A 115,343-nucleotide genomic window follows, 5' to 3' on the forward strand; every position below is an offset into this window, starting at 1 on the left:
CGATAGTCCAACTTATCAACTTTTTCGATCAAGGGCAGTTCATCGATCTTTAGCTTCTGGTAATTTAAATTGTCCGGAGCAGTTAACTGAGGCATGCGGGAGTTTCGCGTCAACAGGAGTACTAACTTCATCAACGCAAGAATAATCATTCGTTGACGCTTGATAATATCAACTAAATAGGTTAATAATAGAGGTAGCAACTTGTCATCTTCCTTTCTTTTGGGGAAATAGTGCGGTGTCGTTACCATCACTATTGACCAAAAATTGGGGGGTGGCAAGTTGTTTTTGTCGTTAACCCCGTTAAATCAACGAAAAAATACAAAATTGAACGTCTGGCAGAGCTAAACTTTGACAGTACGGGAGGAAGAGTAGGGGGAACTTTATGAAAAAGTCATTTCTAAGAATTGCCAGCTACATTTCAATTGCCTTCATCATGCTGTACGCATATCTGATCGCGAAAGGATTCAGCGACTGGGGGAAGCTTTTGTCTTTTGATCCCCTTCTCATTCCGATTCTTTCGGCAGGCTTGTTCCTATCCATCTACGTGCATATTTTTCTTCATGAAGCGGGACATTTTCTGTTCGGAAAACTGAGCGGTTATCGGCTGGTCAGTTTTCAAGTCAGACATTACAAATATAGCCAAACGGATCACAGCCTGCATCATATGCAGACTGCCTCGCCTGTGCTGGCGGGCCAATGCTTGATGGCGCCACCGAAAGGGGACTATGCGGAATTGCCGTATCGCAGTTATCTGCTGGGGGGCGTTATGGCAAATGCTTTGACGGGAGCATCCTTGTACGGATCGGCTTTTATGATGGAGCTGAAGCTGGGCTCCCTGTTCGTTTTGTTCAGTCTTGTGCCTGTCTGGATGGCTTTAGCGAATCTGCTTCCGAAGGCGCAGAACGATGGGGCCTTGTTGATGGAAGCAAGCCGATCTTTGCACGCGCGCAAGCTTATGTTCCGACAATTGGAAATGGCAAAGCTCATCGAAGAAAAAGTGCCCTTTGCTGATTTGCCGGATGCCTATTTCGCAAGCTTAAAAGACCCGCATTATCAAAAAAGCTTCTTGGTCGATTACTTCTACATGGTCGCTTATGTCCGTGCTTTGGGGGACTTGGATTTTGAAGAAGCCGATAGCTTGCTGCTGGCATTTTCAGCCAATCGTCCAGTCGAAGAATCGGTCTATTGGCCGGTTTATGTGATGGAATCTTTGTTTTGCGATGCGTTGTTCGGAAGGATCGAAGCTGCAAAGGGAAAATTCGTCCAAATACAAGCCCATCCTTTGTTGAAAAGGTACTGGATTGCAAACAGCAGAATCAGAGCGGCCTATGCGTTTTTCTGCCTTGCCGATATTGAAGAAACGAAGAAATTGCTGGGACAGGGACCGGCAGTTGCCCAGGATTCCTCTCCGGAAACGGATGCCAACATCGAACTGCGCCTGTACCGTTGGCTGAAGAGTTATTTTGAAAACTAGAAAGACAAGTGAAAGAAAGAAGGTAACAAATTGATCTATTTCGACCATGCCGCTACCACGCCGGTGCGCCCTGAAGTTGTGGCAGTCATTCAGGAATCGCTTATCGAAGATTACGGGAATCCTTCCAGCACCTATGCGCTTGGAAGACGAACAAGACAGCATATCGACCAAGCACGCAGAATTTTTGCGTCATCCGTCAAGGCGGATCCGGCTGACATCATCATCACAAGCTGCGGTACTGAATCAAACAATACCGCAATCATACCGACTGCGTTGGCTTTGGAAGGGAAAGGCAAACATCTGATCACTTCTGCAACGGAACACCACGCAGTCCTGCATCCGATGCATTATCTGGAAGAGCTAGGCTTTGAGGTGACGTATCTGTCTGTTGACGATACCGGGAGAGTAACTTTGCAATCCGTGATGGATGCGGTTCGCGAGGATACAATCCTGGTCTCATTGATGTATGCAAACAACGAGGTGGGCAGCATCAATCCGATTGCCGAAATCGGTTCATTTTTAGCGGAGAAGAACATCCTCTTCCACACGGATGCGGTTCAGGCATTTGGCAGCGAGACAATTGATGTTAGGCAACAGCACATCGATCTGTTGTCCGTTTCCGCGCATAAAATCAACGGACCTAAAGGTATCGGATTTTTATACCGCAAAAATAGCCTACATCTGCCTAATTTCATCCATGGCGGCAGTCAGGAAAACGACCACCGTGGCGGTACGGAAAATACGCCTTATATCAGGGGATTTGCCAAGGCCATCGCTCTGATGGAAATCGAAAGGGAAGAGAGCAACCGCAAAAAACGTGGACTGGGTAATTATTTTCTGAGCGAATTAGAAAAGAGCGGAGTCCCATTTGAATGCAATGGCGTTTATCCTGAAGGGGTTCCCCATATTCTGAACCTTTGGCTGCCGGGTATGAGATCCGACAAAATGCTGATCCAGTGCGATCTAAAAGGAATCATGCTGGCAGCAGGATCGGCCTGTACAGCCGGCAGCCTTGAACCGAGTCACGTTCTGGAAGCCATGTACGGAAAAGGGAACCCTCGTGCAACGGAATCCCTGCGCATTTCGTTCGGACCGGATAATACAACTGATGAGGCAGACACATTGATTTCCTTGCTGAAAAGTATCCACAATAAGCAATACAAGAATGGCTGAACAAAGAAAAAAGTATGTTATGATAGAGAAAACGTTATCTTGGAGGACTGCAAATGGCATTCGAAAATAATGTATCTTTAAAGGGATCAGGCAAAACTTTCCAAATGAATGAACAAGTGAAGCGCTACACTTTGCGCGACAATGGCTTTGAAGAAACCAAAAACGGCAATTTTCAAATGGTCCGCGATTTGGACAACAGCGTGCTGCATAAGCAAGGGATCAAAGTGAAGATTGTCGTCGCTTCCGATCTGAAAACTTTGAAAGTTTCCACAACGACGAGCAACGGATTGAAGATGGTGGATGTTTATGGCAAAGCAACCATGGCGGCTGCGAAAGAGCAGTTGGAATATATATTGGACAGTCTGGTCGAAAATGGCGTCCTGGCTGAAGTGACTGAATGACCAGACTCTTTTAAGAGTCCGATAATGGCTAAGGACCGGTTCTGTAAGAGCAATTCTTACGACCGGTTTTTTTGCAACAAAATTAAAAATGAAACCCGTTTGGATCCATGTGCACCAAAAAAACACGATACACACTATAAGTACATTAATATAATTATATAAACCGCTATTTTTTTCATTCCATTTCCTATGAAATATGATATACTTATTCAGAATCGCACAAACAATTCGGGAGATGAAGAAAGTGGAACAAAAATATCAAGGCGCAGCCATGACCACAGTTGATAAAAGCGCCCTCAAGAAGTCACATTTATTTGAGACTTCACAAGTAAAATATTTCATCAGATGTATGCTTGCCGGTATGTTTTTGACGTTGGGTACATCAATCGCTGTGATGGTCGCTGAAAAAGCAGAACACATGCTGCCCGGTAGCGGGAAATTTTTCTACTCATTCATGTTTGCATGGTCTTTGGTCATGATCAATTACATGAACACAGAATTGGGTACATCCAACATGATGTACATGACAGCAGCCATTTACCGCAAGGTGTTGGCGCCAAAAAGAGCTTTAGCAATTTTATTCGCTTGTATCCTATTCAACCTTATCGGTGGCACAATCGCATCATTCATCATGTCATTCACAAATATTTTCCAAGATTTACCGGCTGAGCACTTCCTCTTCCATGCAGTTGAAGGCAAGTTGCTCAAAACGCCTATCCAGATGGTAGCCGAGGGTATTTTCGCAAACGTCATCGTAAATACGACTGTATTTGTGAGCGCCCATATGAAGGATGACGCCGGCAAACTTTTCTCGACCATCTTCATCATCTTCATCTTTGCATTTTTAGGCTTTGAGCACGTTATCGCCAACTTCTCTTCCTTCAGCCTTGCGTTTTTCGCGTTCGGCGGCGCTTTGCCAGGGATGACGGTCGGCAGCGTTCTGACGAACTGGTTCTTCGCTATGATCGGAAATTACATCGGCGGCGGATTGATCATCGGGTTGCTTTACGCATGGATGAACAAAGATTCCGAAGTATACGTAGACTAAGCTTCACAACTGAAAACGAGAAGGGTCCTGATGCCGGATCCTTCTCGTTTTTTTCTGCGGATAAAAAACGGACCGAAAGAAGATTTGTTCGTTTTTCCGGGCGGATGCTTGCCCCAACCGGCGAGAACGCTTACGGATGGTTGACAAAAACGAAGATTATCTGTATTGTTTTACTGTTATTTGTAAACGGAAATAAGTCATGCTAGCCGACTGTCGCAAGCGGCTGATAGATAGAACGAAATGTGATGAAGGAGGATTTTTTTATGAAATTGCTTGAAGAACGCATACTGAAAGACGGCATCGTGTTGGGGGACAACGTGCTGAAGGTGGACAATTTCTTGAACCATCAGATCGACCCGGTATTGATGCAACAATTGGGGGATGAATTTGCACGGTATTTTGCCGACAAAAAAATCACCAAAATATTGACGGTGGAGACATCCGGCATTGTGCCCGCAGTATTCACAGGTTTGGCATTGGGAGTGAAAGTTGTTTTTGCAAGAAAACAAAAGAGTCTGACGATGAAAGACAATCTTTATTCAGCCACCGTCTACTCCTTCACGAAAGATGTCACAAACGAAATCACAATCTCCAAACAATATCTTGATGAGAACGATACTGTCCTTATCATCGACGACTTTTTGGCGAACGGACAAGCCACCAACGGCTTGATGGAGATCTGCAATCAGGCTGGAGCGGAGATTGCCGGTGTCGGTATCGTCATCGAGAAATCCTTCCAAAAAGGCAGAAAAATTCTGGAAGAGCAAGGCATGGATGTCTATTCATTGGCGCGCATTAAGGCCTTTGAAAACGGTACGGTACAGTTCATCGAAGAATAGCAAGTCCGGAAGACAGACACGCTCTGTCTTTTTTTGTTCCTCAGGATCTTTCAATCAAGCTTCAATATCTCCACAAAGCGTTTTGGAATTGTGGTAAAATGTTAAATATACATGAGATTATGAGCATTATCTTAATGAGGAGGTTCAACAATGAGAATTGAAACACAATGTTTACACGAAGGGTATCACCCAGGGAACGGTGAGCCAAGCGCTCTGCCGATTTACCAAAGCACGACATTCAGATATGACTCCACTGAGCATATCGGGAAATTATTTGATTTGACGGCTGCTGGACACATGTATTCGCGCATCTCAAATCCTACTGTTGCAGCTGTGGAAGAGAAAATTGCGGCGATGGAGGGTGGAGTAGGGGCTTTGTGCACAACTTCCGGACAGGCAGCCACTATGATCAGCTTGATGAACATCCTGAAGGAAGGCGATCATTTCATCAGCACCGCCTCCATTTATGGCGGAACCATCAATCTGTTTGCCGTAACCTTGAAGCGTTTCGGGATCGAATGCACCTTTGTCGATCAAGAACTGCCCGAGGAAGAAATCCAAAAAATGTTCAAACCTAACACAAAAGCAGTATTCGGCGAAACCATCGCAAATCCAGCATTATCCGTTCTGGATATCGAAAAATGGGCAACGATTGCGCACAAAAACAACGTGCCATTGATTGTGGACAACACGTTCCCGACGCCGTACCTCTGCAGACCGTTTGAGTTTGGAGCGGATATAGTGGTCCATTCCACTTCGAAATACATGGATGGCCACGCAGTGCAGATGGGCGGTGTCATTGTCGACAGCGGCAATTTTGATTGGAAAAACGGCAATTTCCCTGAATTCACCGAACCGGATGAGTCCTATCATGGCATCGTCTATACGGAAAGTTTTGAGAACGCTGCTTATATCACAAAAGCACGGGTACAAATGATGAGGGACATGGGGGCATACCCAACCGCCAACGCAGCCTTCTTGTTGAATCTGGGGCTTGAAACGCTCCCTGTAAGGATGGACAGACATTGCAGCAATGCCCTGAAAGTCGCTGAATATTTCAAACAGTCAGATAAAATCGAATTTGTGAATTATCCGGGCTTGGAGGGCGACAAGTACCACGAACTGGCAAATAAATATCTGCCGCTCGGAACTTGCGGCGTCATTTCGCTCTCGATCGAAGGAAGCCGGGAAAATGCCATCAAATTCATGGACAGTCTGAAATTGGCGTCCAATGAAGTGCATGTGGCCGACATCCGGACTTGCGTGCTCCATCCGGCAAGTTCGACCCACAGACAGCTGACCGACGAACAATTGGCAGCAGCAGGCATTACACCAGGTTTGATCCGCTTTTCGGTAGGACTTGAAAATGTGGATGATATCATCGAAGACATCGAGCAAGCTTTGGCACACTTGAATTTGGATGCAAAACCTTATACAGTCTGATTGAAAGTGCCCCTAACGATGAAGCAGAAATCCTTCCAAGGTTTTCTGCTTTGTTTTCTTTATTGCAAAAGATTTTTTCACTCATTCAATTTGAGAAGAACGGAAGTGACAGGATGGCGTACAACAACAAAACGGCACTCATCAAATGGATTGCGATCCTTACAATGACGATCGACCATATCGGTTATTATCTGTTCCCTTCACTGCTTTTTCTTCGTCTTGTCGGGCGCATCGCCTTCCCCTGTTTTTTGTATACAACCGTGAAAGGGGTCAGGGAAACGCGTGATTTTCGCAAGTATCTGCTGCGACTGGTCCTGACCGGGTTCATCAGCATGCCGATAACCGCCCAAACAGGGAATGTCTTCAATATCCTGTTCACCTTGGCTCTTTTTGCCTTATCGATCAAAGACTACCGGTTCATCTTGCCGGCAATTTTTTTGGTCCATTTTACGGAATACGGCTTGTACGGCTTTTTGATGGGCTGGACAATTTATGTGCTGTCGGAAAAACACACCGGAGCGGGCATTGTCTTGTTTTTGCTGGTGAATGGATTGCAATTCCCCTCGCTGCAGGCATTCGCTGCCTTGGCGCTCATTCCGATGCTCCTGCCGGTTACTTTCCCGATCAGACCGCTGCCGAAATGGGCCGGCTATGCCTATTATCCGATTCATCAAATTGTCCTGATGCTTATCGCCAAGCTGATGTGACAATGGGTTGTCTGCGGAAAGGCAAGAAAGCTTGAAATATGCGCCGGGATGGTGTAAACTGTTTTTTTGTATCGGGTTTAACTTATATATTGTAAGAAGTGATAAAATACACAAATCAAGTAAGGGTGTGATAGGCATGCAAGACAATTCAAAAATACGCGTGGTGGTCGGAATGAGCGGTGGCGTTGATTCTTCTGTCACAGCGTTGCTTTTGAAGGAACAAGGCTACGACGTCATCGGCATTTTCATGAAGAATTGGGATGATACGGATGAATTCGGATTCTGTACGGCAACGGAAGATTACAAGGATGTTCAGGCTGTCGCACAACAGATCGGTATTCCTTATTATTCCGTCAATTTCGAAAAGGAATACTGGGACAAGGTCTTCCAATATTTCCTGGACGAATACAAGAAGGGGAGGACTCCGAATCCGGATGTCATGTGCAATAAGGAAATCAAATTCAAGGCATTCCTGGATTACGCGATGGAACTGGGCGCGGATTATGTCGCAACCGGGCACTATGCGCAAGTCGTCCGTGACGAGGACGGTACCGCTCATCTGCTCAGAGGAGTGGATGACAATAAGGACCAAACCTATTTCCTGAATCAGCTATCCCAGGAGCAACTTTCCAAAACGATGTTTCCGCTGGGCGGAATCAAAAAACCGGAAGTGCGCCGCATTGCTGAAGAAGCGGGGTTGGCGACAGCCAAGAAAAAAGATTCTACAGGTATCTGTTTCATAGGCGAGAAGAACTTCAGAGAATTCTTGACGAACTTTCTGCCGGCGATCCCGGGGAAAATGGTCACTTTGAGCGGCGACGTGATGGGTGAGCATGCCGGATTGATGTACTATACAATCGGGCAAAGAAAAGGTTTGGGAATCGGCGGCGGCGGGGAATCCGATGATCCTTGGTTCGTCATCGGCAAAGACCTGACGACCAACACGCTTTACGTGGGGCAAGGCTACCATCATGAAAACCTGTACGCCGACAGTCTGGATGCGACCGATATCCATTTCACCTCCGAAACCAAGAAGCCATCCGTCTTCACCTGCACGGCTAAATTCCGTTACCGCCAACAAGACACTGCGGTCACTGTCTATCTGAACGAAGACCAAACGACCGCCCGTGTGGAATTTGCGGAACCGGTCCGTGCCATCACACCTGGCCAAGCTGTCGTGTTTTATGACGGTATGGAATGCTTGGGTGGGGGCACAATCGACAAGGCCTATCAAGCCGACCATGTCCTGCAGTACATCTAAATAATAAGCGAGAGGTCGGTTTTTTCTCCGGCCTCTCTTTAATTTGGGCGGGAATTGTGGTATCGTTCTTAAGGAATCTTGTTACAAGTCTGAATATTTTAAAAAAGGGAGGGGATCATCCGGATGGATACAGAACAAGGCTTTATCGTTGGAGAAATCAAAGCGATTTTCTTTGAAAACGCGAGTAATTTCTACAAAGTCATGCTGATTTCAGTCAGTGAATCGAATCTCCCGCAAAAAAATGATGAAATTGTTGTGACGGGAAGCTTCGGGCAGATAACCGAAGATACAGCCTACCGCTTTTTCGGCGAAATCGTGGAGCATCCGCGATACGGCGTCCAATTCCAAGCCACTTCCTATCAGCAGGAAAAACCCACCTCCAAAAATGGGTTGATTGCATTCTTGTCGGGAGAACGGTTCCCGGGCATCGGCAAACGGACAGCCGAAAAGATCGTGGAGACTTTTGGCGAGGAGGCAGTCGACGTTATCCTCGATGACCCTGAGGCTCTGAAAAACATCAGCGGCATGACGCCCAAAAAAAGAGAAATGATGCGCGATGTCCTGATGCAGACGCAAGGAACCGAGAAGATCCTGATCGCTTTGGCGAACTATGGCTTCTCCAATAACCAGGCAGCGAATATCTTTCATTTTTATCGGTCAGAAACACTGACCGTCCTGAACGAAAATCCATACCGCCTGCTTGAGGACATCGAAGGCATCGGTTTCAAGAAGTCCGATCAATTGGCGGAGGAGTTGAACTTCGCTCCGGACCACAGCAGCCGGCTGAAGGGTGGCTTGTTTGCGACATTGCAGGAACTTTGCCTGTCGAACGGGGATACGTATGTCGATGGGACTGTCCTGCTTGAACGGACGATCCACCTGCTTGAGCAGAGCAGGCGCTTCATCATCGAGGATGCGCCTGTCATCGAAGCGTTGATGGAAATGGTGATGGACATGAAAGTGGTCGAGGATCACAGTCGTTTTGCCATTCCATCCCTTTATTTCGCTGAAGAAGGCATCGCATCATCGATCGACAGACTGCTGAAACGGAAAACAAAAATTGCTTATCCAGGAGTGGATTTGGATCTGGAAATCGAGAATCTGCAATCAAACCTGCAGATCCGCTATGGGGCCTCCCAAATCGAAGCGATAAAAGCAGCTTTGCTTTCACCGTTCTTCATCCTGACAGGTGGCCCCGGTACCGGTAAAACGACTGTTCTGAAAGGGATCGTCCGCATGTTCTCCGAGTTGAACGATCTGCCGGACGACCCGAACGACTATAAAGGCGGACTTTTCCCGATATTGCTTGCCGCTCCGACTGGCCGTGCCGCAAAACGGATGCAGGAAACGACAGGTTTGCCCGGAAGCACGATTCATCGCTTGCTGGGCTTGACGGGCCAGGAAAAGGAATCCGATGAGCTTTATACGCAAGAGCTGGAAGGCAAATTGTTGATCATCGACGAAGTTTCGATGGTGGATACGTGGTTGATGCACAGGCTCCTGAAGTCCGTGCCGCCCGGTATGCAAGTGCTTTTTGTGGGTGATAAGGACCAATTGCCATCGGTCGGTCCGGGCCAGGTGTTGTTCGATCTATTGAACTGCAAATCATTGCCGCAAGTCGAGCTGAACGAGATATTCAGGCAATCCGGCGATTCCTCGATCATCCCGTTGGCGCACGAAATCAAGAACGGTATCCTGCCCCGCGATTTCCGGAACAATCAAGCTGACCGCTCGTTTCTGCCTTGCCAAACGCATCAGATCGAACCGGTGATCCGGCAAGTCGTCGAAAAGGCGAAATCAAAGGGTTTCACCGCGAAGGATATCCAGGTTCTGGCGCCGATGTACAAAGGCGCTGCCGGTATTGATGCCATCAATACGATGATGCAGGAAATCTTCAATCCGAAAGGGAACAAGAAAAGACGGGAAGTCGCTTTTTTTGATGTTGTCTATCGGGTAGGCGACAAAGTGCTCCAGTTGGTGAACCAGCCGGAAAATAACGTCTTCAACGGGGACATGGGAGAAATCACCGCCATCCAATTCGCAAAGGAAACGGAAGAGAAAGTCGATCAGATCACGATCCTGTTCGATACAGTCGAGGTCACCTACAATCGGAACAATTGGAACAAGTTTGTGTTGGCGTACTGCTGTTCCATCCATAAGTCCCAGGGAAGCGAATTTACGATGGTCATTCTGCCGATGGTGAAGCAGTACGGGCGGATGCTGCGGCGTAATCTGCTTTACACAGCCATCACCAGAAGCAAAAGCAAATTGATTTTGTGCGGGGATTACGAAGCTTTCGAAACGGCTGTTGTAAGCACGGGCGATATCCGGAAAACGATGCTGCATGAAAAACTGGAACGGAACCTAAACAATGACAAGGTCTTCACTGCGGAAGAACCTGCCGAGAGCAAGGAAAGGAAGGCACCCGACGCTGGGAATCAATCTGCTGAATCGACTGCCGAATCCGCAAGCTTAAAAGCAGAAGATAAAAAAGCTCCAAAAATAGTACCCGTCTACCATTTGACCAGCGAACAGATTTCCGATGGGAGCATCGATCCGATGGTCGGCATGGAAAATGTAACGCCGGAAATGTTCATGAATGAAAAATAATCCGGGAAAAGTCCGCAGGCAATGAAGAATGTGTCTGCGGACTTTTCTGCTTCCAGAAAATCATTAAGCGCAGGGCGCTCCAATCAACGAAGCAGCCAAAGTCGGTCGATTCCGAAATAGAAATTAACTACTCGCCGCCTCAATATTCTGCTATACTGACAGTAAAGCAAGTTACTGGTTTTCCAATACAGCTACAAGAAGAGAGTGGTATAATGGAACTATTTGATCAATTGATGAATCCGAACTGGAAGAACATCCCGATGGAGCACAAGCTTGTTCTTGCCAGCAGCGTTGTCCGTTATTTTGTGAATCCCCTGTTGCCTGTCGCGGGTATCTGTCCGGCGTATTACCAGATGGGTGGAATCAAGACCGAGACGTTTACAGTGGACATCAACGGCGCACCGTTTGTTTTTGTGCCCGGGCACAAGGAGGCCGTCCTCGGATGGGACAGCGGAATAAACGGCCTGGATCCATTGGACATCAGCTCCGACAGGAAAGAGATGTATCTCGCCATCGAAAATTGCCTGAAGCTGTCTGTTCAAGGCGCTGAGTTTTTGCATGACGATCATTGGATGAAGAAGAAAATCGAACCGATCCATTCTTTGGAGGAATTGGAAGATTTGGTCAACAGCCAAATGTCCCAGCTTCGGACGACAGAGATCCCCCCGCTTTTGGTGGAAGTCAGTCCGACTTATGTTGGAATGACGAAAGTCGGGAATTATGCAGTCATAAACGGAAAATTTGAAGGCCAGCGCGATTGGTTCGACATACACGAGAAGGCTATTCATCAGGCTTTGATGCCGAGCGCAAACGGCTCCTCGGTATTTGCGGACTTTCCGGCACATCTGGTCCAAAACGATGATTTCTTCCTGAGGCAGAACGAAGACTTGGATTCGTACACGGTTTTCGCGCCTTACCAGACCACTTATGCAGAGATGCGCAAGCAATTGGAGAAAGACGGCATGGGATTGCTGTCCAGCAATGAATGGGAATATTGCTGCGGGGCGTCGACCCGCAGGCTTTTCCGTTGGGGCAATCAGTTGCATCGCAACCTGTTCGAACCGGAAGACAGTCATCTCTACAAAAAAAACATGTTCGGTCTGGAAATCGCAAACATGGGTTGGGGACCGGAACTCGTCGAAGACGGCTTGTTGGTCAAGGGCGGCTGGATTTCCATCCAAGCCGAGAATATTCTGGAGAAACTACTGCCATACGCTACCTATTATGAAAACCATGCGGATGCTTTAAATGAGAAGCGGCAAGAGCCGCTGACACCCGGCTATTACTGCGCCAGACGTTCCATCCGCATAGAAATCTGACCTGTGCCGATTTTCTCAAGAACTGCTTGCATGCGGACGGGATTTTGGTTATACTAGTTTTTGATTGAAGCAGAGGATATAGGAATGGATAACAAAAGAGAGTTTCTGTTTGGTGAAAGGAAACGCATCCGTTTATGCTCCCTTTGCGTGAATATAGTAGAAATACTATCGCTTCCAGCGTTAACGGATCCGAGAGGTAATGAATGATCAAAACATTTCATTGCAAACAAGGTGGTACCGCGTGATTCGTCCTTGTATGCAGTGGGGTGTTTTTTATTTTTGTTCACTCAAAAAAACAATGAAGAGAAAAGGAAGGTAATAATGAAGAATCTGACAAGCAGTGACATCCGTCAAATGTATCTTGATTTTTGGGCAACAAAAGGGTCAAAAGTGGAGCCGAGTGCTTCGCTGATACCCGTCAACGACCCTACTTTATTATGGATCAATTCAGGCGTAGCGACATTGAAAAAATATTTTGATGGCACATTGATTCCTGAAAATCCGCGCATCACCAATGCCCAAAAGAGCATCCGCACAAACGATATCGAAAATGTTGGCGTGACCGCAAGACACCATACTTTATTCGAAATGTTGGGGAATTTCTCGATCGGGGACTACTTCAAAGAAGAAGCGATTCCTTGGGCTTGGGAATTCCTGACGGACGAAAAATGGTTGGCGTTCGATCCGGAGCTGCTTTATGTAACTTACTACCCTGAAGATACGGATACGAAACGCATTTGGCAGGAAAAAGTCGGTTTGCCGGAAAATCATATCGTTCCGATCGCGGACAACTTTTGGGATATCGGTGCAGGCCCGTGCGGACCGGATACGGAAATTTTCTACGACCGCGGCCCAGCATTCCAAGACTTGCCTGACGGTGACCCTGAAATGTATCCGGGTGGTGAAAATGAACGCTATCTTGAAATCTGGAACCTTGTGTTCTCCGAATTCAACCACAAACCGGACGGCACCTATGAGCCGCTTCCGCACAAGAACGTCGATACGGGGATGGGTCTGGAACGCGTCACGAGCGTAGTCCAAAACACACCGACCAACTTCGAAACGGATTTGTTCATGCCGATAATCAAAAAAATCGAAACGCTGAGTGACGGCAAGAAATACGGCGAAAACAAAATGCTGGATATTTCCTTCAAAGTCATCGCTGATCACGTGCGCGCCGTCAGTTTTGCGATCGGAGACCGTGCCTTGCCGTCCAATGAAGGCCGCGGCTACATTTTGCGTCGCTTGATCCGCCGATCTGTCATGCATGGCCAAAAATTGGGCATCGAAAAATTGTTCCTGAACGAATTGGTTCCGGTTGTGGCAGATATTATGGAATCCTATTATCCAGAAGTAAAAGCTGACCAGGATTTCATCATCAAAGTCATCACGAATGAAGAGCAACGTTTCCAGGAAACGATCCACGAAGGGATGGACATCCTGAACAGCGTCTTTGAAGAGATGAACGAAAAGGGCGAAACGGTCGTAAACGGCACAAATGCCTTCAAACTGTACGATACATACGGCTTCCCGTTGGAATTGACGAGCGAATATGCCGAAGAAAAAGGCTTCAAAGTCGATACAGAAGGATTTAACCAGGAGATGCAGGAGCAACGGAACCGCGCCCGTGCAGCTAGACAAGTGGAAGACTCCTTCTCCGTGCAATCCCCAGTCTGGGCTGAAGTACTGGTTCCGAGCACTTTTTCAGGATATGCTCAAACGAAAATTTCATCCGAGCTTTCAGTGATGGTGGCGAATGACGACATCGTCGAGAAAGCTGCTGCAGACGATCGCGTTCAGATCATTTTCCGCGAAACGCCTTTCTACGCAGAAATGGGTGGACAAGTTGCGGATAAAGGAACAATCGAAACCGAAACTGGTGAAGTGGTTGCAGAAATCGAAGATGTCAAACGCGCTCCTAATGGCCAAACGATGCACATCGCGCGTGTCCTGAAGGAAATCCATTCGAACGAAACTTATGTTCTGCACGTGGATGAATCCCGCAGAAGAAACATCACGAAAAACCATACAGCAACGCATCTGCTGCACCAAGCGCTGAAGGATGTTTTGGGAAATCATGCCAACCAAGCGGGCTCGTTGGTGAATCCGAATCAGCTTCGTTTTGACTTCACGCATTTCGGCCAAGTAACAGCAGAAGAGTTGGTGCGGATGGAAGAAATCGTGAATGAAAAAATTTGGGAGGCCTTGCCGGTTGTGACTGTCGAAACAACCATCGATAAGGCGAAAGAAATGGGCGCCATGGCTTTGTTCGGCGAGAAATACGGCAAAGAAGTCCGTGTAGTCGATGTCGGCGGCTATTCAGTCGAGCTTTGCGGCGGAGTCCATGTTCAAAATTCGCAGGATATCGGCGTCTTCAAGATTTTGTCCGAATCCGGAATAGGTGCAGGTGTTCGACGCATCGAAGCAGTGACCGGACAGGCAGCTTATCAGTATTTCCGTACAAAAGAAGCTGAATTGAACGAAGCGGCTCACCTTGTGAAAGCCCAACAAACAAAAGAAGTGGCCGGTAAAATCAATCAACTTAAGCAAGAAATGAAGGAAATGCAAGGCGAAAACGAGTCCTTGAAAGCAAAAATCATGAATGCCGAAGCCAAAGATCTCTTTGAGAACGTGGAAACCGTCAACGGCGTCACTTACATCACCTATGAAACAAAGAATCAAGATATGAATGCATTGCGTCAATTGGCTGACCAATGGCGTCAAAAGGCTGTCTCTGACCTTTTCGTGGCAGCTTCAGCTACAGACGGTAAAGTCAATATGCTGGCTGCAGTTTCCAAAGACAAGTTGGAACAAGGCCTGAAAGCCGGCGATCTGATCAAGACGCTCGCTCCGTTTGCTGGAGGCAAAGGCGGCGGACGTCCGGATATGGCACAAGCCGGCGGCAATAATCCAGCAGGCATCCCGGATGCGCTGAAACACGTTGCTGTCTGGATCGCTGACAATACAAAATAAGCATACTTTCCCTAGGGCAGGCATCCAACAATGGATGCCTGCCCCAGTTTGTAAGTCCGATCCGTATGCAAAAAAATGCGGAATATACAAACAGGAAGGAGAGTAGACAAGTTATGACGCCGATCCGCAAAGGCCAGCGTCATTTCTTTGTTGTAGTTTTTTGTGATTTCTTGTAAAATGGTAAATATACTAAAGAAAACTGGGGTGTCGCTATGAGTTCGAAAGATGAAACGATGTTGTTTAATTTTGATGACAATCTTAAAAAGAATGTACAAGAGACATTAGCCCTTGTTTATGACGCATTGGAAGAAAAAGGATACAACCCTATCAACCAGATTGTGGGCTATCTGCTTTCTGGCGATCCAGCTTATATCCCGCGTCATAACGATGCCAGAAACTTGATCCGTCGTCACGAACGTGATGAAATAATGGAAGAATTAGTGAAAAGCTATCTTTCTGGAACAGGCAGAATCATCCAATGAGGCTCATGGGCTTGGATGTCGGATCAAAAACGGTAGGAGTGGCCATCAGCGATCCGATGGGATGGACGGCGCAAGGGATAGAAATCGTCAAAATCGATGAGGCCAATGGAGAATTTGGACTTGATCGGATTGCCGAATTGGTTAAGCAGTATGAAGTTGAGAAGTTTGTACTCGGCTTGCCAAAAAACATGGATAACAGCATCGGTTTTCGGGCGGAAGCTTCCATCGCCTACGGAAAGTTGCTTGAAAAAGAGCTAGGCTTACCGGTCGATTACGTTGATGAGAGGCTGACCACTGTCCAAGCAGAAAAAATGTTGATCAATGAAGGAAACGTTTCCCGCAAAAAACGGAAAAAGGTAATCGACAAACTTGCTGCTGTCATACTTCTTCAGAATTATTTGGACAGCCAGTAAAGAGAGTGGTTTTTTTGTCCTATTTGCGTTACAATATCCTTTGTTTGAACGATAAAAACAATACTTAGATAAAGAGGTGCACACCATGACTGAACATAATCACGATCACGACCATAATCACGATCACGACCACGATCATGATCACGACCATAACCACGAGCACATCACTATCGTGGATGAGAACGGGAATGAAGAGTTATTCGAAATCCTGTTCACTTTCGAATCAGAAGATTTTGGAAAGTCCTATGTTCTGGTTTACCCAGCAGGAGCTCCTGAAGGGGAAGAAATCGAATTGCAGGCTTATTCCTATGTTGAAACAGAAGATGGCGGAGAAGGCGATTTGGAGCCAATCGAATCGGATGAAGAATGGGATATGATCGAAGAAGTCCTGAACACATTTATGGAAGACGAAGACCTTCAATAAAATTGTAAGTGACTTGTAAAGAAGATAAGAGAGGATCGGGACAATTGATGTCTGGATCCTCTTTTGTTTTGTGGCCGCTGGCTTGTTTTTGAGCGGTCCGGATCCGAACTGAAAAACTGATGAGAAAACTGTCCAATATGCTCCATATGTCTATGCAAATAACAAAAAAGATTCAATTTATATAGGTTTTCGTGTATAATTACGGAAGTCGAATGGCTGATAGTCAACAAATAGCCACATACTCAAGTTAGGAGGCCTCGTCTTTGTCACAAAATAATCAGCAAGAACCTCAAGAGCAAAAAAAACTCATTCGTCCTACATTGGAAAAAGAAGCCGTAGACAAAATGAAAATACGCAAAAAAGAACGGTCACTTGTGCGGAAAATTGTTTTTGCAATCGTAACGATAGGGATCCTGTTAGGGGTCATTGTTGGCTTTGCCGGCTACAAATATATAACAGACGCACTTCAGCCACTAGAGCCAGAAAGTACGGAAGTCGTTGAAGTGGAAATTCCGATAGGGACGTCCACAAAAGGGATCACACAACTGTTGGAAGAAGGCAGCGTCATAAAAAACGCGACCATCTTCAACTACTACATCAAGACGCAAAACGTTTCTGATTTCCAAGCGGGATTTTATGAATTATCGCCTTCCATGAGTCTGGACGACATCATTGCGACGCTTCAAGCGGGCGGCAGTCCTGTGCCACAATCGAGCGATCACAAAATCATCGTAAGAGAGGGAAATACGATCGAAGAAATCGCAGCGGAAGTCGAAGAGAAGACGGACTTCACAGCAGAGGAATTTTTGGCGAAAGTGAATGATGCGGAATTTTTGGCAAATGCTGCTGCACAATACCCTGGAATTTTGACGGAAGCCTCCCAACGTACCGATACGCGTTATCGTCTGGAAGGATACCTCTACCCGGCGACTTATGATTATATGACCGGAAATAGTTTGGATGAAGTCATTCTGCAAATGCTGCAGAAGACGAATGAAGTGCTTACGCCATATGCAGAGCAAATCGCTTCTTCGGGCCATACGCTTCATGAAATTCTGACAATTGCCTCGCTTGTCGAAAAAGAAGGCGTCACTCCGGAAGATCGTGCGAACATTGCCGGCGTATTCTTTAATCGTCTGGAAATCGATATGCCGATACAATCGGACATCAGTATTTTGTATGCATTGAATGAACACAAGGAATTAGTGACTTTTGAGGATCTTGAAATAGATTCACCATATAACCTGTATAAAAATACAGGAATGGGGCCTGGTCCGTTCAACAGTCCAAGCGAAGGATCCATTCAAGCTACATTGTCCCCAGCGGACACAGCCTATCTGTATTTCGTTGCAGACACAGAAACAGGCATTGTTTATTTTTCCGAAACATATGAAGAACATTTGCAATTGCAAAGCCAATACGTAGACAGCGAATAAGCCGAATAAAGTGAGCTGCAAGAAGAGAGGAAGAATACACCAGTGAAAAAACCTATCGTTATTGGGGTGACAGGGGGATCGGGAAGCGGGAAAACCAGTGTCAGCCGGGCCATCTTAGACAAGTTTACCGATGTTTCCATTTTGCTGTTGGAACAGGATTTTTATTATAAAGATCAAAGCGACCTACCGTTTGAGGAACGCCTGAAAACAAACTACGACCATCCATTTGCTTTTGATACGGATCTGTTCATCAAAGATCTTAAGAAATTAATCCAATATGAGAGCATTGAACAACCGGTTTACGACTATTCAAAACACACGCGCAGCGATCAAGTGATCCATCGCGAGCCGAAAGAAGTCATAATCGTTGAGGGAATACTCATTTTAGAGGATCAACGACTGCGTGATCTGATGGACATCAAAGTCTATGTGGATACGGATGATGATATCCGTATCATCCGCCGAATCAAACGCGACATGGAATCAAGAGGCCGGACCCTTGACTCTGTCATCCACCAATATCTGACAGTGGTCAAGCCGATGCATCAGCAATTCATCGAGCCGACCAAAAAATTTGCGGATATCATCATTCCTGAGGGTGGACAAAATCAAGTCGCAATCGATCTGATGACCACGAAAATTGCTTCAATTTTGTCTGAAAATGCAGAATAACAATAAATGCCTGTAATATTTTAAAAATATAATTGCTTTTACTGGAATTAAGTGGTATTTTATATTCACTATTAATTAGGCAGACAATTAACGATATAGAGCTACAGGAAATGATTATTTCTCTTTGGATGACATGCTACCTGTTCCGGATCCGTTTGACTTTCGAGGACAGCTAGCAACAGATAAAAAGGGAACTGCATACTTGTGCTGAATATTGTATATTGAATCATTACTTAAAAGGGGCATATTTCTTATGATCGAAAAAGCATATCCGATGACAGCTGAAGGTAAAGCTAAATTAGAAGCTGAACTTGAAGATTTAAAAGTGAATAAAAGAAAAGAAATCGTTGAACGCATCAAGATTGCCAGAAGCTATGGGGATTTATCCGAAAATTCGGAATATGAATCCGCGAAAGACGAACAAGCTTTCGTTGAAGGCCGCATCACTACATTGGAAAAAATGATCCGTTTTGCGGAAATCATCGAAGTACAAAACGTCGACACTGATATGGTTTCACTTGGACGCAAAGTAACATTCGTGGAATTGCCGGATGGCGATGAAGAAACGTACATTATTGTCGGTAGTGCAGAAGCAGATCCGCTTGAAGGTAAGATTTCAAACGATTCTCCGATCGCTAAAGCCTTGTTGGGCAAGCATATCGGTGAAGAAGTTGTCATTGGTACACCGGGCGGCGATATGAACGTGAAGATCGTCAGAGTGGAACAAGCTTAGACACAGCAATCAAGAAGAGGGTAGGACAAAAATCATTCCGTATGATTTTTGTCCTACCCTCTATTTGTTTATGTTTAGTTCCAACTCTTCGGGTATAATAAGTGGGTACATGATTTCAGTTGGCCTGTACGACTTTAGTCTTAGCGAACAATCCACCCTTAGCGCACTGTCAAATCGGTCCAGGTAATCTATAATGGAAGCAGATATTTAGGCTGAGATTCGGCGGGAAATGTATACAATTTTATGGAACACCATAGAGGAAGGAGGGCCTGGGATGAAAAAGAATGCCTTGAAATTATTTTTGCTCATTGAAGGGCTATTGGGGTTGGCTGTCCTGTTTCAATTGGTTCAGGACACAGATTTGCTGCTGGTCTTTGTGTTCGGGTTGATATTCATCAAAGTCGGCACCATTAAAGGCGAGCGGCGCCAGATTCTTGGCTTGGTCGGTTGGTTCATGGTAGGCATGAGCATACTCTCCACTTTCTCAGTGTGGCTGATGCTGATTCTTTTCATACTGTTCGTTGTCATCAATGGAAAAGGGATCTGGTCTGAGTTGAAGCTGGATGCTTATGTAGATGTTCCTTGGGAAGAAAAAGCATTCCGTACAGTCAAAACGAAAGAGCCGGAGCAGCGGAACGGTTCCAGAAAGCGTCAGAAATGGATCGGAAACACCAGTATCGGGACGGATGTCTATGAATGGGATGATGTCAATCTGACTGTATTCATGGGCGATACGATCATCGATTTGGGGAATACGTTGTTGCCGAAAGAGGAAAATATCATTCTGATCCGCAAAGGGTTCGGAAAGACCAGGGTAATCGTACCGTTGGGAATAGGGGTGTCTGTCCATCATTCCACCATCAAAGGCCAGCTTTTATTCAATGAAGATGAAATTGACTTGACCAATGAAACGGTCAAATTATACAGTCAGGGCTACGATGAGGCAAACAGAAAAATCAAAATCGTGTCCAATAGCCTGCTGGGTGATCTGGAGGTGATCTACCTATGAGGAGAAGCGCGGTTTTGATTCTGTTCAGCATGATACTCGGAGTCTTTGCATTGATCGTGGGCGGTGTTTTATTTGCCCTGAGGCCCTATTTAAGCTATCAGGAACTGATCGAGGTGGATCGTTTTTATGTGCCGGCATTTCTTTACATCATCGTATTGATGCTGTTTGCCGCCATCGTTGTAACTTGGATCGCCCACTTTTACTTGAAAAATCAAGAAAACCGCATCAAGGACAAACTGCATTGGCTTTACCTTGGCAATTATGAGCATACGGTATTCAACAAAAAGCGGGATAAATCATTGTTTTTGGATCAGTATTGTCATGCGATCCATATCGAAATCGAAATGCTCCGGAAAAAGATGCTCAGCCTTTCCCGGGAAGTGCAGCATTTAAGCGCAAATCCGAAACAGATCGGCAACGAAACGAAAGAAGAAATACTCGAACAGGAAAGGCATCGCATCGCAAGGGAACTGCATGATTCCGTGAGCCAACAACTCTTTGCCGCCATGATGATGTTATCCGCAGTCAATGAGCGGGCGGATGATTTTCCGGAAAAAATACAGAAACAGATGCGTCTTATAGAAGGGATCATCAATGAGTCCCAGTCGGAAATGAGGGCGTTGCTCCTGCATCTTCGTCCAACCAAACTCGAAGGGAAATCCCTGAAAAAAGGGATAGAACAGTTGCTGGTGGAATTGAAGTCGAAAGTCCAAATCATGATCAAATGGGAAATCGATGATGTGCATACAATGAGTGGCATCGAGGATCATTTATTCCGTATTGTGCAAGAGCTGCTTTCGAACACTCTGAGGCACGCAAAGGCTAGCCATCTGGAAGTGTATCTGAAACAAACCTTGCAGGAAATCAGTCTCCGGGTTTATGACGATGGCGTCGGCTTTGATACTTCGATTGAAAAATCCGGCAGTTATGGCCTTATGAACATCAAAGAACGTGTGCAAGGAATGGGAGGGAGCTGTAAAATCATCAGTTTCCCCAAAAAAGGGACCGTGATCGAAATACGGATCCCGAATACCAATGTGAATACAAACAATGCAAGTGCTGAATAGGATGACGGAAGTTTTTGAAAAAAGTTTCTTTAGGAGGGTTCAGGTTGATACGTGTATTGATTATCGACGATCACGAAATGGTAAGGTTGGGTTACTCGGCTTATTTATCCATCCAAGATGACATTGAAGTGATAGGGGAAGCGGAAAACGGTTTGGTCGGATATGAAATGGCCTTGAATTTGCGTCCGGACATCATTTTGATGGATCTGGTCATGGAAGTCATGGACGGCATTGCTGCGACAAAAGCGATATTGAATGAATGGCCGAAAGCGAAAATTATCATCGTCACCAGCTTCATCGATGACGAGAAGGTCTATCCGGCATTGGAAGCCGGGGCATCCAGTTACATGCTGAAAACCTCTTCAGCGCATGAAATTGCGGATGCTATCCGTTCCACTTACCACGGCGAGTCTGTCCTGGAGCCGGAAGTGACCGATAAGATGCTGGAGCGCTTCTCGAAAAGAAATATCCGTCCGTTGCATGAAGAGCTGACCGCCAGAGAGCGGGAAGTGTTGCTGCTCATAGCGCAAGGCTACTCCAACCAGGACATTGCCGATCAACTTTTCATCACACTGAAGACAGTCAAAACGCATGTCTCCAATATTTTGACAAAGTTGGAAGTGGATGACAGGACCCAAGCCACAATCTATGCTTTCAAGCATCATCTGATTCAGTGACTTTGAGCAAAGTGTTATAAAATGATGCTTCCTTATGATAAGATGAATACGATAGATAGCATTGAGAGGGGGCAGGCTGATCATCTGATCAGCGACCAGATGAAAATAGAAATCAGTGAACGCGCACAAAAGTGGTTTGAACAGGAAATGGGCATTTCAGGCAAAAAAGGGGTTCGTTTCCTTGGAAAGGTCTACGGCAGCAGCCAAATACATGAAGGGTTCTCCGTTGGGCTTGATGTGGATGAGCCAGTATCGCCGATCGGAAAAGCCGAATACAATGGCATTTTATATTATGTAGAGGATGCAGATGATTGGTTTTTTAATGGCTATGATCTGTATGTCGGATTCGATGAAAAACAACGCGAACCGGAGTATAACTTCATCGCACAAAATAAAGAGGACAAATAGAAAAAGAGGGCGCTGGATTTTTGATCCAGGCCCTCTTTTTCTATTCTGTTCAGGTTTTCAGGTTCAGACGCCCATGATGACGGGTACGATCATCGGACGGCGCTCCGTTTTTTCATACAGGTAAGGCTGGATGGCATTCGTAACGGTGTCCTTTAATTTTTTCTCGGTGACCGCATCGGCACCCTTCAGCAAAGAAAGAACATCTTGGCGGACGATTGCTTGCGCTTCATGGATCAGATCGCCTGATTCGCGCATATAGATGAATCCTCGGGAAAGGATGTCCGGTCCTGCCAACAAATCTTTGTTGCGGAAATCGACAGTCAATACCACGACCACAAGGCCATCTTCTGAAAGGACACGACGATCGCGCAATACGATGTTTCCGATGTCGCCGATGCCTTTTCCGTCCACATAGACATCCGTCGCCGTAAAGCTGCCGGCTCGTCTCGCGGAATCAGCCGTCAAAGCAAGGATTTCCCCGTTATCGGATATGAAGCAGTTCTCGGCTGGAATACCGACTGATTCTGCCAATTCTGTATGAATCTTCAGCATCCGGTACTCGCCATGAACTGGCATGAAGTATTTTGGTTTCATCAATGTCAACATCAGTTTCTGCTCTTGTTGGCCACCATGGCCGGAAGTGTGGACGTTGTTTACTTTACCGTGAATAACGGCTGCCCCAGCTTCCAAAAGTAGGTTGATGACGCGGTTGACACTGGTTGTGTTGCCCGGAATCGGAGAACTTGAGAAAATGACAGTATCGCCAGGTTGGATGGAAATCTGTCTATGTGTACCATTGGCTATTCGGCTCAAAGCAGCCATCGGCTCACCTTGGGAGCCTGTACACATGATCAGCACTTTATCCGCTGGAAGGCTGTTCAATTCGCGCGTGTCGATGAACAGGTCATCCGGAGCCACGATGAATCCCAATTCTCTGGCCGTGCGGAAGTTCGTCTCCATACTGCGTCCGAATATTGCGATTTTCCGGCCCGTTTCGAGCGCGACTTCAGTGACTTGCTGCAATCTGTAGATATTGGACGAGAAGGAAGCAAAAATGATTCTTCCCGAAACTTTTTGGATGATGTTTTTAAGGGATTGGCCAACAATTTGCTCTGATTGCGTAAATGTAGGTGTTTCTGCATTTGTGCTGTCGCTCAGAAGTAAAAGTACGCCTTCTTCCCCGATTTTCGCCATCTTATGGATATTCGCCGGTTTGCCGTTCGCAGGTGTGAAATCGAACTTGAAATCCCCTGTGAATACAATGTTACCTGGAGGAGTCTTGACCACGATCCCCATGGTGTCCGGTATGCTGTGCGTTGTTCCGAAGAAGCTGATGCTGGTTTTACGGAATTTGATGACAGAATCTTCATTGATTTCGTGCAGGATCGCATCCCTTAGCAAGCCGTGTTCATCCAGCTTGTTGCGGATCATGGCGAGCGCCAATTTGCCTGCATAGATAGGGACATTCAATTCTTTCAAAAGAAAAGGAACACCGCCGATATGATCTTCGTGTCCATGAGAAATGAACAATCCTTTGATTTTAGTTTGGTTTTGCACCAAATAACTGTAGTCGGGTATCACATAATCAATGCCCAGCAAATCATCTTCCGGAAACATGATCCCGGAATCAAGAATGATGATTTCATCCTGGAATTGTATGCCATACATATTTTTGCCGATTTCCCCTAAACCCCCGAGGGCAAATACACCGACTTCATTGTTTTTTATGTTAGGTTTCATACATTGAACTCCGTGATTGTAAAATCAGGATTTTTTTGTTCATATTCCAAATGATTGCCTTCCAAAGGCTGGATGAATTCAATGTTGTAGGGGGTATTTTGTTCGACTAATCTTCTGGCTATTACGATATCGGATGCCTCCACGTAAAGAGATTCCGTGTTCTCTCTAGTCGGTGCATCAAATTTTGCTGGTTGGTATGTTACTTTGAATATCATATAGTTCACTCCATTTTTCTTATTGTTTTTGATAGTACTGTACTTAAAAATTACAATCTTAGTTTGTTAACTTGGTCAATAGTTGTATTTTTTCATACAATCGGTACTGTAAGTTTACCACAATTAAGGCAGTTAGTATAGAAATGACTAGCAAAATCATTTTTGCCGGGGTGCAAGCCTTTCCAATAGTAAGGCAATTCTCTTTCGTTTTTTTTATCGAAAGCAATCAATATTTTTGTAGACTAAAACAGAGTAATTGGCTAGACTGGATACAGAGGGTTTGAGGGTTGGGCAGAAAGATGAGAACGTTCTTTTTTTTTGCCCTGAAGAAACCCGACGAATCGTTTCCATTAAGGTAGGTGTATGAAATGTCTTTAATTTGGCGTTATATCAGTCGGTATAACAAATTATTCTTATTAAATGTGTTGGGAGCTTTCGGGTTCGTGTTTGTGGAACTGGGGTTGCCCACAATGCTTGCAGGCTTGATCAATGAAACGGTTGCTGGCGGCGGAAAAGAGAATATTCTGCGCGCGACTGCGGTTATGATCGGCTTGGCCTTGGTCGGGTTTATGGGGAGAATCATTGTCGCCTATGCAACCGGCAAAATCACTACCAATATGGTAGCGGATATGCGCAATGACATGTACCAAAATATCCAGACTTTTTCCCACGAAGAGTACGACCGCATCGGCGTATCATCGTTGGTGACGCGGGTCACCAATGATGCCTTCATTCTGATGCAATTCGCCCAGATGCTGCTGCGGATGGGGTTGATGACTTTCATCATGATGTTCGCCAGCGCCTTCATGATAGCGCGCACGAGTCCGGACTTATCGATTATCCTGTTGCCGGCTTTTCCGGCGCTGCTTGTGATGATTGTTGTGATCGGCAAAAAATCACAGCCGTTATCTGAGGCGCAACAGCAAAGTCTTGATGACATCAACGGGAATTTGAGGGAATCCCTGTCCGGCATGCGCGTCATCAGGGCGTTCGTGAAGGAAGCATTTCAAGCTGAGCGTTTTGAGGGAGTCAACAAATCGTACAGCGTGGTTTCAAAAAAACTGTTCCGTCTGATGGCTTGGAATCAGCCCGTATTTTCACATGTCATCAATCTGATCATCATCGCCATCATGTGGTTTGGCTCCGGGCAGATCGAAGGAGGCAGCCTTCAACTAGGGGATATGACCGCCTTCATCGAATACAGTTTCCATGCCTTGTTCTCGTTTCTGAATTTTGCGGTCGTTTTCATGATGTATCCGCGGGCCTCGGTTTCTGCGAAGCGGGTCCGGGAAGTGTTGGAAACGACCAGCAGCATTTCCCCGAATGAGGGAGGGATCACGGAAACCAGTACGCATGGTTATCTGAGCTTTGAGGCTGTCAGTTTTGCTTATCCGGGGAATACCGAAACCCCTGTGATCAAAGATATTTCCTTTTCGGCGGGACCAGGGCAAACGATTGCCTTCATCGGGAGCACAGGGAGCGGCAAGTCGACGTTGATCCAGTTGATTCCGCGTTTTTATGATGTCACAAAAGGGCGCATCCTGATCGATGGGCACGATGTGCGCGACTATAATCTGAAAGCTCTACGCAAGAAAATCGGCTTCATTCCGCAGAAAGCCTTGCTTTTCACCGGAACGATCTCCGAAAACCTTCGTTACGGTAAATGGGACGCCTCAAAAAAAGAAATCGAAGAAGCCTCCGATATTTCCCAAGCCAAAGAATTCATTGCGCGCAAACCAAAACGTTTCGATGAGCATTTGGCGGAGGGCGGAAGCAATCTTTCCGGAGGACAAAAGCAGCGGCTGTCCATTGCCAGAGCCATCGTCCGCAAACCGGATATTTATATATTCGATGACAGCTTCTCTGCGTTGGATTACAAGACGGATGCGACCTTGCGCGCGCGGCTCAATAAAGAGACCGGGAAAGCGACGGTCATCATTGTGGCCCAACGCGTCAGCACAATCATGCATGCAGACAAGATCATTGTGATGAATGAAGGTGAGGTCGTCGGTCAGGGGACCCACAAAGAGCTGTTGCGGAATTGTGGGATCTATTATGATATTGCATCCTCTCAGATGAGCAAGGAGGAACTCGCATGAAAAAAGTGGACAAAAAAACGTTGCTCCGGGTATGGGATTACCTCAAATTTTACAAAATGAAGTTCTTCGGCTCCATCCTACTGACCATCGCAATGACGATACTGAACGTACTGGAGCCTTTTGTTATCGGATTTGCCATCACGGAAATCGGCAGAAATGTTTCGGATATGTTGAAAGGCGTGGAGGGCGCCGGCATCAATTATGATTATTTAGCGAAAGTGTTGCTCATATATTTTATTCGGGCACTGCTTTACCAAGCTACGAATCTCTACTCGCAATTGTTTATGACGGATGTCGTTCAGGAGGCCATGCATGATTTGCGCAAGGATTTGAGCGACAAATTGAACCGGTTGCCGATTGCCTATTTTGACCGCAACCAATTCGGGGACATATTGAGCAAAGTGACGAACGATGTCGACTCCATCGCCAATGCGCTGCAGCAATCCTTGCTGCAGGTGCTGAATGCTGTTTTGGGGATCACCTTCGCGCTCATCATGATGTTCACGATCAGTTGGAAGTTGGCTGTCGCCATGGTCGTGCTGATTCCGGTGGCGAGCGTCCTTTCCCAAAAAATCACGCAGCTGTCGCAGCCGTATTTCCGCGGACAGGCGAAATATCTGGGGCAACTGAACGGATTTGTTCAGGAATCGCTCACTGGCTTCTCCATCATCAAGCTTTACGGTAAAGAAGAGGATGTTTATGCCGACTTCCATTCCATCAATGATTCATTGAAAAAGAATGGTTTCAAGGCAGCCTTCATTTCCGGCTTGCTGTCACCGGCTGTGGCACTCGTAACCAATGCTTCCTATATACTAATTGCTGTGCTCGGGATCCTTCAAGCGATTGCCGGGGCGATGACGATCGGTAATGTGCAGGCCATGGTGCAGTACGTCTGGCAAGTCAACCAGCCGATCTCAACGATCACACAATTATCAGCCATCATCCAATCGGCTGCTTCTTCCATCCAACGCGTGTTCGATCTCCTTGATGAAGAAGAGGAGATGCAGGGTGCAGTGAAAGCGAGTTTGCCGAAGGAAATCCGCGGAGACGTCACTTTTGAAAATGTTTCCTTCAGCTATGACAAAGAAAACCCGCTGATCAAGAACTTCAACATCAATGTCAAAAGCGGGGAAACAGTGGCGATCGTCGGTCCGACCGGCGCCGGCAAGACCACGATGATCAATCTGCTGATGCGCTTCTATGAGGTGGATTCGGGCGCAATCAAAATAGATGGACACGACACAAAAGAACTGACCCGTGCTGATTTGCGCTCCCAGTTCGGGATGGTGCTGCAGGACGCATGGCTTTACAAGGACACGATCACAGGGAATATCCGCTTCGGAAAACTGGATGCAACCTTCGAAGAGGTAGTGGATGCCGCGACCACAGCCAATGTCCATCATTTCATCCAAACTTTGGGCGCAGGCTACGATACGGTCATAAACCAGGAGGCCTCCAATATCTCCTTGGGGCAAAAGCAATTGCTGACGATTGCCCGCGCCTTTATCGCGGATCCCAAAATCTTAATACTTGACGAAGCGACAAGTTCCGTAGATACTAGACTGGAAGCTTTGATCCAAAAAGCGATGAAACGCATCATGCAAGGCAGGACCAGTTTTGTGATCGCGCACCGCCTTTCCACCATCCGCGATGCCGATTTGATTCTCGTCATGGACCAAGGCGAAATAATCGAACATGGCAAACACGCAGAGCTGCTGGAAAGAAAAGGGTTTTACTACGATTTGTACACCAGTCAATTCAAAAACGAGTCAGAATAAGGGGAGCAGAAAATTTGAACAACAAAAAATTCATTTTCTTTGATATCGACGGAACATTGCTGAACGATGAAAAGACGCCGCTTGAGAGCACTGTCCAAGCATTGCGCCAACTGCAGAAGAATGGGCATGAAATCGCGATCGCGACAGGGCGGAATCTGTTTCTGGCGCGAGAGGTCATCGATACGTTCCAATTGGATAATTACATCGTCTGCAACGGCGCTGCAGGTTACTTCAAGCATGAACTAAAGTATGAAAACAAATTGGATTTGAATGCATTTGAAAAATTGCTGCAGATTTCCGATGAGAGCGGCCATCAGGTTGTCTACGAATCAGCGCATGCTCTGGCTCGTCGCCATGAATTGATCGAGAACAACGCAAGCGAAGCGATGCGCAGCATCGAGTTCGAAGTCCCTGACCACGATGTGTCTTTCTATCAAAACAATCCGCTTTATCAAGCACTTTTGTTCTACAAAGAAGAAGAGAAAGCAATCTATGAAGACGGCGCTTTTCCGGAATTCCGCTTTGTGCGTTGGCACGACGCAGGCGTCGATGTGTTGCCGAATCCGGGGTCCAAAGCACAAACTGCTCTGTGGATGGCGAAACACCTGGGTTTTGCGCATGAAGATACAATAGCTTTCGGGGACGGAAACAATGATTATGAACTCATTTCCAGCGTCGGCTATGGCGTCGCAATGGGAAATGCGGTCGATCCCGTCAAGGATGTCGCCAAATTTGTCACGAAAGATTGCAATTCAGGCGGAATTGCCTACGCACTTGAAAAATTAGGCTTGTTATAGAAGCGAAAATAGGGTATCATATTATTCATAAGGCGTTTTTGCTGAACGTCGTTGATACCCTGTTGTTTCGGGGGCGTAGCTCAGTTGGGAGAGTGCTTGACTGGCAGTCAAGAGGTCGTGGGTTCGAGCCCCATCGTCTCCATACATCATTAATTAAAAAGCCTTAGAAACGTTGATAGGACGCTACTTATCCAATGTTTCAAGGCTCTTTTTTTGTTTTCCACTCAGAAAAGCACTCAGATTGCATAAAATACCATCAAAAACCAACGAAGGCGGCGAACTTTTCAGCCGTTTTTTCTTTGGCTTTTTTTGTTACGTGCGTGTAAATGTTCATGGTGGTTTGAATATCCGAGTGTCCTAAGCGTTCCTTCACTTCCTGGATCGGCACACCCGCCTCAAACAATAAACTGCAATGGGTATGCCGTAGGCCGTGAGTAGTAATTTTCTTTAGATCATGCTTTTTTATGATCCGATTGATTCGGTTCGTTATGGTGGCATGCTGAATATATCCATTCTTGTAAGTGGTGAAAATTGGTTGCGTTTTACTCAGGGTATTGTAGCCGCATTTCAACAGATCAAGGGCCTGTTCTTTTTTCCAGTCCTTCAAGATGCCAAGCGTCACCTCATCAACGGCGATAGTCCTCATGCTGTTCTTAGTCTTCGGTAATTGGATGATAAGCGTGTTATCTGCCCCCCTGGCAAGCGTTTTGCTCACGGTAATAGTTCCGTGCAGGAAGTCGATATCTTTCCATTCTAGGGCCAAGGCTTCCCCTTTACGGAATCCAGTAAACGAGAGGAGACGGAAGAGGGCGAACCAGCGCAGCATGCCATCCGATCGGACACACTCCAGGAAGTGCTGCAACTCTTCTTTAGAGTAGAAGTTTTCTACTTTCTCCTCATCAACGTTTACTTTCCTCTTAGGTGTAACAACCTTCTTCATCGGATTATCGCGGATTAAGCCAAGCATAACAGCATAGTCCAGAACCGTAGAAACATAATTCTTCATGACCTTGTATTTAGAATGCGTATCACACCATGTTTTAACAGTACGCTGACAGTAGGTGACTGAAATCTTCTCAGCCCTCAGATGGCCAAAAGCGGGCAGAATGTGATTCTTGAATAATTCTTGTGTTTTAACGTAAGTACTTTCTTTTACATTATGCTTGTATACCGATTCGAACCACAATTCATAGAGTTCCCCAAAGGTGGTATAACTGGCCTTTTGATAGCCGCGGTCCTCAACTTCCACCTTCAAACGTGATATAGCAAGTTCTGCATCCTTCTTCGATGCGAACCCTTGCCGTGTCACGTTTATTTCTTTTCCCGTCTCCGGGTTCATGCCCATGTATGCTTTGATTTTATAGTACGTCTTGCCGTCTTTTTTCTTGTATTTGCTGATAATTGTAGCCATGATTTTTCCCTCTTTCCAACGCAGGCAGCGGTTTTCAAGAGGTGGCCTTGTTCCGGATGGTTACGGGTTCGACCATTATTATATATGCTAGTTCTTTTTGTACTTTTGAGTGAGTATTTCTGCAGAAATACGAGCATCCTCAATCAAATCATAGAGCTTAACTTCAAGTTCAGGATCCAATTTCTCGGTTATGATAGTTGTCGCTCTTTCTGGATCGTAAGAAAAATAGTCATCGATGAAAAATTGGATACTTTCTAGTTTATTTATTACAAGACTGATAGCATTTTCATTCGAAATAACTTCTTTTATAAAGTAATCATCGAAATGAATCTCAAACATTACCGTGATGTATTCCTTATATTTCGGAGACAGATAATCCATTCTTTTAGAAATGGGTGAATTTGTAACTCTTTGTAAAATATCCTCCATGATTGCTTCTCGTTTGTCTTCGCTGAGCACCTTTTTAGAAGCATCTAATTGATCGTATAGATCATTTATTAGATTGTAAGCATACTCGTATTGATTTCCGTGTAGTAATTCATCTACAGTGATTCCACCTAAATCAGCTATTATTTTTAATCGTTCATTGTTGGGTAGGCTTTGTCCTTTTTCCCATTTTGAAACAAGGCTTTTATGTGCGTTGCTAATTTTTTCCCCGAATAATTCTTGATTAAGTCCAAGCTGCTTTCTGATGCTAGATATTCGAAAACCTACTTCATTCTTGTTTATATCCATTCCAAGCCCCCATTTTGTTTATTTCCTTTATTATAAATAAAATAGCAAAAAGTAGCAAGTTAATCTTGACTTTTGAATAGTTATACTTTAACATTTAGTTTGTAAGTAGCAAAAAGTAGCGAAAAGAGGTGTGAGATATGTTAAAAGCAGTAGCGAAAACCAAGGTAAGAGGTTATAGGGTCATGCTAGGGAAAACTCAGCAAGAGATGGCAGATTTATTCAATATCTCGAAACAATCATATTCTGCAAAAGAAAGAGGTGTTACCCGATTTTCCGAAGATGAAATGATCACTTTAAAAGAAATGCTACAAGGCTTATTCCCTGGCATAACGATTGATGAAATTTTTTTAGTTAAAAAGTAGCAAATTGTAGCGTTTGGAGGCGGTGAGAACATGGCAGAACTGAGGGTAAAGATCGATGATGCCTTCAATGATGAATTCAAAGCAATGTTGCGAAGTGCGGCGAAGGAAGTTGTTGAAGAGGTAATCAGTCAAGAGACCAGGCTAAAAGATTGGGTAACGGTGAAGGAGATTCAAGAATACTTCGACGTTTCCCCTAACACTGTAGCCGCATGGATTAGAAGTGGATTAGCGGTTTCGACGGTCGGGCAAAAAAGGTTTGTCAGTAAAGCAAACTTAAGCAAATTTTTAGCGGATCACGAAAAATAAAACTAATCGCAGGCAGCGGTAAACACGCTAAAAAATAATGTTTCTGAGTGCAAAGTTGAGTGAAGTTTAACCCTTCATCAATAGAAGGACCGGGAAAAGCTGAATTATCAAGGATTTATATAAAATGGGTTGCGAGTGTAGGAGAATCGAACCCACTTAAAAAGAGGTGATGAAATGAACGGATTAGAGGAAGCCTTCACGGCCGGAATTATGTTATCGGTGCTGACCTGGGGAACGTTGAAGATCGTAGTTAAAAATATCAGAGAGGAGTGGAACCAATGAACGCAGCAGAGAAAGCGGCACTTGATCGGATTCGCGAAAGTCTGGAAGAATTCCCGGACAGTAGGATGGCGCAATATGTCACGGCTGAGGATTTGAAAACACTATTGAAGTTGGTTGAAAAAATGACTCACATTGAAAAGGAGCAGAAAACATGGGGAAAATAAAAAAAGCTTATTTAGAAGAAGTCGGTGCAGTTGATGCGGTAATAGAATCGCTTAGTAGTGCTTTGCAGTCCGATGATACAGAATTTGAAATCATCACAGACGAAGGGCAGCCGAATGAGAGAAGCGAGTGGATCAACCGGGAAGCATTTCTTGAATTCATGATTGAACATGCGATTAATATATTATCCGGAAGCGTTGGTTATCTATTCCAGGATGATGAAAAAAATGCAAAAAAATAACCCTCAGCAGCCGGACAAGCAAGAGAGGGTAAACGGATATTTGAAGCTTTAGGAGGCTTCTTTATCCCCAATTATACCACAAATTCGAATATAAGGGGAAATTAAAAATGGAAACAATTACTAATAAAGAACTAAAAACTCAAGCGAATGAAATCTTTCAACAAGTGCAATCACTAGGGAATTACGCAGCTATCATCCGATCAATGGATAACTCGATATTTGAATTAGCCTCATCGTATGACGTGATTGACGATAACCATCCTGAAGCGGAGAAGTTCAAACAGCATATAGGCGATTTAATAAGCCTCTCAGCAATTTTGCTATCTAGGTATGAGAATGATATAGAGAACCTTTCCGACATCGCTGACGGCTTGAGCACTTGCTTAGCGAAGGGCTTGGAATGAATACGAGACCCAGGAAGGCATAAACAAATACTTTAAAGGTGAGTAGGTGAAATTTTGCAAGGTTGGATAAAACTTTATAGGGAGTTAGGCGATAAGCCGATATGGTTGGAATCAACCCCGGAGCAAAAAGTCATTTTGATAACCTTGCTGATGATGGCTAATCACGATAGCAAGGAATGGGAATGGATGGGTAAACCATATAAGGCAGAAGCCGGGCAATTCGTTACTTCATTACAGAAGATAGCAGCTAAAAGTGGCAAAGGTATATCAATTCAGAATGTCAGAACTGCTTTAAAGCGATTCGAAAAATACGATTTTTTAACAGACGAATCAACAAAGGTGAATAGGCTTATAACCATTGTTAATTGGGGATTATATCAAGGTTCAGGCGATAGGGCTAACAAAGCAACTAACAGTCAGCTAACAGACGACCAACAGAGCGCTAACAGTCAGCTAACAACTAACAAGAATGTAAGAACTAAAGAAGGTAAGAATGAAAGAATAAAAGATAATGTCGAGCTAAAGCCCGACCCCATTCCTTACAAAGAGATTATCGACTATCTGAATCAAAAGGCCGGGAAGTCCTTCAGGCATTCCGCGCCAAGCAATAAGAAGCTTATTAAGGCACGATGGAACGAAGATTACACCTTAGAGCAATTCAAGCGGGTTATTGATAACAAGTGTGAAGACTGGCTCAATGATCCGCATTGGAGCCAATACTTGCAGCCGTCTACTCTCTTTGGAAATAAATTCGATCAGTACTTGAACCAACAGAGCAAAAACGTCAAGCGGATCCCCGAGAAGTCCGATGAGGAAAAAATGCTTGATGAACTATCCCGGCAACGGTTGGCAAATATCCCGATACCGGACGATTTTGAATTTCCATTTTGAGAGGTGAGAAGATGATTAACACAAATAGGATTATGTCCGATCGTAAAGAGTTTGAACGGTTGGCCATTGAAAAAGCCGGATTGCTACCAACAGGCGAATACAGTAAGTGCGACTGGCATGGCAAGTTTGAACTCTTTCAGATCCTGGCGACTGATGAAGTTGTCTGCCCCAAGTGTTACCTGGAAGCACGAAATAAACGCTTTGAGCAAACAGAAACGGCGGGCAGCATCCAATGGCAAGACAAGGAGAAAAAACGCTTCTTTGGACGGCATTCGATCTATGGGGGGCGTTCCTTTCTGGACAAAGGCTTCAAGAAGTTCGATGCCCATTCAAAGCAAGAGGTTGAAGCGCGAGACAAAGCAATGGCGGTCAGCAAAGATATTGCGGCCGGAAAAATATCGAATGTGATTCTGACCGGACCAGCAGGAACCGGAAAGAGCCATATAGCCCATGCGATGCTATTCAACATCAATGAAATGTCAGCTTCCTACAAGAAGCAGCTGACTTGCTTGTTCATTGACTTTACGAGCGTGATGGAGTTAATCCTTGCATCCTACAGCAACACGGCCACAGATAAGAAGACGGCAGATTATTACATAGACCTGATGAAAACGGTTGACGTGCTTGTTTTGGATGATTTAGGAACGGACGTAGGAAAGACCGATACCAAGAAGCAGGCAAGCGACCACACTTATAAAACACTCTTCAAGGTGCTGAATGCGAGGGAAGGCACGAAAAGCACAATCATCAGCACGAACCTCAGCTATGAACAACTGAAGGCGGCCTATGATGAGCGGATCACTTCCAGAATCTCCATGAATCTGATTCTACTGGATTTTTCTTCCATCCAGGATAAGCGGCCCGGCTTCGGGTTCTAAAATATCAAAATTAAGGGGCATTAGAAAGCTTTTGCCCCTTTAATGGGTAAATTGCTCAAAGTTGTAATAAAAATACCGTGTGACTTATAAGGCGAGGTGTGAGGGTGATAAATGAAGATATAATAGCTTATTATTTCAGTTTGAATAAACGTATCACGCGAATCAAGTGGCGGCTGAGGGAATTGCAGATAGACTTCTATCAGCAGACCATGTGCAGCTATTGCACATCAGACGAAAATAAGTTGTATAGCAAAGGCTTCCCCGTTGAAAGCAAAGTTATTGAATTGGTAGATAGCGAAGAACAAGCCAAGAGCCGAATGGCCGTGATGAAATTCAAGCAGAGGCATTTTCTCGCATACTTGAAGCAAATTTCAAGCGCGGACAGGTATTTCCTCACTCACAAATACAAATGGCAGGAAGGCGGTTCAAATGACCGTGTAGAACGTGAGTGTTTTGAGGAGATTCAAGAAATTGAAGAAGCTGCCCGGCATCGGTTCAAGTTGGTTGATGATAACCGGGGATCCAAACTTGAAAAAGTATGCGCAGCCCCCACTACTGGCGAACAATTCACGGCACATTTTGAGGATATGCTGAAACTATTGGAGGTATAACGATCATGAGTGAAACAAGGGAAACGCGGTATATTCTGCGGACGTGGTACAAAGCTTTACGAGATCCGGAGGGGTATTGGTTCAAGCGCAATCTGAAATGGCTATATGGTGGATTGAAGAACGTATCTGATGAAGACCGCCTTCTACTGGCCTATCACTACCTATCAAACGATGGCCGACCGTTGACCGTAGCGGAAGCTGCCAAAAGGAAGCAGATGAGCGTCAAGGATTATAACCGGATGCGTAAAGCGGCAGAAATGCGACTATCCAAAGAAGTGCAGCCGCTGATTGATGCGGACAGACCGAAGAGAAAGGAGTTCCCCATGAACCAGGCGAGAGCAGAACCCGGAAAGAGTTAAATGCGACAACGTTGTCGTATATGGACACACTACATAAAAAATAAAACGAGAAGAGGAAATAAAAATGAACGCATACACTAAAAAAGTAAGAGACACTTCACTAGCATTATACGCAGCACTGAATTTATACGATCAAAAGAAAGCCGAATTAGTGAAAAAACAAGCGGCCGGAATGATTGCGCCAGTGGATTCTATGAGACAACTAGAAGAAAATGCAGCGATTTTCAATAATGCAAAAAGTGCCCACTTCGTAAAATTGGATCAGCTTATAAATGAATATGCTGCCGCTTATGAATCATGGGCAACACCAAGCGGTAAAGACGTTACGGAAGATATGGCACTACTGACAAGCGGCCTGAAACTAAGCCCTGAGGATTATGAGAAGTTGGAAGCCAAATACAAAAATAATTACACCATGCTAAAAGCGATCAAGAGCAACGCGCAAACAAATAAAGTAGATTATGCTTCATCCGCAAGTATCGACAGAGACCAAAAAACGCGCGCGTTCCTGGAATTAGTCGGGGTTGCTAGGAAGGTTTATCAAGGCGCAGAAACAGGCTTTTCCCTGAATAACGTTATCTTTGAAGATGAATCCGAGTTTATGAAGTGGTATGGGGAATTAGATAGAATCATTGAATTGGGATAAATCGTAATTACAAAATAAGACGAAATGGGGAAATAATCATGACAGAAAACACATTACCGGAAATCAAAGGCCTGGCAGCACAAGTAAAAAATTTGAAAGACACATTCGGTGTCATGCAGCAAGATCTGGAAGAAATGGAAGCAAGACAAGCCGAGTTGCTGAATCAATTAGCAAATAAAGGCCTATTGAACCTATCTAGTGTGAAAAAGAATGCTGAACTGCAATTAGAGTATGACCAACTGACGGTTGCTATCCAAAGCCTGACCGACAGAATCAAAGAAATGAAGATGGCGCTCACGGCTTCCGATGGTTCCGGACTCTCTCAAGCAGAAACGATCACACGATTATTCTCAGAATATGGGCAGCAACTAGCAACGGAAAAACACCGGACATTGGTTGAGAAATTATCTCCCCTTTGGAATGAAATGGTGAAGATCCAGGTAGAAGCCTTAAAAGAAAATAACGAAATTCACAGCTTTATGGTTGATGAAGCATCTAAGGTTACTGGCTATCTACCGTTTGAGTCACAAGTAAGAATTAAAAATGCTATTGAGTCATGGGGTTATCCAGTCAAGAATGTTCTGGAAAGTCCACAAGCCATGTACAGCAATCCAGAGTTCACAAGAATTTAGCAAAAAAACATAGGGGTATCGTGCAACGCGAGCCCCTTTTCTAATAAAGTGAGCGTGATCTATATGAGGTTCATCCGCACGACAAACTGGGTGAGAGACGAGACACGAAAGCAAATACAAGAAACGAGGGGTAAAGCATGAAGCCAAATAAAGCGCTATTAAACCGACTAACGAAAGAAAAGGCCACAAGGAAAAGCATGATCGGAAAAACGGACAAACAGAAGGTTATCGAGATCCTGCAGGGATTGGATGACAGCGATGCTTTTGTCTTACTGACCGCAGGGAAAGAAAACAGGCTAGTAACCAATATCAGCGATCGAAATTATTATTATGGGGTCCTGATGAATGGCATGTTATCGGTCCCGAAAGAAGGTGAAATCTGATGCTAGAAAAATTACTGGCAAGCACAAAGGCGCTGACCGTCTTAATGCTCATGATCTTCTTGCTGGCATTAGCCGGAATAACGACATATAAGGGTGTTCTGCTTATCTGGAACGTTCTTCTATAGGGCCTATGGAAATAGGCAAATAACAAAGAAAACGAGGTGATAAAATGGCAACAGGTGGAGAGGTGACATACGTCATCAATTCAGACGACAAAGATTTCACGAGAGCGTTAGACTCAGCAGACTCCAAAATGGACGCATTCGACAAAAAAAGCCGCAATTTAGGCGGGCTGGTAAAAGGATTGTTCACCTATGACGCGATAAAAGGCGCGATTACCGGAATGGCCGATCTGGTGAGCAACACGCTCAGTTATACAGGCGCGCTTGAGCAGTCTCAAATAGCGTGGAACACGTTACTCGGTTCGCAAGAAGCTGCGAAAGAAATGCAGAAGGACCTGCAGGACCTGGCCGAAAAGACTCCCTTCGATTATGCCGGAGTGGATCAGATGGCTAAGAGCCTAAGCATGGCCGGGTTTGAGGGTCAAGACTTACTTGATGCCGTGGTGAGCATCGGGGATGCCGTGTCCGCAGTAGGTGGGAACACAGACACAGCTACAAGCGCGACCCGGGCGCTCTATCAAATGTATTCGAAAGGGAAAGTACAGGCCGAGGAGATGATGCAATTATCTGAGGCAGGCATCCCGGTATGGCAAATACTCGCAAAAGAAACAGGCAAGTCAGTTGCCGAATTGCAAGCAATGGGATCCGCGGGTGAATTATTGGCCGAGGACATCCTGCCGATGCTTGTCAAGGGTATGGGAACCGAATTCGGCGGGGCGATGGAAGAACAAAGCAAATCCTTCAATGGCCTCATGGCTACTTTCCAGGATCAACTCGGACAGGTTGGGTCATGGCTCACGTTACCGCTATTCGATGGCCTGAAAAAGGGCTTATCCGGCATTACAGGATGGGCTTCCGGGGTACTGGATATTATTCAAACAGAAGGCGCAAGCCGTCCGGAAATGTGGGATTCACTCAAAGATTACCTTTTCGAAACATTCAAGAGTATGACAAAAGGCGGTGGCATCAAGACAAAAATAGTCGAAATGCTGACGGGCGTTGTTGAAAGTATCAAAACAAACGCGCCGCAACTGATAGCGTCCGGCGGTGATATGATTGCCAATCTGATAACCGGGCTGCTGGATAATCTGCCAGTATTTTATGGGGCTTTGGGCACGCTGATTACTACCATTCTCGGATTGATTACCGAAAATCTGCCCCTGATATTGGAACAAGGGAGCAACATTCTGGGGGCGCTTGTCCAGGGGGTTTTTGAAAACCTTCCGAAAATTTTAGATGTTGTTTTCCAGATCATCGCAGCTTTAACGACTGCATTAATTGAGAACTTTCCGACCATCATGCAGTACGGTATGGAGATGCTTTTCAAACTGGTTGACGGCATTATCGAAAATCTTCCGGCCATTGGCGAGTCGGTCCTTCTAATTATTTCTAAATTGATTACCGGGATAACAGAAAATCTTCCGTCCATTGTCGATAAGGGCATGGAGATGCTGACAAGCCTAGTAAGCGGAATAGGCGAAAGACTGCCGGAAATAACAACGGCCGCAATGGAAATTATTCTAAAATTCCTGCAAATCATCGTTGACAACCTGCCGGAAATCATCAGCGCCGGGGTGGAGATCATCTTAAGTCTGATTGATGGACTCTTCGATATGTTCGATGATCTGGGCGGGGCGGTTGATGAAGCAGTAGCCATCATCATAGATGCGATTGCAGGTATTGACCTATTCGAAATCGGGGCGAATATCATCAAAGGCTTATGGGAAGGCATCAAATCCGTTTCGAAATGGCTGGGTGATAAAATCGGCGGCTTTGTGGACGGTATAACGGACGATATCAAAAATTTCTTTGGCATCGCATCCCCGTCGAAGCTCATGCGCGACGAGGTGGGGAAATGGATTCCTGAGGGGATTGCGGTAGGTATCGAAGGCAATGCAAGAAGCCTATTCGGGGCCATTGACAGCATGAATAAGAAGGTGCAGATGTCGGCTGAGGGAGTCGTAACGCCTTACAGCAAGGATATCGTTGCAACGAACGCGGCAACGGCGAAGGCTGGCAATGTATTCAATCAAACGAATACCTTTATCAGTCCGGATCCGATCAATGCGCGAGAGGCGGCAAGGTTGACACGTCTCCAAGCACAAAGAATGGGTTATGAAATGGGATTCTAGGCAATGAATGAGGGTGTCGGTGAAATGCCGATACCCTTCTTCTAAATAAAAGAGAGGTGAGAAAATGCAGAAACTTACTGCAAAACAAGAATTGTTCGTGCAAAATTTAATCAGCGGTATGAGCCAAAGTGAAGCCTATAAACAGGCATATCCTAATACCCGGATGAAAGATAAAACGATTCGAGAAGCCGCAAGCCGTCTAATGCGAAATAGCAACGTCATAGCAACATATAACGAAATGATGGACGAGCATAAGCAAAAGGCTTTATGGACCCGGGAACAGGCCTCTATGGAACTATTAGCGCTATTGGAAGAAGCTAAGAACGATGTGAAGGAAGTAGGCCTGACTCCGGTATCAAAATCAGCCCTTATTGATGCGATTAGGGAACTGAATAAGATCGAGGGAATCAATACCACTCGCGAGGAACAAAGGGAATTAATCAAGGCGCAAACGGAACATATCAAAGCCAAAACGAAATTGATCGTAGGCGCAGAACATGACTTCAGCTTAATGCAATCGTTAGTGGACGTTGTGAAAGGATATGAACCACACGAAACGAGTGCATATAGTTCTTATAACGATTGGCTATTAACAGAGGGGAGACAAGAAGATGGACCTGGAAATGAAATATAAAAAAATGAAGCTTTCCTTCGATCTGATGGAAAAAACGGCAATTAAGGCAATGGATGTACTGGCAGATTATCATTTTAACCCTGAGGAAGTGGACGAAAAAACGCTTCGAAATGCGAGATACCACATCGGCGAATACCTCAAAGAAAAGGAACGGATGCAGGATCTTGCTGAAATAGATAGCATCCAAAAGCGGACGGATGATATTTTATTGAAATTTGAATTATCAAGACAAGAGCAGCCTTAACAGGTTGCTTTTTTGCTCTTCCTGGTGTCGCGAATCACGACGGCATCCATCGCATAAAAATGGTGTCATTTCAAATGACGGCAGCCGGACGACCTAACGAAACGTTATGCCGCTATGGGGCAGAGCCATACCCGACAATTTAACGGATATGAAATCCGCTATCGGTTAAAGCGATAGCGGTTGGGCCGTAGCGATTTAAATTCCGCCACGTGGCACAATTTGCAAAAAGTTCCGTCGTAAATCGCGACGCATCCCATTGCAAAGCTATGTTCCCAAAATGGGAATGCAGATATGCTCAAAATTGAGCCGGACTCGATAACGATTTGTTATTGAGGTTCTCCTCAACATCAGATGTGTCCAAAATTGGACTGATCTATCCGCGCCTTAGCGAATCGCTACCCCGGCCAAAAGTGGATTGAGCGATGAGCTGAATTTTCAGCCGGTTCAATATGCAGGCTATCACACAAACATGTGCAACAGCTAAAAAGGTGTAGCGTTTTCATCCAGATAGATATATAATAAGTGAAGGCTGATTTATGCCCCCAAGGTTAATCAGTCTATTTTTTTGCAATAAAAAAGATCCCCTCAAAACTGAGGAGATCAGACCGCTGCCTACTAAAAAATGCACTCAGAAAAGCACTCGAAATGGTTTGAAGTGCTATCATTCCGTTTGAATAGGGTATTATTTCCCTTCTATTATATAAGCTTTTTATTTGATTGGGGTTGCTTCCGTTGAAACGCGGTACTTTAATACCCATCGTCTCCATACATCATTAATTAAAAAGCCTTGTAAACGTTGATAGGACGGCATTTCCTAAACGTTTATGAGGCTCTTTTTTTGCATTGAATACCAGATTGAATACCATATCTGTTTTTAGCCTAAAAATTGACGTATCTCGCGAAGTTTTCGGCCGTCTTTTCTTTTGCCTTTTCAGTTACGTGGGCATAGATATTCATGGTTGTTTGAATATCCGAGTGGCCGAGGCGGTCCTGCACTTCTTTTAATGAGGCGCCTGATTCGAAGAGTAGGCTGCAGTGAGTATGCCGGAAGCCGTGGACCGTTATTTTCTTCAGATCGTGCTTCTTGATAATACGGTGCAGACGAGTCAAAACATTACTAGGCTGCAAAAAGCCATTGCTGGTATTAGTGAAAATATACTGATCCGGCTGCATGGTATTGAAGCCCAGCTTCAGATAGTCTTTTGCCTGCGTTCTTCTCCAGGTCTGCAGCATGGATAGGGTGATTTCATCGAACGCGATCGTCCGGACTCCACTTTTTGTTTTTGGTTCCTGGATGATAAGCGCGTTTTTTTGGCCTCTCGTGAGCGTTTTATTAACCGTGACCGTTTGCTCCTGGAAGTCGATATCTTTCCAGGTGAGGGCTAAGACTTCGCCTACGCGCATCCCAGAGAAGGCGAGGACTCGGTAAATAGTGGTCCACTTATAAGACCAACCTTCTTCTTTGGCCAAACAGCTGAAAAACTCCTGCAGCTCTTCCTTGGTGAAGAACTTTTCTAGCTTTTCTCCGCTCACGTCCACTTTCTTTCTCGGCAAGATGACCTTCCGCATTGGGTTACTCTTAATCAATTCCAGGGTGACAGCATAGTCCAGGACTTTCGAAGTATAATTCTTCAGCTGCGGGAACTTCGATAATTTCTCAGCCCAGGCATTAACCGTTTTTTGGCAGTAGGGGATTGTTATCTTGTCCAGGTAAAGGGCGCCGAACTTCTTCAGGATGTGATTATTAAACAGTTCCTGCGTCTTTGTATAGGTGCTTTCCTTTACCGTGTTTCTGTATGCTGATTCGAACCATAACTCATAAAGTTCATTGAACGTGTATCGCTTTGTTTCCTTGAAGCCTTCTTCCTCTATCTCCAGTTTCAAGCGGGATAGGGCAAGCTGGGCTTCTTTTTTTGTCTGAAAACCGCGGCGGGTGGTCCGCTTCGGCTTTCCGGTTGCTGGATCTACTCCAAGATAAGCATTGAACTGATAGGCGGCGCTGCCGTCTTTTTTTGTGTATTTCTTGATGACTGTCATTTGTTTTTCCTCTTTCCACCGCGGGCAACGGGGCTATAAGAGGCGCCTGGAGACCAGGCATTATATTATTTTTGTTCTTGTAAATCCTTTACCTCAGCAATGAACTTTTCAATCAGTTGGATCCATCGCTCATACTCTTCTTTTTCGTCCTCGTGCAATAGCATGCCTTCTTTCAATCCGTTGATATGTTTTTCTAAGTCGTCGGTTAGGTAGACTGAGAACATACTCGGATCATATAAAGCGAAGTCGTTAAAATAATTGGTGATTATTCTTTCAAGTTCAGATTCAAGCTCTTTGCCTACTCTGTTGTGCGTACTTTCAATATAGCTGAGTAGCATGTTAGATATTGATTGCAGTTCTTGGGGCGCTTCTGATGCCAGGTCTTTTAAAGACTTGGCTAAAAAAGCATTTTCTCCATTATCCTGGTATTCCTTGATGAGAGAACTTACTAATTCAAGATCCTTAACATTATGCACAGAGTAATTTGCAGCGGACATTAGCAGCGTGAAAATAGATTCATAACTATGTACGGAGTTTTCCAGAGCCGCAGAAAGTTTTTTCACCAGATCTACACTAGGATTGTAGCGGTTGTTCTCAACGTCACTTAGATAAGTCCTAGAAACTCCGGCTGCTTTTGCAAGCCCTGCTTGTGTCATTTTAGCTTCTTTACGAAGCCTTTTTAAAACGTTTCCAAAATTCAAACATAGGCCCCCTTCCATTATATAAATCAATCATAGAATATAAATGACGGAAATACAAGTAATTCTTATTGACAATATGACGGAAATACCATACAATTAGACACATAAAAGGGCTAGGAGGTGTAAAAAATGTCAGATATCGGAACAGTACTTAAAAATGAACGGAAAAAGCGTGGACTAACCCAACTTGAGGCATCTAAATTAGTGGGGATATCTCGCTCTTATCTCGCCGATATTGAGGCCAACAGGTACAACCCAGGAGGCAAACTTATGATGAAGCTAGATAAGCAATTCAATCTTTTTTATTTACTTGTCAATGACGGAAAAACCTTGCAAAACGAAAGGCAGCCACCAGAAAATCGTTCGAAAGCAAAAGCCCGAAAGGGGAGTGATCCGCATGCTAAAACTGAAAAAGTATTACCTGGCGCATGAAGGCACCGGAGAGCCCGTTTTGGTTGGGTATAAGGTGAAGAACCTGGAAGAGCTGGAAGAACTCGGCTATCGCGTATCAAGATCGGCAGAAGAGGATTTCCTCAAGACCCGGCGGCGCGGACTGGTGTACATCAGTAGGGGACAATACGATGCAGCTGAACCGGAAGCGGCCCTTTACAACAATAAAGGAATGCAGATAGCAGTCGCGTATCGTATTAAGCCGGATTTAAGCGATACCAGGTATATAAAGGATTGCTATTCAATCGAGTTAGACGGCTACCAGGTAAAAGCGCTCCAGGCATACCTGGAAGAGACCTGGGAAGAAAGAAGCGCGCCGGACCAGCTGCCGCTTGAAACGCAGATAAGCCTGGCGGTCTACAATCTAATCGAAAATATTTAAGGGGGTGTATAGCACATGGCGACACTGAACATTGACAATATCGAGATAGGGGACCTTTTGCAGAAATCCCTGGAAGGTTCAGTAAAAGAAATGGTCCGCAAGGCCATCGATGAAGTTGCGGCTGATCCGCTACAGCGAAAAGATTACCTGAATAAACGCGAGGCGTGTGACTTCTTGGGAGTTTCCTTTACTACATTGCAGCGGCTTGAAGTTCTCGGCCTGCCGATTATCCATATCGAGGGCAAGCAACTAATCTCAAAAGAAACGCTAAAATCGTTCTTGAAAACTTTGGAAAAATAAAAATAGCCGCGGGCAAACGGGGCCAAAGGTATTCAATGAAGGTATTCAAAAGCGAAAAAAGAGAGAAGTTTCGGCTAGAATCGGCGGCCTATAAGCGTTATCCGGTTTTGAGGTTGGAGACAGTGAGTATAAAACCCACCGAAAAGAGGTGAAGAATTATGAATGATTTAGAGGCAGCCTTCACGGCTGGAATGATGCTCGCGTTCTTTACGTGGGGAGTTTGTAAGATCGTACTAAAAAATCTTCGGGAGGAGTGGAACCAATGAACGCGAACGAAAGCGAAAATGAACTAACCCGCGTTGAGGTTGTTTTGCATAATTTCAACAGGGCCGCCATCGACACGTTTCTTCAAGCTTACGGCTTTGAAACGGCTGACGATGATTGGGGACGGAAAATAAAAGTAGTGTTGCTGATAATCGATGAGGTTCAGCAAGGTGTTCGGAATGAAGAAAAATGTGCAAAAAAATAGCCTTGTACCCATGAGCAGCGAACTCAGTACAAGGCAACGAGGATATTTTAAGCTTTAGACGGCTTCTTTTATCCCTAATATTACAATACAAGGGAGCTAATTGCAATGACAAAAAATAATTTACATACAGTTGAGGGCCATAAGGCTGCTGCTGATGCGGTCAATAGAGAATCATTCATCATACTTTTTGGAAGAGCGCCTCAGGGCACAGAGCTGCAGGACTGGATCAGCGGACTGCGAGAAACTGCAGAGGCTGACATCGAGAGATCGTTTCCTGATAGACTAGTACAAATCAGAGAAGGCCAGTGGCGGGTGGAACGCGACCTATGTGCATGGCAGGAAGGGGGTATCTGACATGAGAGACCACAAATCACGTCTGAACTTCATCCCTACATTATTGGAGCAGGTGTTAGATAACACGGATCGGATAGGTTCCCTGGTAGCTGATGCCGAGAGTGCTGAATCAATCGACTTGTTGAAACGCGAGACCGAAAAGCTGAGTGCCCGAAACGAGAACCTGCTGCACCTCATAGCGAACCTATTGGAAGAAGAACAACACAAGCACCCGAGAGCGGCGCCTAAGGCAGAGGGAATGCTCATATATTAACCATAAAGTAAAGAAAGTGAGAAAGGAGGGTTATTGTTTGAACAAAGCTGATGAACAACAAGCGGCTTCACCGCCGCGCTTGAAGCATGACAAAGAAATAAATTTAGCAATGGCCAGCCGCAAAACGGCGACCGAATGGAAGAACAGGACAATGATCTGGAGTGAGTTCCTGCAGCGGCTATCTGAGCCGACCAGGACACAAGAAACGGCTGCAGAGTATAAAAGTATGCCCAAGTCTGAAAAGGACGCAGCCAAAGATGTTGGGGGCTATGTAGGAGGCTTCTTGAAAGGCGGGCGCCGAAAGGCCGATGCAGTGCAGTCCCGCAGCTTGCTAACACTGGATGCCGACCATCTGACTATGGACCTCTGGGAAAGCGTTCCGCTTCTGTTTGAACATGCGGCAGCGATATACAGCACTCATAGCCATACACCTGAGAAGCCCCGGGAACGGCTGATTATCCCACTATCCAGACCAGTAACACCGGACGAGTACGAACCGATAGCACGGAAAGTGGCTGAGATTTTTGGACTTAATCTCTTCGATGATACAACGTACCAGGCAAGCCGCCTTATGTTTTGGCCAAGCTGCCCGAGAGACGGCGAGTATATATTCGAGTACCAGGACGAAAATTTTCTAGATCCCGATACCATCCTTGCTAAATACGAGGACTGGACAGACATATCTTCCTGGCCGACCAGCGAGCGAGAGAATGCAGTAAAAGTTCATGAACGAAAGAAGGCGGGAGATCCTGCAGCGAAGCCGGGCATCATTGGTGCATTCTGCCGGGTGTACGACATAGCGACCGCGATCGAGACGTTCCTGCAGGACGTGTACGAGCCTACTAAACGAGCAGATCGATATTCCTTCATTGGTGGCAGCACCAGCGGCGGATTGGTCTTGTATGATAACCAGTTTGCTTATTCGAATCACGCAACGGATCCGACAGGCGGCAAGCTGACTAACGCGTTTGACCTGGTCCGTATCCACCGCTTCGGCGATCAAGACGAAGGGGCAAAGCTGGGAACGCCCAGCACGCGCTTACCTTCATTCCTGGCTATGAATGAGTTTGTTGCTGCAGATAAGAACGTTTCTTTTGAATTGAAAAGGCAGGCTCTTGCCAGTGCCGACGAAGATTTTGCCGCGTCTCTGCAGGATGATACTGGAGCCCGCTGGATAGCGGATCTGCGGACAACTAAAGCGGGCAAAGTGATGAACAATATTTACAATCTTACGTTAATCCTGGCGAATGATCCCGAGTTCAAAGGCTTGCTAGGCTTTAATGAATTTACCGGAACTATAGAGAAGGTACGAAAGCCTTCCTGGGAAACGGTTTTCCTGAAGGATTTCTCCGATCGTGATGCCTCAGAAATCCGAACTCGTGTAGATACCAGGTATGATTGCACGTTCTCCAGTAAAAACCTGGATGATGCGGTTGTAACTGAGGCCCGAAGGCAGGCTTTCAATCCAGTAAAGGATTACATCGAGAAAGCCGAGTGGGACCATATACCACGTATAGGCAAGTTGCTGATGGATTATTTCGGGGTTCCGGACGAGCCGCCCTATACAGCTGAAATAATGGAATTGTTCTTCGCTGGAGCAGTAAGCCGAATCTACAAGCCGGGGTGCAAGTTTGATTTTGTACTAACGCTGATCGGGACGCAGGGGATAGGAAAGAGTACGTTTTTCCGGAAGCTGGCGCCGGATTTCTTCACGGACTCACTCACAAGCTTGGACAGCAAGGACGATATTCAAATCATTTCGGATAACTGGCTGATCGAACTTGGAGAGCTGGCTGCTGCAAAGCGTACTGATATTACGAAACAGAAAAACTTCTTATCCAGGACCGAGGACGTGTATCGCAAGCCTTACGAGAAAAACAATATCCGCATGAAACGCCACTGCGTATTTGTGGCCACCACGAACGAATACAGACCACTGAAAGATGAGACAGGCGGCAGGCGCTGGCTATATGCCATATCCGATAAAGACAACCGAACTAAGTCAGTATTCGACGGCAGCCTGGAGGCGGTTATCGCTCAACTTTGGGCCGAGGCGGTGCATTTGTATAAGACCCGCTACAAATACGGTAACTGGCTGGACTTAACAGAAGAGGCCCAAAAAATCGCCAGAGAGAAGCAAAACGAGGCAAAAGCCGACGATCCCATGCGCGACGACATAGCTTTGTATTTGGAAATTCAAATACCTGAGGATTTCTATGAGTGGGGTGCAGGTGAGAAAAGCGACTACATCCAAAGCAGACTCCGCGGAGAAGAGGGATTCTATAAAAAGGAGTACGAAGAACTCGCGCCTCGGGAGAAAGTCACTTCCCGAGAGATTATGCAGGAGCTATTCAACTTCCAAGTCGGAAGTACTGATATGAGATCAGTGAGTGTGTCGAAAAAAATCGGCATGATAATGAATAACTCGATGCCAGGATGGAAAAGTTCGACTGTCAGGATACCAGGATTCGAGAAACCGATACAGGGCTTTAAGAGGGTAAATTGATTTGTAATATGTAATTTCGATGTAATATAGGACGTTCTGAAAGCACGTAATATGTAATAAGAGTGTAATACGTCCTATATTACAAAATCGAAGCCTTAAAAAGCCGATGCAACAACGTTTAACAAGCTATGTAATATGTAATATGTAATTTATATATAAAAGTATATTTAGATGATTAAAGGGTAATTAGGCTGTATATAGTACCTGTCGTCTCCTTAAATCAGTATTTTAACTTTTTTGGAAAGTTATATATTACATCCAAAATCAGGAATTAGAGAGGTGAGAATGTGAAACGAAAAAGACGGATTGAGGTTCTGGCAGAAGATCTGGGAGAAGCGTACAGCATTCAAATTATCGATGGGGTTGATTGTGTTTATCGTAAGTTAAATAAGTTCTGTGATGTCGAAATCTCAGGTGCCTTATCTAGAAAAAAGGTACCTGAAATGATGGTTTGCGTGTGGGATATCAGCCGAGGAGAGACGTATCGTTCCCGCAGCTTAGAGTACTTTTGGTTTGCTGGTATAGACGTTCTGAAGAAAGAATTACCCGGAATCATCGAGAAATATAAAGATTACAAGCCTGAAAATTAGAGAGGGGAAACCGTGATGAAAAAGATGGAAGAATATGAAATATTAGACTGGGTATGCGTGGTAGACGAATCGATGTATGACAAAGTGGCCTGGTTCCGTCTGAATGGGGTAGATACGAAACTGAAAGAGATCCGCTTGTATCATGATCGGGTGCAGCTCCACTACCTGCCACCGAAGGATACTAAAGGATATCATTTCACGTATCCTATGCACAAAATCATTAAGTACAAGATCATGAATGTAGATACAGCTGAATTCTTTGAATAGTAGCGACCGATGCCGCTAAGAAGGGTGGTGGTGTTTTGAGTGTTAAATGTGGACATGATCGAATATTATTTCTCTCTTCAATATAAACTGCCAAACGCGCGGTTGCGGGTATTGCAATACCGGGAAGAGTTTTACCGGAATCAAACGCTGCATAGTTATTTCACATACTCGGAAGGTCGCTGGATGGTAAGAGGCTTCCGGCAGGATGTTCAGGTAGTTAATCTGTTGGATACACTGTTAGCCCTGGAGCGGTATATCGAGATACTGGAGTTTAAGCTGAAGCATTTCCGGCTTTTTCTCCAGGAGCTGCCACGGGAAGATAGGGTAATGCTGAATAAGAAATACTTCCATAAACGCGAACTACCGGACACTGAGAACCTAAGGAATGTAGAGAAGCTATGCTTCAGCGAAGTACAAGAAATCGAAGAGGCCGCTTGCTTCCGGTTTAAGTTTTACGAGATGCCTGACTTCCTGATAGAGGCAGCGGAAATTCTTGATTTGGAAGATGAAAACTTCACGGAATCCTTCAGCGTGAACTTCGCCGCCATGCTGGAACTGCTAGGAGTTGGTTCCGAATAGAACCCTGGCAATTGGTCCTAAAAAAGTGGCCAAAATACCAAGCAAGACTAAGCAGCCTGAGCGAGTTGAACACACGGCGAGTGAAGAACCTATACCAGGCATTAAGCGCCATGAGTGAAGAAAACCGCCTGATTTTGGCGGAGAAATACTACACCCGAAATCAGATAAGCATCAGTGATCTGCGAATGGCTCAGATCAAAAAGATGAAGCTGAAGGATTATCAGAAAATTCTGAGAGCGGCCCAGGCGGAATTTTGTACGCATTATAACCCGCTGGATAAGCTGCTTATTGAAGAGTATGAGAACAAGCGCAGGCAGGAACAGGAAAGAAGAATTAAAGCATTTGAGAAATGGCAGCAGAACTGGAAAAACAGCAGTTACTGAGGGTAGCGTACTAAATGAAGTCTGAAGTGAACAGGGTAAACCAAAAAACGATGAGACGGGAAGGTGGGTATAAATGGACTACAGGACAAGGAAGAAGCTGGAGAGGCTAGAAGAAATCGCTGAGAGAGTGAAAGAGAATGCGTACATCGTTGATCTGATGGATGGGGGATATTCCGTGTTAAACGTGGTGAAGCATAAGTATCTGGGCGAGATGAGCCCGAAAGCTTTCGAAGCCTGGATGGTTACGATAAAGCAGAAAGAGCCGAACAGCGTCATCATTATAGACGATATCCCATGGGACTAGGGCGGTCGAAGCAGAAAGGAGAGGAGATATGAACGAAGATGAGAGCAATCAAAAGTTACTGAATCTGATTTGTAGCAATTTTACCGGGTTGACCATGACTGAGGCCATGATCGGGACTGGGCTTGATTATCAGTCAGTGAAGGATGCCGTAGAAGGTTTGTGTGCAGCCGGCCATCCAATCGGAGTTGTAAAAGTGGGTCGATCGATATGCAGGCTTTACCCTTTGGAAGATGCAGGATCTTCCTGAATCGATACGAAAATGCACAAATTTGAACGTTTGGAGGTGATTTTTTGACAAAAACTAATGCTAAGCATGAAAAATTTATCCTGGCGTTAATGAGTACCAGCACGATAGAGGACGCAGCGAAAATGGCGAAAATTGCAAGAGGTACCGCGTTTCAATATTTACGTGATCCCGAATTCAATGAAGCTTACCTGACCTTCAGAAGAGAAACCATGCAGCAAGTGACAGCTAACCTGCAGCGGGTCTCGCACAAAGCCCTAGCGACTTTGGAAGAGGTAATAGAAGATCAAGCGGCTCCGACTTCATCGCGCGTACAAGCTGCAAGAGCAGTGCTGGATAACGCCTATAAAGGTCTTGAATTAGACGACCTGATACAACGTCTGGCCAAAATAGAGGAAAGGTTAGGTTCATGATGAGAAAAGCGAGTGCAGACTCAATAAAACGGATCGCGCAGTTAGAAAAGCAGATCGGTAATAAAGGTGATACGGCAGAACTATTTCAGAAAGCTTTGTCCGAAGTTCTGCAGGAGGCGACAGATGAAGAATTAAGAACCGCCGCAGGATCCGGGAAGTTTGGGAAAGATCCTGCTCCTGACGAGCTGTTTGCCATGCACGAACTGTTTCGAAGTAGGGCAGAACGAAAAGTAAACCAATACAGAGACGAAAAGGGGAAAAATCATGATTAACCACGAAGAAGAAAAATTTCAAGCTGCATACAAAGAGAGCGTAATGGATTCCACGCAAGAGGTGCCACTTACCGAAGAAGAAGCTTACGCTAAAGAAAAGATTCTGGAGCATTACGATGACAAAGAAGAAGGTACGTTAGTATTCACGCAGGCAATGGCCGAAGCTGCAGCAGATGCCATCCTAAAGGCTGAATCTTATATATACAATACCAGAATTGAAAAGCATGAAAAAGTGGTCAACACTTTAGGCGAACAGGCCCAGGCACTATCCAATGAATTCAGCACAAAGAAAGAAGCCATCCTAAACCGTAATGAATATACGGACGTAGCGAAGGCTGAACGGCTGAACGATCTGTATGACGAGTACGAGAAGAAAATGAAAGCCATCATGGGTGAGCAATACACGGCAACGATGCAGCATCAGAAAGACCGCCGCGAAAAGGCGCAGCAAGCACTCGATGGCATCGTGAAAAAAGCGAGCATCAACGATTTTGACGCGAAGGATATGACTTATATTACTTACATGTTGGATCATGGGAGCAATGACGAAATTCTAAGCATCCTGAAGGAGTATAAGTTCCACCCGCATCTGCTGAAAATGGTAAATGCCCGGGACAGGAAGAAACCGCTGCAGTATGACGCGAAAGGCCGCCCGATGGATAACCGTTTGAGCATTAAGCACCCACTGCAGATGATTGCGGAGGAACAGCCTTATAGACCGAACACGAATACAATCAGCGTAGCCCTTGGCGACAGCCGACTACAACGGACTTTGACAGATATGATCCCTACTGCAGGTATTCCGAAAAAAGATGCCTGGTCTTTCCAGAATTTAGAAGGGGCGCAGCGTGACAAAAATTTGCGATTGGATCCGTGGGGGATGCCGTACTGAATCCGAGCCGAAAGGATGCGAATGAATGAGGATGAGTGAAAGAATCCGGAACCTGGAACAGAAAACGCATGTAGACGCACTGCCGGCCCTGATTATCGAGGTCTTGGAAGATGGAATGGTAGAAATCTATGGGGACAATGAAGGCGAGAAAGTCCGCATGACGGAAGCGGAATACACTTCCTGGGCGAAACGTTATCAGAAGAAACGGGATCAGATGAATATTACCATCGAAATGGGTGAATGGGATTTAGAGGAATAATTGTCCGTTAGTTCGGAGGGTGGGTGGCAGGGAATACTGAGGCATAGTTTTTTGATTTACGGTTTTCCTCCTTTTCGGGCCGTCGTCCAAGGCAGCGGCGGTCTGATAATTTTAAAATGCATATTCAGGCTATCGGATAATCCGGTAGCCTTCTTTTTGATTTATAATAGGCTCCAGAACAGCTACAAATTAAATAGCGGAGATGTGATCCTATGGCCCAAAAATTACAGTTAACTGTGGAGATACCTGATGAATATGTGCTGATAACGAAAGTCGAATATGAAAAGCTAAAAAAGAATGCAGATCGGGGGAACAGCTGGGAAACGATAGCCTGGTTCAAGCAGCAGGTAGGGATCAAGCATCCGGACACGCTGAAAACGAGGATTCTTTATCCGTACCGGAGCGAACTCGAGAAGTTTGTGAAGTACCCGGAAAAGAAGGGAAGTCCCTGGAGATTTCACAAGGGCGCTACCCTGGACTGGCTCGAAAACAATTTCGAAAGGCTCATCCGAGGAAACAACACGCTCCAGGGTACAAAATAAGGACGTTTGGGAGCGGGTCAATCTTTAAGACCGGGTAACAGATCAACAAATTTTTTCGTATTTATAACAGAGAAAGAGGTGCCTTTATCGGATGTTTTTTTAATTTAACGGGAAGGAAGACTTGAAAACGAGCCTCCGAGATAGCCGATTCATTAAGGGGGCTTATTAAATGAATGCCCTGTTGCAAATTTTTAAAAGTATGATAAAATGATAGTAGTTTACCAATGTGGTAAATCCTTTTTTGAGGGGTGCATTGATGGAAATAGGATACGATAAGCCGAAGTTAGAAAAATACTTCGATAATTATACAGAAATGCAGAAAAAGATTGGGCCGCCATTAACAAAGTGTGTTAAATTGAGGATCAATCAATTAGGTGCTGCTACTACATTTCAAGAATATTTAGATATTGGGTTAGGAAAACCCCATGATTTATCAGGAGTAGATCACGGATGTTATGGAATTAGTTTAACTGCTAATTATAGATTAGTTGTTTATCCTGACGCTGATGATTTAAGTTCGGAGTCCTTATCGAATTGCAAAAAGGTTTTTATAAAAGGAGTGATAGATTATCATGGCTCACACCGTTCCGTTCTTATCCCCTGAATTGATTATACATCCCGGAGAAACGCTTGAAGAATTACTACAGGACAGAGAAATGACACAAAAAGAGTTAGCCAGCAGGACTGGCACCTCTGAGAAACATGTAAGTCAGATTATTAACGGGAGAAAGAATATCTCTAATGCATTTGCTAAAAAGTTAGAGTACGCTTTGGGTGTAAATGCTCGTTTTTGGGTCAATCTACAATCAAACTACGACCAAGAACTTATTGAGTATCAAGAAGTTAACGGTATTTCTCAAGAAGAAATCGACATTCTCAAACCGTTGAAAGACATACTTAATTATTTTAAAGAGATCAGCTTGGTCCCTAATACGTCTAATAAACCAGAGTTAGTGCTGAATTTGAGAAGGTTATTAGGTGTAAGTGATTTGGCGGTTATCCCCTCGATTGAATCAAATGTTGCTTATCGTGCACAAGTCTCTGATAAGATTGATCCTTTCGTTCTTTTCGCATGGGAAAAATTATGCGAAGTTCAGACAAATGCTGCGAAGGTTGAAAGGCCTTTAGACTTAGAGGTTTTAAAATTACGTATTCCTGATATGAAGAGTATCATGGATGAGGATCCAAACGAAATCATCAAAAAGTTAACTGCTATTTTCGATGAGTGCGGAATATCCTTTAAAGTCGTGCGCAACTTTAAAGGAGCACCTGTGCAAGGGTTTATTAAAAAGACACATGACGGCAAGCTCTTATTGGGAATGACTATTAGGCAGCACTTCGCAGACATATTCTGGTTTACTCTTTTTCATGAAATAGGACATATCTTAAACGGGGATATCAAAAACAAATTTATAGATTTTGATAACTATGAATCGGATGTGGAGAGAAAAGCGGATTATTTCGCTAGAAATACCTTGATACCAGATTCGTTATTCGAAGAGTTTTGCTCAAAAAAAGACCTTTCCGAGGCTAGTATAAAAGATTTTTCTGCTGAATGTGGAGTACCCTCTTTTATACTTGTAGGGAGATTACAAAAGGAAGGCCATCTCGATTGGAATATGTCTCGTCTTAAACCTAGGTATGTTTGGGCTAATCATTAGTTGGAAATTAGACTAAAAAAAAGAGACTATAAAATAGCCTCGTTACCCGCTTATTTTGAATACTAATTGAATACGTGATTGAATACCAAATAGAATAACGCTATGGAATCGCATTTAATGATAAAGGAATTACTTCTATAGTATACGCTATTTCACGTAACCTTTTAAAACGTCACAAATTCGGAAACGTGGTACCCATCGTCTCCATCAAATTAAATTAACAGACCCTAGGAACTTTGATACAGAGCCATTTCTGTGTTTTCTAAGGTCTGTTTTTTTGATCATGCAATGGACCATGTAAGGCTAAAAATTCATATATGCATAAATATTCATAAGCACGGGTGTATCAATAACTTAAAGAGGCTAGCTAGAAGGAAGAGATGAAATGATGAGAAAAACAAAATATTATGTAACGACGAGGACGAATCGGAAAAATTTCCTTTTGAAATACGGTGACTGGATGTTTAAGTATGTTCCGGAGAGCAAAACCTGGGAAGCATCCGATTATTGGTACGAAGAAATAATCATGAACGCTTCTGCAGATTTTGAGGAGATAACCGAGGAGCGCGCGAAAAAGATAATCGCGGACGACGGTCTCTTTTAAATTTAGTGACAAAAATGGAAGCAGCATCTAAGGCATCCCCATAATACAGTAACAGGCAAAAAGGGAAGGTGGACACAGAGCGGTTTAAGCGTGTGGATATCCGCGAATGAAACTTTCCAAACTGCTGTCTTGGAGCTGAAACGCTCGTTAGGCAAGTTTAGAGTGTTCACCCAGAATCTCGTTGCTTCAGTGCTGATGCAATTCACCTGTTTATTTTTGCTTCTTTTTTAAATACTCCGCACGTATTTTTTCAAGTTGCTGCTTTCTATCAAATTTGGCAGGCGTCTGTTTTTCATGATACTTCGTCACAGCTGCCTGACCTTTGTAATCCAATTGATATTTCCCCATTTTGTTCACCTACTTTTCTTGTTCTTAAAGAGAAACTCTTCGACCAATAGATTATACCTTATTTTAGTGAAGTTAACCTTATTACTTTATTGTCACTGAGTGTAGTGAATTCGCTCTACTGAAGACAGTAGGTGGTCGGCTATCTAAACGTTATTTTTTTGTCCACTCCTATTTCCGCTGCATTCCAATCGGAATATACAGTTATCATGACAGGAAATGTTTTTTTCCGGACTTTCATCTTCAAAAAGTTATTGACATTATTCCCCGCAGAACGTAATGTGTGAATAATATATTATATTGGGATGAAGAGAGGATGAGAATTCGGGTGAAAAAATCGGTTTTGACTTTCCGCAACGCCAAGCAGAAGAATGAGCGGCTGACGATGCTGACTGCTTATGATTATTCCACTGCCAAACTGATCGATGCTTCAGGGATTGACTCGGTACTGGTGGGCGATTCGTTGGGAATGGTGATGTTGGGGTATGAAGACACCCTATCGGTAACGATGGAGGATATGATCCACCACACGAAAGCTGTCTCCAGAGGAGTGAAGGATGCCTTGGTCGTAAGCGATCTGCCGTTCATGTCCTATCAGACTTCCGTTTATGATGCGGTCACAAATGCAGGCCGGCTGATCAAGGAAGGCCGGGCACAGGCGGTCAAACTGGAAGGCGGGATTGAAGTCTGCCCGCAGATCAAAGCGATCGTGGAAGCTTCCATTCCGGTCATGGCGCATCTCGGCCTGACACCCCAATCCGTCAATGCTTTCGGCGGATTCAAGGTCCAAGGGAAAGATGAAGAAGCGGCGCGCAGCCTGATCGAGCAAGCGAAGGCAGTGGAAGCGGCAGGAGCTTTTGCGGTGGTGCTCGAATGCATCCCGGCCAAATTGGCTGAGCTGATCACACAAAGCATTTCGATTCCGACAATCGGCATCGGCGCCGGGAACGGCTGCGACGGCCAAGTGTTGGTCTACCAGGACATGCTGGGGCTCTATTCCGATTTCACGCCGAAGTTCGTCAAACGCTATGCAGAAATAGGACCGCAGATGGAGAAAGCCATCGAAAAATACATATCCGAAGTGAAAAGCGGCGCGTTCCCGGCAGCGGAGCACACGTTTGCGCTGTCCGATGCGGTCATCGAAAAATTATATTAGAGGGGTAATCACTGATGAAGATTGCAGCAACGGTTGAAGAAATCCGCAGTGCCGTGAAGGCCTGGAAAAAGGAAGGTTTGTCGGTCGGCTTCGTGCCGACGATGGGCTATCTGCATGAAGGCCATCAAAGTTTGATGCAGAAAGCCGTCAGCGAAAACGATCGGGTGGTCGTCAGTATTTTTGTGAATCCGATGCAGTTCGGCCCATCCGAAGACCTGGAAAGCTACCCAAGAGATCTGGAAAAGGATGCAACTTTGTGCGAAGCCAGTGGAGTGGATCTGATTTTCCATCCCGAGCCGAAGGAAATGTACCATCCCGATTTCAGCAGCTTTGTGGATATGCATAGTCTGACGGATAGCCTGTGCGGTAAGAGCAGACCGGCCCATTTCCGGGGCGTCTGCACCGTCGTGACAAAGTTGTTCAACATCGTGCAGCCGGACCGTGCCTATTTTGGGCAGAAGGACGCCCAACAATTGGCGGTCATCCAGCAGATGGTCCGCGATCTGAATATGGACGTCACTGTCATCGGCTGCCCGATCATCCGGGAAGCGGACGGTTTGGCGAAAAGCTCGCGCAACAGTTATCTTTCAGCGGATGAGCGGAAGGCAGCGTTGGTGCTGAGCCGAGCGCTTGAAGTCGCGAAGCAGCTGCTTGCGAACGGAGAACGGGATGCTGCCAAGATCCGCAACACGGTTTCGGAAACGATCCAAGCAGAATCGATGGCGAAGATCGACTATGTGGAGTTGGTGGATGCGCGAACGCTGCAGCAAGTGGACAGCGTCGAGCGACCTGTGTTGGTGGCTTTGGCGGTTTATATCGGGAAAACGCGTCTGATCGATAATTTTATCACGGAATAAGTGGGGGGAAAACAATGCAACTCAATATGCTAAAAAGTAAAATACACCGCGCCGTCGTGGTCCAGGCGGAGCTTTCTTATGTGGGCAGCATCACTGTCGACAAGGATCTGCTGGACGCTGCAGGGCTGATCGAATATGAAAAAGTGCAGATCGTCGACATCGATAATGGTGCCCGGTTTGAAACTTACGTCATTGCAGGCGAACGCGGATCGGGCATGATTTGTCTGAACGGTGCCGCCGCCCGTTGCGTTCAGGTGTCGGACAAAATCATCATCATGGCTTACTGCATGATGGATGAACAGGAAGCGAAGGAACATAAACCGCTTGTGGTGTTTGTGGATGAGCAGAATGCCATCACAACAGTGACAAGATATGAAGAACACGGAAGGCTCAGTATGTAGCCTGTCCTTACGGAAACAAAAGAAGCGCAACCGCATCGAGCCAATCGGCCATGACGCAGTTGCGCTTTTTCTTATCGTACGTTTTGCAAGGTGTGCTGAATATCTTTGATGGAGAGCTGCAGTTTTTCGTATTCCTCATCATCCAACGGCAAGGGAATCTGTTTCTCCAAGCCGTTCCTGCCGATGATGCAAGGCATGCTGAAGGCTGCTTCGCCATGACAATTGTAAAAGCCATCGACAGTTGCGGTCACTGGGAAGATGCTTTTCTCGTCCAGCATGACCGCGCGGGCCAGGGCCGCTGCGACTTCACCAATGCCTGAATTGGTCCAGCCTTTCCAGTTGAAGACATCGGAAGCTGTGTGCACCACTTCTTGGCTTACGAATTCCAAGTCCAATGGTTCCGCAGGGGCCAACAAGGCATCGCATTGGGCAAGGGTGAGTGCACCAACAGTCGTGCTGCTGAGTGCCGGGAAGGCGGTGCTGCCGTGTTCGCCCATGATATAACCGCTGACGTTTTTGGGATCGACCTGATAGTGGGCTGCAACAATTTGACGGTAACGGAAAGTATCCAAGGTCGTTCCGGTGCCGAAAATTTTGCCTTTCGGATAGTCAAACTCAGTTTCGGCGATATAGGTGATCGTATCTACCGGATTCGTTATCAGGATGATGATCGCATCCTTTGTGTGTTGGGTGATACCTGTCATGATTTTGCGTATTTCAATGGCATTCTCTTTGCCCATCAATGCTCTTGGCGGCATATCCTCACCCGGGCGGGGCTTCTCGCTGACTCCCGCGGAAATGATGATGATGTCGGCATCGGCGCAGTCCGCATAATCGCTGGCGTATATTTTGCTGTTTGTCCGGTAGCTGGCTGCCAGTGCGTGGCGGTGGTCCAGCGCCTCGCCTCTTGCCGTGTCATCATTGCTGTCGATCAGGACGATATCGGAAAATAGGTTGAGGTGGCTGCAGTCGGTCAATACTTGGGAACCGACATGACCGACCCCGATGATGGCTAATTTTGTCTGGTTCATAGGTCACATTTCCTTTCGTTTTGAGATGTTGTCATTTATGGCTTGGTGCATTTCCGCTACAGAATAGAAGGTTGGCTCCAACACCGCTTTTTCATCTTCCGGCTTCCGGCGATGGTTGAACCACAATGTTGTCCACCCGGCAGCCTGACCGCCGATGACATCCGTTTCGTAAGTGTCCCCGATGAAAAGCAGCTCGTCAGAAGTGGCCTTCAAAGCCTCCTGCACATGCGCGAATGCTTCGGCGTGGGGTTTTGGGAAACCGATTTTTTCGGAAATGAAGATGCGTGATGGCGGCAACCATCTCTCCAAACCCAAGGCATTGAATTTTTTCATTTGGTGCTTTTCAGGGCCGTTTGTGAAGACTGCAATCGGAATGTGTCGATTTTCCAACTCATTCAATAGCTGCTCGATGCCTGGGCTCAAGACGATTTCTCCCTGCCTTTTTTGGTAGGTTTCCTGGAAGTACATCGCCTCTTCGTCGGTGAGCGGAAGACCCAAGTCGGCGAACGTATGCTGTGTGCGCATGATGTGGGACTCGGCCAGGGTCAGCTCCCCGCTGGAGAACAGGTCGAAAGCGGCATCGCAATGCTCGCGGAAAAGTGCGAAGGTTTCTGCGTCGCTATGGCTGTGCTCCAAGCGGTAATTTCCCAACACTTGGAAGAACGGACTTGCTGTGTCGTATAAAGTATCGTCCAAATCGAATAGAATAGTAAGCATTATTAAGGTAGTTCCTCCCTTTTGTCGTTGCAGTCAGTATAGCATCCAAAACCGGTTTTTTAAAATGGACAAAATAGGGACGATCAACAATGGTGCCTGTCGCCGAGCGTGGTCCGTCGGATGGCGGGCCAAAGCGCTTTTTGTTGCAAATTAAAATCCCGTACAGTATAATAGCATACAATAATGTCATACGATCATACAATAATGGAAGAGGCTGCGAACATCAAGAGTAAAATGCCCGTTTGAAAGGGGTGTTCGCCGAAATACAGCGTTTGCTGTGTTGGGGTCAGGGTTAAGAATCCTGGCACTGTCAGAACGATTTGCCCAAAATCGTTTGTGGAGTACTTTCGGTATTGCGGGCAGAAGGAAGCTGGATTATAGGGCCTTTTGCTTTATAGTCTATTTTTTTGCACAAAAAGGGACTGAATTAGCATTGTTATGACGCTCTATGGGTCGAAAGGTGGACAAAAACGCAGCTGGATAAGAGGGTTATTTAATTATATTAAGGAATTAATGGAATTTTTTAACAAAAAAGCGCATCACCGTAGGTGTTGCATAAATTCGCAAAATGTTTCATGCATCTAAAATGATGGCTAGCGGTCCAAGCCTGCCTCTCGGAAATTAGATAAATCTGACCCATTGCGCTCTGCGATGCTCATTTGCATGGGAGTCTTAGGGATTCATTCCTTAGACTCCCAGTACAAGGTGACCGCAGGGAACGTTGCGAGGCCAGATTTCCTAAATTTCTTTCGAGGCAGAGCGGGCTTGTCCCGCATTTCTAAGCATGTAAAATAGGACTATAAACATTAGGAGGAAATAGAGATGAAAGTAAAAACATGGAAAAAAACAATGGCAGCTTTGATGGGTTTGTTTATTTTGGCGGGTTGCGGAAACGGAGCCACTGAGGAATCATCCGCAGCGAATGGTTCGGCGGATTCAGATACATTCGTGGTCGGAATGGAAGCAGGATACCCTCCTTTCAACTGGACCCAAAATGATGACAGCAACGGCGCGGTGAAAATCGAGGGAGCTGACGGTTACGCAAATGGCTATGATGTTCAGATGGCCCAAAAAGTGGCGGATGGCTTAGGCAAGGAATTGGTCATCGTCAAAACAGAATGGGATGGCCTGGTGCCGGCATTGGTTTCATCCAAAATCGATGCTATCGTTGCAGGTATGTCGCCGACAGACGAGCGCAAAGAAGCAATCGATTTCTCGGATTCCTACTATACAACTGAATTGGTAATGGTCGTAAAATCAGATGGAGCTTATGCAGATGCGACAACTTTGGCCGACTTTGCAGACGCAAAAGTCACAGCGCAGTTGAATACGTTGCACTATGGCGTTATCGATCAGATTGAAGGCGTGCAAAAGCAACCGGCAATGGACAGTTTCACTTCCATGCGCGTAGCTTTGGAATCGGGCACTATTGATGCCTACGTTTCGGAACGTCCTGAAGCCATCAGTGCTTCAGCAGCTAATTCTGCTTTCAAAATGGTCGAATTGGATGAAGCGGATACGTTTGAATTGTCCGTGGCTGATTCAGAAATCGCAATCGGTTTGATCAAAGAAAGCGAATTGAAAGATCAGATCAATGAGATTCTGAGCGGCATCACTGAAGAAGAACGCATCCAAATGATGGATGAAGCAATCCAAAACCAACCATCAGCTGAATAATCTAGGTGGACGGAACATCAAAAAGGGGCATAAATTAAATGGAGTTTAGTTGGGTTATCCGCATCATCGAAGAAAACTGGAGACAGTTTTTATCAGGTGCGTGGACAACATTATATATAGCTTTAATCGGAACAATCATCGGACTGGGGATCGGTCTGATGATCGGCGTCATCCGTACGATCCCGGTTGCTGAATCGGGATGGAAAAAACACGTGTACAACGTGGTGAATTTCTTGCTGTCATGCTACATCGAAATTTTCCGCGGAACGCCAATGATCGTGCAAGCGATGGTCATCTATTATGGGGCGGCTTTGGCGTTTGATATTGATATGAACCGCATCTTCGCAGCGTTGCTGATCGTATCGGTCAATACGGGTGCTTATATGTCGGAGATTGTCCGCGGCGGAATCATTTCCATCGACAAAGGGCAATTCGAAGCTGCTCAAGCAATCGGGATGAATCACTTGCAAACGATGCGGAATGTCGTCATGCCGCAAGTGATCCGGAATATCTTGCCGGCGACAGGGAACGAATTCGTCATCAACATCAAAGATACGTCCGTATTGAACGTCATCTCCGTTTCGGAACTGTTCTTTACGACCAAATCGATTTCCGGGAATAATTTCCGTTATTTCGAATCATTCTTCGTGGCTTCAATCATTTACTTCGTCATGACCTTCACAGTGACGCGCGTCCTGCGTGCCATCGAAAGAAAAATGCAAGGCCCTGATAATTATCAGATGATGGGTGCAGGTCAAGACCAATTGACTACACCAGAATTAATGGCTCGCAAAAAACAAGCAGGAAGAGACAGAGCAAATTAATTGCCACAGGAGGAATCATTTGATGGAAAAAGTAATTGACGTACAGCATCTGAAGAAGAGCTTCGGTCAACATGAAGTGCTGAAGGACATCGATTTCAGTGTGAACAAGGGAGAAGTTGTGTGCATCATCGGTTCATCGGGATCCGGTAAATCGACGCTGTTGCGCTGCATCAATCTGCTTGAAAAACCAACAGCGGGAGAAATCATCTACAACGGCGAGAACGTCTTGGACTCGAAGCATGATATCTTCAAATACCGCAGTAAATTGGGGATGGTGTTCCAGCAGTTCAATTTGTTCAACAACTTGGATGTGCTGCATAATTGTACGGTAGGGCCTGTGAAGATCCTGAAAAAGTCTCAGCAGGAAGCCGAAAAGATTGCCATGGGCTATCTGGAGCAGGTTGGGATGGGGAAATTCATAAACGCCAAACCGGATCAGTTGTCAGGCGGCCAAAAACAACGCGTCGCTATCGCCCGCGCTTTGACGATGGAGCCGGATGCGCTGTTGTTCGATGAGCCGACATCGGCTTTGGACCCGGAAATGGTGGGGGAAGTATTGAAGGTCATGAAGGACCTTGCCAACAGCGGCTTGACGATGATTGTCGTGACGCATGAAATGGAGTTCGCGAGGGAAGTTTCCGATCGCGTCATCTTCATGGATCAAGGCGTTATCCTTGAACAGGGAGCTCCTGAGGAAATCTTCTATCATCCAAAAGAGGATCGCACGAAGCAATTCCTGGAAAGATATCTTACAAAATAACAAAAGAAGAACGGTTCTGCAGAAACTGCAGGTTCCGTTCTTCTTTTTCATTTTTATTCGATGATGATGATATCGTCTGCAACTGCAAAGGGTGCTTGTTCATTGATGTGATCGTAGAACATGACGCCATTGAGATGATCGATTTCGTGCTGGACTACAATGGCCGTGTAGCCTTTGTAGCGGGCTTTGTGTGTCGCTCCTTCGGCATCTTGATAAGCTACCGTAATGCGGCTATGTCTGACGACGAATCCTGGTACTTCGCGATCCACTGAAAGGCAACCTTCGCCGCCTTTAAGGCAGGCACTTTCAACCGAGTGGCTGATGATTTTAGGGTTGAACATCACTTTAGCCAATTCCGGAGGATCATCTTCATATTCCCCTGGTATCAGCAGCGCAATAATGCGCTTGGATACGTCGATTTGCGGAGCTGCCAAACCGACACCTGCGCGCAAGTTGAGTTGCTCGGCGATTTTTTCATCCTGACTGTTCGAAAGGAACTCCATCATTTCTGCGGCGATTTTCCGATCCTCCGCGGATAAAGGGAAAGTGACCAAGTCAGCCGACCTCCGCAATGTAGGATGACCTTCACGGATGATGTTATCCATAGTGATCATGCATGCATTCCTCCTTTTGCTGGTTTTTATATTGAAATGATTGGGCTAGCAAACTGCAAAACACTTCACGTTACATAGTACACGTTTCGAAAAAAAAAAGCTAGACTCATCTTTTTCCTTGTAATAAAGAAGAGGTATGTGTAAAATAGGAAAATGAAAAAATGATTACACGACGGTGTGAGGTTTTTTTGACTCTATAGCGAAAGAAGAGATGGTTTTTATGACAGTTGCTAAAGATTACATTGAAAAAGTCTATAAAAAGGTTGAAGATAGAGGCCCGCATCAAAAAGAATTCTTACAGGCGGTAAGAGAGTTGTTCGACACGATCGAACCAGCTTTGGAAAAGAATCCGCACTACATAAAATGGAACATTCTTGAAAGAATGGTAGAACCTGAACGCATTGTTTCCTTCCGAGTTCCTTGGATGGATGACAAAGGGGATGTCCAAGTCAGCAAAGGTTTCCGGGTCCAGTTCAATTCAGCTATCGGACCATATAAAGGCGGTTTGCGCTTCCACCCGACCGTCAACGAAAGCATCCTGAAATTTTTAGGTTTTGAACAAATCTTCAAAAACAGCCTGACCGGATTACCGATCGGCGGAGGTAAAGGCGGATCCGATTTCGATCCTAAAGGCAAATCCGATGCTGAAGTGATGCGATTCTGCCAATCCTTCATGACTGAGCTGCAAAGACATATCGGTCCTACTCTGGACGTCCCTGCTGGGGATATCGGTGTGGGCGGACGCGAAATCGGCTACATGTATGGTCAATATAAGCGTTTGAATGGCGCTGAGACAGGTGTTCTTACCGGCAAACCGGTCGTCATGAACGGAAGTTTGGCGCGCACAGAAGCGACAGGATACGGTTTGGTCTATTACACACAAGAAATGCTGAAAGCGAACGGAAAATCGTTTGCCGGCCAAAAAGTGGTGGTATCCGGAAGCGGAAATGTTGCTATCTATGCTATCCAAAAAGTTCATGAATTTGGTGGAACAGTTGTGGCTTGTTCCGATTCGAATGGCTATATCTACGATGAATCAGGTATCGATGTCGCTCTGCTTCAAGATATCAAAGAAGTTCGTCGTGAAAGATTGACTGCCTACGCTGCCGAAAAAGCGACAGCGGTGTATAAAGAGGGCAGCGTCTGGGACTTCGACCTGAATTATGATATTGCCTTGCCAAGCGCAACACAAAATGAGATCGACAAAGACCAAGCTGAAAGATTAGTCAAAGCAGGCGTTTATTGTGTCAGTGAGGGCGCAAACATGCCGAGCACTTTGGAAGCTGTGGAAATCTATGCGGACAATAACATTTTTTATGGGCCGGCTAAAGCAGCCAATGCAGGCGGAGTAGCGACTTCCGCGCTGGAAATGGCTCAGAACAGTGCCCATAGCCATTGGACTTTCGAAGAAGTCGACGGCAAGCTGCAGGAGATTATGGCAAACATCTTTAAGACAGCTGAAAAAACAGCTGAAGAATATGGCATACCGGGCAACTATTTGGCGGGTGCCAACATCGCAGCGTTTGTGCAAGTTGCTGACGCCATGATTTATCAAGGTTTGGTTTAAAAAAATTCAGCACAAATTTTTACAAAAAAAGGTCATTTCTTAATTGAAATGGCCTTTTTTCTTTGTTTTTGAGAGGGTTGAGCCTGGGTTTTAATCGTATTTTCATAGTGGCGAGATTGTGATTTCGTGAATGAATGGAACGGCAGGGTATATTCCGCGAAAAAATAACAAACTGGTTATGAAAAGGTGCAGAAAATGGTTATCCAGAAAGAGGTAGTCATAATAAATAGACTGTTATACTTTTGAAAGCCCATTCCATCAATGAATCGCATATTTTTTAAAAACAGTTTCCAGGGTTAATTGATACAGTTGTTTTGCGTCTGATTGTGACAATCTGCAAACATACATAATTAAAATGAATCAATAAAGAAACATCAAGATAATGATCCTGCTCGTTAAACAGTGAACAAAACCTTTTTGTTAAACGCTTACAATTAAGTAGCAATCGATATTATGTGCACAAAAAGTGAAAACTGTCCTTTTGTCTTGCATATATTTCGGATGCGTGGTAAATTATTCATGTAACAACTGTGAATTGATACAGTTGAAATCATCTGTATAAACCTCATCGGCAGAGATGAAATATCAAGGGAATAGAGAGGAAAGTGTTAGCATGGCTACAAAACAAACAAAAATCGACATTGACGCATTATTAAGCAGCACGAACACAGATTTTCGCATGGTCCAAATCATGGACGAAGAAGGGAATATTGTGAACCCTGAACTTATGCCAGATCTTTCTGATGAACAATTGGTTCAATTCATGACAGATATGGTATGGTCCAGAATTTTACATGAACGTTCAACTGCGTTGAATCGTCAAGGTAGATTAGGCTTCTATGCACCGACAGCCGGTCAAGAAGCAAGCCAATTAGGAAGTATTGCAGCAATCGACAAGGAAGATGTCCTGTTGCCTGGTTACCGCGATGTTCCTCAATTGGTCAAACATGGTTTGCCATTATCACAAGCTTTCCTATGGTCAAGAGGCCACGTGGATGGCAATAAATATGCAGCTGACCTGCAAGCTTTGCCTCCTCAAATCATCATCGGCGCACAATACGTGCAAGCTGCAGGTGTTGCATTAGGCTTGAAGAAACGCAACAAGAAAAACGTAGTCATCACATATACTGGTGATGGAGGAAGTTCGCAAGGAGATTTCTATGAAGGAATCAACTTTGCCGGATCCTACAAAGCACCTGGCATCTTTTTCATCCAAAATAACGGATGGGCGATCTCAACTCCTCGCCACGTGCAGACAGCTGCTCAAACTTTGGCGCAGAAAGCTGTCGCAGCCGGAATTCCTGGTATCCAAGTGGATGGAATGGACATCCTTGCTGTTTATGCTGTCACTAAAAAAGCAAGAGAATATGCTGTTGCAGGCAATGGCCCTGTATTGATCGAAACAATCTGCTACCGCTTTGGTCCGCATACTTTATCAGGTGACGATCCAACACGTTACCGTGACACTGCTGAATTGGAAGGCTGGCAAGCAAAAGACCCGTTGATCCGCATGCGCAAATTCTTGACGGCAAAAGGTCTGTGGTCTGAAGAAAAAGAAAATGAAGTAATCGAATCAGTCAAAGAAGAAATCAAAGATGCCATTAAGGAAGCTGACCAAGCGCCTAAACAAAAAGTATCTGATTTCTTGAAGAGCATGTTCGAAGAACCGAATCAAACTATGGCAGAACAAATCGCGTACTACGAAGCAAAGGAGACTAAATAATCATGGCACAATTAACTATGATCCAAGCCATCACTGATGCGCTTGCAATTGAACTTGCAAACGATCCAAACGTTTTGATCTTCGGAGAAGACGTTGGTAAAAACGGCGGTGTATTCCGTGCAACACAAGGACTTCAAGAAAAATTCGGAGAAGACCGCGTGTTTGATACTCCTTTAGCTGAATCCGGTATCGGTGGTTTGGCATTCGGTTTGGCCTTGGAAGGTTTCCGTCCCGTTCCGGAAATCCAATTCTTCGGTTTCGTGTTTGAAGTAATGGATACAGTCGTAGCACAAGCTGCCCGTACACGTTACCGCATGGCAGGAACGCGTAATCTTCCTATCGTTTTCCGCTCACCTTTCGGTGGCGGTGTGCATACACCGGAATTGCACTCGGATAACTTGGAAGGCTTGATGGCTCAATCGCCAGGTTTGAAAGTGGTTATCCCTTCCAACCCATACGATGCAAAAGGTTTGTTGATCTCCGCTATCCGCGATAACGATCCAGTTGTGTTCTTGGAGCACATGAAATTGTACCGTTCATTCCGTGAGGAAGTTCCTGAAGAAGCGTACACTGTTCCTATCGGCAAAGCTGCCATCACAAAAGAAGGATCTGACGTGTCTGTCATCACTTACGGCGCAATGGTCCGCGAAGCAGTAAAAGCTGCAGAAACACTTGAAAAAGAAGGTATTTCGGTTGAAGTAATCGATTTGCGTACGGTTGCTCCACTTGATGTTGAAACGATCATTGCCTCTGTACAAAAAACAGGCCGTGTCGTAGTAGTCCAAGAAGCACAGCGTCAAGCTGGTGTGGGTGCAATGGTCATGTCCGAAATTTCTGAACGTGCCGTTTTATCGTTAGAAGCTCCTATCGGACGTGTAGCCGCTCCGGATACTGTCTTCCCATTTGGTCAAGCAGAAAACATTTGGTTACCGAATGCTACTGATATCGAGAATAAAGTAAGAGAAACTTATCATTTCTAAGAGCTGAAAGCTTGAACAAATACAATTCCATACCCTATAGAATTGTATTTGTTCGCTTTTGTGCGTCGGAAATCCAAAAATAGACAAATGAAGGGAAGTTAGGAAAATGTCTTTTAAATTCAAGTTGCCTGCTCTAGGTGAAGGTATCATGGAAGGTGAAATCGTTTCTTGGTCAATAAAAGAAGGCGACACCATCAATGAAGATGACACATTATTGGAAGTACAAAATGATAAATCAGTCGAAGAAATCCCATCCCCAGTAACCGGGAAAGTCTTGAAGATCGTTGCTCCAGTAGGTACGGTCGCAGTCATCGGTGATGTGTTGGTAGAAATCGATGCTCCAGGTCATGAAGAGGAAGGTTCTGCGGCACCTGCAGCAGCGACAGCCTCAGCAGCGTCAACTCCAGCAGCTCCAGCAGCTTCAACTGGCGGACTGTTCCAATTCAAATTGCCAGCATTGGGCGAAGGTATCATGGAAGGCGAAATCGTTTCTTGGCCTATCAAAGAAGGCGATATGATCAATGAAGATGATACATTGGTTGAAGTGCAGAACGACAAATCTGTTGAAGAGATCCCATCTCCTGTGACAGGTAAAGTAGTCCGCATCGTTGCGCCAGTAGGTACAGTAGCGGTCATCGGTGATGTATTGGTGGAAATCGATGCACCTGGTCAAAATGGTCCGGCGGCAGCAGCTCCAAAAGCAGCACCGGCAGAGGCAGCGGCTTCAAATGCGCCAGCATCAACAGGCGTGGTTGCGGCAGCAGCGAACCCTAACAAACAAGTCTTGGCTATGCCATCCGTCCGTCAATACGCACGCGAAAAAGGCATCGACATCACTTCTGTTGTACCGACTGGAAAAGGCGGACGCGTACTGAAGGAAGATATCGATAACTTCAGCGGAGTGGCTCCAGTGGCAGCAAAAGCTGTAGCTCCAGCAGTCCAAGCTCAAGCTTCAGCACAAGCGGCAGTCCAAGCGGCTCCTGTAGCAGCTGCTCAAGCGACACAAGCGGCAGCGCCAGCGCAACCATTCACTTCCAATATGGGCGAAGCGGAAACGCGCCAAAAAATGTCTCCGACAAGAAAAGCGATTGCGAAAGCAATGGTCAACAGCAAGCATACAGCGCCTCACGTAACCTTGTTTGATGAAGTAGAAGTGTCCAAATTATGGGATCACCGCAAAAAATTCAAAGATGTTGCTGCAGCACAAGGAACGAAACTTACGTTCTTGCCATACGTCGTTAAAGCTTTGGCAGCTACAGTACGCGATTTCCCTATCTTGAACGCATCCATCGACGATGCAGCTCAAGAAATCGTATTGAAAAACTACATCAACATCGGTATCGCTACTGACACCGACAATGGTCTATACGTACCGAACGTTAAAGATGCAAATACAAAAGGCATGTTCAAAATTGCCGATGAAATCAACAACATGGCAGCACAAGCCCACGACGGCAAATTGGCAGCTGCGGATATGAGAAATGGTTCAGTAACAATCAGCAACATCGGTTCTGTTGGCGGCGGGTTCTTCACTCCGGTCATCAACTACCCTGAAGTAGCCATCCTTGGTGTTGGGACGATCGCGCAACAAGCTATCGTCAATGCAGAAGGCGAGTTGGCAGTCGGTCGCGTAATGAAACTTTCATTGAGCTTCGACCACCGTATCGTTGACGGCGCAACTGCTCAAAAAGCAATGAACAACATTAAGAGATTATTGGCTGATCCAGAATTATTATTGATGGAAGGGTGAGAATAGACAATGGTAGTAGGCGATTTCGCAGTTGAATTAGATACAGTTGTTGTAGGGGCGGGACCTGGTGGCTATGTAGCTGCCATCCGCGCTGCACAATTAGGACAAAAAGTAGCAATCATCGAAAGAGAATGGATCGGAGGCGTTTGTTTGAACGTCGGTTGTATCCCTTCAAAAGCCTTGATTTCTGCTGGACATCATTATCAAGAAGCTTTGGATTCCTCCGTTTTCGGTATCACAACTGAAAATGTGAAACTGGACTTCTCGAAAACACAAGAATGGAAAGACAACAAAGTCGTCAAAACATTGACTTCCGGTGTTGAGTACTTGTTGAAGAAAAACAAAGTTGAAATCATCCGTGGGAATGCATTCTTCAATGACGGAGAAACATTGCGTGTCTTCACCGAAGATGCAGCACAAACGTATACTTTCAAAAATGCGATCATCGCTACTGGTAGCCGTCCGATCGAAATCAAAGGTTTCAAATTTGGCGGACGCGTCATCGATTCCACTGGCGGATTGAATTTGACCGAAGTTCCTAAGAAATTAGTCATCGTCGGTGGCGGTGTCATCGGTACTGAACTGGGCGGAGCGTATGCTAACCTAGGCGCTGAAGTGACTATCCTTGAAGGATCTCCACAAATTTTGCCGACATTCGAAAAAGATATGGTCAAGTTTGTTGAAAAATCGTTCCAAGAAAAAGGTGTTACAGTCGTCACGAAAGCAATGGCTAAAGAAGCCGTCGACAACGGAGACAGCGTAACAGTCAAATATGAAGCAAACGGTAAAGAAGAAGTTATCGAAGCTGACTACGTAATGGTTACTGTCGGCCGCCGTCCAAATACGGATGACTTGGGTCTTGAAGTAGTCGGAGTTGAAATGACTGATCGTGGGTTGGTTAAGGTCGATAATCAAGGCCGCACAAATGTAAAACACATTTTTGCGATTGGCGATATCGTTCCTGGTGCTGCCTTGGCTCATAAAGCCAGCTATGAAGCTAAAATTGCTGCTGAAGCTATTGCAGGACATCCTTCTGCAGTTGATTACCGTGCTATGCCAGGGGTTGCCTTTACGGATCCTGAATTAGCGACCATCGGCTTCACTGCTGCTGAAGCGAAAGACAAAGGACTGGATGTAAAAGCATCCAAATTCCCATTGTCAGGCAACGGACGCGCATTGTCGTTGAACCAGACAGAAGGCTTTGTCCGTTTGGTTACGACAAAAGAAGATAACGTGCTGGTCGGCGCACAAGTAGCCGGCGTGAATGCCAGCGAAATCATCGCTGAGCTTGGTTTGGCGATCGAAGCTGGAATGAACGCTGAAGATATCGCGTTGACGATCCACGGTCATCCATCGTTGTCCGAAACAATCATGGATGCTGCCGAATTGGCTTTGGGCATGCCGATCCACATCTAATTCCAAAATAGTCACATGTAGAGAGAATCCGGACCCGGATTCTCTTTATTTTTTTTGTCATGTATAATATAGTAGAAACAGGAATCAGATGGAGGTAAGAATATGCAACATTACGACTATCCGTTCGAAGTGGAGTGGTCCAAAGAGGAAATCGTCAAAGTCATCTCTTTGTGGAATGCTGTCGAGCGAGCTTACGAAAGTGGAATCAGCAAAGAAGAATTTATGCAGGCTTACCGTGAATTCAAAACGGTGTTGCCTTCTGTCGGCCAGGAAAAGAAATACGGCAATCAGTTCGAAAAAGAATCAGGATACTCTTTGTACAAAGTGCTGCAGGAAGTAAAGAAAAGCGAAAAAAACAAAATCTTCCTGGGAAAGCATTAAATGACTGGATAAGCCGCAGATAGAATTGCGGCAGAAGGGAGGGGCCGATTGGATCAGATCGATAAAAGACACAGCCTGATCAAGTCTTGGTTGCATGAAGCTGCAGACTTGCTGCGGGAATCGTTCAACAAGGAACTTGAAATTAAAGAAAAAACATCGCGAACGGATCTGGTGACAAACATGGATCGGGAAATCGAGGTGTTCCTGTATGAAAAAATCACCGAGCATTTCCCGGATGAGCGCATTTTGGGAGAAGAAAGTGTAGGGCATGATATACGGGATTTGGAAGGGATAGTTTGGATCATCGATCCGATCGATGGCACCCTCAATTTCATCAAGCAGAGAGCGAATTTTGCCATCATGATCGGTATCTATGAGGATGGTGTCGGCCATTTGGGTTATATTTATGATGTCGTCAGGGACGAGCTCTATTTTGCGATCCGGCATAACGGGGCTTTTTGCAATGATCGGAGGCTGCCGCTAGTTGAGGAACTGCCGTTATCGGAAGGATTGGTCGCAATCAGTAACCGATTGGTTGTCGCAGATGCGGATGAAGCACGCAGAATCGCCAAAAACAGCAGTGGCTTGCGCGTCAATGGCTCGGCCGGCTTGGAAACAGCTTGGGTTGCATCAGGTAAATTGGTAGCTTATATCGCTCCTTCCCTGGCGCCATGGGACATCGCTGCCGGAATGGTCATAGCTGAAGAGGTGGGCTTGGTCTATAGACAAGTAACTGGAGAAAAAATAAACCTGCTCCAGAATAATGCGGTGATTGTCGCCAACAGCCATGCTTTTCAGGAGATCCGGAACGAATGGCGATGAGTGTCAGAACCTCATTAAGATTAAAATAAAGTGGACAAGATACAGAATGATGTATTTTGTTCACTTTTTTTTGGTTAACGAAAGATGTCAGTATTTATGACATGAAAAGGCATGGTTTAAACGATTTTATTCACTTGTGTTGAAAAAAGAAATTACTTTTCTCAGAAAGAGAATTAGATTAAAAACAATAAATGTGAGAAAAATTCGAAAAATGATAAAAAAATGAGTATATAAGAGCTTTTTTAATAATGGTTGATGAGGGCGAATCTCATTTTAGGAGCGATCGGACGCGGCCTTCTCATTTTTTCTAATGAAAAACCTTACAAATTCATGTAAGGTTTTTCTGATTGTTCTCGCGTGCTTGCGGTATTTTTTTTATTTAAAACATTTACATTTGATTAAATTATGGTTATAATTTTCGTATTCAGTGAGTTGAATGTGAAACAGATGATAAATGGGGGTTATACAATGTCAGATTTTAATCAAAATGCCATAGCTTCTTTTAGTTTAAATGGTCATCAGTATGAATACTATAAATTAAAAAAATTAGAAAACAATGAAAAAATAAAAATTGCAAAAATGCCTTACTCGATTCGAGTTCTGCTTGAGTCGTTGTTACGTCAAGTGGGAGAAAGCGGCATCAAGGAAGAACATGTTGTCACTTTATCTAACTGGAGTGCAACTGAAACGAATGAAGGCGAAATACCTTTCAAACCATCCCGCGTTATTCTGCAGGATTTCACAGGGGTGCCGGCAGTCGTTGACTTGGCTTCCTTAAGAAAGACGGTCCATGATTTAGGCGGAGATCCAGCACTCATCAATCCGGAAGTGCCTGTTGACTTGGTCATCGACCACTCCGTACAAGTCGATAACTTCGGATCCCCGCAAGCCTTGATCGCGAACATGAAGATGGAATTCCTGCGTAACCAGGAACGTTACCAGTTTTTGAGCTGGGCCCAAAAAGCCTTCGACAACTACCGCGCTGTACCGCCTGCTACTGGGATCGTCCACCAAGTCAACATTGAGTATTTGGCATCCGTCGTCACAGAAAAAGCGATTGATGAAAACAGAAGCTTAGTTTTCCCTGATACTTTGGTGGGAACGGATTCCCATACGACGATGGCAAATGCACTAGGCGTATTGGGCTGGGGAGTCGGCGGAATCGAAGCGGAAGCGAGCATGCTTGGCGAACCTTCCTTCTTCCCTGTTCCTGAAGTAGTGGGTGTACGCTTCATCAATTCATTGCAAGAAGCAGCGACAGCAACTGACTTGGCCTTAAAAGTCACTCAGAAATTGCGTGAAATGAAAGTAGTCGGTAAATTTGTTGAATTCTTCGGTCCTGGGTTGACTTCCATGACTTTGGCGGACCGTGCGACAATCGCCAACATGGCGCCTGAATATGGTGCAACTTGCGGATTCTTCCCAGTTGACGATGAAGTTATTAACTACTTGACGCTGACTGGCAGAGATGAAAAACACGTCGCGATCGTTGAGCAATACGTCAAAGCCAACGACCTTTACTACAGCGTTGAAGATCCTGAACCGGAATATACGACTGTTGTTGAAATCGATCTGAGCACAATCGAAGCGAATGTTGCAGGACCGAAACGTCCTCAAGATCTGGTGCCTGTATCAAAATTAAAAGAAGATTTCCAAAGATCCCTGGTTGCGCCAAAAGGCAATGCCGGATTTGGATTAGCCGAAGATGAAACAGAAAAAGAAGTTTCGCTGATCCTTGATGGAGAAGAAGTGAAGATGAAGACAGGCGACATTGCAATCGCGGCCATCACTAGCTGTACGAACACATCGAATCCATACGTAATGTTGAGTGCCGGATTATTGGCGAAACGAGCAGTGGAATTGGGACTGAACGTTCCGAAATATGTCAAGACTTCGTTGGCACCCGGTTCAAAAGTAGTTACTGCTTATTTGGACAATGCCGGTTTGCTGCCTTATCTGGAAGAACTGGGCTTCAACACTGTCGGCTATGGCTGTACGACTTGTATCGGGAATTCAGGGCCGCTTTTGCCTGAAGTGGAAGAAGCAATCAAAAACAATGACTTATTGGTTTCAAGCGCACTGAGCGGAAACCGTAACTTTGAAGGGCGCATCCACGCATTAGTCAAAGCCAACTACTTGGCATCGCCGCCATTGGTAGTCGCTTATGCTTTGGCCGGTACAATGAACATCGATTTGAAAACCGAGCCGATCGGTAAAGGAAAAGACGGTCAACCCGTCTACTTAGCGGATCTGTGGCCGGAAAGACACGCTGTCGAAGCGATGATCCGTGATTTTGTGACTCCGGAGATATTCAAAGAGGAGTATCTGCATGTATTTGACGACAATGCTGAATGGAACGCGATCGAAACGAATGACGATGCTCTTTACCAGTGGGAAGAGGGATCAACTTACATAGCGAATCCACCGTTCTTCAATAATTTATCGCCGGAACCAAAAGCTATCGAATCTTTGAAGGAATTGGCAGTATTGGGTAAATTCGGTGATTCGGTAACGACCGACCACATTTCACCGGCAGGAAGCATCGGCGTCAACACACCAGCCGGAGAATATCTGTCTTCTAAAGGCTTAGGTGTCCGTGATTTCAATTCATACGGCGCAAGACGCGGAAACCATGAAGTGATGATGCGCGGTACGTTGGCGAATATCCGAATCCGCAATCAACTTGTTCCTGCTAAAGAGGGTGGTGTAACAATCTTCTGGCCGACAGGCACAGAGATGAGCATCTATGATGCATCGGAAAAATACCGTGAAAACGGTACTGGATTGATCATTCTTGCGGGGGATGACTATGGAATGGGCTCCTCGCGTGACTGGGCTGCCAAAGGTGTCAAACTACTTGGAGTCGAAGCGGTCATCGCCAAGAGCTATGAAAGAATCCACCGTTCGAATCTTGTGATGATGGGCGTGTTGCCTTTACAATACCAAGCAGGTCAAGATGCAGAAAGTCTAGGACTGGACGGATCGGAAAAGATCACAATCGATTTGAACGATAGTGTCGGCATCCATGCCGAAATTCCTGTGACGGCAGTCAAATCAGATGGTCAAGAAATCAAATTCACGACCATTGCCCGTTTTGATTCTGAAGTAGATATGACTTATTACCGTAACGGAGGCATCCTGCCGATGGTGATCCGTAAAAAAATGGGGCTTGCTTATTAAGCAGCAAGCCATCCAATTTGCTGAAGAGAGGTTTTTGAGAGGAGAGAAAAATCATGGAAGTACATAAAGGATTAGCAGATGTTGTCGTATCAGAAACCTCCCTAAGCGCAATTGTTGAGGGACAATTATCCTTCTCAGGATATAATATCGACGAATTAGTGGAAAAAGATGCATCGTTTGAGGAAATCATCTTTTTGTTGTGGAATTCAAGAATGCCTAGCCGGGAAGAATTTGCGCAGTTGCAGCACGATCTTCACACGCATATGGCCTTATCTGAAAGTGTCATTGCTTGCCTGAAAATACAGTGCCGCCAGAATCTGCACCCTATGAGTGTATTGCGCACGACAGTCTCACTATTGGGTGTGTTCGATCCGTACGCGGAAGAGATGGACGAGCGTTCTGTCTATATTCAAGCAATCTCGATACAAGCAAAAATTCCGACGATAGTAGCCGCATTCGCCCGATTACGCAAAGGTTTGGATCCGATCGCGCCACGCGAGGACCTTTCGTTCGGAGCCAATTTCCTGTACATGTTGACAGGTGAAGAGGCGAATCCGGATTTGGTCAGAGCGTATAATCATTGTTTGGTACTCCATGCCGATCACGATCTTAACGCATCAACCTTTACTGCACGCGTTGCAGCCTCCACATTGACGGATGTCTATTCTTGTATCACGGGTGCCATCGGAGCTCTCAAGGGTCCTTTGCACGGCGGAGCAAATGAGCGCGTATTCGATATGCTCTCCGAAATCGCTGAATCGGACACCAGGGATGTTGCCGGCTACTTGAAAACAAAATTGGACAATAAAGAAAAAATCATGGGATTCGGTCACCGTGTCTACAAAACGGAAGATCCCCGCAAGAAACACCTGAAACGCATGGCTAAGGAATTGACGCAGGAATTCGGAAAAGAAGATTTATATGATCTTTCCTGCGAAGTAGAGGACTATCTATTGAAGGAAAAAGGATTGATTCCGAATGTGGATTTCTACTCTGCTACTGTTTATCACTGCTTCGGGATAGAACACGACCTCTTCACGCTGTTGTTTTCGATGAGCCGTGTTTCCGGGTGGTTAGGGCATGTGTTTGAGCAAAAACGTGAAGCAACGTTGATCCGTCCGCGTTCAAAATATGTGGGACCCGTTAATCTGACTTACATCCCTTTGTCTGAAAAAGAAACTATTGGAGGTAATGCGCAATGACACTTGGCGAAAAAATTGTTATGAATGAAACAGGTTTGCATACACCTGATTTTCCGATCATCCCTTTCATCGAAGGGGATGGCATCGGTCCGGAAATTTGGCAAGCATCCAAAAAAGTATTCGAAGCCGCAGTTGAGAAAGCCTACGGCGATTCCCGTAAAGTAGTCTGGAAAGAAGTGCTTGCAGGAGGAAAAGCTTTTGATTTGACCGGTTCTTGGTTGCCTGATGAGACCATGGATGTCATCCGTGAACATTTGGTGGCCATCAAAGGACCGCTGACGACACCGATCGGCGGAGGGATCCGTTCCTTGAATGTCGCTTTGCGCCAGACATTGGACCTTTTCGTTTGCCTGCGTCCTGTCCGTTATTTCGAAGGCGTTCCGACACCATTGAAAGAACCTGAAAAAACCGATATGGTCATCTTCCGGGAAAATACCGAAGATTGCTATGCCGGAATCGAATTCGAAGCGCAAAGTGAAGAAGCGAAACGAATCATCGAGATTCTGCAGACCCAATTCGGCGTGGACAAAATCCGCTTCCCTGAGACATCGGCAATCGGCGTCAAGCCGGTTTCGATCGAAGGGTCGGAACGCTTGATCCGCAGCGCTATCCAATATGCATTGGAAAATGGTCGCACTTCCGTGACGTTGGTCCACAAAGGCAACATCATGAAATTCACGGAGGGCGGTTTCAAGAAGTGGGGCTATGCCTTAGCGGAACGCGAATTTGGCGATAAAGTCTTCACTTGGTCCCAATACGATGCCGTAAAAGCTGCGGACGGCAGAGCGGCAGCGGATAAAGCTTATGAAGATGCTGTTGCGGCAGGCAAGTTGATCATCAAAGACCGGATCGCGGACATCTTCCTGCAGGAGATTTTGATGAACCCTGAGAACTATGATGTCATCGCGACCTTGAACCTGAACGGTGACTACATTTCCGATGCGTTAGCTGCTCAAGTGGGCGGAATCGGGATTGCGCCAGGAGCGAACATCAACCAGAACACAGGTCATGCCATTTTTGAAGCAACACACGGTACTGCACCGGAATATGCCGGTTTGGATGAATTGAACCCGTCATCGGTGTTGTTGTCAGGCGCTATGTTGTTCGATTACATCGGTTGGAATGAAGTCAGCGACTTGATCACCCGTGGAATCGAGAAGACGATCGCGAACAAAACGGTCACACGCGATTTCTATTATCTGATGAAGGATGAAGCTGCCCAAAAAGTCAGCTGCTCTGGATTCGCGGAACTGGTCATCGAAAACATGTAGGAACCAATCAAAAAAAGCAGAGGCATAATCATTCGGGATTATGTCTCTTTTTGCGGAATTACCCATAATGGAGATCGGGCCCATGAATCCAAGCGGGCCATGGCAGTTGTGGCAGAGGGGCAGCCGAAAGAAAAAGTTTTTTAAGAAAGCCGTTACATTGAACTTTTTTCTTTCCAAATGGTTCTGGAGGTGATAGACTGGACAAGTTGATAGTTGTCTTCATGAGTTTTCAGCGGGTTTTCACCTATTCCGCAAACGAAAGCTGATGGGAAGTTCAAATTCAGAATTGTGATCGACTATATAATGGCAGTAGCAGTTGGCATATCAAACAGCAGTGAAAAACAAGTAAACATTTTGGAGGAAAACAACAAATGGAATTTAGAAAAGATATTCGTAATGTTGCAATCATCGCCCACGTTGACCATGGTAAAACAACATTAGTAGATGAATTGTTGAAACAATCGGATACATTGAATGCTAGAACCGAGCTTATGGAACGCGCAATGGACTCCAACGATCTTGAAAAAGAACGCGGAATCACAATCTTGGCGAAAAATACAGCCGTACAATACAAAGGCACGCGCATCAACATCATGGATACACCAGGGCACGCGGACTTCGGTGGAGAAGTAGAACGTATCATGCGTATGGTTGATGGTGTAGTGCTTGTTGTCGATGCTTACGAAGGTACGATGCCGCAAACGCGTTTCGTATTGAAAAAAGCTTTGGAGCAAAAACTGATCCCTATCGTCGTAGTAAACAAAATCGACAAACCGACTGCCAGACCGGCTGAAGTTGTGGATGAAGTCCTGGAATTATTCATCGAATTGGGCGCTGATGACGAACAATTGGAATTCCCGGTTGTCTATGCCTCTGCAATGCATGGTACTTCAAGCATGTCAGATGATCCAACTGAACAAGAAGACACAATGGATAACGTTTTTGATGCTATCATCGAACACATCCCGGCTCCAATCGACAACTCTGCTGAACCATTACAATTCCAAGTAGCTTTACTTGACTACAGTGACTTTGTTGGCCGTATCGGTATCGGACGCGTATTCCGTGGCACAATCAAAGTTGGGGACCAAGTATCCTTACTTAAATTGGACGGCACATTCAAGAACTTCCGTGTATCAAAACTGTTCGGCTACTTTGGTTTGGACCGCATCGAAATCGAAGAAGCAAAAGCGGGCGATTTGATTGCCATTTCCGGTATGGAAGATATCTTCGTTGGTGAAACAGTGACTCCTGTTGATCATCGTGAAGCTTTGCCGGTTCTGCACATCGACGAGCCTACATTGCAAATGACTTTCCTTACAAACAACTCTCCTTTCGCAGGCCGTGAAGGTAAATGGGTCACTTCCCGTAAAATCGAAGAGCGTTTGATGAAACAATTGCACACTGACGTATCATTGCGTGTTGATCCTACCGACTCTCCTGATGCTTGGATCGTTTCCGGACGTGGCGAATTGCATTTGTCCATCCTGATCGAAAACATGCGTCGTGAAGGCTACGAATTACAAGTATCCCGTCCAGAAGTTATCATCAGAGAAGTTGATGGCGTAAGATGCGAGCCGTTTGAACGTGTTCAGATCGACACCCCTGAAGAATACATGGGTTCCGTAATCGAAACAATCAGCCAACGCAAAGCTGAAATGCAGGATATGCAAAACAGCGGTAACGGCCAAGTCCGTATCATCTTCCTTGTTCCGTCACGTGGATTGATCGGTTACTCTACTGAATTCTTATCCATCACTCGCGGATATGGTATCATGGCGCATACGTTTGAAGCGTACTTACCAGAGTTGCCAGGAAAAATCGGCGGACGCAGCAAAGGCGCGCTTGTATCAACTGAAACAGGCAAAACAACAACCTACGGCATCATGGGCGTAGAGGATCGTGGAACGATCTTCATCGAACCTGGTGTGGATATCTACGAAGGTATGATTGTCGGCGAAAACGCCCGCGACAACGATATCGCTGTTAACATAACAAGAGCGAAACAAATGACAAATATCCGTTCTGCAAACAAAGATTCCACTAACGTGATCAAACGTCCGCGCACATTGACGCTGGAAGAATCGCTTGAATTCATGGGAGAAGATGAATATTGCGAAGTGACACCTGAAAGTGTACGTCTGCGTAAACAAATCTTAGACAAAAATGAACGCGAAAAAGCTGCTAAACGCAAGAAAAAAGCAGAATAATCCGACAGTAAGTTCTGGAAAAGGGTCCTTGGCAACCATTGCCTCGGGCCTTTTTCTCTTCAATCCGCCAGAAAAACCCGGCCTCAAGGGATGATAGGGGCATGCCCGATAAGCAGGCTGGCGATGAATGGCTGTAGGCGTCAGCCTATTTGTTTGGTATAATAAGCCAGAAAGACCATACAATTTTTGTATCAACCGCATGGACTGCGGGGTAGTTCAAGATATAAGGAATTAACTTTTGAGGGGAGGAATTAAAATGGATAGCATCAACAAAACAACTGCTTTGGAAATCTTGATGCAGGATGCTGAAAAGATCTACAAATTAATCAATAGCCAAAAAGAACACCTCTGCTTTGCGAACTGTCCAGCCTTCGAGGATGTGGTGGATACGCAAATGTACGGATTCTCCCGTGAAGTCGATTATGCCGTGAAATTGGGAATCATCTCGAAAGAAGAGGGGCACAAGATTTTGAGTGATTTGGAGGCTTCTTTGAACGCCATGTACACGAACTATTTTGATCAATCGAAAAACGATTCCGCCGACAAAGGGGTTTAGTTGTCTACATGATTAAAAACGCAATCAAGAAAAAATTCTCCTATATGGATTGGCGCCTGCTGATCCCATACATCATCCTGTCTGGTTTCGGGATACTGATGGTCTACAGTTCCAGCAGCTATCGTGCCATGACGGATTACAACAATTCGGAACATTTCTTTTACCGGCAAATTTTATTCGCTGTCCTGGGGCTGTTCGGTGCGCTATTCGTTTCATTTCTCTCGAAGCGTCTGTTCAAAAACGACAAGCTGCTGCATTACGGACTGATTGTTCTTTTCGGCATTTTGGCTTATCTGCTGCTTTGGCCGGGCACCGCAACGAAGGGGGCACGCGGTTGGATCTATATTGGATCTTTTGGGTTCCAACCCGCGGAGTTCATGAAGTTGAATCTGATTCTGTACTTGTCCTGGTTCATTTCCCGCCACCAGAACCACATTAATGATAATTTTTATGAAATGATGAAGAAACCTCTCGCGATTACGGCTGCCGCAATCCTGATGGTCTTCCTGCAACCCGATCTTGGCGGTGCCGCCATCATTGCTTTCATCTGTCTCGTGTTGTTCCTTCACAGCGGCATCAAAGTCAAGTATGGGGTAATGACTTTTGGGGCTATCGGAGCGATATACGGATTGATCATCGTCGTGGTGAAAGCATTCGGAAGCAGCATCCCTTTCTTCCAGTCCTATCAGATGGAAAGGATCACATCATTCATCGATCCTTTTGCCGACATACAGGATTCCGGGTACCAAGTGGTGAATTCGTACTACGCATTGAGCAGGGGTGGCCTTTTCGGTGTCGGCATCGGTGAAAGCATCCAGAAGTCCGGCTATCTGCCGGAACCCCACACCGATTTCATCTTGTCCATCGTTGGGGAAGAGTTGGGCCTGATGGGCGTCGCATTCGTTTTGGTGCTGTTTTTCTATATGGTTTACCGCATTTTTAAGAATGCAATCAAAATCAAAGATCCGTTTGCCCAACTGGTCTGCATCGGAATCGGCACTATGTTCCTGGTACAGGGAGTCATCAATGTCGGTGGCGCGACCGGCCTGATGCCATTGACCGGAGTCACTTTTCCGTTCGTCAGCTACGGAGGATCCAGCCTGTTGGTATCGGCCGTTTCAATCGGACTGGTCAACAATATGTACATCAACGATCAGATTTCCAAACAACCAAAATAAATGAGAAAAAAGAGCCGGGTTTCTGGCTCTTTTTTGAATGGATGCTTCGATTCTTCACCCAGCGGTTGCCTCAGTGCATAAGCCGCCGGAAAGCTATTCGCATCGAGCCAAAATAGGGTATAATAGTATTTATCGTGGTATCCTTTGCCATATTGAACGATCAGAAGTCACAAGGAGGGATCGGCGTGAAATTTTCCATCAAAGTAGTGTCATTGTTCATTTTGTTCATTTTCATAGCTTATGCACTCCCTCTCTATGTGGACAATGGAGAACGAACCGCGCCGCCTTCAAGCATCGCGAGGAACGAGCAAGCGTCCATTGATGAAAATGAAGGGTATCCTTTGCCGGTGACCGGCTATGAATCCTACATCGGTCAGCCTATTGAAGCCTACACAGCCAAGCATGGGGAACCGATTCGCGTCGGTAAAGCCTACGGAGACAGTGAATGGTGGGTATTCGGGACAAATGCCGCGGACTACATCCAAATAGGCGTCAAGGAGGATATCATCCGCTCCCTCTATGTTTTGGGAAACAAAATAGAAACAGGCATGTACACAATCGGCATGACGCAGGAGAATGTACTCGATGAGGGTTACCTGGCGCGGGATTTTCAACTGACTGTCGGCGATACGCCGTATGAGTTGGTTCTATCGAAGAAACAAAAAGAACGGACGCCGTTGATTCAGTTCGAGAATGACAGCTTTGTGATTTTGCTGTTTGATGATGTGACGAAAACGGTTTATGGGATGTATTTCCTTTCGAATGAGGCGTTGCTGGATTTGGAATATTATTCCGTCGTCTCAGATGAAGACTATGAAAGCGAGCGTGACGACTGGGAACGAAGCGTTGCCGCAGATGAAGAAAATGCCCAACAAATCAAAAGCATATTGGGCGTACTGCGGGAACGCAGGGGCTTGGCGATGTTCCAGGAATCCGAAGAGTTGATCATGGCTGCGGGCGACCTTATGCCGAGTGAAGCAGCAATCAATGATTTTACGGCAGCATTCACTTTATCGGATCAACGCATCGAGAAAAAATTAGCGGAGGTTGCCCCCGATACGAGAACGGCCTTTGTTTTTGATGATGAGTGCTATAGTGTCCCTTCGCTCTTCCTGAAGCTGCTGCAAGAAGATAACGTCATTTTTGATGATTATCTGACGCGTTACGCCGTTACCGCCAATGAACATTACCAATTGATCCTTTTGAGCGAGCAGCCTATAGGTCCATAAAAAACGGTTGAGTCGCCCGTCGTTTCAAGCTATACTAAAAAGTAGACATCATCAACACACACGAGGCAGGGGAATAAGATGATCATCAATGAAGCGTACTTTGCGTTGGAAGACCAAACATTCCGGCTTGTGGAAGCAATCTGCGGCGGAGACACCATGTCATCTTATAAGGAAGCAAAGCGTCTTCTGTCACAAAATAAAGAGGCTGACGCCAAGATAAGAGCATTCCATGATGCGAAAGAGGCGTACGAACGGGTCGAAGCCTATCCTGACTTTGCACCGGATTACGCAGAAATCAAACAACGCGTTTACCAGGCGAAGCGGATCATGGACTTGGATGAATCCGTCTATCGCTTTCGGACAGCGGAACGTGAATTACAAGTGCTTTTGGACAAGGTTTCCGAGCGATTGGCACATGCCATTTCACCGAATATATTGGTTTCGGCAGGGGACCCATTTTTTCAATCAGGGGATTCAAACATGCCTGCAGCTTGTCAGATACATATTTCCAGTAGGGGGTAAACATATGAGTTTAGAAGTGACCAAAAGGCAGGGCATCGTCGTCTGGGTCTATACCTTGAGACAGATCAAAAATTTGAAAAGATACGGTTATATCCATTATGTTTCCAACAGAATGAAGTATGTTTTATTGTACGTCGACCTAGAAGAGGCACAAGCCACGGCAGAAAAATTAAACAGTCTGCATTTTGTCAGGAAAGTGGAATTGTCGCATCGTCCTGAAATCGACATGACCCTGAAGAATGCTCTTCCTGGCAGGAAAGATCGCAGTAATCCTGAAGCGGAATACAACGTGTCCGCTTTTGAAACGAAAACTTATTCTTTTTAGAATACATACCGAAATAAAAAATATTTGTTTGTAGGTGAGGACAGATGCGAGTTATCGCAGGAGAATACAAAGGACGCAGATTGAAAAGCGTTCCTGGCAGCAATACACGCCCAACGACGGACAAGGTCAAAGAGTCCTTGTTCAACATCATCGGTCCGTTCTTTGATGGGGGAATCAGCCTGGATATGTTTGCAGGCAGCGGCGGCTTGTCGATCGAAGCGGTTTCCCGCGGGATCGACAGAGCGGTGTTGTTCGAAAAGAACCGAAAAGCGCTTGATACGATCAAGGAAAACATCGATATCACGAAGGAACCGGAGAAATTCACTGTTTATGCAGGGGATGCGCGAAAAAATCTGCGCGTCTTCGCCTCGGAAAATCCGAAGACGCAATTTTCTTTGGTCTTTCTTGATCCGCCGTATGCTGAAGAAAAGACGGTGGCTGACATCACTGAAATGATCGCTTTGCAGTTGGTCAACGAAGAAACTATATTTGTCTGCGAAATGGCAAAGGAGAATACGCTGCCGGAACAGATCGGCCCTTACGGAAAATGGAAGCGTGCCGTTTATGGAACCATCGCTATCGAAATGTTCGACTACTATCAGGAAGGGTGATTCCATGGGGAAAACAGCACTATTTGCAGGGAGTTTTGACCCTTTGACAAACGGGCACATCGATACGATCTCCCGTGCAGCCATTGTTTTCGACGAAATCGTCGTTGCGGTGTCGACCAATACATCCAAGCAATCATTATTTGACGGTGAGCAACGGATTCAGTTGGTTGCCGAAGCTTTGTGTGACTTTCCGAAGGTCCGGGTCATCCGCCATACCGGTGGGCTTACAATCGAAATGGCAAGGGATGTCGGTGCCTGTGCGCTTTTGCGCGGGGTGCGAAACGTAAAGGACTTCGAGTATGAACACAGCATTGCCTCGATGAATAAGCTGCAGGCTCCCGATCTTGAGACGGTGATTCTCTTGTCTTCGGAAAACTATCGTTACCTCAGTTCCAGCCTGATCAAGGAAGTTGCGATGTTCGGCGGGGATGTATCTACCTTGGTGCCGGCCAACATCAATGCTGCTATCCTTCAGAAATTCAAGGACAGTGCGTTCAAGGGAAATAAAATTACGGAATGAATCGAACATTTGCATAAGATAAGGTTGGGAGAGGAGCCGCGGGTTCCTTGCCCAACCTTTTTATTTTAATGCCTTTCTGAGGAAATTATTACGGATGGCTGAATGTTTCTGTGCCTTTTCGCGTATGTTATCAATGGATGCGAAAGGAGGGATAGCTTGGATGCTATTCGGGAATGGTTTGCTTGCCATAAGCGGGAAGCAATCAGATTTGCCGTTTTGTTTTTGTTTCTTGCTGTTAGTCTCTTTGGATTAGGCAGATTGTTATACGGCAATACGGCAGAAACCAGCCCAGAGGAGTTGTTGTTGGATGAAACCTATCTGGCGGCAAGTTCTGCTGAGTCAAACCTGTCGCCGGAGCAGCCGGAAGAGGAGGAGCCGATCCGGGAAATCATCATCGTCGACATCAAAGGCGCCGTAAAAAAGCCGGGAGTATACCGAGCTGAGGCGGATATGCGTGTCATTGACATAATTGATTTGGCGGGTGGCTTGAGCGAAACGGCTGATGCCGACACAGTGAATCTGTCCCAGCGGGTTGCGGATCAGATGGTGATCTATATTCCTGCAATCGGGGAAGCATCCGAGCATCTTATTGCGGCGCCGGCAAATACGGTGGCCGAGCAAGAAACCGGCAACGAGGAAGCTGAAACCGATAAAGTGGACATCAATAGGGCAGATGCGGTGTTGCTGCAGACATTGAATGGGATAGGTGAAAAAAAAGCTGCGCTCATCATCGCGTACCGTGAGGAGAACGGCTCTTTCCAGACGATCGAGGAAATAATGGCAGTTTCAGGAATCGGTGAAAAAACCTTCGAGGGGTTTAAAGATCTAATCACGGTCGGAGCAAAATAAAATTGAATCAAGGGAGCGGCTCTTGTATACTTAATTTTATATATGGATGGAGGTAACTACTGCATGGAAAGAATTCCTTGGAATCAATATTTTATGGCACAAAGCGTGCTGCTCTCGCTGCGGAGCACTTGTAAACGTCTGGAGGTCGGTGCCACAATCGTCAGGGACAAACGCATCATAGCCGGAGGATACAACGGGAGTGTTTCCGGCGATGTCCACTGCATCGATGAGGGCTGCTATGTCGTGAACGGGCATTGTGTCCGCACCATCCACGCGGAAATGAATGCGATCCTCCAGTGCGCCAAATTCGGCGCCCAGACCGAGGATGCGGAAATATATGTAACACATTTCCCTTGTCTGCAATGCACGAAAATGATTTTGCAGGCCGGCATCAAGAAAATCTACTATTTGGAAGACTATCATAACGACTCCTACGCCATCCATCTTTTGGATGCAATGGACATTCCGTATGAACAAGTCCCCCTCGATCCGGATTATTTTTATCAATTGCTGAAACGAAAAGAACAATCAGATGATGGCTCTGCTGCTTGTTGCGGTCATCATGACGACTGACCATTAAAGGCTATCTGCTTTTGCCTGCCTTGTTCGTCTTCCCGGTAACCGTTATTGGGTTTGACAAAAATAATTTCTTTGCATGGGTACTGCTGTTTGCCATTTTTGCGCGCCTATTCTTTATGCAAGCAAAGGTTCTGAATGTCATCGCTGCCGCGGTAGTGATCGCAACCATAGCGAGCTTGCTGATCCACCAGTGGTCAAATGCATCTGAGTTCACTGATAAGGAAGCGGAGTCGGTCAGAACAGCTGCGCTGCAGTTGGATCCGAATGATATGAGGATCAACGGCGATTTGCTGACTGGGCAAGCCTTGATGCAATCGGAAGGCAAGGAAGAGCAAGTTTATTTCTACTACACGATCGAAACGGAAGAAGAAAAGAGCAACTGGGAACAAAAACGATTTCCGCAGCGTGTCATTGCCACTGTCCAGTTGGAAGAGCCGGAAGCTGAACGGAATCTGTACCAATTTGATTTTGAAAATTATCTGAATGCGAAAAGCATCCATTGGGTCGTCACGATCGAAGCGATGCAGTTCCGGAGCGAAGATCGTTCTGTCTGGTCCTGGCCAAGCAGCATAAGGCGATCCATCATTTTGATGCTGGAAAAATTGCCTGCTGTCCAGACGACCGACTATATTCAAACCATGTTATTCAATCAATCGCATGCTATTGCGGGAGATACTTTGGATGCCTATCGCGGGATCGGTTTATTGCACCTTTTTTCCATTTCCGGCATGCATATCCAGTTGTTGCTGTCCCAGCTGCGCTATATCCTTTTGCGTATGAAAGTTAGCCATGAGACCACGGATAAGCTGCTGGTTGTATTTCTGATCGCTTATGGTGTGCTGACCGGGTGGGGGATCGGTGTCTTTCGGGCTATCTGTACGCATTTTATCCTTCTGATGGGTAAAATCACCGGCCATCGTGTTGAAGCGAAAGACGCCTTCGCGCTTACGGTGATGGTTGCTGTTTTATACAATCCGCTGCTGATCTATTCGGCAAGTTTTCAATTGAGCTATCTTTTGGCCGGGGTATTGTATTTCGTTGCGCCGATAAGTGCGGAATGGAAAATGAATGGGTTGTTGAAGGATATCTGCCTGACGGCGCTGATGACGATGGTTTCTTTTCCCGTTGTCGCTTATCATTTTTTTGAGGTTTCCTGGCTCGGGATCTTTGTGAATGTAATCTTTTCCTTCTTTTTTTCTTGGTTTCTTTTTCCGCTGTTTTGGATATTGTTCTTTGCAGTGCTCTTTTTCCCTGAAACCTCGTTGCTGGGATTGCTTTGCGCTGTGTCCGACAAAGTCCTCACCTTATTGGAAACCTTCGCTGGGAAAGCCGCTGATTTGGATTTTGCGTCACTCATTACAGGGCGGCCGCCTGCCTTTTATTTTGCGCTGGTCTGGATCGCCTTGCTGTCGCTCTTGCTCAGCGTTGAAAAGAAACGAAGGGATATCCGCGTGCTCAGTTTCCTGATTATTGCTGTCGGCTTGTTTTCGTTCGCCCACCAGCTGATGCCTTCCGGGAAAGTCGTCATGCTTGATGTGGGTCAGGGCGATGCCATTCTGTTCATAACGCCCTTTCATCGTCGGGCGGTGCTGATAGACACGGGCGGCATGATCACTTTCGAAAAAGAAGCTTGGCAAGTCCGCGAAACAGCGACCACTGCCGGCGAAAAGCTAGTATCTATCATAAAAGCGGAAGGCGTGAAAAAATTGGACATGGTCTTTCTGACGCATGCCGATCAGGATCATGTCGGTTCATTGCGCGAACTTGCCGAAGGGCTGCCGATCGCTGCAGTATATTTCCCTAAAGGAGCGGAGGGGAATGCGGCGTTCGCAGCAGTGCTGCTTGAACTGCAGAGTCAGCAACAAGCGTCACTCTATCCTGTGTTAGGGCAAGTCGATGTAAAGATTGATGCTGATTTTGTTTTTCATATCCTGGCACCTTTATCCCCCGGCGAAGGCGGAAATGAGGATTCATTGGTCATCCAAACAAGCTTAGGCGGCTTTGATTGGCTGTTCACGGGCGATCTCGGAGAAGAAGGGGAAGACTTGCTGATGCGCACTTACCCTGATCTGAAGACCGATATTCTGAAAATCGGTCATCATGGGAGCGCAACATCCAGTTCGGAAGGCTTCTTGGATCAGGTCCAACCTAAATTAGCCTTGATATCTGCAGGGAAAGAGAACAGGTACGGTCATCCGGATGCGGAAATACTGAAACGACTGAAATTGCGGGATATTTCGATTTTCCGCACGGATCAACAGGGCGCTATCCACTTCCTGTACGGATCGGAGAAAACAGAATGGCGAACCATTTTGGCGAACAAAAAATAAAAATGATGAATGGTGGTCCAAACGTGAATTATACAACGGAGATGTCCAAAATAAAAAAGGGTCAGCTGCAGCCGGTCTATTTGTTTTTGGGCAAAGAAGATTTTTTTATAGAAGAAGCGAAGCAACTGTTGTTGCAAACGGTGGTTGACGAAGCCGACAAGGATTTGAATGTCGGCATATTCAATATGGATGAGACACTGTTGGATCGGGCTCTTGAAGATGCGGAGTCGCTGCCGTTTTTTGGGGAAAGACGTTTGGTCATCATCGAAAACCCGCTGTTTTTGACGGCAGAAAAACCCAAGAATGGGCTTGAACATGATCTTGGTTGGCTTGAGAGTTATCTGGAGAACCCTTCGTCCTCAACGATTTTGGCTATTTTTGCACCGTATGAAAAATTGGACAGCAGAAAAAAATTGTCGAAACTCCTGACGAAGAAGGCCGTCACTGTGGACGTTTCTCCTTTGGCTGAAAAAGAAGCCCGTAAATTTTTAGGGGACATGATAAAAAATGAAGGCTATCAAATGAACCGCGATGCACTGGAATTGTTTTACGAGCGGATCGAAAATCAACTGTCGCGGGGAATGAGGGAGCTGCCTAAGCTGTTTTTGGCCGGATCCGAAGAAAAAAAAATCACCAAACAGATGGTGATCGACTTGATTCCGCGCAATCTGGAACAGAATATTTTTGAATTGGTTACGCAGGTGCTGAACAAGAACACATATCTGGCCATCCAGATTTATCGGGATCTCTTGCTCCAAAAAGAGGAGCCGATAAAAATAAACGCGATCCTTTTGGGGCAATTCCGTCTGTTGCTGCAAGTGAAGCTGCTTTCAAAAAATGGGTACCAACAAACGGACATCACCAAAGTACTGAAGATCCATCCTTATCGTGTGAAACTTGCTTTCCAACAAGTGAGGAACCTTTCCGAAAAGGTATTGGCGGATGCTTTTCAGGGATTGGTCGAGACGGAGTATAACATGAAGACAGGGCAGGGGTTGAAGGAGATACAATTTGAATTATTTCTGATCCGCTACGCAAACGCAATGCCCAAACAGTGAAATCAAAGGAGAAAAGCGCAACGGGTTCGTTCAGCCCTGAAAGAAATTTAGGAAATCGTGCCGACTGAGCATCGTAGAGCGCAATATGCTGAGAGACTTCCTGCGTCAGCAGGTTAGTCGAATAGTATCCTTGGCTCGTAGAGACAAGGGGTTCCTTTGTCCTTTCCGAAGGGCTAACCCGTGGAGCTGGACATCATTTTGGATGCATGAAATAAGTTGCAAATCAGTTTAACACCTGTGGTGATACGTTTTTAGTTTGATAAGTTATACAAATTACTTTACATACGAAAAAGGCCGAAGACGGACCAGTTGGACTGGTCTGTCTTCGGCCTTGCGTTTTGAAGTCTCTTAAATCAAAAAATTATTTTGCTAATTTTTTAGTTAAACGAGAAATGTCGCGAGACGCTTTGTTTTGATGAATTAAGTTTTTAGAAGCTGCTGAATCGATAGATTTAACTGCTGCCTTCAATAATTCTTCGCTATTTTCAGCGCCTTCTGCTACTGCAGCTTCAAATTTCTTGATAGCTGAACGCATAGCACTCTTTTGAGCGTTGTTTTTTAGGTTAGCTTTTTCGCTAGTGCGAACACGTTTGATTGCTGAATCGATATTTGGCATTGGGTTCACCCCTCTTTCCTTATTTCTATAACTATTAGGCTGTTTTGCCAACATGCCATATTATACATAATTTTGGAGGGTTGTGCAATAAAAAATGAAAGAGATTCCCTTTTTAATCATTGCGACCCGGAATTTCGAGACATATATTTTGAAATTTTTGGGTCAAAATCAGGCCATGCCATGGCAAAAGCTCCAAAGTGTACGAAAGTATGTTTGGGTGGTAAAATAGTTGTAACAGTGAGTGAAGAGGTGAATCATCCATATGAAAGATCAATTTGAATTAATTTCCCCCTACCAGCCCAGCGGTGATCAGCCGGAAGCCATCAAAGAGCTTGTCGGCGGATTGAATCTGGGCAGACGGGCGCAAACCTTGTTGGGCGCGACTGGGACCGGAAAGACTTTTACGGTAGCCAACGTCATCCAAGCAGTAAACAAGCCTACGCTCGTCATCGCGCACAATAAAACGTTGGCAGGGCAACTGTATGGCGAATTGAAGGAGTTTTTTCCGAACAATGCCGTCGAATATTTTGTGAGCTACTATGACTATTACCAACCCGAAGCTTATGTTCCCTCGAGTGACACTTATATAGAAAAAGAATCCAGCGTAAACGATGAAATCGATAAACTGCGTCATTCCGCCACCAGCTCCTTGCTGGAAAGGCGGGACGTGATTGTGGTCGCTTCTGTATCCTGCATTTATGGCCTGGTGAATCCCTTGGACTATAAAGAGCATACTTTATCGTTAAGGCAAGGGATGGAGATGGAACGGAATGAACTGCTGCGTAGGTTGGTGGAAATGCAGTTTGAACGCAATGATATCGATTTTCGGCGCGGCACGTTCCGTGTGCGCGGGGATGTTGTTGAAATTTTTCTGGCATCCCGCGACAACGAGGCCATCCGTGTCGAATTTTTTGGGGATGAAATCGATCGGATCAGGGAAGTGGATGTGCTCACCGGAGAAATCAAGAATGATGTCGAACATTTTCCTGTTTTCCCAGCCACTCACTTCGTGGCAAATGAAGAAAAGACCTTGCATGCAGTCGACATGATCCGGGCAGAATTGAAGGATCGCCTAAAGGTGTTGCGCGATGAAAACAAACTGCTGGAAGCCCAGCGATTGGAACAGCGCACCAACTACGACATGGAAATGTTGATGGAAATGGGATACTGCAACGGAATCGAAAACTATTCCAGACATATGGACGGGCGCGCTCCCGGAGAGCCTCCGTACACGTTGCTTGATTTTTTCCCGGATGATTATTTGACCGTCATCGACGAGTCGCACATCACAATGTCCCAAATACGCGGCATGTACAACGGTGACCGTTCGCGGAAAGAACAGTTGGTGGCTTACGGCTTCCGTTTGCCGAGCACCTTGGATAATCGCCCGTTGACGTTGAAGGAATTCGAAGAACGGGTCAACCAGATCATTTATATTTCAGCGACCCCTGGCCCATACGAGTATGAACAAAGCCCGTATGTTGCCCAACAGATCATCCGTCCGACAGGCTTGTTGGATCCGATTGTGGAGGTGCGGCCGATCAAAGGCCAAATCGATGATCTGATCAGTGAAATCAATTTGCGCGTCGAACGCAATGAGCGGGTATTCATCACGACTTTGACGAAGAAGATGTCCGAAGACTTGACCGATTATCTGAAGGAAGTCGGCATCAAAGTGAATTATCTGCACAGCGAAATCAAAACGATGGAGCGCGCGGAAATTATCCGGAATCTCCGATTGGGAGAATTTGATGTGTTGATCGGCATCAATCTATTGCGGGAAGGGTTGGATGTTCCCGAGGTTTCGCTTGTCGCCATCCTGGATGCCGACAAGGAAGGCTTCCTGCGGAGCGAGCGCTCGCTTGTCCAGACGATCGGCCGAGCCGCCCGGAACGAGAACGGAAAAGTCATCATGTATGCGGACCGCATAACGGATTCGATGGAGCGGGCCATAAATGAAACGAACAGGCGTCGTGCGACGCAGGAAGCCTACAACATTGAGCATGGCATCACGCCGAAAACGATCATCAAGGAAGTCCGTGACCGGATCAGCATCTCGCATACACCTGAAGATGCCGAAGGGGAAGTCAGCATCTTGAGCATCTATAAGGCGATGACGATGGAACAACGCCGCGAAGCGCTCGATCAACTGGATAAGGAAATGAGGGAAGCCGCCAAAGCCCTCAATTTTGAGAAAGCGGCAGAAATCCGTGACATGGTATTGGAGCTGAAAGCCGAATACAAAGGTTTATGAAAAAAGTGATTTTTACTTGCAATCGGTAAGGAATTACGATAAACTGTTTCTTGTATTATATATACGACCTTCAACTTGGTTAAACGAATCACCAACGTTTTACTCAGTTAAAGGTAACTTTATGAAAGAGGTGAAAAAAATGGCAATTTCAAAAGAACTTAAAAATGAAATCATCAAAGAATACGCTATTCACGAAGGAGATACTGGATCCCCTGAAGTGCAAATCGCAGTTCTTACGTATGAAATCAACCACTTGAACGAGCACGCACGCGTTCACAAAAAAGACCACCATTCTTACCGTGGTTTGATGAAAAAAGTTGGACACCGTCGTAACTTGTTGGCTTACTTGCGTAACAAAGACGTTCCCCGCTACCGTGAACTGATCCAAAGATTAGGCTTACGTCGTTAATTTCGTGGCTAAGATATATTAAGCGAGATTCCACTGTGAATCTCGCTTATTTTTTGGGATTTTTCGGACAATAAGTGCAAAAATGCTGGGCAATCAGCTATAATGGAATGAGGCTCCCGCTCTACAGATCGCTACTATACAAATGTGAGCTTATACGCATCAGTAAGTTGACATTTGTTTAGTAGTTGGTAGATGGGAAGCATCGCAAAAGGAGAATGATAACATGTCAGAAAAAAAAGTGTTCCAAATGGACTGGGCAGGTCGTTTGCTGCAAGTCGAAATCGGCCAATTGGCTAAGCAAGCGAACGGTGCGGTATTGGTGAGATACGGAGATACCGTTGTGTTGACGGCTGCTGTAGGTTCAAGAGAACCAAAAGATACCGATTTCTTCCCATTGACTGTGAACTATGAAGAAAAAATGTATTCAGTCGGGAAAATACCTGGAGGTTTCATCAAACGTGAAGGCCGCCCAAGCGAAAATGCAACATTGACGGCGCGTTTGATCGACCGTCCGATCCGCCCGATGTTCCCTGAAGGATTCCGCAACGAAGTGCAGATCACAAACGTTGTTATGTCCGTCGAACAGGATTGCGCACCTGAAATGGCCGCTATGTTCGGTTCCTCGTTGGCATTGGCGATTTCCGACATTCCTTTCTATGGGCCGATCGCTGGAGTGAACGTAGGCCGCGTGGATGGCGAATATGTTTTGAATCCAACCGCTCCACAGAATGAAGCATCCGATATTGAGTTGACCGTTGCCGGTTCGAGAGTTGCCATCAACATGGTTGAGAGCAGCGCTGCAATGGTTAATGAAGAAGATATGCTTGGAGCATTGATGTTCGGCCACAAAGCGATCCAGGAATTATGCGACTTCCAAGATAAAATCGTAGCCGAAGTAGGCAAAGAAAAAATGACCGTCAAGCTTTTGGCTTTAAACCCTGAACTTGTAACCGAAGTGACATCTGCTTACGGCGAAAAAATGACGGCAGCCATCATGACTGAAGAGAAATTGGCTCGTGAAGCCGCTATTGAAGACGTGAAAGCTGAAGCAATCTTGTTCTTCAACGAAAAGTATCAGGATGACGCCAACTTTGCACAAATTTCCAAAGAAGTCCGCCAAATCGTGGAAGACATGGAAAAAGACGAAGTGCGCCGTTTGATCACAGTCGATAAAATCCGTCCGGACGGCCGTAAAATCGACGAAATTCGCCCATTGGCTTCCGAAGTCGGTTTATTGCCGCGTGTACACGGTTCCGGCTTGTTCACGCGTGGACAGACGCAAGCATTGTCCACTTGTACTTTGGCTCCGTTGGGCGAACATCAGATCATCGATGGCCTGGGCATGGTGGACAGCAAACGATTCATCCACCATTACAACTTCCCACAATTCTCGGTCGGCAGCACCGGCAGAGCAGGAAGTCCGGGACGCCGCGAAATTGGTCATGGTGCCTTGGGTGAACGCGCATTGAAACAAGTCATCCCGACTGAAGCTGATTTCCCTTACACAATCCGTTTGGTTTCGGAAGTATTGGAATCCAACGGTTCCTCTTCACAGGCAAGTATCTGCGCGAGCACACTTGCTTTGATGGACGCTGGTGTACCGATCAAAGCACCGGTAGCGGGTATCGCAATGGGCTTAGTGATGGAAGGCGAGAACTACACAGTCTTGACGGATATCCAAGGGCTTGAAGACCACTTGGGCGACATGGACTTCAAAGTTGCCGGAACAAGCGAAGGCATCACTGCCTTGCAGATGGACATCAAAATCCAAGGGATCACAGAACAAATCCTGACTGAAGCGTTGATGCAAGCGAAAAAAGCGCGGATGGAAATCCTTGCTGAGCTGACAAGCACGATTGCAGCCCCACGCGAAGAACTGTCACAGTATGCTCCGAAGATCGAAATGATGCAAATCAAACCAGATAAGATCAAAGTCGTCATCGGCAAGGGCGGAGATACGATCAACAGCATCATTGAAGAAACCGGCGTTAAGATCGACATCGACCAAGAAGGTAACGTGAGCATCGCTTCAGCTGATACTGCGATGATTGCCCGCGCTAAACAAATCATCGAAGAATTGACGCATGAAGTGAAGGTCGGTGAAATCTACGATGGTACAGTAAAACGCATCGAAAAATTCGGCGCATTCGTTGAAATCACAAAAGGCAAAGACGGCATGGTCCATATATCCGAATTGGCTAACGAACGTGTCAAAGAAGTCGAAGACATCCTGGCGATCGGCGACAAAGTCAAAGTTAAAGTCATTGAAATCGATAGACAGGGCAGAATCAACCTTTCCCGTAAAGCGCTATTGCCTAAGGAAGAAAAATAAACTGCTGATAACAGAATAAGGCTGCTCGGAACGGTCTTCAGGAGAAGAACAATTTCTGAAGACCGTTCCGAAACGAAAAAAACAGGCATCACCTCACAAGAGGTATGCCTGTTTTTTTGTTGACGGCAGCCTAAGGGCCATGAGCAGAAAGAAAGCTTGTCACAATTATTCTAATAATCCTGACATATAGAGTAATATTGATTAATTATAGATTTTAATATTAAATCAATGAATTTTTTTCATAAAAGCGTTATTATAGGGTAAAGAGAAACATATTTTTACGCCAACATTTTATGGATATATTTTTTACTTATATCGCCCATATAAATGTAAGCGCTTTAAATGTTTTTTTGTGCATCGTGAGGCTCCCGTGTAAGTTTTAGTTACAAAGGATGGTATCATCATAATTATCGAACAAGCTGTTGCTCAATCGCAAAGAAGCACGAGATCGGATACACGGACAACCCGAAGAAGCAGAAAAACCAAACGGAAACAGCAACAAACTGGCTGCTCCGGTTCCGTTTGTCAGAAGGGAACAAAATAAAACAGTAAAGGATGAGTGCAATGGTGCCAGAATCTATTTTCTCACAAGGTCAAATGCCGACGCTCAAAGAAGTGTTGGCCTCAAGGGAACAACGTGCCTTTTTTGAAGAGGAAATCAGCAAGACAAATGCAAACCAGACGTTGATTTCCCTTAAATGCAATATTCCTGGACCCGTCAAATATAATGCCATCGTAAGGCAGATTTCTGAAATCGGCATCCAAGAAGTCAAAAATGCGATCCAAAAAAATAAATGGAAAGTCACTTATGAAAAATTGATGGATTTGGATACAGGTCCGGAATACTTTGTTGTCGTCGATACTTATCCGACTGCCGTGAAGCAAGCCGCCATCATGATAGAAGACGGCAGCTTGCTCGGGCAACTGTTCACGATCAGCGTATTCTATCTCGAAGAAGGCAAGATGATCGAGGTGCAGCGTATGGAAATCGGCTATGAACCGAGAAAGTGCATGATTTGTGGGGACGAAGCATTCGAATGCGAAAACGCGAATGTGCACAATAGGGACGAAATCCAGAAAAAAATCGAAGCCATTCTGCAGAAGGATGGAAGAGTGCGCTTGGATTAACAGACCTTATTTGCATCTTGCACAAGAAAAGGCATAGCTGATGAGTGCCTAATCGGATAAAATAAAATAGTCGACATTTCGCATTCCAATCAGAGATCCCGGGCAGGGTTTCTGATTGGAATGTTTTTTGGGGTAATTAAAAAATAGATTAAAAAATTCTAATAAAGTGTGGTAAAATGCTTAAGTGAAGGATGTCCAAATCCTAAAAAAATAGATAGTACAGAAAATGAATGAGTGAGGGATCAATGATGAAAGAGTATAATGTTGCCATTGTAGGTGCTACGGGTGCTGTTGGAGAAAAAATGCTGGGCTTGTTGGAGAATGCTTCTTTTCCGATAAAAAGTTTGAAGTTGTTGGCTTCTAAACGGTCTGTAGGGAAAGTTAAGACTTTCCGAGGACAGGAACTGCAGATTGAAGAAACGACTGACGACTCATTTGAAGGCATCGACATTGCCTTATTCAGCGCTGGGGGCGGCATCACGAAACAATTCTCCCCTGCAGCCATCAAAGCTGGAGCCATCGTCATCGACAACACGAGCGCTTTTCGTATGGATCCGGAAACGCCGTTGGTTGTTCCAGAAGTGAATCCGGAAGACTTGCGCAAACACAAAGGATTGATTGCTAATCCAAACTGTTCCACTATTCAGATGGTTGTAGCTTTGCAACCGATCCGCGAAAAATTTGGTTTGGATCGCGTCATCGTTTCCACGTACCAAGCAGTAAGCGGTGCTGGTCTGCATGCCTTGGAAGAATTGAAAGCTCAAACCCAAGCTGTCCTGAACGGTGAAGAGCCTGTTGCGAAGATCTTGCCTTGTGGTGGCGATAAGAAGCATTTCCCGATTGCATTCAACGCTTTACCGCAAATCGATGTGTTCAGCGAAGGCGGCTACACGTATGAAGAGTGGAAAATGATCAATGAAACCAAAAAAATCATGGGTGACCAGGATATCAAGGTTTCAGCAACCTGTGTGCGTATCCCTGTGATGTCCGGACACTCGGAATCTGTCTATTTTGAAGTAGACGACAAAAACGTTTCTGTCGCTGACATCTGGGAAGTGCTGAAAGACGCGCCAGGAGTCGTGCTTCAGGATGACACAGCTAATCAAGTTTATCCTACCGCCCGAGAATCCGTCGGAAAAAATGATACATTTGTCGGACGTATCCGTAAGGATGTGGATGTCGATAATGGTTTCCATATGTGGGTTGTTTCGGATAACCTGTTGAAGGGCGCTGCTTGGAATTCTGTGCAGATCGCTGAAAAAATGATCGAAATGGGCCTGCTGTAGAATTTTTTTGTACGAATGGTCCAGGCCGCATCAACTGAAGAATTGAATATGACAGGACCTGTCAAAGGATGGACCGGGAAGGGTGTTTGGTTAAACATCGTTCCCGGTCCGTTCCTTTTGTGAGGTCTTTTTTTTGACTTTCAGAAAACCGGAACAGAAACTGAAGCAAATGCTACAATTTTGCCGATAATCATGTATAATATAACAGAGAGGATATCGGTCACGTTTAGCCGGATGCGAAGAAAACGCATCCGCTTGTAGAATCTGAAGGCAGCTCGGCAAAGCAGCAGTGCTGATTTTCAGGGACGAAAATACGGAGAAAGGCATTCAAACGATTAATATAGATAACAGCATAGAAAGCTGAAAATAAGAGGTGGTACAATGAGTAAAGTAAGAATAATTTCTCTCGGAGGTGTGAGAGAAAGCGGTAAAAACATGTATTTAGTGGAAGTGGACGATTTAATTTTTGTATTGGATTGCGGTCTGCTCTATCCTGAAAACGAATTGTTGGGAATTGATGTTGTCATTCCTGATTTCACGTATCTGGAGGAAAACAAAAATAAGATAGCGGGTATTTTCCTGACGCATGGCCATGCGGATGCTGTAGGAGCATTGCCTTATTTATTGCAGAATATCGATGCACCCGTGTTCGGTACAGGTTTGACGATCGCGTTGGCTAAACTGGCGGTTGATTCAACCGGATTGGCTACAGGCTTTGAGGATTACCACGTCATCGATGAGAACACTGAAATTGAATTCGAAAACACCAGCGTCCGGTTCTTCAGAACAACGCATACCATCCCTGACTCTGTAGGGATCTGTGTGAAGACGGAAGAAGGCAGTGTCGTCTATACAGGCGACTTCAAGTTTGATCAAAGCGCATCCCCGATGTATCGGACCGATTACGGCAAAATTACGGATATCGGCGAAGGAAAAGTATTGGCGCTGTTGAGCGATTCCGGTGATGCCGAATCGACTACGGAAAATGTCAGCGACCGCAAGATTGAGGAAGAAATGCTGGATACCTTCATCAATGCTGAAGGACGCATCATCGTGTCCTGTGTTGCAAGCAACATTTTGCGCATTCAGCAAGTTTTTGATGTCGCTCTCCAAGCTAACCGTAAAATCTTTTTGACAGGTCCGACTTTGGTTGAAACAGTCGATGTCGCCATGAAACTAGGAAAACTAGTCCTGCCGACCCCAGATCTGCTTGTGAATGTAAAAAACATCAATGATTACCGTGATGGTCAAGTCTTGGTGCTGGAAACCGGCAATAGCGGGGAACCGTTGGAAGCATTGCAACGTATGTCCAAAGGCAGACACAAGCAAGTGAACCTTAAAGAGGGTGATTTGGTTTACATCACGACTACGCCTTCCACAGCGATGGAAACAACAGTCGCAAAAACCAAAAATTTGATTTACCGCGCCGGTGCGTCCGTGCGGGAAATATCGGGAACCTACAAAGCATCCGGACATGCTTCGCCGAACGATCTGAAATTGATGATCAACCTGCTAAGACCTACGTATTTCGTGCCTGTCCAAGGCGAGTACCGGATGCAGGCTGCACATGCCCAGTTGGCGAATGAAGTCGGCATTCCGTTCAAGAACATATTCATCCCCGGAAAAGGCGACGTCATCGAATATGCCAAAGGCCGTATGCATATGACGGGACAAGTCCCAGCCGGGAACGTACTGATCGATGGGATCGGCGTCGGCGATATCGGCAATATTGTCTTGCGCGACCGCAAACTGTTGTCGGAAGATGGCATCTTCGTTGTCGTTGTGACGATCTCGAGAAGATTGAACAAAATTTTATCGGGTCCGGAAATCGTTTCGCGTGGTTTCGTCTACATGAAAGCTAGCGAAGAGCTTGTCAAGGAAAGTTCGAATATCGTCCGGGAAGTAGTGGAAGAAAATCTGCATACGAAAGACTTTGATTGGGCCAAATTAAAACAAGAGATACGTGATTCGTTGAGCCGTTATCTTTTTGAAAAGACGAAGCGCAAACCGGTCATTTTACCGATCATCATGGAAGCATCAAATTATCAGAAGAAAAGCTGATGCCCGTTTGCCGGATAGGCAATGAAACGGATCGTTGTTGAAAAGGAGAGATTCATCTTTATGGGTTCTAATAGTACGAAGGCTTGGGCCGAGACAGCTCTGTTTGCTGTTCTCGCGATTGCCTTGGCATATGTGACGATGCCAGTTGGAGAATACAATCTTGTGTTTGCTTTGCTGCCGTTGCTTTTCATTTCCCTCCGCAGAGGCATGTTGCTCGGGCTGGTTTCAGGAACACTGACCGGTCTTGCTTTATTTGCACTCAAAGGAGAAGGAACGGATGTTGCCGGCGATATCCTCACCCAAGCGGCACCATTTATTTTCGTGGGCATCGCCGGATTTTTCGCGAAATTCACGCAACGCACATTGAACAATAAACGTTTTCCGAATGCAGCCTTGAATATACTGACGGCATCCTTTTTCGGAACGCTTGTCTATTTTGTTTGGTCGTTGATTTCGGACATATTCCTCAGCGAGGAAGCAGTCCCTGCCGGTGTTTCTGCCTTTGCGCACTTTCTTCCGGGACAAGCGCTGTCTTTTGCGGCAACTTTTGCCGTCAGCGCGGCCATTCTGCTGTTGCTTGCGAAAGTTGCGCCTAAAGCATTCATCCCAAAGGACAGCCGTTTCCTGAGCAGAAAAGAAAAATCGAAACTATTGAATGATTAATAAACAGAAGGCGAGGCACGGATTTCAATTATCCGGACTTCGCCTTTCTGTTTTTGTGGGCTCGTGTGCTATGATTAGTGGGTAACATGTTTTGTCATTATGTTGATTTGGAGTGGTCATATGGGTATTTGGTCAATGATATTTACGGCAGTCATCATTTTAAATACAATCGGTGCAATCATTACCGTTTTTAAAGAAAAAAGAGATGTCGCAGCCACTTGGGCATGGTTGTTGACATTAAACTTGCTGCCGGTAGCGGGTTTCATCATCTATCTCTTTATCGGCAAAAAGATCTCAAAGGAAAACATCTATGATATGCGGACACAAAAAAGCTTGGGGATGTCCCAGTTGGCGAAGGTACAGATTGAGATGCTGGAGGATGAAGATCTGGCGCAAGGTTTGGTCGAAACCGACTATGCAAAAAAAACAGCTATCCTTTTTCTGGAGAGTGACGAATCCATCCTGACCAAGGGGAATAAAATTGAAATATTCAAGACCGGTGAAGGTGTTTTTGATGCGCTTATTCAGGACATCTACAAAGCGGAAGATCATGTGCATATGCTCTACTACACTTTTCGATCAGACGATCTGGGCAAACGCATTCTTGCTGCATTGGAAGACAGGGCAGCGGCTGGTGTGGAGGTTCTGGTCGTTTATGACGCAATGGGCTGCAGAGGGAACGATCCGAAATTTTTCAACAACCTTGAAAAATTAGGCGGAAAGACGGAAGTTTTTTTTGGGTCAAAAATACCTTTCGTCAATTTACGGATGAACTATCGTAATCACCGCAAAATAATGGTGGTGGACGCCAAAGTTGCTTACCTTGGCGGGTTCAATATCGGCGATGAATATCTGGGGAAAGGGGAACTCGGCGAATGGCGGGACACGCATATGAAGATAGAAGGCAATGCGGTCCTGACGCTTCAAAGCCGTTTCTTCATGGATTGGAATGCTGTTGCCAAGCCAAAGAATCGGAAAGATTATGCAGAGGCCTATTTCCCGATTGCCGATAAAAAAGGCGATACAGCCATGCAGATTGTAGCGAGCGGTCCGGATGACGAAGATCAGACCATCAAGATGGGCTTCCTGAAGATGATCAGCCAAGCGAAAGAATCGATCTACATACAGACGCCTTATTTTATACCTGACGAAAGTTTGCACGAAATGCTCAAAATCGCGGCCTTATCCGGTGTAAGAGTCAAAATCATGATCCCTTCGAAGCCGGATCACCCGTTCGTCTATCGGGCAACGGAATACTTCGCCAAAGACATCATAGAGTATGGAGCCGAAGTCTATATGTATCAGAACGGTTTTCTGCATTCAAAAGTGATCGTGGTCGACGATGAAATTGTATCGATAGGCACGGCAAATATGGATGTACGAAGCTTCAGGCTGAATTTTGAGATCAATGCCTTTATTTATGATCGTGAAGTGGCCGAAGAATTGATTGCTAACTTTGAAGAAGATCAGGAAATGTGCATCCGCGCAACCCATGATTATTTCGCAAAACAATCGAAAGGCCGGAAATTTAAGCAAGCTTTTTCCAGGTTGCTTTCGCCGATACTTTAAGCAACAAAAGTGATTGAAATAAACAAAGGAGTACCAGCCGATTCCGTCTGTGACGGGATCGGTTGGTACTCCTTTTTGTTTTATGGACAGTCTCATGGCTGCCTGAGATTAACCCAGTTGAATCGCCAAGATTTGACTGATGTTCAGCAGGTAAGTCACTTTTTTATCGGCAGTTGTGAACATGATCTGTCTTTTCGGAGTTACGCGGGAATTGAAGGAACCCCAAACAAGCGTTCTTGTGTATGATTTCGGTCCATGTTTTTCTTCAATCACAACATACACAGGGGTGTGATTTTCAAAAGCTTGGTTAGCGAAACGGACAACTTGATGAATCGGCATCACTTTGTCCAGGATGGCCTCGTTGATGGATTGGACGGATGAAAGTGGGCGCAGGTATGATTTATTTGAAGTATTTTCATTATGATTGGATACCGGATAGATGTAGTTTTGCATGTTGGTTCCTCCGAACGTGTGTTTGTCTTGTATCTTTATTATAGGAACATCTGTTCTTTTTTGCAAGCAATTTATTTTGCGCTCAACAAAATTTAAGGACTGCTGGTTTGCAACTCAGCCCGCAGTTTTGCCGTTTCGGCCGAAAATGCTCCTGTTTCTCGGGTTTTCGGGTAAAGTAATAGTATGGAAAGAACATGTTGGCCGCACCTTAATTTTGAAGGAGGGAAAAAAAGTTGCATACATTATCTGGAGGAATCACCGAAAAAATAGGCCACAAAATAGACTCCCCGAGGAGGGTTTGCATCGATGCATGCTTCTTGGGGAGTTTTGTTCACAAAATGTTCATTAAACATTTTGAAAAAATTTCAGAAAGTTTCTTCCTATTAATGAAACTGCAGTGATTGTTGAAAGCGCTGAAAATCGCATACAAATAGATTTGAACGGCCTTTGCATTAAATGTATAATGAAAATACTGATTGGAAAAAATTTTTTTCCTAAGGAGAATCAAATGAGGGACGGAGGTGGAATGAAAGATGCAAATATTTGATGAAGTAAAAAAGATTGAGCAGGAAGCAACTGACCTGGAATTGGATTATCAGAACAAACTGCGCAAACTGGAACAGAACACGCAAGATAAAATTGGCGAAATGAAAAGGAATATCGAAAAGGAATTAGCTACTTTTCAATCCGAGGAACTTGCGAAAAAATCAGAGCAACTGGCAATTCTCAAGAACGCTTCCGCAGAAAGTGAAAAGTCGGAAATCGAGAAGTTGCAGACCCGTTTTGCAGCGAAAGAAGAAGAGCTTGTGAATGCCGTAATTGAGGAGGTGATGAGGAAATATGGCAATCGCTAAAATGAAAAAAATTACTCTCATTTCTTTTCACGAAAAAAAAGAGCAGCTATTGACGGCTATCCAAACATTGCAAAGCTTAGAAGTCATCGACTTGCCTGCTGCAAAAGAAAATTTGCAATCCTTATCGCCTAAAGAACGAGAGTCAATTGAACAAAACATCAAGAAGACCGAAAGCTATCTGGAAAATGTCACGGAAGCCTTATCTTTCTTGCAATCTTATTTAAAGAAAGAGTCTTTGCTCAAACAATACACAACCCCGAGACAATCCTTGTCTCTGGAAGAACTGGAAAAGGCTGTAAGCGAGTTTTCTTCCGACAATGTCCTGAATAAAGTGTTAGGTCTGAAGGCTGAACAGAAGAAATTGGAGGATGCCAAAAAACATCTGTATGAACAAGAGGATTTTCTGATTTTATGGAAGAAATTGTCATTCAATCCTAAGGAAACAGCAGCATTTGAACATGTCGCAGTCAAAGTAGGCACGATTCCTCAGACGCTGACCAATGACTACATCACTAACGTGACTTCCAATCCGCTGATCTATACGGAAGAAATCTTCCAGAACAAAGAATCATACGGCGCGGTGATTTTTTATGATCCGTCACAGATTAAGGATGTAAACGCTCTGTTGGACAGCAATCACTTCCAACCCTTGGCATATGAGTATGATCTGCCGCCTGCAGAGGCATTGACGGATATTCAAAGTCGCATTCAACAGAACCGTGAAGCGCACAAACAGCTGTTGGCGGATCTTTCCGTCATGAAAACAGAGGAGTGGCAGTTAATGCTACTGTCCGAGTTTTATTATGCAAAATTGCAGCGGATCAAAAGCCAGCAATTGCTGGTCAACGAGAAACATCTCTTCGTCATCCAAGGCTGGCTTGAGGAAGATAAGGTCAAAGAAATCAAGCAGGCATTGACTGAGACTGTCCCGGAGAATGAATACGCATTAACGGTTGATGATGCTGAAGAATCGGATGTTTCCGTTATTCCAACGGTTTTGAAGAATAACAAGTGGGTCACTCCTTTTGAGAACATCACTTCCATGTACAGTTTGCCGAAATATGATGAAATAGACCCCACGCCACTATTGACACCTTTCTATCTGCTGTTCTTCGGAATGATGATTGCGGATGTCGGGTACGGTCTGTTGCTCCTTATCGGAACATTTCTGGCTTTGAAGTTCCTGAACTTCAACAAAGGCATGCGCAACAATCTGCTGTTCTTTCACATCCTGTCCTATCCATCCATCTTGTGGGGACTGGTCTACGGCTCTTTCTTCGGAATAGAATTGCCTTTCGTGCTCCTGTCCACAAGCAATGACGCCAATACGATCCTGCTGATATCGGTTGTGTTCGGTATTGTTCAGATTATGTTCGGTCTGGGCATCAAAGCCTATCTATCCTTGCGCGATAAAAATCCGCTGGGTGCGATTTCCGACAGCATCGGTTGGTTGGGCATCTTTGTGGGGCTCATCTTCATCCTGTTCGGAAAGATGCTTTTCCCAAGTCAGGTATTGGTTACCGTAGGTGCTGCAGTTGCCATCACAAGTGCGGTCGCAATCGTGCTTGCTACCGCCATGGCATCGGATAACAAAGCATTGGGTGCAGGCGCCGGATTATATAACCTCTATGGAATCACCGGTTACATCGGCGACATGGTCAGCTACACCCGTCTGATGGCCTTAGGCGTATCCGGCGGAAGTATCGCGGTTGCCTTCAACATGATCATCGACTTCTTGCCGGTATGGGCAAGATTCACTATCGGTGCTGTATTGTTTGTTTTGTTGCACACCATCAACTTCGGTTTATCCATGCTGAGTGCTTATGTGCATGGTGCTCGACTTGTGTTCGTTGAATTTTTCGGGAAATTTTATGAAGGCGGCGGAAAAGCCTTGGAGCCTTTGAAGACAGAAGAAAAATACATTTACTTAAAAAATAAAAAAGAAGCTTAGCTATTGGAGGAATTATAAAATGGAAAATATGACATGGTTACAATATTTTATCGACAACAACGGTGGTATGATGTTCGCAGCTTTAGGCGTCGCTTTGGCGGTCGGATTGGCTGGTACAGGTTCGGCGAAAGGGGTTGGTATGACCGGTGAAGCTGCTGCTGCATTGATCAAGGAACAACCTGAGAAATTCGGTAAATCATTGATTCTGCAACTGTTGCCAGGTACGCAAGGTTTGTACGGATTCGTTATCGGATTCCTGATTTATCTGCAAATGTCTCCAGAGATGACTGTTGCCCAAGGACTGTACTATCTGATGGCCGGTCTGCCTATCGCAATCACTGGTTTGACTTCAGGTATCGCACAAGGTCGTGCTTCCACTGCTGGTCTGCAGATTTTGGCTAAAAGAGAAGAGCACAACACAAAAGGGATCATCTATGCTGCCATGGTTGAAACCTATGCGATCCTAGGCTTCGTTACATCATTCTTGTTGGTATTGAACGCTTAATTCTCAAAAGCTCCAGAAGAATGAAAGAAAAAGTAAGGAGATGAGAAAGCGTGAAAGATCTACAATCCTTGTCTGAACAGATCCTGAATAAGACAAAAGCAAAAGGACAAAGCAAACTGGAGGATGCTGAAAAAATTTCTGTCGCAAAGATAGAAGAGAGCAGACTGACTCTGGTTGAGCAACAAAAGGCGCGCAAAGCTGCCATTTTAAAGAAAGTTGCCAATGATTTTGATCGTGAGCAACAAACATTGAAGAATAAAGAGCGCAATGCGGTTTTGAGAGAGAAACAGGTCATCCTGAAGTCGGTATTCCAGCAGGCTCTAGAAAAAATGAACACTTGGGATGAAAGTCATTTTGCGCAATTCCTGAACGGGGTGCTTGCTCAAACTGATGCATCGAAAGCCTACAGCATTGTTCCGGGCGCAAAATCGATTTCTCATTTCAAGGGGAAAGAGCTGCAGCAGTTGTTGGCCAAATACCCGGCCGTCAAAATTTCTGAGGAGTCCATTCCGAATAAAGCCGGATTCATCCTTCAGGAAGGCGGAGTCGACTACAACTATTGCTTTGATGAACTGATCGAAGATGTAAAGAATGACTTCGCAGCAGAGCTGGCGACTTTAGCATTCCAAGACGAAAAGTAAAGGAGGGGCACTATGCAAGAGATTGATTACAAAGGCGTCAATACGGTACTTCGTACCTATGAATTAAAGTTATTGACGGAAGCGGATTACGATCGGATGCTGAAAGCCTCTTCTTTAAAAGATGCCTTGGAAGTTCTGAAAGGTACCGGTTATGAGTTTGATGAGAAAGAAACACTGGTGAACAAAAATTTCGAAGGTTTTCTCATGAAACATTTGGCTGAGGTCTACCAGGAATTGTTCAGCATCACGCCGGTTTCTGAGATTGTGGAATTATTCGCGCTGCGCTATACCTATCACAACCTCAAAGTGTTATTGAAACAACGTTTTTCGGGCGAAGATCTGGAGCAGCTGTTGATACCCATCGGCAAATATTCCGTAAGCAGCCTAAAGAAATTGGTCGAAACCGGCGACGGCAACGACGAACATCCGATAGTGGTGGAGGGCGTTCAGGAAGCGATCCGCGATTTCGATGAGGGCCATCGCATCGAAGCGGCCACTATCTTTATGGACACCTATTATTTCAGGCATTTGCGCTCCATCAGCGACAAAATCCAACATCCAAGCATCACGAAAATGGTGGACGGCATAATCGACCTTTACAATCTTTCGACTTTGATCCGAAGCCTGAAACAAAGTAAGCCCCGCGGTTTTCTCTATACGGTCTTATCCAGTTCAGGTTCGATTTCGAAACGCGATCTGATTGAAGAATCGATCAACGGGCCAAGCGCGGTCATGCGCAAGTATTATTTCAGCAAAGCATACGGCACGCGCTTATCCAACATGATTTCCGAGACAACAAATGAAGTGGACACACAAAAGCTGGATAAACTGGTGGATGAACTGACCTATGAATTGGTTGCGGAAGGCTTGTATCAACCGTTTGGTCCGATTCCCTTGTTGGGTTATCTGTTTGCCAAAGAGAAGGAAGTCACAAATATCCGCTTGATTTTGGTGGGTAAGGATAATCAGATAGATGAACAAATATTGAGAGAGAGGATGCGACCTGTATATGGCTCATAATATAGCAGTTGTGGGAGACAAAGATTCCATCCTTCCTTTTAAGATTTTAGGCTTCGCAGTGTTCGCGTGCCATAATGCCCAAACTGCCCGTGAAACGGTAGATCGTCTAGCGGCACAGAATTATGGGATCATTTATCTGACGGAAGAAATGGCAAAAGAAATACCTGATACAGTACGCAGGTATGACAGCAGTGTCCAACCAGCCATCATCCTGATTCCTAACCATAAAGGCACATTGAATATCGGGAAAAACCGCATTCAGGAGAATGTGGAAAAAGCAGTTGGACAGAATATCTTATAATCAGGAGGGGACTTTTTTGAAAAATGGAAATATAATAAAAGTTTCCGGACCTTTAGTTATGGCGGAAGGAATGGAAGAAGCGAACATCCAAGATATTTGCCGCGTCGGCGAATTAGGATTGATCGGCGAAATCATCGAGATGCGCAATGATGTCGCATCCATTCAAGTTTACGAGGAAACTTCCGGTATTGGTCCTGGAGAACCGGTAATCACAACAGGGGAGGCTTTATCTGTCGAATTGGGACCTGGTATCCTGTCGCAGATGTTTGACGGCATTCAGCGCCCTTTGGATACGTTCCGTGAGATCACCCAAAGCAATTATTTGGTGCGTGGGACGGATATCCCGTCACTGAAGAGAGAGAACGTCTGGGAATTCAAAGCCACGAAGAAAGTCGGCGATTATGTCGTAGCCGGTGATATTGTCGGTACCGTGCAGGAGACGAAAGTAATCGAGCACCGGATCATGGTTCCTTATGGCGTCTCCGGGAAGCTGACTGCCATTCAGGACGGCAGCTACACTTTGGATGAAACGGCTTATGTCGTCGAAACCGAAAATGGCCCGAAAGAATTGACTATGCTGCAAAGATGGCCAGTAAGACGCGGTCGTCCATTCAAGAAAAAAATGAATCCGCACACTCCGATGGTTACCGGACAACGGGTAATCGACACTTTCTTCCCGATCACAAAAGGTGGAGCAGCTGCTGTTCCAGGACCTTTCGGAGCAGGAAAAACCGTCGTACAGCACCAAATCGCAAAATACAGTGATGTGGACATCGTTATTTATGTCGGTTGCGGCGAACGCGGTAATGAAATGACGGACGTATTGAATGAATTTCCGGAATTGATCGATCCGAACACCGGTGAGTCATTGATGGAGCGTACGATTCTTATCGCCAACACCTCCAACATGCCGGTTGCGGCGCGTGAAGCCTCCATTTATACAGGCATCACGATCGCGGAATATTTCCGTGACATGGGCTACAGTGTAGCGATCATGGCTGACTCGACATCCCGTTGGGCGGAGGCCTTGCGTGAAATGTCGGGCCGCCTGGAAGAGATGCCTGGTGACGAAGGTTATCCAGCCTACCTAGGAAGCCGTGTAGCAGAGTATTATGAACGTGCAGGGCGAGTGTTGGCTTTAGGGTCGGAAGATCGTGAAGGAAGCATTACGGCCATTGGAGCGGTATCTCCTCCTGGAGGTGACATCTCTGAACCAGTAACGCAAAATACATTGCGCGTCGTTAAAGTTTTCTGGGCGCTTGATGCCACTTTGGCACAAAAAAGACATTTCCCATCCATGAACTGGTTGACTTCCTATTCTCTATACAATACCGAAGTAGGGGAATATCTGAATAATGCCTTACAGACAAGATGGTCAGAGATGGTTCAGCATGCGATGAACCTCCTGCAGGAAGAATCGGAATTGGAAGAGATCGTCCGCTTGGTCGGTATCGAATCCTTGTCCGAGAAAGACCGCATGACGATGGCAATCGCGGAATCGCTGCGTGAGGATTATCTCCAGCAGAACGCTTTCGATGATGTCGACACGTATACTTCCCGCGACAAACAATTGGCAATGTTGGATATGATTCTGAGCTTCGAAACTGAAGCACGTGAAGCGATGCGTTTAGGCGCTTACTTCAATGAAATCATTGAAGGCACAGTCGAATTGCGCGACCGGATCGCAAGAAGTAAATACATCAAGGAAGAAGACCTTGCCGAAATGGAAAACATCAAGGCAGACATGAAGAAAAGATTGCATGAAATCGTTGCGGAAGGAGGGATGACGCGCCATGCTTAAGGAATATAAAACAGTAACTGAAGTTGTAGGGCCGTTGATGGTCGTAGAGCAGATCGAGGGAGTCAAATTCGACGAATTGGTTGAAATCCAAATGCAGAACGGCGAAATCCGCCATGGTCAAGTTTTGGAAGTCAGCAAAGATAAAGCGATGGTGCAGATCTTTGAAGGCCCAAGCGGGATCAACATCAAGGACACCAAAGTTCGCTTCCGGGGGAAACCTCTTTCCATAGCTGTTTCGGAGGATATGGTAGGCCGTGTCTTCGATGGGATGGGAAATCCGATTGATGGCGGTCCGGAAATCATTCCGGAAATGAACTTGGATGTTAACGGACAGGCGATCAACCCTGTAGCGCGTGACTATCCGGATGAATTCATCCAGACGGGTATTTCCGCGATCGACCATCTGAACACACTGGTAAGGGGACAGAAACTTCCTGTGTTCTCCGGTTCAGGGTTGCCGCATAAAGAATTGGCTGCCCAAATCGCCCGTCAAGCGACGGTTTTGAACAGCGATGAAAAATTTGCGGTTGTATTCGCAGCCATGGGGATCACTTTTGAAGAAAAAGAATATTTCATGGAAGATTTCCGTAAGACCGGCGCGATCGATCGCTCCGTCATGTTCATCAACTTGGCGAACGATCCGGCAATCGAACGTATTGCCACACCAAAAATGGCTTTGACGGTCGCTGAATATTTGGCTTACGAAAAGGATATGCACGTGTTGGTCATCATGACTGACATGACCAACTACTGTGAGGCTTTGCGTGAAATTTCGGCAGCCCGTCGTGAGGTGCCGGGTCGTCGTGGCTATCCAGGGTATTTGTATACGAACCTTTCCACCTTGTATGAGCGTGCAGGCCGTATCATCGGCAAAAAAGGTTCAGTGACTCAAATCCCGATCCTTTCCATGCCGGAAGATGACATTACGCATCCGATTCCGGATTTGACCGGCTACATCACGGAAGGCCAGATCATCCTTTCGCGTGAGTTGAACAACTCAGGCATCAAGCCGCCGATCAACGTGTTGCCTTCCCTATCCCGTCTGAAAGACAAAGGTACCGGTGAAGGCAAGACAAGAAAAGACCATGCTCCAACCATGAACCAGTTGTTTGCGGCTTACGCAAAAGGCAAACAGGCAAAAGAATTGGCTGTCATCCTAGGGGAATCCGCCTTATCCAAGACGGACAAACTGTATGTGCAGTTCACAAAGCGTTTCGAAGAAGAATACATCAGTCAAGGATTCTATACGAACCGCACAATCGAAGAGACTTTGGCTTTGGGTTGGGAACTGTTGTCCATCCTGCCGGTAACGGAACTTAAGAGAATCAAGAGCGAAATGATCGATGAGTTTATGCCGAAGGGAGAGTGATCGTCCATGGCTAGATTGAATGTGAAGCCTACCCGGATGGAACTGTCCAATTTGAAATCACGTCTGGTGCTTTCCACCCGCGGCCATAAACTGCTGAAGGACAAACAAGATGAACTGATGCGTCAGTTCATCAATCTGATCCGCGAAAACAACCTCCTGAGGGATGAAGTCGAAAAAGAGTTGACCGCCTCCATGCGTTCATTCGTGGTCGCGAAGTCGCTTCTGAATGAGGCTTTCATTGAGGAATTGTTCGCTGTACCCGGTACGGCGGTGGAATTGGACATCCAGGAAAAAAACATCATGAGTGTCGTTGTTCCCCAAATGAATTTTTCGATAGTCGACCAAGACGAAAAATCCACGGATTTGCAGTACGGCTACGTGAACTCAAACGGCGAACTGGATGATGCGATCAAAAAGATCGAAGACATCCTTCCGAAATTGCTTAAATTATCGGAAATCGAAAAAACATGCCAACTTCTTGCCGATGAGATCGAAAAGACAAGAAGGCGCGTAAATGCATTGGAATACAAAATGATTCCGCAGTTGCAGGAGACGATCCGTTACATCCAAATGAAGCTCGAGGAGAACGAGCGATCCAGCATCGTCCGCATGATGAAAGTCAAAGACATGGGCGTTTCATGATGCCGCAAGAACAAGACAAGGGTATCCTTGTCTTGTTCTTTTTGTCTTTCCGGCGCTTTTGAGCGGCAAACGCATTCCGTTCAGGAGTTCAGCTGCTGAAAACGGTAACTAATAAAATGTTGGCGGAAGACTCCGGTAAAGGTTTTAACCTTGATGAAATTGTGTTAAACTATGAAATAATAAACAGAACGCCGCATTAGGCTGTACGATGCTGTAAAAATATAATTGGATGGTGGGCATTAAATGACAGAAAAAGGATTGTTGATTGTCTTATCCGGACCTTCGGGAGTAGGCAAAGGGACTGTGAGACAAGCAATTTTTTCTCGTGGTGAACGGGAGTTCATATATTCAATTTCCGCTACGACCCGCAAAGCGCGCGAAGGGGAAGTGGATGGCAAAGATTATTTCTTCAAGGAAAGAGAAGAATTCGAGAGAATGATCGCCGATAATGAACTGTTGGAATATACCGAGTATGTGGGGAATTACTATGGGACGCCAATCGACTATGTAAGAAGAACATTGGACACGGGAAAAGATATTTTTCTGGAGATCGAAGTTCAAGGTGCCATGCAAGTGAAGGAACGGATGCCTGAAGGGATATTCATCTTCTTGACGCCTCCTGATATGACGGAATTGGAATCACGGATCGTAAATCGCGGTACGGACGAGTCGCCGATCATCAAACAAAGAATGGAAAAGGCTATTGAAGAGCTCAGTTTGATGCGGTATTATGATTATGCGGTAGAAAACGACACAGTAGAGAATGCGGTACAGAAAGTGCTTGGCATCATCCAAAGCGAACACTTGAAAGTCTCACGGATTCTGGATACCATCTGTGCGGATGAAAGGGAGTAAAATAATATGATGTTATATCCTTCGATCGATAAATTGTTGGAGCAAGTGGATTCAAAATATTCAATGGTCATTCTTTCAAGCAAAAGAGCGCATCAATTGCATGATCGCTCTGAGCCTTTATTGGATACTTACCAGTCATTTAAGAATGTAGGACGTGCGCTGGAAGAAGTAGTTGCCGGCGAATTGGAAATCGATCCGAATTCCATCATCCCTGAAAGATAACAGAATAGGAATGAAAAAAGACTACTGTTTTTGAACTTCAAAATCAGTAGTTTTATTTTTTTGATGCCTAAGCAAATTATAAAACATTTTTAAACCAAAAGTGCATCACCATAGGTGTTTCACAGGTTCACAAAATGTTCCGTGCTTCCCAAAATAATGTCCAGCTTCACGGGTTAGCCCTTCGGAAATTAGATAAATCTGACCCATTGCGCTCTACGATGCTCATTCAGGGCCAGATTTCCTAAATTTCTTTCAGGGCTGAACGAACCCGTTCAGCTTTTCTGATGCCGAAAAACTCTGGGAAGACTTTATCGGCGTAATTTAGTAATATAGTTGTTAGAAAAAAGAATGGGAGGGCTATACTTGCAAATTGCAAAAGTGATTGTGGATATACCTGCAATGCAGACCAATCGTCCCTTTGATTATGCGATCCCTCCTGCTATGGAACAAAAGTTAGGAAAAGGGATGCGAGTTGAAGTGCCTTTCAACAATCGCATCATTCAAGGGTTCATAACGGAAATTTCTGATCATACCGATTTTGAGGGGGAACTGAAAGAAATCATCCAACCCTTGGATATCGAGCCGGCACTTACCGAAGAGCTGCTGCTGTTGGGCGAGGAAATGGCGGAAACCGTTTATGCCTATCGGATCCATTGTTACCAAACGATGCTGCCGACTATGATGAAGGCGAAGTATGAAAAAGAGATAGAGGTTGTCGATGAGCTGGATGAGGAGACCTTCTACGGACTTTTTCAAGGGAAAAGCAAAATGAGTTGGGAAAATGCCGTCGATCGCGGCATTTTGCCGCAACTGATCGAATTGAAGCGAGCCGGGAAGATTGAAGTCAATTACATCCTGAAAAACCAGGCGAAGGCAAAAACGGTGCAGGTCTATTATTCCGATCTGGAAACGGACAGCCTGGAAGACGAATACCGCAGCTTGAAAAAATCAGCCAAGCAACAGCAGGCCTTGTTGGCGGCAATCATGTCCATGAACGGAACCCCGCTGACAGCGAAGGAGTACAAGGAACAATTCGATATCGGTCCAAGCGCGATCCGGACCGGAGTGGAAAAGGGTTGGCTCAAATCAGCGGACCGGGAAGTTCTCCGGGATCCCTTTAAAGATAGACAGTTCAAACAAACCGAAGCGTTGCCCCTTTCGGATGAGCAAACGGCAGCTTTTCAGACGATGGGTGCCAGCATCAGGGACGAACGACACGAGGTTTTTCTGCTGCAAGGCGTTACGGGAAGCGGCAAGACCGAAGTCTATCTTCAGTTGATCGCTGAAGTGATCAAGCAAGGTAAAACGGCCTTGATGCTAGTACCCGAAATCGCTTTGACTCCGCAAATGGTCAACCACTTCAAGAGCCGCTTCGGAAACCGCGTGGCAGTGATGCACAGTGCGTTGTCATCAGGGGAGAAATACGACGAATGGCGCAAAATCCACCGCGGCGACGCCGATGTCGTAGTTGGCGCACGGTCTTCCATTTTTGCTCCAGTAGAGAATCTCGGCATCATCATTATGGACGAGGAACACGAGAGCACATACAAACAGGACGAAAATCCGAAGTATCATGCCCGGAACATAGCAATTTGGCGCGGGCAGCATCACCATTGTCCGGTTGTCCTGGGAAGCGCGACGCCTTCGCTGGAGTCGCGGGCCAGGGCCCAAAAGAAGGTTTACACATTGGTCGAATTGAAAGGGCGATTCAATCAACGCGCACTGCCCCAAGTCGAAATTGTCGACATGCGGGATGAGTTCAAAGCAAACAACCGCAGCAGTTTTTCCGTGCTGCTGCAGGAAAAGATTACTGATCGGCTGCAGAAAAAACAGCAGATTGTGCTGATGCTGAACAAAAGAGGCTATTCCTCTTTCATCATGTGCCGGGATTGCGGCTTTGTCCTCGAGTGCCCGAATTGTGACATCAGTCTGACTTTGCATATGGACAGCAAAACGATGAAGTGCCATTACTGCGGCCATGAAGAAGAAATTCCCAACACCTGTCCGAAATGCAAGGGCCACAATTTCCGTTATTATGGTACAGGAACCCAAAAAATAGAGGAAGAACTGCAGGCGCTCTTCCCGGATGCACGCATTTTGCGCATGGACGTGGATACCACCCGCAAGAAAGGCGGCCATGAGGCTATCCTCTCAGCTTTCGGAAGAGGGGAGGCCGACATCTTGCTGGGCACGCAGATGATCGCAAAAGGATTGGACTTTCCGAACATCACGTTGGTCGGCGTCATCAATGCGGATACTTCATTGGGGTTGCCTGATTTCCGGTCTTCGGAAAGGACGTTCCAGCTGCTGACCCAAGTCAGCGGTCGCGCGGGTCGCGCCGAGTTGTCCGGTGAAGTGGTCGTGCAATCCTATAATCCTGATCATTACGCCATCCTGTTTGCCCAACAGCACAACTACGAGGGCTTTTACCGTACCGAGATGTCGCTCCGGCATAAAGCGGGTTATCCACCGTATTTTTATACGGCGCTCATAACCGTCAGCAACCCTGACGAAAAGAAGGCGCAGAAGAAAATTTATGAAATCCATGAGATCCTTCAAAAAAAACTCGAGCCCGACACGATCATGCTCGGGCCATCAAAGGGATCCATCGCGAGAGTGAACAACCGCTATTATTTTCAGATATTAGTGAAATACAAACAGGAAACCAAACTACA

At 45.6% G+C, this 115,343-nt stretch carries 119 protein-coding genes, 1 tRNA gene, 1 pseudogene and 1 riboswitch (1 of these 122 running past the window's edge); of the genes and pseudogenes, 108 read left to right on the forward strand and 13 right to left on the reverse strand.

Annotated elements, in window-relative coordinates; translation table 11 throughout:
- Positions 1-248: hypothetical protein (locus tag BM184_RS15380; protein ID WP_409373506.1), on the reverse strand; the 248-nt coding region annotated here is incomplete at its 3' end.
- 134 nt (positions 249-382) lie between these two features.
- On the opposite strand from BM184_RS15380, the gene BM184_RS04185 reads away from it, so the two are divergent.
- The 21 genes from BM184_RS04185 to BM184_RS04285 all read left to right on the forward strand — a co-directional run bounded on the left by BM184_RS04185 (position 383) and on the right by BM184_RS04285 (position 22,569).
- Positions 383-1,474 (forward strand): hypothetical protein, encoded by a 1,092-nt coding sequence (locus tag BM184_RS04185; RefSeq protein ID WP_086941772.1) that lies wholly within the window; start codon positions 383-385, stop codon positions 1,472-1,474.
- 30 nt (positions 1,475-1,504) lie between these two features.
- The gene (locus BM184_RS04190; protein ID WP_086941771.1) at positions 1,505-2,647 is read left to right on the forward strand and encodes a cysteine desulfurase family protein; all 1,143 of its coding nucleotides are present in this window, start codon (positions 1,505-1,507) and stop codon (positions 2,645-2,647) included.
- 53 nt (positions 2,648-2,700) lie between these two features.
- Positions 2,701-3,048, forward strand: coding sequence for a cysteine desulfurase (locus BM184_RS04195; RefSeq protein WP_086941770.1), 348 nt, complete (start codon positions 2,701-2,703; stop codon positions 3,046-3,048).
- Between the two features lie 271 nt (positions 3,049-3,319).
- A complete protein-coding gene (locus tag BM184_RS04200; RefSeq protein WP_086941838.1) occupies positions 3,320-4,096 on the forward strand; it encodes a formate/nitrite transporter family protein in 777 nt (258 codons plus the stop codon).
- A gap of 263 nt (positions 4,097-4,359) precedes the next feature.
- On the forward strand, positions 4,360-4,935 hold the full coding sequence (locus BM184_RS04205) for a xanthine phosphoribosyltransferase (protein WP_086941769.1): 576 nt from the start codon (positions 4,360-4,362) through the stop codon (positions 4,933-4,935).
- A gap of 150 nt (positions 4,936-5,085) precedes the next feature.
- Positions 5,086-6,378: an O-acetylhomoserine aminocarboxypropyltransferase/cysteine synthase family protein gene (locus tag BM184_RS04210; protein ID WP_086941768.1), complete on the forward strand. Its 1,293-nt coding sequence runs from the start codon at positions 5,086-5,088 to the stop codon at positions 6,376-6,378.
- A 113-nt stretch (positions 6,379-6,491) separates the two neighbouring features.
- Entirely contained in the window at positions 6,492-7,085 is a 594-nt protein-coding gene (locus tag BM184_RS04215; protein ID WP_086941767.1) for a TraX family protein, read from the forward strand.
- A 136-nt stretch (positions 7,086-7,221) separates the two neighbouring features.
- The gene (gene mnmA, locus BM184_RS04220; protein WP_086941766.1) at positions 7,222-8,346 is read left to right on the forward strand and encodes a tRNA 2-thiouridine(34) synthase MnmA; all 1,125 of its coding nucleotides are present in this window, start codon (positions 7,222-7,224) and stop codon (positions 8,344-8,346) included.
- A 123-nt stretch (positions 8,347-8,469) separates the two neighbouring features.
- A complete protein-coding gene (recD2, locus tag BM184_RS04225; protein WP_086941765.1) occupies positions 8,470-10,956 on the forward strand; it encodes an SF1B family DNA helicase RecD2 in 2,487 nt (828 codons plus the stop codon).
- A gap of 212 nt (positions 10,957-11,168) precedes the next feature.
- Positions 11,169-12,275 carry a DUF7278 family profilin-like fold-containing protein gene (locus tag BM184_RS04230; protein WP_086941764.1) on the forward strand — a complete coding sequence of 369 codons (1,107 nt, stop codon included), beginning with the start codon at positions 11,169-11,171 and terminating at the stop codon, positions 12,273-12,275.
- A 321-nt stretch (positions 12,276-12,596) separates the two neighbouring features.
- Entirely contained in the window at positions 12,597-15,248 is a 2,652-nt protein-coding gene (alaS, locus tag BM184_RS04235) for an alanine--tRNA ligase (RefSeq protein WP_086941763.1), read from the forward strand.
- A 212-nt stretch (positions 15,249-15,460) separates the two neighbouring features.
- On the forward strand, positions 15,461-15,730 hold the full coding sequence (locus tag BM184_RS04240) for an IreB family regulatory phosphoprotein (protein WP_086941762.1): 270 nt from the start codon (positions 15,461-15,463) through the stop codon (positions 15,728-15,730).
- Complete coding sequence (gene ruvX, locus BM184_RS04245) at positions 15,727-16,143, forward strand: Holliday junction resolvase RuvX (RefSeq protein ID WP_086941761.1); 417 nt, start codon at positions 15,727-15,729, stop codon at positions 16,141-16,143. The genes BM184_RS04240 and ruvX overlap by 4 nt, the downstream gene beginning before the upstream one ends.
- Positions 16,144-16,228: 85 nt before the next feature.
- Entirely contained in the window at positions 16,229-16,567 is a 339-nt protein-coding gene (locus tag BM184_RS04250; protein WP_086941760.1) for a DUF1292 domain-containing protein, read from the forward strand.
- Between the two features lie 263 nt (positions 16,568-16,830).
- Complete coding sequence (gene mltG, locus BM184_RS04255; RefSeq protein ID WP_086941759.1) at positions 16,831-18,003, forward strand: endolytic transglycosylase MltG; 1,173 nt, start codon at positions 16,831-16,833, stop codon at positions 18,001-18,003.
- Positions 18,004-18,018: 15 nt separating this feature from the next.
- Positions 18,019-18,675 carry a uridine kinase gene (gene udk, locus BM184_RS04260; RefSeq protein ID WP_342746114.1) on the forward strand — a complete coding sequence of 219 codons (657 nt, stop codon included), beginning with the start codon at positions 18,019-18,021 and terminating at the stop codon, positions 18,673-18,675.
- A 253-nt stretch (positions 18,676-18,928) separates the two neighbouring features.
- A complete protein-coding gene (greA, locus tag BM184_RS04265) occupies positions 18,929-19,408 on the forward strand; it encodes a transcription elongation factor GreA (protein WP_068560186.1) in 480 nt (159 codons plus the stop codon).
- Positions 19,409-19,682: 274 nt separating this feature from the next.
- Complete coding sequence (gene liaF, locus BM184_RS04270) at positions 19,683-20,417, forward strand: cell wall-active antibiotics response protein LiaF (RefSeq protein ID WP_177208531.1); 735 nt, start codon at positions 19,683-19,685, stop codon at positions 20,415-20,417.
- The gene (locus BM184_RS04275) at positions 20,414-21,484 is read left to right on the forward strand and encodes a sensor histidine kinase (protein WP_086941756.1); all 1,071 of its coding nucleotides are present in this window, start codon (positions 20,414-20,416) and stop codon (positions 21,482-21,484) included. The genes liaF and BM184_RS04275 overlap by 4 nt, the downstream gene beginning before the upstream one ends.
- Positions 21,485-21,528: 44 nt before the next feature.
- Positions 21,529-22,161 carry a response regulator transcription factor gene (locus BM184_RS04280; protein WP_086941755.1) on the forward strand — a complete coding sequence of 211 codons (633 nt, stop codon included), beginning with the start codon at positions 21,529-21,531 and terminating at the stop codon, positions 22,159-22,161.
- A gap of 21 nt (positions 22,162-22,182) precedes the next feature.
- Entirely contained in the window at positions 22,183-22,569 is a 387-nt protein-coding gene (locus BM184_RS04285) for a HesB/YadR/YfhF family protein (RefSeq protein WP_310793411.1), read from the forward strand.
- A 63-nt stretch (positions 22,570-22,632) separates the two neighbouring features.
- On the opposite strand, the gene rnjA is transcribed toward BM184_RS04285, so the two are convergent.
- Positions 22,633-24,309, reverse strand: coding sequence for a ribonuclease J1 (gene rnjA, locus BM184_RS04290; protein ID WP_086941754.1), 1,677 nt, complete (start codon positions 24,307-24,309; stop codon positions 22,633-22,635).
- The gene (locus tag BM184_RS04295) at positions 24,306-24,524 is read right to left on the reverse strand and encodes a DNA-directed RNA polymerase subunit epsilon (RefSeq protein WP_086941753.1); all 219 of its coding nucleotides are present in this window, start codon (positions 24,522-24,524) and stop codon (positions 24,306-24,308) included. The genes rnjA and BM184_RS04295 overlap by 4 nt, the downstream gene beginning before the upstream one ends.
- Before the next feature lie 368 nt (positions 24,525-24,892).
- On the opposite strand from BM184_RS04295, the gene BM184_RS04300 reads away from it, so the two are divergent.
- The 4 genes from BM184_RS04300 (at position 24,893) to BM184_RS04315 (ending at position 29,340) form a co-directional block, all read left to right on the forward strand.
- Entirely contained in the window at positions 24,893-26,623 is a 1,731-nt protein-coding gene (locus BM184_RS04300; RefSeq protein WP_086941752.1) for an ABC transporter ATP-binding protein, read from the forward strand.
- Positions 26,620-28,401: an ABC transporter ATP-binding protein gene (locus BM184_RS04305; RefSeq protein WP_086941751.1), complete on the forward strand. Its 1,782-nt coding sequence runs from the start codon at positions 26,620-26,622 to the stop codon at positions 28,399-28,401. The genes BM184_RS04300 and BM184_RS04305 overlap by 4 nt, the downstream gene beginning before the upstream one ends.
- 14 nt (positions 28,402-28,415) lie before the next feature.
- Positions 28,416-29,198, forward strand: coding sequence for a Cof-type HAD-IIB family hydrolase (locus tag BM184_RS04310; RefSeq protein WP_245830527.1), 783 nt, complete (start codon positions 28,416-28,418; stop codon positions 29,196-29,198).
- 69 nt (positions 29,199-29,267) lie between these two features.
- Positions 29,268-29,340, forward strand: a tRNA-Ala gene (locus BM184_RS04315).
- A 114-nt stretch (positions 29,341-29,454) separates the two neighbouring features.
- Here BM184_RS04315 and BM184_RS04320 read toward each other — a convergent pair.
- Together BM184_RS04320 and BM184_RS04325 are read right to left on the reverse strand one after the other, a co-directional pair.
- On the reverse strand, positions 29,455-30,609 hold the full coding sequence (locus tag BM184_RS04320; protein ID WP_086941749.1) for a tyrosine-type recombinase/integrase: 1,155 nt from the start codon (positions 30,607-30,609) through the stop codon (positions 29,455-29,457).
- 87 nt (positions 30,610-30,696) lie between these two features.
- Positions 30,697-31,344: a helix-turn-helix domain-containing protein gene (locus tag BM184_RS04325; RefSeq protein ID WP_086941748.1), complete on the reverse strand. Its 648-nt coding sequence runs from the start codon at positions 31,342-31,344 to the stop codon at positions 30,697-30,699.
- Positions 31,345-31,481: 137 nt separating this feature from the next.
- On the opposite strand from BM184_RS04325, the gene BM184_RS04330 reads away from it, so the two are divergent.
- The 15 genes from BM184_RS04330 (at position 31,482) to BM184_RS04395 (ending at position 40,633) form a co-directional block, all read left to right on the forward strand.
- A complete protein-coding gene (locus BM184_RS04330) occupies positions 31,482-31,706 on the forward strand; it encodes a helix-turn-helix transcriptional regulator (protein WP_086941747.1) in 225 nt (74 codons plus the stop codon).
- A gap of 30 nt (positions 31,707-31,736) precedes the next feature.
- Positions 31,737-32,012, forward strand: coding sequence for a helix-turn-helix domain-containing protein (locus BM184_RS04335; protein ID WP_086941746.1), 276 nt, complete (start codon positions 31,737-31,739; stop codon positions 32,010-32,012).
- 278 nt (positions 32,013-32,290) lie between these two features.
- Positions 32,291-32,458 (forward strand): hypothetical protein, encoded by a 168-nt coding sequence (locus BM184_RS15250; protein ID WP_177208532.1) that lies wholly within the window; start codon positions 32,291-32,293, stop codon positions 32,456-32,458.
- Positions 32,446-32,697: a hypothetical protein gene (locus tag BM184_RS04340; protein ID WP_086941745.1), complete on the forward strand. Its 252-nt coding sequence runs from the start codon at positions 32,446-32,448 to the stop codon at positions 32,695-32,697. The genes BM184_RS15250 and BM184_RS04340 overlap by 13 nt, the downstream gene beginning before the upstream one ends.
- Before the next feature lie 107 nt (positions 32,698-32,804).
- The gene (locus BM184_RS04345; RefSeq protein ID WP_086941744.1) at positions 32,805-33,101 is read left to right on the forward strand and encodes a hypothetical protein; all 297 of its coding nucleotides are present in this window, start codon (positions 32,805-32,807) and stop codon (positions 33,099-33,101) included.
- A gap of 54 nt (positions 33,102-33,155) precedes the next feature.
- Entirely contained in the window at positions 33,156-33,992 is an 837-nt protein-coding gene (locus BM184_RS04350; protein WP_342746112.1) for a conserved phage C-terminal domain-containing protein, read from the forward strand.
- Positions 33,993-34,003: 11 nt separating this feature from the next.
- Complete coding sequence (locus BM184_RS04355) at positions 34,004-34,870, forward strand: ATP-binding protein (RefSeq protein WP_086941742.1); 867 nt, start codon at positions 34,004-34,006, stop codon at positions 34,868-34,870.
- Positions 34,871-34,974: 104 nt separating this feature from the next.
- The gene (locus BM184_RS04360; protein WP_086941741.1) at positions 34,975-35,481 is read left to right on the forward strand and encodes a hypothetical protein; all 507 of its coding nucleotides are present in this window, start codon (positions 34,975-34,977) and stop codon (positions 35,479-35,481) included.
- Between the two features lie 5 nt (positions 35,482-35,486).
- Positions 35,487-35,840: a hypothetical protein gene (locus BM184_RS04365; protein ID WP_086941740.1), complete on the forward strand. Its 354-nt coding sequence runs from the start codon at positions 35,487-35,489 to the stop codon at positions 35,838-35,840.
- Positions 35,841-35,904: 64 nt separating this feature from the next.
- On the forward strand, positions 35,905-36,486 hold the full coding sequence (locus BM184_RS04370) for a hypothetical protein (protein ID WP_086941739.1): 582 nt from the start codon (positions 35,905-35,907) through the stop codon (positions 36,484-36,486).
- Between the two features lie 38 nt (positions 36,487-36,524).
- Positions 36,525-37,118 (forward strand): hypothetical protein, encoded by a 594-nt coding sequence (locus tag BM184_RS04375; protein ID WP_086941738.1) that lies wholly within the window; start codon positions 36,525-36,527, stop codon positions 37,116-37,118.
- A gap of 137 nt (positions 37,119-37,255) precedes the next feature.
- Entirely contained in the window at positions 37,256-37,501 is a 246-nt protein-coding gene (locus BM184_RS04380) for a hypothetical protein (protein WP_086941737.1), read from the forward strand.
- 169 nt (positions 37,502-37,670) lie between these two features.
- The gene (locus BM184_RS04385; RefSeq protein ID WP_086941736.1) at positions 37,671-39,755 is read left to right on the forward strand and encodes a tape measure protein; all 2,085 of its coding nucleotides are present in this window, start codon (positions 37,671-37,673) and stop codon (positions 39,753-39,755) included.
- Between the two features lie 64 nt (positions 39,756-39,819).
- A complete protein-coding gene (locus BM184_RS04390) occupies positions 39,820-40,389 on the forward strand; it encodes a terminase small subunit (RefSeq protein ID WP_086941735.1) in 570 nt (189 codons plus the stop codon).
- Positions 40,379-40,633, forward strand: coding sequence for a hypothetical protein (locus BM184_RS04395; RefSeq protein WP_143091106.1), 255 nt, complete (start codon positions 40,379-40,381; stop codon positions 40,631-40,633). The genes BM184_RS04390 and BM184_RS04395 overlap by 11 nt, the downstream gene beginning before the upstream one ends.
- Before the next feature lie 879 nt (positions 40,634-41,512).
- On the opposite strand, the gene BM184_RS04400 is transcribed toward BM184_RS04395, so the two are convergent.
- Both BM184_RS04400 and BM184_RS04405 read right to left on the reverse strand, forming a co-directional pair.
- Entirely contained in the window at positions 41,513-42,670 is a 1,158-nt protein-coding gene (locus BM184_RS04400) for a site-specific integrase (protein ID WP_086941733.1), read from the reverse strand.
- Positions 42,671-42,735: 65 nt separating this feature from the next.
- On the reverse strand, positions 42,736-43,371 hold the full coding sequence (locus tag BM184_RS04405) for a helix-turn-helix transcriptional regulator (RefSeq protein WP_177208533.1): 636 nt from the start codon (positions 43,369-43,371) through the stop codon (positions 42,736-42,738).
- Between the two features lie 129 nt (positions 43,372-43,500).
- Between BM184_RS04405 and BM184_RS04410 the strand changes: the two genes are divergently transcribed.
- From BM184_RS04410 to BM184_RS04510, 21 genes are all read left to right on the forward strand, one after another.
- Complete coding sequence (locus BM184_RS04410) at positions 43,501-43,803, forward strand: helix-turn-helix transcriptional regulator (protein ID WP_086941731.1); 303 nt, start codon at positions 43,501-43,503, stop codon at positions 43,801-43,803.
- The gene (locus BM184_RS04415) at positions 43,769-44,203 is read left to right on the forward strand and encodes a hypothetical protein (protein ID WP_086941730.1); all 435 of its coding nucleotides are present in this window, start codon (positions 43,769-43,771) and stop codon (positions 44,201-44,203) included. Before BM184_RS04410 ends, BM184_RS04415 begins: the two co-directional genes overlap by 35 nt.
- Positions 44,204-44,218: 15 nt before the next feature.
- The gene (locus BM184_RS04420) at positions 44,219-44,503 is read left to right on the forward strand and encodes a MerR family transcriptional regulator (RefSeq protein ID WP_086941729.1); all 285 of its coding nucleotides are present in this window, start codon (positions 44,219-44,221) and stop codon (positions 44,501-44,503) included.
- A 262-nt stretch (positions 44,504-44,765) separates the two neighbouring features.
- Positions 44,766-44,972, forward strand: coding sequence for a hypothetical protein (locus tag BM184_RS04425; RefSeq protein ID WP_086941728.1), 207 nt, complete (start codon positions 44,766-44,768; stop codon positions 44,970-44,972).
- 105 nt (positions 44,973-45,077) lie between these two features.
- On the forward strand, positions 45,078-45,326 hold the full coding sequence (locus tag BM184_RS04430) for a hypothetical protein (RefSeq protein ID WP_086941727.1): 249 nt from the start codon (positions 45,078-45,080) through the stop codon (positions 45,324-45,326).
- Position 45,327: 1 nt separating this feature from the next.
- The gene (locus BM184_RS04435; protein ID WP_086941726.1) at positions 45,328-45,579 is read left to right on the forward strand and encodes a hypothetical protein; all 252 of its coding nucleotides are present in this window, start codon (positions 45,328-45,330) and stop codon (positions 45,577-45,579) included.
- A gap of 37 nt (positions 45,580-45,616) precedes the next feature.
- Positions 45,617-48,085 carry a virulence-associated E family protein gene (locus BM184_RS04440; protein WP_086941725.1) on the forward strand — a complete coding sequence of 823 codons (2,469 nt, stop codon included), beginning with the start codon at positions 45,617-45,619 and terminating at the stop codon, positions 48,083-48,085.
- A gap of 287 nt (positions 48,086-48,372) precedes the next feature.
- A complete protein-coding gene (locus BM184_RS04445; protein WP_086941724.1) occupies positions 48,373-48,675 on the forward strand; it encodes a hypothetical protein in 303 nt (100 codons plus the stop codon).
- A gap of 15 nt (positions 48,676-48,690) precedes the next feature.
- Positions 48,691-48,942: a hypothetical protein gene (locus BM184_RS04450; RefSeq protein WP_086941723.1), complete on the forward strand. Its 252-nt coding sequence runs from the start codon at positions 48,691-48,693 to the stop codon at positions 48,940-48,942.
- Positions 48,943-48,990: 48 nt separating this feature from the next.
- Positions 48,991-49,521 (forward strand): hypothetical protein, encoded by a 531-nt coding sequence (locus BM184_RS04455; protein WP_143091107.1) that lies wholly within the window; start codon positions 48,991-48,993, stop codon positions 49,519-49,521.
- A 110-nt stretch (positions 49,522-49,631) separates the two neighbouring features.
- Positions 49,632-49,904: a hypothetical protein gene (locus BM184_RS04460; protein WP_143091108.1), complete on the forward strand. Its 273-nt coding sequence runs from the start codon at positions 49,632-49,634 to the stop codon at positions 49,902-49,904.
- Positions 49,905-49,977: 73 nt separating this feature from the next.
- Positions 49,978-50,208, forward strand: coding sequence for a hypothetical protein (locus BM184_RS04465; protein ID WP_086941720.1), 231 nt, complete (start codon positions 49,978-49,980; stop codon positions 50,206-50,208).
- 28 nt (positions 50,209-50,236) lie between these two features.
- Complete coding sequence (locus tag BM184_RS04470; RefSeq protein ID WP_086941719.1) at positions 50,237-50,455, forward strand: hypothetical protein; 219 nt, start codon at positions 50,237-50,239, stop codon at positions 50,453-50,455.
- Between the two features lie 44 nt (positions 50,456-50,499).
- Positions 50,500-50,865 (forward strand): hypothetical protein, encoded by a 366-nt coding sequence (locus tag BM184_RS04475; RefSeq protein WP_086941718.1) that lies wholly within the window; start codon positions 50,500-50,502, stop codon positions 50,863-50,865.
- The gene (locus BM184_RS04480) at positions 50,862-51,137 is read left to right on the forward strand and encodes a hypothetical protein (RefSeq protein WP_086941717.1); all 276 of its coding nucleotides are present in this window, start codon (positions 50,862-50,864) and stop codon (positions 51,135-51,137) included. Before BM184_RS04475 ends, BM184_RS04480 begins: the two co-directional genes overlap by 4 nt.
- Positions 51,130-52,029: a hypothetical protein gene (locus tag BM184_RS04485; protein WP_086941716.1), complete on the forward strand. Its 900-nt coding sequence runs from the start codon at positions 51,130-51,132 to the stop codon at positions 52,027-52,029. The genes BM184_RS04480 and BM184_RS04485 overlap by 8 nt, the downstream gene beginning before the upstream one ends.
- A 25-nt stretch (positions 52,030-52,054) precedes the next feature.
- The gene (locus BM184_RS04490) at positions 52,055-52,288 is read left to right on the forward strand and encodes a hypothetical protein (RefSeq protein ID WP_086941715.1); all 234 of its coding nucleotides are present in this window, start codon (positions 52,055-52,057) and stop codon (positions 52,286-52,288) included.
- Between the two features lie 212 nt (positions 52,289-52,500).
- On the forward strand, positions 52,501-52,830 hold the full coding sequence (locus tag BM184_RS04495) for a DUF771 domain-containing protein (protein WP_086941714.1): 330 nt from the start codon (positions 52,501-52,503) through the stop codon (positions 52,828-52,830).
- 256 nt (positions 52,831-53,086) lie between these two features.
- Positions 53,087-53,434, forward strand: a complete 348-nt coding sequence (locus BM184_RS04500) for a hypothetical protein (protein ID WP_086941713.1) — start codon at positions 53,087-53,089, stop codon at positions 53,432-53,434.
- Positions 53,403-54,491, forward strand: coding sequence for a HigA family addiction module antitoxin (locus BM184_RS04505; RefSeq protein ID WP_086941712.1), 1,089 nt, complete (start codon positions 53,403-53,405; stop codon positions 54,489-54,491). Before BM184_RS04500 ends, BM184_RS04505 begins: the two co-directional genes overlap by 32 nt.
- Before the next feature lie 385 nt (positions 54,492-54,876).
- The gene (locus BM184_RS04510; RefSeq protein WP_086941711.1) at positions 54,877-55,095 is read left to right on the forward strand and encodes a hypothetical protein; all 219 of its coding nucleotides are present in this window, start codon (positions 54,877-54,879) and stop codon (positions 55,093-55,095) included.
- Positions 55,096-55,305: 210 nt separating this feature from the next.
- Here the strand turns inward: BM184_RS04510 and BM184_RS15255 are convergent, their stop codons facing one another.
- Positions 55,306-55,443, reverse strand: coding sequence for a hypothetical protein (locus BM184_RS15255; protein WP_086941710.1), 138 nt, complete (start codon positions 55,441-55,443; stop codon positions 55,306-55,308).
- A gap of 313 nt (positions 55,444-55,756) precedes the next feature.
- Here BM184_RS15255 and panB point away from each other — a divergent pair, with 313 nt between their 5' ends.
- From panB to panD, 3 genes are read left to right on the forward strand one after another with little or no spacing between them, the layout of a single operon-like run.
- A complete protein-coding gene (gene panB / locus BM184_RS04520; protein WP_409373507.1) occupies positions 55,757-56,596 on the forward strand; it encodes a 3-methyl-2-oxobutanoate hydroxymethyltransferase in 840 nt (279 codons plus the stop codon).
- A 14-nt stretch (positions 56,597-56,610) separates the two neighbouring features.
- Positions 56,611-57,453 carry a pantoate--beta-alanine ligase gene (gene panC / locus BM184_RS04525; RefSeq protein WP_086941708.1) on the forward strand — a complete coding sequence of 281 codons (843 nt, stop codon included), beginning with the start codon at positions 56,611-56,613 and terminating at the stop codon, positions 57,451-57,453.
- A gap of 14 nt (positions 57,454-57,467) precedes the next feature.
- A complete protein-coding gene (gene panD, locus BM184_RS04530; RefSeq protein WP_086628237.1) occupies positions 57,468-57,854 on the forward strand; it encodes an aspartate 1-decarboxylase in 387 nt (128 codons plus the stop codon).
- Between the two features lie 71 nt (positions 57,855-57,925).
- On the opposite strand, the gene BM184_RS04535 is transcribed toward panD, so the two are convergent.
- Both BM184_RS04535 and BM184_RS04540 read right to left on the reverse strand, forming a co-directional pair.
- Positions 57,926-58,885: a lactate/malate family dehydrogenase gene (locus BM184_RS04535; protein WP_086941707.1), complete on the reverse strand. Its 960-nt coding sequence runs from the start codon at positions 58,883-58,885 to the stop codon at positions 57,926-57,928.
- A 3-nt stretch (positions 58,886-58,888) separates the two neighbouring features.
- Entirely contained in the window at positions 58,889-59,602 is a 714-nt protein-coding gene (locus tag BM184_RS04540) for an HAD family hydrolase (RefSeq protein ID WP_086941706.1), read from the reverse strand.
- 200 nt (positions 59,603-59,802) lie between these two features.
- Positions 59,803-59,957: riboswitch (Lysine riboswitch) on the forward strand.
- 506 nt (positions 59,958-60,463) lie between these two features.
- Here BM184_RS04540 and BM184_RS15690 point away from each other — a divergent pair.
- A pseudogene (locus BM184_RS15690) lies at positions 60,464-62,103 on the forward strand (ABC transporter substrate-binding protein/permease).
- A 19-nt stretch (positions 62,104-62,122) separates the two neighbouring features.
- A complete protein-coding gene (locus tag BM184_RS04555; protein WP_375152975.1) occupies positions 62,123-62,863 on the forward strand; it encodes an amino acid ABC transporter ATP-binding protein in 741 nt (246 codons plus the stop codon).
- Positions 62,864-62,916: 53 nt separating this feature from the next.
- On the opposite strand, the gene def is transcribed toward BM184_RS04555, so the two are convergent.
- Positions 62,917-63,477 carry a peptide deformylase gene (def, locus tag BM184_RS04560; protein WP_086941702.1) on the reverse strand — a complete coding sequence of 187 codons (561 nt, stop codon included), beginning with the start codon at positions 63,475-63,477 and terminating at the stop codon, positions 62,917-62,919.
- Between the two features lie 220 nt (positions 63,478-63,697).
- Between def and gdhA the strand changes: the two genes are divergently transcribed.
- From gdhA to holA, 22 genes are all read left to right on the forward strand, one after another.
- A complete protein-coding gene (gene gdhA / locus BM184_RS04565) occupies positions 63,698-65,044 on the forward strand; it encodes an NADP-specific glutamate dehydrogenase (RefSeq protein WP_086941701.1) in 1,347 nt (448 codons plus the stop codon).
- A 613-nt stretch (positions 65,045-65,657) separates the two neighbouring features.
- Positions 65,658-66,767, forward strand: coding sequence for a pyruvate dehydrogenase (acetyl-transferring) E1 component subunit alpha (gene pdhA, locus BM184_RS04570; RefSeq protein WP_086941700.1), 1,110 nt, complete (start codon positions 65,658-65,660; stop codon positions 66,765-66,767).
- 2 nt (positions 66,768-66,769) lie between these two features.
- Positions 66,770-67,747 (forward strand): alpha-ketoacid dehydrogenase subunit beta, encoded by a 978-nt coding sequence (locus tag BM184_RS04575; RefSeq protein ID WP_086941699.1) that lies wholly within the window; start codon positions 66,770-66,772, stop codon positions 67,745-67,747.
- Positions 67,748-67,853: 106 nt separating this feature from the next.
- Positions 67,854-69,497 (forward strand): 2-oxo acid dehydrogenase subunit E2, encoded by a 1,644-nt coding sequence (locus BM184_RS04580; RefSeq protein WP_086941698.1) that lies wholly within the window; start codon positions 67,854-67,856, stop codon positions 69,495-69,497.
- Positions 69,498-69,506: 9 nt separating this feature from the next.
- Positions 69,507-70,913 (forward strand): dihydrolipoyl dehydrogenase, encoded by a 1,407-nt coding sequence (gene lpdA, locus BM184_RS04585; protein ID WP_086941697.1) that lies wholly within the window; start codon positions 69,507-69,509, stop codon positions 70,911-70,913.
- 102 nt (positions 70,914-71,015) lie between these two features.
- Positions 71,016-71,294 (forward strand): UPF0223 family protein, encoded by a 279-nt coding sequence (locus tag BM184_RS04590; protein WP_086941696.1) that lies wholly within the window; start codon positions 71,016-71,018, stop codon positions 71,292-71,294.
- Positions 71,295-71,342: 48 nt separating this feature from the next.
- Complete coding sequence (locus tag BM184_RS04595) at positions 71,343-72,116, forward strand: inositol monophosphatase family protein (protein WP_086941695.1); 774 nt, start codon at positions 71,343-71,345, stop codon at positions 72,114-72,116.
- Positions 72,117-72,584: 468 nt separating this feature from the next.
- Complete coding sequence (gene acnA, locus BM184_RS04600; RefSeq protein ID WP_086941694.1) at positions 72,585-75,296, forward strand: aconitate hydratase AcnA; 2,712 nt, start codon at positions 72,585-72,587, stop codon at positions 75,294-75,296.
- Positions 75,297-75,349: 53 nt separating this feature from the next.
- Entirely contained in the window at positions 75,350-76,498 is a 1,149-nt protein-coding gene (locus BM184_RS04605) for a citrate/2-methylcitrate synthase (protein WP_086941693.1), read from the forward strand.
- Positions 76,495-77,769, forward strand: a complete 1,275-nt coding sequence (icd, locus tag BM184_RS04610) for an NADP-dependent isocitrate dehydrogenase (RefSeq protein WP_086941692.1) — start codon at positions 76,495-76,497, stop codon at positions 77,767-77,769. Before BM184_RS04605 ends, icd begins: the two co-directional genes overlap by 4 nt.
- Before the next feature lie 371 nt (positions 77,770-78,140).
- Positions 78,141-79,979 carry a translational GTPase TypA gene (gene typA, locus BM184_RS04615; RefSeq protein WP_086941691.1) on the forward strand — a complete coding sequence of 613 codons (1,839 nt, stop codon included), beginning with the start codon at positions 78,141-78,143 and terminating at the stop codon, positions 79,977-79,979.
- A gap of 256 nt (positions 79,980-80,235) precedes the next feature.
- Positions 80,236-80,535, forward strand: coding sequence for a YlaN family protein (locus BM184_RS04620; protein ID WP_086941690.1), 300 nt, complete (start codon positions 80,236-80,238; stop codon positions 80,533-80,535).
- Between the two features lie 8 nt (positions 80,536-80,543).
- Positions 80,544-81,713, forward strand: coding sequence for a putative lipid II flippase FtsW (ftsW, locus tag BM184_RS04625; protein ID WP_086941689.1), 1,170 nt, complete (start codon positions 80,544-80,546; stop codon positions 81,711-81,713).
- Positions 81,714-81,898: 185 nt separating this feature from the next.
- A complete protein-coding gene (locus tag BM184_RS04630; protein ID WP_177208534.1) occupies positions 81,899-82,942 on the forward strand; it encodes a CAP-associated domain-containing protein in 1,044 nt (347 codons plus the stop codon).
- 78 nt (positions 82,943-83,020) lie between these two features.
- Entirely contained in the window at positions 83,021-83,464 is a 444-nt protein-coding gene (locus BM184_RS04635) for a YlbF family regulator (RefSeq protein ID WP_086941687.1), read from the forward strand.
- Positions 83,465-83,468: 4 nt separating this feature from the next.
- Entirely contained in the window at positions 83,469-83,789 is a 321-nt protein-coding gene (locus tag BM184_RS04640) for a YlbG family protein (RefSeq protein ID WP_086628215.1), read from the forward strand.
- Positions 83,790-83,833: 44 nt separating this feature from the next.
- Positions 83,834-84,400, forward strand: coding sequence for a 16S rRNA (guanine(966)-N(2))-methyltransferase RsmD (gene rsmD, locus BM184_RS04645; RefSeq protein WP_086941686.1), 567 nt, complete (start codon positions 83,834-83,836; stop codon positions 84,398-84,400).
- A 4-nt stretch (positions 84,401-84,404) separates the two neighbouring features.
- Positions 84,405-84,920 (forward strand): pantetheine-phosphate adenylyltransferase, encoded by a 516-nt coding sequence (coaD, locus tag BM184_RS04650; RefSeq protein WP_086941685.1) that lies wholly within the window; start codon positions 84,405-84,407, stop codon positions 84,918-84,920.
- A gap of 156 nt (positions 84,921-85,076) precedes the next feature.
- The gene (locus tag BM184_RS04655; protein ID WP_245830524.1) at positions 85,077-85,769 is read left to right on the forward strand and encodes a helix-hairpin-helix domain-containing protein; all 693 of its coding nucleotides are present in this window, start codon (positions 85,077-85,079) and stop codon (positions 85,767-85,769) included.
- Positions 85,770-85,832: 63 nt separating this feature from the next.
- On the forward strand, positions 85,833-86,342 hold the full coding sequence (locus BM184_RS04660) for a ComE operon protein 2 (RefSeq protein WP_086941683.1): 510 nt from the start codon (positions 85,833-85,835) through the stop codon (positions 86,340-86,342).
- 122 nt (positions 86,343-86,464) lie between these two features.
- The gene (locus BM184_RS04665; RefSeq protein ID WP_177208535.1) at positions 86,465-88,678 is read left to right on the forward strand and encodes a DNA internalization-related competence protein ComEC/Rec2; all 2,214 of its coding nucleotides are present in this window, start codon (positions 86,465-86,467) and stop codon (positions 88,676-88,678) included.
- A complete protein-coding gene (holA, locus tag BM184_RS04670) occupies positions 88,648-89,736 on the forward strand; it encodes a DNA polymerase III subunit delta (RefSeq protein ID WP_245830522.1) in 1,089 nt (362 codons plus the stop codon). Before BM184_RS04665 ends, holA begins: the two co-directional genes overlap by 31 nt.
- Positions 89,737-90,097: 361 nt before the next feature.
- Here the strand turns inward: holA and rpsT are convergent, their stop codons facing one another.
- Positions 90,098-90,352: a 30S ribosomal protein S20 gene (gene rpsT / locus BM184_RS04675; RefSeq protein ID WP_068562182.1), complete on the reverse strand. Its 255-nt coding sequence runs from the start codon at positions 90,350-90,352 to the stop codon at positions 90,098-90,100.
- Positions 90,353-90,614: 262 nt separating this feature from the next.
- Between rpsT and uvrB the strand changes: the two genes are divergently transcribed.
- From uvrB to cls, 8 genes are all read left to right on the forward strand, one after another.
- Positions 90,615-92,606 (forward strand): excinuclease ABC subunit UvrB, encoded by a 1,992-nt coding sequence (uvrB, locus tag BM184_RS04680; protein ID WP_086941681.1) that lies wholly within the window; start codon positions 90,615-90,617, stop codon positions 92,604-92,606.
- Between the two features lie 139 nt (positions 92,607-92,745).
- A complete protein-coding gene (gene rpsO / locus BM184_RS04685; RefSeq protein WP_086941680.1) occupies positions 92,746-93,015 on the forward strand; it encodes a 30S ribosomal protein S15 in 270 nt (89 codons plus the stop codon).
- Between the two features lie 223 nt (positions 93,016-93,238).
- Positions 93,239-95,347, forward strand: coding sequence for a polyribonucleotide nucleotidyltransferase (gene pnp / locus BM184_RS04690; RefSeq protein WP_086941679.1), 2,109 nt, complete (start codon positions 93,239-93,241; stop codon positions 95,345-95,347).
- Between the two features lie 564 nt (positions 95,348-95,911).
- Positions 95,912-96,475, forward strand: coding sequence for a citrate lyase holo-[acyl-carrier protein] synthase (gene citX / locus BM184_RS04695; protein ID WP_177208536.1), 564 nt, complete (start codon positions 95,912-95,914; stop codon positions 96,473-96,475).
- 245 nt (positions 96,476-96,720) lie between these two features.
- On the forward strand, positions 96,721-97,761 hold the full coding sequence (locus BM184_RS04700) for an aspartate-semialdehyde dehydrogenase (RefSeq protein ID WP_086941677.1): 1,041 nt from the start codon (positions 96,721-96,723) through the stop codon (positions 97,759-97,761).
- Between the two features lie 381 nt (positions 97,762-98,142).
- Complete coding sequence (locus BM184_RS04705; protein ID WP_086941676.1) at positions 98,143-99,822, forward strand: ribonuclease J; 1,680 nt, start codon at positions 98,143-98,145, stop codon at positions 99,820-99,822.
- 60 nt (positions 99,823-99,882) lie between these two features.
- A complete protein-coding gene (locus BM184_RS04710; protein ID WP_177208537.1) occupies positions 99,883-100,485 on the forward strand; it encodes an energy-coupled thiamine transporter ThiT in 603 nt (200 codons plus the stop codon).
- A 120-nt stretch (positions 100,486-100,605) separates the two neighbouring features.
- Complete coding sequence (gene cls, locus BM184_RS04715) at positions 100,606-102,054, forward strand: cardiolipin synthase (protein ID WP_086941674.1); 1,449 nt, start codon at positions 100,606-100,608, stop codon at positions 102,052-102,054.
- A 108-nt stretch (positions 102,055-102,162) separates the two neighbouring features.
- Here the strand turns inward: cls and BM184_RS04720 are convergent, their stop codons facing one another.
- On the reverse strand, positions 102,163-102,507 hold the full coding sequence (locus tag BM184_RS04720) for a hypothetical protein (RefSeq protein ID WP_086941673.1): 345 nt from the start codon (positions 102,505-102,507) through the stop codon (positions 102,163-102,165).
- Between the two features lie 533 nt (positions 102,508-103,040).
- Here BM184_RS04720 and BM184_RS04725 point away from each other — a divergent pair.
- The 12 genes from BM184_RS04725 to priA all read left to right on the forward strand — a co-directional run.
- Positions 103,041-103,361, forward strand: coding sequence for a hypothetical protein (locus BM184_RS04725; protein WP_086941672.1), 321 nt, complete (start codon positions 103,041-103,043; stop codon positions 103,359-103,361).
- Entirely contained in the window at positions 103,348-105,312 is a 1,965-nt protein-coding gene (locus tag BM184_RS04730) for a V-type ATP synthase subunit I (RefSeq protein ID WP_086941671.1), read from the forward strand. The genes BM184_RS04725 and BM184_RS04730 overlap by 14 nt, the downstream gene beginning before the upstream one ends.
- Positions 105,313-105,340: 28 nt before the next feature.
- Complete coding sequence (locus tag BM184_RS04735) at positions 105,341-105,817, forward strand: V-type ATP synthase subunit K (RefSeq protein ID WP_375152977.1); 477 nt, start codon at positions 105,341-105,343, stop codon at positions 105,815-105,817.
- 50 nt (positions 105,818-105,867) lie between these two features.
- On the forward strand, positions 105,868-106,458 hold the full coding sequence (locus BM184_RS04740; protein WP_086941669.1) for a V-type ATP synthase subunit E: 591 nt from the start codon (positions 105,868-105,870) through the stop codon (positions 106,456-106,458).
- 12 nt (positions 106,459-106,470) lie between these two features.
- Positions 106,471-107,478: a V-type ATPase subunit gene (locus BM184_RS04745; RefSeq protein WP_086941668.1), complete on the forward strand. Its 1,008-nt coding sequence runs from the start codon at positions 106,471-106,473 to the stop codon at positions 107,476-107,478.
- Positions 107,468-107,779, forward strand: coding sequence for a V-type ATP synthase subunit F (locus tag BM184_RS04750; RefSeq protein WP_086941667.1), 312 nt, complete (start codon positions 107,468-107,470; stop codon positions 107,777-107,779). Before BM184_RS04745 ends, BM184_RS04750 begins: the two co-directional genes overlap by 11 nt.
- A 16-nt stretch (positions 107,780-107,795) precedes the next feature.
- Complete coding sequence (locus BM184_RS04755; RefSeq protein ID WP_086941666.1) at positions 107,796-109,580, forward strand: V-type ATP synthase subunit A; 1,785 nt, start codon at positions 107,796-107,798, stop codon at positions 109,578-109,580.
- Positions 109,573-110,949 carry a V-type ATP synthase subunit B gene (locus BM184_RS04760; RefSeq protein ID WP_086941665.1) on the forward strand — a complete coding sequence of 459 codons (1,377 nt, stop codon included), beginning with the start codon at positions 109,573-109,575 and terminating at the stop codon, positions 110,947-110,949. The genes BM184_RS04755 and BM184_RS04760 overlap by 8 nt, the downstream gene beginning before the upstream one ends.
- A gap of 6 nt (positions 110,950-110,955) precedes the next feature.
- Positions 110,956-111,591 carry a V-type ATP synthase subunit D gene (locus tag BM184_RS04765; protein WP_086941664.1) on the forward strand — a complete coding sequence of 212 codons (636 nt, stop codon included), beginning with the start codon at positions 110,956-110,958 and terminating at the stop codon, positions 111,589-111,591.
- A gap of 243 nt (positions 111,592-111,834) precedes the next feature.
- Entirely contained in the window at positions 111,835-112,446 is a 612-nt protein-coding gene (gene gmk / locus BM184_RS04770) for a guanylate kinase (protein ID WP_068562164.1), read from the forward strand.
- A 6-nt stretch (positions 112,447-112,452) separates the two neighbouring features.
- Positions 112,453-112,668 carry a DNA-directed RNA polymerase subunit omega gene (gene rpoZ / locus BM184_RS04775; RefSeq protein ID WP_086941663.1) on the forward strand — a complete coding sequence of 72 codons (216 nt, stop codon included), beginning with the start codon at positions 112,453-112,455 and terminating at the stop codon, positions 112,666-112,668.
- A gap of 348 nt (positions 112,669-113,016) precedes the next feature.
- Positions 113,017-115,343 carry the 5' portion of a primosomal protein N' gene (gene priA / locus BM184_RS04780; RefSeq protein ID WP_086941662.1) on the forward strand. It continues 94 nt past the right edge of the window, so 2,327 of the gene's 2,421 nt are visible here — the first part of the coding sequence; it begins with the start codon at positions 113,017-113,019; the stop codon falls past the right edge of the window.

The sequence above is a fragment of the Trichococcus pasteurii genome (assembly GCF_900112935.1).
In the GTDB taxonomy this organism is placed as follows: Bacteria; Bacillota; Bacilli; order Lactobacillales; family Aerococcaceae; genus Trichococcus; species Trichococcus pasteurii.

Coding starts and splice junctions, on each gene's coding strand:
- BM184_RS04185 (WP_086941772.1), top strand. CDS start 383: ATGAAAAAGTCATTTCTAAGAATTGCCAGCTACATTTCAATTGCCTTC.
- BM184_RS04195 (WP_086941770.1), top strand. CDS start 2,701: ATGGCATTCGAAAATAATGTATCTTTAAAGGGATCAGGCAAAACTTTC.
- BM184_RS04200 (WP_086941838.1), top strand. CDS start 3,320: ATGACCACAGTTGATAAAAGCGCCCTCAAGAAGTCACATTTATTTGAG.
- BM184_RS04205 (WP_086941769.1), top strand. CDS start 4,360: ATGAAATTGCTTGAAGAACGCATACTGAAAGACGGCATCGTGTTGGGG.
- BM184_RS04210 (WP_086941768.1), top strand. CDS start 5,086: ATGAGAATTGAAACACAATGTTTACACGAAGGGTATCACCCAGGGAAC.
- BM184_RS04215 (WP_086941767.1), top strand. CDS start 6,492: ATGGCGTACAACAACAAAACGGCACTCATCAAATGGATTGCGATCCTT.
- mnmA (WP_086941766.1), top strand. CDS start 7,222: ATGCAAGACAATTCAAAAATACGCGTGGTGGTCGGAATGAGCGGTGGC.
- recD2 (WP_086941765.1), top strand. CDS start 8,470: ATGGATACAGAACAAGGCTTTATCGTTGGAGAAATCAAAGCGATTTTC.
- BM184_RS04230 (WP_086941764.1), top strand. CDS start 11,169: ATGGAACTATTTGATCAATTGATGAATCCGAACTGGAAGAACATCCCG.
- alaS (WP_086941763.1), top strand. CDS start 12,597: ATGAAGAATCTGACAAGCAGTGACATCCGTCAAATGTATCTTGATTTT.
- BM184_RS04240 (WP_086941762.1), top strand. CDS start 15,461: ATGAGTTCGAAAGATGAAACGATGTTGTTTAATTTTGATGACAATCTT.
- ruvX (WP_086941761.1), top strand. CDS start 15,727: ATGAGGCTCATGGGCTTGGATGTCGGATCAAAAACGGTAGGAGTGGCC.
- BM184_RS04250 (WP_086941760.1), top strand. CDS start 16,229: ATGACTGAACATAATCACGATCACGACCATAATCACGATCACGACCAC.
- greA (WP_068560186.1), top strand. CDS start 18,929: ATGATCGAAAAAGCATATCCGATGACAGCTGAAGGTAAAGCTAAATTA.
- liaF (WP_177208531.1), top strand. CDS start 19,683: ATGAAAAAGAATGCCTTGAAATTATTTTTGCTCATTGAAGGGCTATTG.
- BM184_RS04275 (WP_086941756.1), top strand. CDS start 20,414: ATGAGGAGAAGCGCGGTTTTGATTCTGTTCAGCATGATACTCGGAGTC.
- BM184_RS04285 (WP_310793411.1), top strand. CDS start 22,183: ATGATGCTTCCTTATGATAAGATGAATACGATAGATAGCATTGAGAGG.
- rnjA (WP_086941754.1), bottom strand. CDS start 24,309: ATGAAACCTAACATAAAAAACAATGAAGTCGGTGTATTTGCCCTCGGG.
- BM184_RS04295 (WP_086941753.1), bottom strand. CDS start 24,524: ATGATATTCAAAGTAACATACCAACCAGCAAAATTTGATGCACCGACT.
- BM184_RS04300 (WP_086941752.1), top strand. CDS start 24,893: ATGTCTTTAATTTGGCGTTATATCAGTCGGTATAACAAATTATTCTTA.
- BM184_RS04305 (WP_086941751.1), top strand. CDS start 26,620: ATGAAAAAAGTGGACAAAAAAACGTTGCTCCGGGTATGGGATTACCTC.
- BM184_RS04320 (WP_086941749.1), bottom strand. CDS start 30,609: ATGGCTACAATTATCAGCAAATACAAGAAAAAAGACGGCAAGACGTAC.
- BM184_RS04325 (WP_086941748.1), bottom strand. CDS start 31,344: ATGGATATAAACAAGAATGAAGTAGGTTTTCGAATATCTAGCATCAGA.
- BM184_RS04330 (WP_086941747.1), top strand. CDS start 31,482: ATGTTAAAAGCAGTAGCGAAAACCAAGGTAAGAGGTTATAGGGTCATG.
- BM184_RS04335 (WP_086941746.1), top strand. CDS start 31,737: ATGGCAGAACTGAGGGTAAAGATCGATGATGCCTTCAATGATGAATTC.
- BM184_RS15250 (WP_177208532.1), top strand. CDS start 32,291: ATGAACGCAGCAGAGAAAGCGGCACTTGATCGGATTCGCGAAAGTCTG.
- BM184_RS04340 (WP_086941745.1), top strand. CDS start 32,446: ATGGGGAAAATAAAAAAAGCTTATTTAGAAGAAGTCGGTGCAGTTGAT.
- BM184_RS04345 (WP_086941744.1), top strand. CDS start 32,805: ATGGAAACAATTACTAATAAAGAACTAAAAACTCAAGCGAATGAAATC.
- BM184_RS04355 (WP_086941742.1), top strand. CDS start 34,004: ATGATTAACACAAATAGGATTATGTCCGATCGTAAAGAGTTTGAACGG.
- BM184_RS04365 (WP_086941740.1), top strand. CDS start 35,487: ATGAGTGAAACAAGGGAAACGCGGTATATTCTGCGGACGTGGTACAAA.
- BM184_RS04370 (WP_086941739.1), top strand. CDS start 35,905: ATGAACGCATACACTAAAAAAGTAAGAGACACTTCACTAGCATTATAC.
- BM184_RS04375 (WP_086941738.1), top strand. CDS start 36,525: ATGACAGAAAACACATTACCGGAAATCAAAGGCCTGGCAGCACAAGTA.
- BM184_RS04380 (WP_086941737.1), top strand. CDS start 37,256: ATGAAGCCAAATAAAGCGCTATTAAACCGACTAACGAAAGAAAAGGCC.
- BM184_RS04385 (WP_086941736.1), top strand. CDS start 37,671: ATGGCAACAGGTGGAGAGGTGACATACGTCATCAATTCAGACGACAAA.
- BM184_RS04390 (WP_086941735.1), top strand. CDS start 39,820: ATGCAGAAACTTACTGCAAAACAAGAATTGTTCGTGCAAAATTTAATC.
- BM184_RS04395 (WP_143091106.1), top strand. CDS start 40,379: ATGAAATATAAAAAAATGAAGCTTTCCTTCGATCTGATGGAAAAAACG.
- BM184_RS04400 (WP_086941733.1), bottom strand. CDS start 42,670: ATGACAGTCATCAAGAAATACACAAAAAAAGACGGCAGCGCCGCCTAT.
- BM184_RS04410 (WP_086941731.1), top strand. CDS start 43,501: ATGTCAGATATCGGAACAGTACTTAAAAATGAACGGAAAAAGCGTGGA.
- BM184_RS04415 (WP_086941730.1), top strand. CDS start 43,769: ATGCTAAAACTGAAAAAGTATTACCTGGCGCATGAAGGCACCGGAGAG.
- BM184_RS04420 (WP_086941729.1), top strand. CDS start 44,219: ATGGCGACACTGAACATTGACAATATCGAGATAGGGGACCTTTTGCAG.
- BM184_RS04425 (WP_086941728.1), top strand. CDS start 44,766: ATGAACGCGAACGAAAGCGAAAATGAACTAACCCGCGTTGAGGTTGTT.
- BM184_RS04430 (WP_086941727.1), top strand. CDS start 45,078: ATGACAAAAAATAATTTACATACAGTTGAGGGCCATAAGGCTGCTGCT.
- BM184_RS04435 (WP_086941726.1), top strand. CDS start 45,328: ATGAGAGACCACAAATCACGTCTGAACTTCATCCCTACATTATTGGAG.
- BM184_RS04450 (WP_086941723.1), top strand. CDS start 48,691: ATGAAAAAGATGGAAGAATATGAAATATTAGACTGGGTATGCGTGGTA.
- BM184_RS04460 (WP_143091108.1), top strand. CDS start 49,632: ATGAGTGAAGAAAACCGCCTGATTTTGGCGGAGAAATACTACACCCGA.
- BM184_RS04465 (WP_086941720.1), top strand. CDS start 49,978: ATGGACTACAGGACAAGGAAGAAGCTGGAGAGGCTAGAAGAAATCGCT.
- BM184_RS04470 (WP_086941719.1), top strand. CDS start 50,237: ATGAACGAAGATGAGAGCAATCAAAAGTTACTGAATCTGATTTGTAGC.
- BM184_RS04480 (WP_086941717.1), top strand. CDS start 50,862: ATGATGAGAAAAGCGAGTGCAGACTCAATAAAACGGATCGCGCAGTTA.
- BM184_RS04485 (WP_086941716.1), top strand. CDS start 51,130: ATGATTAACCACGAAGAAGAAAAATTTCAAGCTGCATACAAAGAGAGC.
- BM184_RS04490 (WP_086941715.1), top strand. CDS start 52,055: ATGAGGATGAGTGAAAGAATCCGGAACCTGGAACAGAAAACGCATGTA.
- BM184_RS04495 (WP_086941714.1), top strand. CDS start 52,501: ATGGCCCAAAAATTACAGTTAACTGTGGAGATACCTGATGAATATGTG.
- BM184_RS04500 (WP_086941713.1), top strand. CDS start 53,087: ATGGAAATAGGATACGATAAGCCGAAGTTAGAAAAATACTTCGATAAT.
- BM184_RS04505 (WP_086941712.1), top strand. CDS start 53,403: ATGGCTCACACCGTTCCGTTCTTATCCCCTGAATTGATTATACATCCC.
- BM184_RS04510 (WP_086941711.1), top strand. CDS start 54,877: ATGATGAGAAAAACAAAATATTATGTAACGACGAGGACGAATCGGAAA.
- BM184_RS15255 (WP_086941710.1), bottom strand. CDS start 55,443: ATGGGGAAATATCAATTGGATTACAAAGGTCAGGCAGCTGTGACGAAG.
- panB (WP_409373507.1), top strand. CDS start 55,757: ATGAGAATTCGGGTGAAAAAATCGGTTTTGACTTTCCGCAACGCCAAG.
- panC (WP_086941708.1), top strand. CDS start 56,611: ATGAAGATTGCAGCAACGGTTGAAGAAATCCGCAGTGCCGTGAAGGCC.
- panD (WP_086628237.1), top strand. CDS start 57,468: ATGCAACTCAATATGCTAAAAAGTAAAATACACCGCGCCGTCGTGGTC.
- BM184_RS04535 (WP_086941707.1), bottom strand. CDS start 58,885: ATGAACCAGACAAAATTAGCCATCATCGGGGTCGGTCATGTCGGTTCC.
- BM184_RS04540 (WP_086941706.1), bottom strand. CDS start 59,602: ATGCTTACTATTCTATTCGATTTGGACGATACTTTATACGACACAGCA.
- def (WP_086941702.1), bottom strand. CDS start 63,477: ATGATCACTATGGATAACATCATCCGTGAAGGTCATCCTACATTGCGG.
- gdhA (WP_086941701.1), top strand. CDS start 63,698: ATGACAGTTGCTAAAGATTACATTGAAAAAGTCTATAAAAAGGTTGAA.
- pdhA (WP_086941700.1), top strand. CDS start 65,658: ATGGCTACAAAACAAACAAAAATCGACATTGACGCATTATTAAGCAGC.
- BM184_RS04575 (WP_086941699.1), top strand. CDS start 66,770: ATGGCACAATTAACTATGATCCAAGCCATCACTGATGCGCTTGCAATT.
- BM184_RS04580 (WP_086941698.1), top strand. CDS start 67,854: ATGTCTTTTAAATTCAAGTTGCCTGCTCTAGGTGAAGGTATCATGGAA.
- lpdA (WP_086941697.1), top strand. CDS start 69,507: ATGGTAGTAGGCGATTTCGCAGTTGAATTAGATACAGTTGTTGTAGGG.
- BM184_RS04590 (WP_086941696.1), top strand. CDS start 71,016: ATGCAACATTACGACTATCCGTTCGAAGTGGAGTGGTCCAAAGAGGAA.
- acnA (WP_086941694.1), top strand. CDS start 72,585: ATGTCAGATTTTAATCAAAATGCCATAGCTTCTTTTAGTTTAAATGGT.
- BM184_RS04605 (WP_086941693.1), top strand. CDS start 75,350: ATGGAAGTACATAAAGGATTAGCAGATGTTGTCGTATCAGAAACCTCC.
- icd (WP_086941692.1), top strand. CDS start 76,495: ATGACACTTGGCGAAAAAATTGTTATGAATGAAACAGGTTTGCATACA.
- typA (WP_086941691.1), top strand. CDS start 78,141: ATGGAATTTAGAAAAGATATTCGTAATGTTGCAATCATCGCCCACGTT.
- BM184_RS04620 (WP_086941690.1), top strand. CDS start 80,236: ATGGATAGCATCAACAAAACAACTGCTTTGGAAATCTTGATGCAGGAT.
- ftsW (WP_086941689.1), top strand. CDS start 80,544: ATGATTAAAAACGCAATCAAGAAAAAATTCTCCTATATGGATTGGCGC.
- BM184_RS04635 (WP_086941687.1), top strand. CDS start 83,021: ATGATCATCAATGAAGCGTACTTTGCGTTGGAAGACCAAACATTCCGG.
- BM184_RS04640 (WP_086628215.1), top strand. CDS start 83,469: ATGAGTTTAGAAGTGACCAAAAGGCAGGGCATCGTCGTCTGGGTCTAT.
- rsmD (WP_086941686.1), top strand. CDS start 83,834: ATGCGAGTTATCGCAGGAGAATACAAAGGACGCAGATTGAAAAGCGTT.
- coaD (WP_086941685.1), top strand. CDS start 84,405: ATGGGGAAAACAGCACTATTTGCAGGGAGTTTTGACCCTTTGACAAAC.
- BM184_RS04660 (WP_086941683.1), top strand. CDS start 85,833: ATGGAAAGAATTCCTTGGAATCAATATTTTATGGCACAAAGCGTGCTG.
- BM184_RS04665 (WP_177208535.1), top strand. CDS start 86,465: ATGCAAGCAAAGGTTCTGAATGTCATCGCTGCCGCGGTAGTGATCGCA.
- holA (WP_245830522.1), top strand. CDS start 88,648: ATGGCGAACCATTTTGGCGAACAAAAAATAAAAATGATGAATGGTGGT.
- rpsT (WP_068562182.1), bottom strand. CDS start 90,352: ATGCCAAATATCGATTCAGCAATCAAACGTGTTCGCACTAGCGAAAAA.
- uvrB (WP_086941681.1), top strand. CDS start 90,615: ATGAAAGATCAATTTGAATTAATTTCCCCCTACCAGCCCAGCGGTGAT.
- rpsO (WP_086941680.1), top strand. CDS start 92,746: ATGGCAATTTCAAAAGAACTTAAAAATGAAATCATCAAAGAATACGCT.
- pnp (WP_086941679.1), top strand. CDS start 93,239: ATGTCAGAAAAAAAAGTGTTCCAAATGGACTGGGCAGGTCGTTTGCTG.
- citX (WP_177208536.1), top strand. CDS start 95,912: ATGGTGCCAGAATCTATTTTCTCACAAGGTCAAATGCCGACGCTCAAA.
- BM184_RS04700 (WP_086941677.1), top strand. CDS start 96,721: ATGATGAAAGAGTATAATGTTGCCATTGTAGGTGCTACGGGTGCTGTT.
- BM184_RS04705 (WP_086941676.1), top strand. CDS start 98,143: ATGAGTAAAGTAAGAATAATTTCTCTCGGAGGTGTGAGAGAAAGCGGT.
- BM184_RS04710 (WP_177208537.1), top strand. CDS start 99,883: ATGGGTTCTAATAGTACGAAGGCTTGGGCCGAGACAGCTCTGTTTGCT.
- cls (WP_086941674.1), top strand. CDS start 100,606: ATGGGTATTTGGTCAATGATATTTACGGCAGTCATCATTTTAAATACA.
- BM184_RS04720 (WP_086941673.1), bottom strand. CDS start 102,507: ATGCAAAACTACATCTATCCGGTATCCAATCATAATGAAAATACTTCA.
- BM184_RS04725 (WP_086941672.1), top strand. CDS start 103,041: ATGCAAATATTTGATGAAGTAAAAAAGATTGAGCAGGAAGCAACTGAC.
- BM184_RS04730 (WP_086941671.1), top strand. CDS start 103,348: ATGGCAATCGCTAAAATGAAAAAAATTACTCTCATTTCTTTTCACGAA.
- BM184_RS04735 (WP_375152977.1), top strand. CDS start 105,341: ATGACATGGTTACAATATTTTATCGACAACAACGGTGGTATGATGTTC.
- BM184_RS04745 (WP_086941668.1), top strand. CDS start 106,471: ATGCAAGAGATTGATTACAAAGGCGTCAATACGGTACTTCGTACCTAT.
- BM184_RS04750 (WP_086941667.1), top strand. CDS start 107,468: ATGGCTCATAATATAGCAGTTGTGGGAGACAAAGATTCCATCCTTCCT.
- BM184_RS04760 (WP_086941665.1), top strand. CDS start 109,573: ATGCTTAAGGAATATAAAACAGTAACTGAAGTTGTAGGGCCGTTGATG.
- BM184_RS04765 (WP_086941664.1), top strand. CDS start 110,956: ATGGCTAGATTGAATGTGAAGCCTACCCGGATGGAACTGTCCAATTTG.
- gmk (WP_068562164.1), top strand. CDS start 111,835: ATGACAGAAAAAGGATTGTTGATTGTCTTATCCGGACCTTCGGGAGTA.
- rpoZ (WP_086941663.1), top strand. CDS start 112,453: ATGATGTTATATCCTTCGATCGATAAATTGTTGGAGCAAGTGGATTCA.